This window comes from Sphingopyxis sp., from assembly GCF_965227415.1.
Classification (GTDB): domain Bacteria; phylum Pseudomonadota; class Alphaproteobacteria; order Sphingomonadales; family Sphingomonadaceae; genus Sphingopyxis.
Genome location: NZ_OZ245749.1, coordinates 1,405,148 through 1,520,490 on the forward strand (window position 1 = coordinate 1,405,148; position 115,343 = coordinate 1,520,490).

The 115,343-nt window shown below is 63.9% G+C and carries 93 protein-coding genes and 1 riboswitch (2 of these 94 running past the window's edge); of the genes, 38 read left to right on the forward strand and 55 right to left on the reverse strand.

Annotated elements, in window-relative coordinates:
- The 4 genes from ACO055_RS06925 to ACO055_RS06940 form a co-directional block, all read left to right on the forward strand.
- Positions 1–305, forward strand: partial view of an SDR family NAD(P)-dependent oxidoreductase gene (locus tag ACO055_RS06925; RefSeq protein WP_422061851.1) — the 3' portion only. 412 nt of this gene lie to the left of the window's left edge; only the last 305 of its 717 coding nucleotides appear in the window; its start codon lies beyond the left edge, outside the window; it ends in the stop codon at positions 303–305.
- 129 nt (positions 306–434) lie between these two features.
- Positions 435–2,807, forward strand: a complete 2,373-nt coding sequence (locus tag ACO055_RS06930) for a TonB-dependent receptor (RefSeq protein WP_422061852.1) — start codon at positions 435–437, stop codon at positions 2,805–2,807.
- Between the two features lie 120 nt (positions 2,808–2,927).
- Positions 2,928–4,391 carry a carotenoid oxygenase family protein gene (locus ACO055_RS06935; RefSeq protein ID WP_422061853.1) on the forward strand — a complete coding sequence of 488 codons (1,464 nt, stop codon included), beginning with the start codon at positions 2,928–2,930 and terminating at the stop codon, positions 4,389–4,391.
- Between the two features lie 13 nt (positions 4,392–4,404).
- On the forward strand, positions 4,405–5,985 hold the full coding sequence (locus ACO055_RS06940; RefSeq protein ID WP_422061854.1) for a fatty acid--CoA ligase: 1,581 nt from the start codon (positions 4,405–4,407) through the stop codon (positions 5,983–5,985).
- Positions 5,986–6,136: 151 nt separating this feature from the next.
- Here ACO055_RS06940 and ACO055_RS06945 read toward each other — a convergent pair whose 3' ends face one another.
- On the reverse strand, positions 6,137–6,946 hold the full coding sequence (locus ACO055_RS06945; RefSeq protein WP_422061855.1) for an SDR family NAD(P)-dependent oxidoreductase: 810 nt from the start codon (positions 6,944–6,946) through the stop codon (positions 6,137–6,139).
- A gap of 10 nt (positions 6,947–6,956) precedes the next feature.
- The gene (locus ACO055_RS06950; RefSeq protein ID WP_422061856.1) at positions 6,957–7,955 is read right to left on the reverse strand and encodes an NADP-dependent oxidoreductase; all 999 of its coding nucleotides are present in this window, start codon (positions 7,953–7,955) and stop codon (positions 6,957–6,959) included.
- A 118-nt stretch (positions 7,956–8,073) separates the two neighbouring features.
- Here ACO055_RS06950 and ACO055_RS06955 point away from each other — a divergent pair, with 118 nt between their 5' ends.
- From ACO055_RS06955 to ACO055_RS06995, 9 genes are all read left to right on the forward strand, one after another.
- Positions 8,074–10,197 carry a molybdopterin-containing oxidoreductase family protein gene (locus tag ACO055_RS06955; protein ID WP_422061857.1) on the forward strand — a complete coding sequence of 708 codons (2,124 nt, stop codon included), beginning with the start codon at positions 8,074–8,076 and terminating at the stop codon, positions 10,195–10,197.
- Positions 10,198–10,206: 9 nt separating this feature from the next.
- Positions 10,207–11,223 carry an NADP-dependent oxidoreductase gene (locus tag ACO055_RS06960; protein ID WP_422061858.1) on the forward strand — a complete coding sequence of 339 codons (1,017 nt, stop codon included), beginning with the start codon at positions 10,207–10,209 and terminating at the stop codon, positions 11,221–11,223.
- Positions 11,220–11,996, forward strand: coding sequence for a ThuA domain-containing protein (locus ACO055_RS06965; protein WP_422061859.1), 777 nt, complete (start codon positions 11,220–11,222; stop codon positions 11,994–11,996). The genes ACO055_RS06960 and ACO055_RS06965 overlap by 4 nt, the downstream gene beginning before the upstream one ends.
- 75 nt (positions 11,997–12,071) lie before the next feature.
- Positions 12,072–13,319 carry a cytochrome P450 gene (locus tag ACO055_RS06970; protein WP_422061860.1) on the forward strand — a complete coding sequence of 416 codons (1,248 nt, stop codon included), beginning with the start codon at positions 12,072–12,074 and terminating at the stop codon, positions 13,317–13,319.
- Positions 13,316–14,377, forward strand: a complete 1,062-nt coding sequence (locus tag ACO055_RS06975) for an acyl-CoA dehydrogenase family protein (RefSeq protein ID WP_422061861.1) — start codon at positions 13,316–13,318, stop codon at positions 14,375–14,377. The genes ACO055_RS06970 and ACO055_RS06975 overlap by 4 nt, the downstream gene beginning before the upstream one ends.
- Positions 14,374–14,766 carry a Zn-ribbon domain-containing OB-fold protein gene (locus tag ACO055_RS06980; RefSeq protein WP_422061862.1) on the forward strand — a complete coding sequence of 131 codons (393 nt, stop codon included), beginning with the start codon at positions 14,374–14,376 and terminating at the stop codon, positions 14,764–14,766. Before ACO055_RS06975 ends, ACO055_RS06980 begins: the two co-directional genes overlap by 4 nt.
- A complete protein-coding gene (locus ACO055_RS06985; RefSeq protein WP_422061863.1) occupies positions 14,763–15,911 on the forward strand; it encodes a thiolase family protein in 1,149 nt (382 codons plus the stop codon). The genes ACO055_RS06980 and ACO055_RS06985 overlap by 4 nt, the downstream gene beginning before the upstream one ends.
- 7 nt (positions 15,912–15,918) lie before the next feature.
- On the forward strand, positions 15,919–17,127 hold the full coding sequence (locus tag ACO055_RS06990; protein ID WP_422061864.1) for an acyl-CoA dehydrogenase family protein: 1,209 nt from the start codon (positions 15,919–15,921) through the stop codon (positions 17,125–17,127).
- A gap of 44 nt (positions 17,128–17,171) precedes the next feature.
- Positions 17,172–17,990 (forward strand): helix-turn-helix transcriptional regulator, encoded by an 819-nt coding sequence (locus tag ACO055_RS06995; protein WP_422061865.1) that lies wholly within the window; start codon positions 17,172–17,174, stop codon positions 17,988–17,990.
- A 33-nt stretch (positions 17,991–18,023) separates the two neighbouring features.
- Here the strand turns inward: ACO055_RS06995 and ACO055_RS07000 are convergent, their stop codons facing one another.
- On the reverse strand, positions 18,024–18,560 hold the full coding sequence (locus ACO055_RS07000; RefSeq protein WP_422061866.1) for a VOC family protein: 537 nt from the start codon (positions 18,558–18,560) through the stop codon (positions 18,024–18,026).
- A gap of 100 nt (positions 18,561–18,660) precedes the next feature.
- Between ACO055_RS07000 and ACO055_RS07005 the strand changes: the two genes are divergently transcribed.
- From ACO055_RS07005 to ACO055_RS07015, 3 genes are read left to right on the forward strand one after another with little or no spacing between them, the layout of a single operon-like run.
- Positions 18,661–19,890: an aromatic ring-hydroxylating oxygenase subunit alpha gene (locus ACO055_RS07005; protein ID WP_422061867.1), complete on the forward strand. Its 1,230-nt coding sequence runs from the start codon at positions 18,661–18,663 to the stop codon at positions 19,888–19,890.
- A 16-nt stretch (positions 19,891–19,906) separates the two neighbouring features.
- Positions 19,907–21,334, forward strand: coding sequence for an aromatic ring-hydroxylating oxygenase subunit alpha (locus ACO055_RS07010; RefSeq protein ID WP_422061868.1), 1,428 nt, complete (start codon positions 19,907–19,909; stop codon positions 21,332–21,334).
- Positions 21,334–22,131, forward strand: coding sequence for a sugar phosphate isomerase/epimerase family protein (locus ACO055_RS07015; protein ID WP_422061869.1), 798 nt, complete (start codon positions 21,334–21,336; stop codon positions 22,129–22,131). Before ACO055_RS07010 ends, ACO055_RS07015 begins: the two co-directional genes overlap by 1 nt.
- A 1-nt stretch (position 22,132) precedes the next feature.
- Here ACO055_RS07015 and ACO055_RS07020 read toward each other — a convergent pair whose 3' ends face one another.
- The 9 genes from ACO055_RS07020 to ACO055_RS07060 all read right to left on the reverse strand — a co-directional run bounded on the left by ACO055_RS07020 (position 22,133) and on the right by ACO055_RS07060 (position 29,992).
- A complete protein-coding gene (locus ACO055_RS07020; RefSeq protein ID WP_422061870.1) occupies positions 22,133–23,035 on the reverse strand; it encodes an SDR family oxidoreductase in 903 nt (300 codons plus the stop codon).
- Entirely contained in the window at positions 23,032–24,681 is a 1,650-nt protein-coding gene (locus ACO055_RS07025; RefSeq protein ID WP_422061871.1) for an FAD-dependent oxidoreductase, read from the reverse strand. Before ACO055_RS07025 ends, ACO055_RS07020 begins: the two co-directional genes overlap by 4 nt.
- Before the next feature lie 3 nt (positions 24,682–24,684).
- Positions 24,685–25,077: a nuclear transport factor 2 family protein gene (locus ACO055_RS07030; protein ID WP_422061872.1), complete on the reverse strand. Its 393-nt coding sequence runs from the start codon at positions 25,075–25,077 to the stop codon at positions 24,685–24,687.
- The gene (locus ACO055_RS07035) at positions 25,074–25,304 is read right to left on the reverse strand and encodes a biotin/lipoyl-containing protein (RefSeq protein ID WP_422061873.1); all 231 of its coding nucleotides are present in this window, start codon (positions 25,302–25,304) and stop codon (positions 25,074–25,076) included. The genes ACO055_RS07030 and ACO055_RS07035 overlap by 4 nt, the downstream gene beginning before the upstream one ends.
- A 4-nt stretch (positions 25,305–25,308) precedes the next feature.
- Positions 25,309–26,301, reverse strand: coding sequence for an alpha-ketoacid dehydrogenase subunit beta (locus ACO055_RS07040; protein ID WP_422061874.1), 993 nt, complete (start codon positions 26,299–26,301; stop codon positions 25,309–25,311).
- Complete coding sequence (locus ACO055_RS07045; RefSeq protein WP_422061875.1) at positions 26,298–27,278, reverse strand: thiamine pyrophosphate-dependent dehydrogenase E1 component subunit alpha; 981 nt, start codon at positions 27,276–27,278, stop codon at positions 26,298–26,300. Before ACO055_RS07045 ends, ACO055_RS07040 begins: the two co-directional genes overlap by 4 nt.
- Positions 27,275–27,922: a glutathione S-transferase family protein gene (locus ACO055_RS07050; protein ID WP_422061876.1), complete on the reverse strand. Its 648-nt coding sequence runs from the start codon at positions 27,920–27,922 to the stop codon at positions 27,275–27,277. Before ACO055_RS07050 ends, ACO055_RS07045 begins: the two co-directional genes overlap by 4 nt.
- A gap of 10 nt (positions 27,923–27,932) precedes the next feature.
- Positions 27,933–28,697 carry an SDR family NAD(P)-dependent oxidoreductase gene (locus tag ACO055_RS07055; protein WP_422061877.1) on the reverse strand — a complete coding sequence of 255 codons (765 nt, stop codon included), beginning with the start codon at positions 28,695–28,697 and terminating at the stop codon, positions 27,933–27,935.
- Between the two features lie 134 nt (positions 28,698–28,831).
- Positions 28,832–29,992 carry a CaiB/BaiF CoA transferase family protein gene (locus ACO055_RS07060; RefSeq protein WP_422061878.1) on the reverse strand — a complete coding sequence of 387 codons (1,161 nt, stop codon included), beginning with the start codon at positions 29,990–29,992 and terminating at the stop codon, positions 28,832–28,834.
- A gap of 143 nt (positions 29,993–30,135) precedes the next feature.
- On the opposite strand from ACO055_RS07060, the gene ACO055_RS07065 reads away from it, so the two are divergent.
- Genes ACO055_RS07065 through ACO055_RS07080 form a run of 4 tightly spaced genes read left to right on the forward strand, consistent with a single transcriptional unit; the run spans position 30,136 to position 36,000 of the window.
- Positions 30,136–31,314 carry an iron-containing alcohol dehydrogenase gene (locus ACO055_RS07065; protein WP_422061879.1) on the forward strand — a complete coding sequence of 393 codons (1,179 nt, stop codon included), beginning with the start codon at positions 30,136–30,138 and terminating at the stop codon, positions 31,312–31,314.
- 47 nt (positions 31,315–31,361) lie between these two features.
- Positions 31,362–32,996, forward strand: a complete 1,635-nt coding sequence (locus tag ACO055_RS07070; RefSeq protein ID WP_422061880.1) for an AMP-binding protein — start codon at positions 31,362–31,364, stop codon at positions 32,994–32,996.
- 49 nt (positions 32,997–33,045) lie between these two features.
- Entirely contained in the window at positions 33,046–35,004 is a 1,959-nt protein-coding gene (locus ACO055_RS07075) for a flavin-containing monooxygenase (protein WP_422061881.1), read from the forward strand.
- A 21-nt stretch (positions 35,005–35,025) separates the two neighbouring features.
- Positions 35,026–36,000, forward strand: coding sequence for an NADPH:quinone oxidoreductase family protein (locus tag ACO055_RS07080; RefSeq protein ID WP_422061882.1), 975 nt, complete (start codon positions 35,026–35,028; stop codon positions 35,998–36,000).
- Between the two features lie 4 nt (positions 36,001–36,004).
- Here ACO055_RS07080 and ACO055_RS07085 read toward each other — a convergent pair whose 3' ends face one another.
- The 15 genes from ACO055_RS07085 to ACO055_RS07155 form a co-directional block, all read right to left on the reverse strand.
- The gene (locus tag ACO055_RS07085; RefSeq protein ID WP_422061883.1) at positions 36,005–37,237 is read right to left on the reverse strand and encodes a cytochrome P450; all 1,233 of its coding nucleotides are present in this window, start codon (positions 37,235–37,237) and stop codon (positions 36,005–36,007) included.
- A gap of 17 nt (positions 37,238–37,254) precedes the next feature.
- Positions 37,255–38,142 carry an MBL fold metallo-hydrolase gene (locus ACO055_RS07090; protein ID WP_422061884.1) on the reverse strand — a complete coding sequence of 296 codons (888 nt, stop codon included), beginning with the start codon at positions 38,140–38,142 and terminating at the stop codon, positions 37,255–37,257.
- Positions 38,143–38,156: 14 nt separating this feature from the next.
- Positions 38,157–40,439 (reverse strand): TonB-dependent receptor, encoded by a 2,283-nt coding sequence (locus ACO055_RS07095; protein WP_422061885.1) that lies wholly within the window; start codon positions 40,437–40,439, stop codon positions 38,157–38,159.
- A 120-nt stretch (positions 40,440–40,559) separates the two neighbouring features.
- Positions 40,560–41,177 (reverse strand): TetR/AcrR family transcriptional regulator, encoded by a 618-nt coding sequence (locus tag ACO055_RS07100; RefSeq protein ID WP_422061886.1) that lies wholly within the window; start codon positions 41,175–41,177, stop codon positions 40,560–40,562.
- A 316-nt stretch (positions 41,178–41,493) separates the two neighbouring features.
- Positions 41,494–42,240, reverse strand: a complete 747-nt coding sequence (locus ACO055_RS07105) for a TetR/AcrR family transcriptional regulator (RefSeq protein WP_422061887.1) — start codon at positions 42,238–42,240, stop codon at positions 41,494–41,496.
- Entirely contained in the window at positions 42,227–43,813 is a 1,587-nt protein-coding gene (locus ACO055_RS07110) for an AMP-binding protein (protein WP_422061888.1), read from the reverse strand. The genes ACO055_RS07105 and ACO055_RS07110 overlap by 14 nt, the downstream gene beginning before the upstream one ends.
- Positions 43,810–45,396 carry a carboxylesterase/lipase family protein gene (locus ACO055_RS07115; RefSeq protein ID WP_422061889.1) on the reverse strand — a complete coding sequence of 529 codons (1,587 nt, stop codon included), beginning with the start codon at positions 45,394–45,396 and terminating at the stop codon, positions 43,810–43,812. The genes ACO055_RS07110 and ACO055_RS07115 overlap by 4 nt, the downstream gene beginning before the upstream one ends.
- Before the next feature lie 38 nt (positions 45,397–45,434).
- Complete coding sequence (locus ACO055_RS07120) at positions 45,435–46,736, reverse strand: spinster family MFS transporter (RefSeq protein ID WP_422061890.1); 1,302 nt, start codon at positions 46,734–46,736, stop codon at positions 45,435–45,437.
- A 3-nt stretch (positions 46,737–46,739) separates the two neighbouring features.
- Positions 46,740–49,049, reverse strand: a complete 2,310-nt coding sequence (locus ACO055_RS07125; RefSeq protein WP_422061891.1) for a TonB-dependent receptor — start codon at positions 49,047–49,049, stop codon at positions 46,740–46,742.
- Between the two features lie 148 nt (positions 49,050–49,197).
- Positions 49,198–50,427: an MFS transporter gene (locus ACO055_RS07130; RefSeq protein WP_422061892.1), complete on the reverse strand. Its 1,230-nt coding sequence runs from the start codon at positions 50,425–50,427 to the stop codon at positions 49,198–49,200.
- Positions 50,428–50,525: 98 nt separating this feature from the next.
- Complete coding sequence (locus ACO055_RS07135) at positions 50,526–52,889, reverse strand: TonB-dependent siderophore receptor (protein WP_422061893.1); 2,364 nt, start codon at positions 52,887–52,889, stop codon at positions 50,526–50,528.
- The gene (gene pgmB, locus ACO055_RS07140; protein ID WP_422061894.1) at positions 52,883–55,858 is read right to left on the reverse strand and encodes a beta-phosphoglucomutase; all 2,976 of its coding nucleotides are present in this window, start codon (positions 55,856–55,858) and stop codon (positions 52,883–52,885) included. The genes ACO055_RS07135 and pgmB overlap by 7 nt, the downstream gene beginning before the upstream one ends.
- Before the next feature lie 123 nt (positions 55,859–55,981).
- A complete protein-coding gene (locus ACO055_RS07145; protein WP_422061895.1) occupies positions 55,982–56,977 on the reverse strand; it encodes a LacI family DNA-binding transcriptional regulator in 996 nt (331 codons plus the stop codon).
- A gap of 166 nt (positions 56,978–57,143) precedes the next feature.
- Positions 57,144–58,046, reverse strand: coding sequence for an oxygenase MpaB family protein (locus ACO055_RS07150; protein ID WP_422061896.1), 903 nt, complete (start codon positions 58,044–58,046; stop codon positions 57,144–57,146).
- A gap of 15 nt (positions 58,047–58,061) precedes the next feature.
- The gene (locus ACO055_RS07155; protein WP_422061897.1) at positions 58,062–60,512 is read right to left on the reverse strand and encodes a TonB-dependent receptor; all 2,451 of its coding nucleotides are present in this window, start codon (positions 60,510–60,512) and stop codon (positions 58,062–58,064) included.
- A gap of 139 nt (positions 60,513–60,651) precedes the next feature.
- Here ACO055_RS07155 and ACO055_RS07160 point away from each other — a divergent pair, with 139 nt between their 5' ends.
- Both ACO055_RS07160 and ACO055_RS07165 read left to right on the forward strand, forming a co-directional pair.
- Positions 60,652–61,401, forward strand: a complete 750-nt coding sequence (locus tag ACO055_RS07160) for a helix-turn-helix transcriptional regulator (RefSeq protein ID WP_422061898.1) — start codon at positions 60,652–60,654, stop codon at positions 61,399–61,401.
- A gap of 49 nt (positions 61,402–61,450) precedes the next feature.
- Positions 61,451–62,581, forward strand: a complete 1,131-nt coding sequence (locus tag ACO055_RS07165) for an acyl-CoA dehydrogenase family protein (protein ID WP_422061899.1) — start codon at positions 61,451–61,453, stop codon at positions 62,579–62,581.
- Here ACO055_RS07165 and ACO055_RS07170 read toward each other — a convergent pair.
- The 16 genes from ACO055_RS07170 to ACO055_RS07245 form a co-directional block, all read right to left on the reverse strand.
- Positions 62,578–63,603: an acyl-CoA dehydrogenase family protein gene (locus tag ACO055_RS07170; protein ID WP_422061900.1), complete on the reverse strand. Its 1,026-nt coding sequence runs from the start codon at positions 63,601–63,603 to the stop codon at positions 62,578–62,580. The genes ACO055_RS07165 and ACO055_RS07170 overlap by 4 nt on opposite strands.
- Before the next feature lie 131 nt (positions 63,604–63,734).
- Positions 63,735–65,120 (reverse strand): cation:proton antiporter, encoded by a 1,386-nt coding sequence (locus ACO055_RS07175; RefSeq protein WP_422061901.1) that lies wholly within the window; start codon positions 65,118–65,120, stop codon positions 63,735–63,737.
- Between the two features lie 15 nt (positions 65,121–65,135).
- A complete protein-coding gene (locus tag ACO055_RS07180; RefSeq protein ID WP_422061902.1) occupies positions 65,136–66,440 on the reverse strand; it encodes a sugar MFS transporter in 1,305 nt (434 codons plus the stop codon).
- 66 nt (positions 66,441–66,506) lie between these two features.
- Entirely contained in the window at positions 66,507–68,975 is a 2,469-nt protein-coding gene (locus tag ACO055_RS07185) for a glycoside hydrolase family 3 N-terminal domain-containing protein (RefSeq protein WP_422061903.1), read from the reverse strand.
- A gap of 129 nt (positions 68,976–69,104) precedes the next feature.
- Positions 69,105–70,289, reverse strand: coding sequence for an MFS transporter (locus ACO055_RS07190; protein ID WP_422061904.1), 1,185 nt, complete (start codon positions 70,287–70,289; stop codon positions 69,105–69,107).
- On the reverse strand, positions 70,279–71,331 hold the full coding sequence (locus ACO055_RS07195) for a LacI family DNA-binding transcriptional regulator (protein WP_422061905.1): 1,053 nt from the start codon (positions 71,329–71,331) through the stop codon (positions 70,279–70,281). The genes ACO055_RS07190 and ACO055_RS07195 overlap by 11 nt, the downstream gene beginning before the upstream one ends.
- Before the next feature lie 109 nt (positions 71,332–71,440).
- Positions 71,441–72,940 carry a tryptophan halogenase family protein gene (locus ACO055_RS07200; RefSeq protein WP_422061906.1) on the reverse strand — a complete coding sequence of 500 codons (1,500 nt, stop codon included), beginning with the start codon at positions 72,938–72,940 and terminating at the stop codon, positions 71,441–71,443.
- On the reverse strand, positions 72,937–73,968 hold the full coding sequence (locus ACO055_RS07205; RefSeq protein WP_422061907.1) for a cupin-like domain-containing protein: 1,032 nt from the start codon (positions 73,966–73,968) through the stop codon (positions 72,937–72,939). Before ACO055_RS07205 ends, ACO055_RS07200 begins: the two co-directional genes overlap by 4 nt.
- On the reverse strand, positions 73,961–74,677 hold the full coding sequence (locus tag ACO055_RS07210; protein ID WP_422061908.1) for a SapC family protein: 717 nt from the start codon (positions 74,675–74,677) through the stop codon (positions 73,961–73,963). The genes ACO055_RS07205 and ACO055_RS07210 overlap by 8 nt, the downstream gene beginning before the upstream one ends.
- Before the next feature lie 17 nt (positions 74,678–74,694).
- On the reverse strand, positions 74,695–76,242 hold the full coding sequence (locus tag ACO055_RS07215; protein ID WP_422061909.1) for a tryptophan halogenase family protein: 1,548 nt from the start codon (positions 76,240–76,242) through the stop codon (positions 74,695–74,697).
- Between the two features lie 96 nt (positions 76,243–76,338).
- Positions 76,339–79,347: a TonB-dependent receptor gene (locus tag ACO055_RS07220; RefSeq protein WP_422061910.1), complete on the reverse strand. Its 3,009-nt coding sequence runs from the start codon at positions 79,345–79,347 to the stop codon at positions 76,339–76,341.
- A 447-nt stretch (positions 79,348–79,794) separates the two neighbouring features.
- Positions 79,795–79,968 (reverse strand): hypothetical protein, encoded by a 174-nt coding sequence (locus tag ACO055_RS07225; protein ID WP_422061912.1) that lies wholly within the window; start codon positions 79,966–79,968, stop codon positions 79,795–79,797.
- A 151-nt stretch (positions 79,969–80,119) separates the two neighbouring features.
- Positions 80,120–81,082 (reverse strand): ornithine cyclodeaminase family protein, encoded by a 963-nt coding sequence (locus ACO055_RS07230; RefSeq protein ID WP_422061913.1) that lies wholly within the window; start codon positions 81,080–81,082, stop codon positions 80,120–80,122.
- Complete coding sequence (locus ACO055_RS07235) at positions 81,075–82,196, reverse strand: dipeptidase (protein ID WP_422061914.1); 1,122 nt, start codon at positions 82,194–82,196, stop codon at positions 81,075–81,077. The genes ACO055_RS07230 and ACO055_RS07235 overlap by 8 nt, the downstream gene beginning before the upstream one ends.
- The gene (locus ACO055_RS07240) at positions 82,186–83,553 is read right to left on the reverse strand and encodes an amidohydrolase family protein (RefSeq protein WP_422061915.1); all 1,368 of its coding nucleotides are present in this window, start codon (positions 83,551–83,553) and stop codon (positions 82,186–82,188) included. The genes ACO055_RS07235 and ACO055_RS07240 overlap by 11 nt, the downstream gene beginning before the upstream one ends.
- Positions 83,554–83,639: 86 nt before the next feature.
- Positions 83,640–86,300, reverse strand: coding sequence for a DUF4118 domain-containing protein (locus tag ACO055_RS07245; protein ID WP_422061916.1), 2,661 nt, complete (start codon positions 86,298–86,300; stop codon positions 83,640–83,642).
- Between the two features lie 270 nt (positions 86,301–86,570).
- Here ACO055_RS07245 and kdpF point away from each other — a divergent pair, with 270 nt between their 5' ends.
- The 15 genes from kdpF (at position 86,571) to ACO055_RS07320 (ending at position 103,297) form a co-directional block, all read left to right on the forward strand.
- Positions 86,571–86,660: a K(+)-transporting ATPase subunit F gene (gene kdpF, locus ACO055_RS07250; protein WP_422061917.1), complete on the forward strand. Its 90-nt coding sequence runs from the start codon at positions 86,571–86,573 to the stop codon at positions 86,658–86,660.
- Between the two features lie 12 nt (positions 86,661–86,672).
- Positions 86,673–88,376, forward strand: a complete 1,704-nt coding sequence (gene kdpA / locus ACO055_RS07255) for a potassium-transporting ATPase subunit KdpA (RefSeq protein ID WP_422061918.1) — start codon at positions 86,673–86,675, stop codon at positions 88,374–88,376.
- An 11-nt stretch (positions 88,377–88,387) separates the two neighbouring features.
- Positions 88,388–90,418 carry a potassium-transporting ATPase subunit KdpB gene (gene kdpB / locus ACO055_RS07260; protein WP_422061919.1) on the forward strand — a complete coding sequence of 677 codons (2,031 nt, stop codon included), beginning with the start codon at positions 88,388–88,390 and terminating at the stop codon, positions 90,416–90,418.
- Positions 90,419–90,428: 10 nt separating this feature from the next.
- Positions 90,429–91,016, forward strand: coding sequence for a potassium-transporting ATPase subunit KdpC (kdpC, locus tag ACO055_RS07265; protein WP_422061920.1), 588 nt, complete (start codon positions 90,429–90,431; stop codon positions 91,014–91,016).
- Positions 91,017–91,025: 9 nt separating this feature from the next.
- The gene (locus tag ACO055_RS07270; RefSeq protein WP_422061921.1) at positions 91,026–91,739 is read left to right on the forward strand and encodes a response regulator; all 714 of its coding nucleotides are present in this window, start codon (positions 91,026–91,028) and stop codon (positions 91,737–91,739) included.
- 59 nt (positions 91,740–91,798) lie between these two features.
- A riboswitch (cobalamin riboswitch) is annotated at positions 91,799–91,989 on the forward strand.
- Between the two features lie 77 nt (positions 91,990–92,066).
- Positions 92,067–94,016: a TonB-dependent receptor plug domain-containing protein gene (locus ACO055_RS07275; RefSeq protein WP_422061922.1), complete on the forward strand. Its 1,950-nt coding sequence runs from the start codon at positions 92,067–92,069 to the stop codon at positions 94,014–94,016.
- Positions 94,017–94,030: 14 nt separating this feature from the next.
- Positions 94,031–94,837, forward strand: a complete 807-nt coding sequence (locus tag ACO055_RS07280; RefSeq protein ID WP_422061923.1) for an ABC transporter substrate-binding protein — start codon at positions 94,031–94,033, stop codon at positions 94,835–94,837.
- Positions 94,834–95,820, forward strand: a complete 987-nt coding sequence (locus ACO055_RS07285) for a FecCD family ABC transporter permease (protein ID WP_422061924.1) — start codon at positions 94,834–94,836, stop codon at positions 95,818–95,820. Before ACO055_RS07280 ends, ACO055_RS07285 begins: the two co-directional genes overlap by 4 nt.
- Positions 95,813–96,589 (forward strand): ABC transporter ATP-binding protein, encoded by a 777-nt coding sequence (locus ACO055_RS07290; protein ID WP_422061925.1) that lies wholly within the window; start codon positions 95,813–95,815, stop codon positions 96,587–96,589. Before ACO055_RS07285 ends, ACO055_RS07290 begins: the two co-directional genes overlap by 8 nt.
- A gap of 71 nt (positions 96,590–96,660) precedes the next feature.
- On the forward strand, positions 96,661–97,692 hold the full coding sequence (gene galE / locus ACO055_RS07295) for a UDP-glucose 4-epimerase GalE (RefSeq protein ID WP_422061926.1): 1,032 nt from the start codon (positions 96,661–96,663) through the stop codon (positions 97,690–97,692).
- Between the two features lie 2 nt (positions 97,693–97,694).
- A complete protein-coding gene (locus ACO055_RS07300; RefSeq protein WP_422061927.1) occupies positions 97,695–98,708 on the forward strand; it encodes an NAD-dependent epimerase/dehydratase family protein in 1,014 nt (337 codons plus the stop codon).
- A 305-nt stretch (positions 98,709–99,013) separates the two neighbouring features.
- On the forward strand, positions 99,014–100,291 hold the full coding sequence (locus ACO055_RS07305; protein ID WP_422061928.1) for a hypothetical protein: 1,278 nt from the start codon (positions 99,014–99,016) through the stop codon (positions 100,289–100,291).
- 46 nt (positions 100,292–100,337) lie between these two features.
- Positions 100,338–101,228 carry an NAD-dependent epimerase/dehydratase family protein gene (locus ACO055_RS07310; RefSeq protein WP_422061929.1) on the forward strand — a complete coding sequence of 297 codons (891 nt, stop codon included), beginning with the start codon at positions 100,338–100,340 and terminating at the stop codon, positions 101,226–101,228.
- A 90-nt stretch (positions 101,229–101,318) separates the two neighbouring features.
- Complete coding sequence (locus ACO055_RS07315; RefSeq protein ID WP_422061930.1) at positions 101,319–102,734, forward strand: aminotransferase class I/II-fold pyridoxal phosphate-dependent enzyme; 1,416 nt, start codon at positions 101,319–101,321, stop codon at positions 102,732–102,734.
- A complete protein-coding gene (locus ACO055_RS07320) occupies positions 102,734–103,297 on the forward strand; it encodes a sugar transferase (RefSeq protein WP_422062437.1) in 564 nt (187 codons plus the stop codon). Before ACO055_RS07315 ends, ACO055_RS07320 begins: the two co-directional genes overlap by 1 nt.
- A 3-nt stretch (positions 103,298–103,300) precedes the next feature.
- Here ACO055_RS07320 and neuC read toward each other — a convergent pair whose 3' ends face one another.
- Together neuC and neuB are read right to left on the reverse strand one after the other, a co-directional pair.
- On the reverse strand, positions 103,301–104,437 hold the full coding sequence (neuC, locus tag ACO055_RS07325) for a UDP-N-acetylglucosamine 2-epimerase (RefSeq protein WP_422061931.1): 1,137 nt from the start codon (positions 104,435–104,437) through the stop codon (positions 103,301–103,303).
- Positions 104,434–105,480, reverse strand: a complete 1,047-nt coding sequence (neuB, locus tag ACO055_RS07330; RefSeq protein ID WP_422061932.1) for an N-acetylneuraminate synthase — start codon at positions 105,478–105,480, stop codon at positions 104,434–104,436. The genes neuC and neuB overlap by 4 nt, the downstream gene beginning before the upstream one ends.
- Positions 105,481–105,592: 112 nt before the next feature.
- Here neuB and ACO055_RS07335 point away from each other — a divergent pair, with 112 nt between their 5' ends.
- Entirely contained in the window at positions 105,593–106,246 is a 654-nt protein-coding gene (locus ACO055_RS07335; RefSeq protein WP_422061933.1) for an acetyltransferase, read from the forward strand.
- On the opposite strand, the gene ACO055_RS07340 is transcribed toward ACO055_RS07335, so the two are convergent.
- The 10 genes from ACO055_RS07340 to ACO055_RS07385 all read right to left on the reverse strand — a co-directional run.
- Entirely contained in the window at positions 106,247–107,671 is a 1,425-nt protein-coding gene (locus ACO055_RS07340) for a hypothetical protein (RefSeq protein ID WP_422061934.1), read from the reverse strand. It lies immediately after the preceding gene.
- Positions 107,668–108,885 (reverse strand): lipopolysaccharide biosynthesis protein, encoded by a 1,218-nt coding sequence (locus ACO055_RS07345; RefSeq protein ID WP_422061935.1) that lies wholly within the window; start codon positions 108,883–108,885, stop codon positions 107,668–107,670. The genes ACO055_RS07340 and ACO055_RS07345 overlap by 4 nt, the downstream gene beginning before the upstream one ends.
- Positions 108,886–108,916: 31 nt before the next feature.
- Positions 108,917–109,726, reverse strand: coding sequence for an SDR family oxidoreductase (locus tag ACO055_RS07350; protein ID WP_422061936.1), 810 nt, complete (start codon positions 109,724–109,726; stop codon positions 108,917–108,919).
- Complete coding sequence (locus tag ACO055_RS07355) at positions 109,726–111,117, reverse strand: glutamate-1-semialdehyde 2,1-aminomutase (RefSeq protein WP_422061937.1); 1,392 nt, start codon at positions 111,115–111,117, stop codon at positions 109,726–109,728. The genes ACO055_RS07350 and ACO055_RS07355 overlap by 1 nt, the downstream gene beginning before the upstream one ends.
- A 14-nt stretch (positions 111,118–111,131) precedes the next feature.
- Entirely contained in the window at positions 111,132–111,794 is a 663-nt protein-coding gene (locus ACO055_RS07360) for a hypothetical protein (RefSeq protein ID WP_422061938.1), read from the reverse strand.
- Entirely contained in the window at positions 111,791–112,567 is a 777-nt protein-coding gene (gene hisF / locus ACO055_RS07365) for an imidazole glycerol phosphate synthase subunit HisF (RefSeq protein ID WP_422061939.1), read from the reverse strand. Before hisF ends, ACO055_RS07360 begins: the two co-directional genes overlap by 4 nt.
- Before the next feature lie 63 nt (positions 112,568–112,630).
- On the reverse strand, positions 112,631–113,251 hold the full coding sequence (gene hisH, locus ACO055_RS07370) for an imidazole glycerol phosphate synthase subunit HisH (RefSeq protein WP_422061940.1): 621 nt from the start codon (positions 113,249–113,251) through the stop codon (positions 112,631–112,633).
- A 25-nt stretch (positions 113,252–113,276) separates the two neighbouring features.
- Positions 113,277–114,443, reverse strand: a complete 1,167-nt coding sequence (locus tag ACO055_RS07375; RefSeq protein WP_422061942.1) for an N-acetyl sugar amidotransferase — start codon at positions 114,441–114,443, stop codon at positions 113,277–113,279.
- Positions 114,440–115,204 (reverse strand): cytidylyltransferase domain-containing protein, encoded by a 765-nt coding sequence (locus ACO055_RS07380; RefSeq protein WP_422061943.1) that lies wholly within the window; start codon positions 115,202–115,204, stop codon positions 114,440–114,442. Before ACO055_RS07380 ends, ACO055_RS07375 begins: the two co-directional genes overlap by 4 nt.
- Positions 115,201–115,343 carry the end of a glycosyltransferase family 2 protein gene (locus tag ACO055_RS07385; RefSeq protein ID WP_422061945.1) on the reverse strand. The gene runs 652 nt beyond the window's last position, so only the last 143 of its 795 coding nucleotides appear in the window; its start codon lies off the right edge, out of view — the gene reads right to left on this strand; it ends in the stop codon at positions 115,201–115,203. The genes ACO055_RS07380 and ACO055_RS07385 overlap by 4 nt, the downstream gene beginning before the upstream one ends.

Below are 115,343 nucleotides of genomic sequence, written 5' to 3' on the forward strand. Positions count from 1 at the left end.
TGACCGCCTATAGCGCGTCGAAACACGCCGTGCTGGGCATGACCAAATCGGTCGCCGCGGAGGCTGGCGCATTCGGCATTACGGTCAACTGCATCCAGCCCGGCGCCATCGACACGCCAATGACCGCGCCGGCCTTTTCCGCAATGCCGGACTTCAAGCAACATTGGATCGACAAGGCCGCGCTCGGACGGCTCGGGCGGCCCGACGATATTGCCGACGTCGTTGCCTTTCTGGCCTCCGACGACGCGCGTTTCATGTCCGGCCACGGCCTGTTCGTCGATGGCGGAGCGACTCAAAGCCAATAGAATCAACGGCCTGACCGCCGTTACGGCACGCCTGATATTTTTGATGATTGTTCAAATGAGGCATTAAGCGGACCTTGCTCTCAACGTGACCGGCGAGCCTATGCGTCGGCGCGAGAGGGAGGAAAGCCGATGTCCACGCACGCCCGAATGCTACCCGCTGTCTATGCCACGGTATCGCTTGTCGCACTCGCGATTGCCACTCCGGCGTTCGCACAGGAGGCCCCGGCCGAGGAAAGCAACAGCGGCGCGATCCGCGAAATCGTCGTCACCGCGCAGAAGCGCGAGGAAAGCGCACAGTCCGTCCCGGTCGCGATTACCGCCTTGGACGCCAAGGCCCTGGACACCGGCATGGTGCAGGATATTCGCGATGTCGCCGGACGTGTCCCCAGCCTGGTCATCGACAGCGTTTCGGCAGGCCCAAGCGCGGCCGCGATTTCCATTCGCGGCATTTCGTTCGAAGACATTGAAAAAAGTTTTGACCCGACCGTCGGCGTCGTCGTCGATGGCGTGTTCATCGGCACCAACACCGGTCAGTTGCTCGACAGTTTCGACCTCGAAAGCCTTCAGGTTCTGCGCGGTCCGCAGGGCACATTGTTCGGCCGGAACACGATCGGCGGCGTGATCGAAGTGAAGCGCAGCAAGCCGACCGATGATTTTGGAGCGAAGGGGCGGTTTTCCTACGCTCGGTTCGATACCAAAAGCGCGCGTCTGGTTGTGAACAGCGGCAAGCTCGCGGACTTCATCGCGATCAAGGCGTTCGGCTATTACGACAAGACCGGCGGTTTTGTCCGGAACCTCAGCACCGGCGGCCGCGACGGCAATTATGAAACGCTGACCGGCGGGGTGACCGCGCTGATCGAGCCGAGCAGCGATTTTTCGGCCGAAATCACCTATGAACACACCCGCGAGCGCGGCGAGACGGTATCGATCCCCGAATCGTCAAGCCGGGACCTGATCTGCCTGGCCGCAGGGGCGCCCGGGTTTTCGCCGGTCGCCGAATGCAACCGGTTCGGGACGGCCGATCGCGGCATGAACGCAACCTATCAATTGGCGCCGCATGACGTCACCAACGACACCGACGCTGTCACCGGCAACATCACCTGGTCGCTGAATGACAATTTCACGCTCTTTTCGGTCACCGGCTATCGCACCAACGACGAAAATGTGGCGCAGGATTTCGACGGCAGTTCGGCGGACTTTTTCGCGACCCGGCGTATCCAGCAATTCGAACAGTTCAGCCAGGAAGTTCGCGTCCTTGCCGAGCTGAGCGACACGGTCAACCTGCTGGTCGGCGGATATTATTACAACAGCAATTACCAGCTGGACCAGTTCACGCGTCTGGGCCCCGTGCCCTCGCAAAGCGCGACCGGCGCAACGCTTCGCGCCTACACCGACAACAAGGCGACCTCCTATGCCGGGTTCGCCGATGCGCAGTTCAAGCTGGGCGACCGGTTCAAGCTGTCACTCGGCGGCCGCTACACCCGCGACAAAAAGGAAACCTTCAACAATTATGGCCAGGTCGTCGGGCTCGTCGAATTGAGCCAGCCGACTTTCGACGGACGCTCGTGCGTTCGCGTGACGGGGGTCTTCGGGCCCGGTCCGCTGGCCGGACTTCCCACGTTCGGCCCGGCAAACAATTGTTCGGGCCAGGCGTCGTTCGGCAAATTCACCTGGCGCGCCAACGCGACTTATGAAGTCGGCGACAACAAGATCATCTATGGATCCTATTCGACCGGTTTCCGGTCGGGCGGTTTCAACGGACGAGCGGCGTCGCCGACATCGCTTGGCCCCTATTTCCCGGAAACCGTCGATGCATTCGAGGTCGGCTTGAAGGCCGACTGGCTGGATCGCACCTTGCGCACCAACATCGCCCTGTTCCACACCAAATATGACAACAAGCAGGAAGAGGTCGTCCAGCCTTCGCCGCCGGGTTCGGCGCAGCCGCAGGAAACGGTCGTCGGAAACGCCGCATCGGCAACGATCACCGGCGCCGAGCTGGAACTGATCATGCAGCCGTCCGACTCGTTGAACTTCACGGCGTCGGCCAGCTATCTCGATGCCAAATATGGCACCTTCCTCAAGGATCTGAACGGCGACAATGTCGGCGACGACGTGTCGACGCTGACCTTGCGCCGCGCACCGAAGTTCCAGATCTCGACCGGGGTCAATTATTCGAAGGAAATCGGGTCGGGGCGTTTCGATGCCAATCTGCTACTCCGCTTCCAAAGCAAGACGGCCACCTGCATCACGGCCAACCGCCCGATCGTGTTCGGTGCGGTTACCAATGATTTCCGCTGTTTCACCAAGGACCGCGAAAATCTTTCGGGGCAGGTCTCCTATACCTTCGGCACGGGCAGCGGCGAGGTCAGCGTCGCGGTGTTTGGCCGTAATTTGACCAATGTGCGCGACATCGGCAGCACCTTGCCGGTTGCCGGCCTCTTCACCTTCTCCGGCGCGATCGAGCCGCGGACTTATGGTGTCGAACTCGGCTTCAAGTTCTAGCGACGGGACGGTCCCGCCACGGGCACGGCGGGACCGCATAGGGGGCCCAGAGAACAAGGGGCGGCGCATTGCACCGCCCCTTGTTTGATAAAGCGCCCCGACAATCACAGAGGGACCAGAATGACACAGGCCTTTTTCGACCATCCCTTTCTGTCGGGACATCACCAGCCGGTGCGGTTCGAGGCCACGGCGCCCGATCTGATCGTTAAGGGCGAAATCCCAGACGATCTGGTCGGCGTCTTTTATCGCAACGGCCCCGAACCGCTGTATCCCACGCGCGAGGGCGAGTATCACTGGTTCGACGGCGACGGCATGGTCTATGCCTTTCACATTGAGGGCGGCCGCGCATCGATGCTCAACCGCTGGGTGCGGACCGAGAAGTTCGAGCTGGAGAAAGCCGCCGGCAAGCGCCTGTTCGGCCTGTTCGGCAATCCCATCACGGCCGACCCCTCGGTCGCGGGAAAGCGATACAACACCGCCAACACCAACATCATCGTCCACGGCGGCAAATTGCTCGCGCTCATGGAGGGCGCGCCCGCGGTCGAACTCGATCCGCGCACGCTCGAAACGCTCGATGAGCAACATTATGGCGGAACGATCACCACGACCTTTTCCGCGCATCCGAAGATCGACCATTATACTGGCGAACTCGTCAATATCGGCGCGATGATCAACGGCCCGATGGGCGCCGCGCAGATCCGCTACGACGTGATCGCCGCCGACGGCAGCGTGCGCAAGGCCGAGGTCATCGACATGCCGCACAACGCGTTGATGCACACGTTTTTCCTGACCGAGAACTGGGTCGTCTTTCCGGTGATCCCGATCGATGTCGATATCGGCCGGGCGATGAAGGGCGGACCCATGACCGCCTGGGTCAACGACCGCCCGACCAAATTCGCGGTGATGCCGCGCGAGGGAACGGCAAGCGACGTCCGCTGGTTCGACTACGAACCGCGCCATATGTTCCACGAGCTCAATGTATGGGAGCAGGACGGCAAGATCATCGCCGACGTCGCTGCCGCCAATGGCACCGCGCTGTTCCCCGACGAGACCGGGGTGAAGAAGACGCACGGCGATACGCAGCAAAGCCTGCGCCGCTGGACGATCGACCCAGGAACCAACGGCAACGGAACGTGGATCAAGGAAGAAACGCTCAACGACCGCGACATCCAGTTCCCGCGCCCCGACGACCGCTTCATGACGCGCGCCTCGCGCCACAGCTTTGCGAACATCAACCTGAACAGCCGCGACGGCCGCGCCGAGGGTATGGACGGGGTGCTGCGTTTCGATACGGTCAGCGGCGCCGAAGACTATTATCACTTCGGCAACGGCGCCTCGTGCGGTGAGCTGATCTTTGCGCCCAGGGTCGGCGCGCAGGGCGAAGGCGACGGTTATGCGATGACGCTGGTCCACCGCGCCGGCGCGGCGACGAGCGAGCTCGCCATCTTCGACGCGCTCGATATCGCGGCGGGACCGGTCGCGACGGTGCAGGTGCCGTTCCGCGTGCCGTCAGGCTTCCATTGCAATTTCTACGCCGCCGACTCGATACTCTATCGGCAAGCGCTGGGTGCAGGGCGCGCATAATCGGGAGAGTGATGTGAAGGTGCCAGCGTTTCAGCGGGTCGCGGACGTCGCGCGGATCAACGCGGACGAGCGCCCGGACCGCATCCTCTTTCATTTCGAGGGGCGTGCGACCAGCTTTGGTGCGTTCGACGCGAACAGCAACCGCGCCGCCAACGGCCTGATCGCGCTGGGGCTGAAACCCGACGACCGCGTCGCCTATCTTGGCAAGAATTCGGATCTCTATTTCGAACTGCTGATGGCCGTCGCGAAGGCCGGCGGCGTGATGACGCCGGTCAACTGGCGGCTTGCGGTGCCCGAGATCGCGTGGATCATCGACAATTGCGGCGCCCGCTTCCTGTGCGTCGGCCCCGAGTTCACCGAACTCGTCGCGGCGAACCGAAGCGCCTTTCCAGGCGTCGAGCATGTCATCACGGTCGAAGGGGCGGCCAGCGGCTTTCCCGATTATCGCGGATGGCGCGACACCTTTCCCGACAGCGATCCCGACGTGCCGCGCGGCGAGCAGGACGCGGTGATCCAGATGTACACATCGGGCACCACCGGAAAGCCCAAGGGTGCGGTGCTCACCAACGGATCGGTGCTCCGATCGACGCTCGACCGCGATCCCGCTCTCCAGGCCGACTGGGAGCGCTGGGACGAAGGCGATGTCGGGCTGGTCGCCATGCCCTGCTTTCACATCGGCGGCACCGGATACGGCATCACCGTGATGACCAACGGTGCCACCGGCGTCATCACGCGCGAGTTCGATCCCGGCGGCGTGCTCGACCTGATCGAGGCTTATGGCATCTCGAAAATCTTCATGGTGCCCGCCGCGATGCAGATCATCGTCAATCAGCCCCGCGCCCGCGCGGTCGATTTCTCGCGCCTCCGCCACATCGCCTATGGTGCCTCGCCGATCCCGCTCGACCTGCTCCGCCAGTGCATCGACATCTTTCAGTGCGGCTTCGTCCAGATGTACGGCATGACCGAAACATCGGGCACGATCGCCGCGCTGCCGCCCGAGGATCACGATCCGGCGGGGAATGAACGGATGCGATCGGTCGGCAAACCGCTGCGCGGGGTCGAGATGCAGGTCATCGACACCGACGGCAACCCCCTGCCCCCGCGCGCCATCGGCGAGATCGCAATTCGCGCTCAGGCCAATATGCGCGAATATTGGGAGCGGCCCGAAGCGACGGCGGAAACGATCGACGCCGACGGCTGGCTGCGCACAGGCGACGCCGGCTACACCGACGAGGACGGATATTTCTATCTCCATGACCGGGTGAAGGACATGATCATCTCGGGCGGCGAGAATGTCTATCCGGCCGAGGTCGAGAATGCGATCTATGGCCACCCCGCCGTCGCCGACGTCGCCGTCGTCGGCATTCCCGACGAGAAATGGGGCGAAGCGGTGAAGGCGTGCGTTGTGCTGCGCGAAGGCCAGAGCGCCGACGCCGCCGAAATCATCGCCTGGGCGCGCGAACGGATCGCGGGATATAAATGCCCCAAGTCGGTCGATTTCATTCCCGCGCTGCCGCGCAACCCGTCGGGCAAGATCCTGCGCCGCGAACTCCGCGCGCCCTATTGGGAAGGGCGCGAGCGGCAGATTGGTTGAACATCCTCCATGTGGCGAAGCCATGGGGAGGGGGACCGCCGCGAAGCGGTGGTGGAGGGGCCGAAAGGTCGCGCGACGCCTGACGGCGTCGGCCCCTCCGTCAGCGGCTTCGCCGCTGCCACCTCCCCATCGCTTCGCGACAGGGAGGATTTCAGGCCTGAAACTTCGCCATCGCCGCGCCGACGGCCGCCGCAATATCGGCTTCCTGCGGGTTGCCGCGCAGCGCGAGCCCGCCGTTCGGCTGCAGATTCTCGCCCGTCACGAACGCCTCGTCGCTGGCGAGCCACAGGCACGCGTTGGCGACATCCTGCGAGGTGTTGAGCCGCCCGAGCGGATAGCGCGGCAGAAAGGCATCGACGAGCCCCGGCGTCGCGAACGCGCCCTCGGTCATTGGCGATTCGGTGAAGGCTGGCGATACGATATTGGCCCTGATGCCCGCGCCGCCGAAATCATTGGCGACGCAGCGGATCAGCGCCTCTGACCCCGTCTTGGTACCGATATAGGCCGCATGATTGCTGATCGGCGAGCGCGTGGTCGCCGACGAAATCTGAATGATCGAGCCGCCGGTCGGATCATTCGCCAGCATCGCGCCGACAAAGGCTTGCAGGAAATGATGCACGCCGGTGAACTGCAGCGCGACGATGCTTGCAAGCTCGTCTTCGGTCACGTCGAGCAGCGGCTTGAGCAGCCCCCAGCCGCTCGCGTTCATCGCGATATCGACGCCGCCCATCTTGGCTTTCGACGCATCGGCGAGCGCAAAGACCGACGCCTTGTCGGTGATGTCGCACAGCGCGGCATGGCCCCCGATCTCGGCCGCGAGCGTCTCAAGCGGTTCCTGCTTGCGGCCCGCGACCATTACCGTCGCGCCTTCGCGCGCGAACAGTCGCGCGGTGACCTGCGCCATGTTGCCCGTCGATGCCGCGCCGATGATGACGGCGCGCTTGCCTGCCAGCCTGCTCATATGCCTCTCCTCAGAGCTTCAACAATTGCTTGCCGCGGTTCTGGCCGCTGAACAGGCGTTTCAACGTGTCGGGTGCATTCTCGAACCCGCTTTGCACATCCTCGCGATAATTGAGCCGGCCGTCGAGGACGAAGCTTTCGAGGCGGCGGCGGATCTCGGGAAACTCGCTCGCCCAGTCGAGCACGATGAAGCCCGCCATCGAGCCGCGGCGGAAGATCAGGTTAAAATAATTCTGCGGCCCCGCAGGCAGCGTTCCCATCTCGTACCGGCTGATCCCGCCGCACACCGCGATGCGCGCACCGGTCGCGATCTCGCCGAGCATGTCGTTGAGGATGGCGCCGCCGACATTGTCGAAGACGACGTTGACGCCGCCGGGGCAATGCTCCTTGATCTGACGCCGGACATCGCCCGCCTTATAGTCGATCGCGGCGTCGTATCCCGCTTCTTCGACGAGCCAGCGACACTTGTCCTCGCCGCCCGCGATGCCGACCGCGCGGCACCCCGCGATCTTGGCGAGCTGGCCCACGACCGACCCAGTCGCCCCCGCCGCGCCCGACACGAGCACCGTGTCGCCCGCGACAGGCCGCCCGACCTTGAACAATCCGCAATAGGCGGTGACCCCCGTCGTCCCGAGCACCGACAGCATCGCAGTCGGGGGCAATTTCGTGTCGATCTTTACCAGTCCTTCGCCGGTCGATCGATGCCATTCGGTCCAGCCGGTCGATCCCATGACAAGGTCGCCGACCGCGAAACCCGGATGGTTGCTTTCGACGACTTCGCTGATCCCGCTGCCGCGCATCACATCGCCGATCGCCATCGGCGCGACATAGTCGGCGATATTTTCCATCCAGCCTTTCTGCGCCGGGTCGAAGCCGAGGTAGAGCGTCTTGAGAAGCAACTCGCCCGCACCCGACGCGCCGACCTCGGTTTCGACGAGCTGGAAATCGCCGTCTTCTATCCCGCGCCCGCGCGGATGTCCGTTCAGCAGCCATTGGCGCGATGTCGGCATCGATACTCTCCCCTTTTTCTGCGCCGAAATTGCGCCCGCGCGGACAAGGCAACCACCGCCAAAAGTGCCAGTCGATTGACGGCTGCACCGGCCTAGGGTGCGATCAGGGAGAGAGATGATGCCTGAGGTACGCCGCAGTTTCTGTCGCTTCTGTCACGCCAATTGCGCGATGCTCGTCACCGTCGACGAGGGCCGCGTGACCAAGGTGCAGGGCGACCCCGACGATCCCGTGTTCGGCGGTTATACCTGCATCAAGGGTCGCCAGCTCGCCGAGGCGCACAACGGCCCGCAGCGGCTGACGGTGTCGCAAAAGCGCGTCGACGGCGCGTTCGAGGATATCGCGATGGACGCCGCGCTCGACGAGATCGGCGGAAAACTGTCGGCCATCGTCGCCGAATATGGCCCGCACGCCGTTGCGGTCTATGGCGGCACCTATGCCTTTCAGAACAGCGCCGGGGTCGGCAGCGCAATGTCTTTTGCGCAGGGGCTCGGCACGCGCAACATCTACACCTCGGTGACGCTCGACCAGCCTGCGAAAGTCTATACGACGATGCGCTACGGCAACTGGATGGGCGGAATGCACACGTTCGCCGAGGCCGATGTCGCTTTCTTCATCGGCAACAACCCGATCGTTTCGCATTACGGCCCGCCGGGCGGGCTGCCGCCCTTCTCACCCTCGCGCCGCCTGCGCGACGCGCTCGAAGGCGGGCTCAAGCTGATCGTCGCGGACCCGCGCCAGAGCGACGTCGCAGCGCTCGCGCATATCCACCTGCCCGTCCGACCGGGCGAAGACCCCGCGCTGCTTGCGGGGATCATCAACGTCATCCTGTCCGAGGGCCTGTACGACAAGGCGTTCGTCCAGCGCTATGTCGATGGCCTCGACGAACTGCAGCGCGCGGTCGCGGGCTTCACCCCCGATGTCGCCGCCGCGCGTGCAGGAGTCGAGGAAGGCCAGCTCGTCGCCGCAGCGCGGATGTTCGCGGGCGGCACCAGGGGTGTCGTCTCGACCGGCACCGGCCCCGAAATGGCGGGCAACGGCACACTCACCCAATATCTCGTCTCGTCGCTCAACATCATCTGCGGACGCTTCTGCCGCGAGGGCGAAAAAAGCTCGATCCCGCGCGTCTTCACCCCCGTCACGCCGCGCCGCGCTCAGGTCGCGCCGCCGATGGCGCTCTATGGCGAGGGGTTCCCTGCCTCGCGCATCCGCGGCCTGACCCATCTGGGCATGGAAATGCCATGCAATGTCCTTGCCGACGAGATGCTGACGCCGGGCGAAGGTCAGGTGCGCGCGCTGATCGTGATCGGCGGCAACCCGGTCGTCGCCTTCCCCGATCAGGACAAGATGACGCGCGCGATCGACGGGCTCGACCTGCTCGTCTGCATCGACGTCAACGCCGACTCAGCGACCGCCAAACGCGCCGACTATATCCTAGCGCCCAAGATGTGCCTCGAGCGAGAGGACATCAGCAACCTCAGCGAATGGTGGTACGAAATCCCCTATGCTCGCTATACCGAGGCGATGATCGAGGCGCCCGAAGGGCTGCTCGAGGAGTGGGAAATGCTCTGGGAACTCGCGCACCGCATCGGTTCCGGCATGCCGCTCGCGGGCGGCGCATGCCCGATGGACGAGCGGCCGACCAAAGAGGCGTTTCTCGACCTGATGGTCGCGGGCTGCTCGGTCGCGCCGAGTGTCGTGCGCGCGGATACCGTCGATGGCAAGGCAGTGATCTATGCCGATCTGCATCCCGTCGTCGAGGCGGGCGATCCCGACGCACCGGGCCGTTTCGACCTGACGGCGGGCACAATGCCAGACGAGCTGATCGCCTATGCCGACGCCGTCCAGCCGACCCCCGATTTCCCCTGGCGGATGGTGTCACGCCGCAGCCGCCACCGCTTCAACTCGACGGGGCAGAATCTGCCCGCGCTGCGCGCCAAGCGCACGACCAACCCCGCCTTCCTGCATCCCGACGATCTCGCGCGCGTTCCCTGCGCCGACGGCGATACCGTCCGCATCCGTTCGGCCGTCGGCGAAGTCGTCGCCGTCGCGCGCGCGGCGGAGAATATGCGCCCCGGCGTCGTGTCGATGGCGCATGCCTTCGGCGGTCCCGACATCGGCCCCGACGGCGTCCATGAGCATGGCGCCTCGACCAATCGTCTGGTCAGCGAGAGCGTCGCCTATGACCCGATCACCGGCCAGTCGCTGCAAAGCGCGATTCCGGTTTCCATCGTCCCGGCTTGAGGAGCCCCTATGCCTGATAATCGCCGCTTCCTGCTGACCCGCCGCCCCAATGGCGAACCTGTGCAGGCGGATTTCTTGCTCGTTACCGAACCGACGCCCGAGCTCGCCGACGGGCAATTCCTGATCCGCAACCATTATGCGTCGCTCGACCCCGCAATCCGCGGCTGGATGGATGATGCGCCGAGCTATATGCCGCCCATCCCGCTGGGCGACCCCGTGCGAGCGTCGACGATCGGCATCGTCGAGGCGAGCAAGGCCGACGGCTTCGCGCCCGGCCAATGGGTGATGGGGCTCAACGGGATCGAGGATTATTCGATCGGCACGCTCGGCGGCTTCACCCAGCCGATCGATGCCACGCTGGTGCCATCGGTCACCAACTATCTGTCGGTTCTCGGCGCGGTCGGGATGACCGCTTATTTCGGCTATATCGACGTGTGCGAGCCAAAGGACGGCGACGTCGTCCTCGTCACCGGCGCCGCGGGTGCAGTCGGCTCGCTCGTCGGCCAGATCGCTAAGATCAAGGGCGCGAGCAAGGTCATCGGCATCGCCGGCGGCGGCGAAAAATGCGCAAGGCTGGTCGAGCGGTACGGTTTCGACGCGGCGATCGACTATCGCGGCAAGGACGTCCAGGCGCTCACGGACGCGATCCGCGCCGAAGCACCCGACGGCGTCGACATCATCTTCGAGAATGTCGGCGGCGACATCCTCGACGCCGGCCTCAACAATCTCCGCCACGGCGCGCGCATCGGACTGTGCGGCCTGATCAGCGAATATAACAGCGTCGAAAAGGTCGGCGCGCGCAACATATGGCAACTCATCGTCCATCGCGCGTCGATCCGCGGGTTGCTGGTCGCCGATTACATCCCGCGCTTTGCCGAAGGCGGTGCGGCGATGGCGGCATGGCTGCAACAGGGCAAGATGGTGGCCGACGAGCATGTCGACGAGGGGATCGAAAACAGCTTCGATGCCTTCATGCGGCTCTTCGCCGGGAGCAACCAGGGCAAGATGATCCTGAAGATCGCATGAGGGGAACGCGCCGCCTTCTCGTGCTGTCGGGCGGCCATCCTTATGAAGCCGAACCCTTCGCCGACCTGCTTGCAAGCTTCGACGGCTGGACGGTCACGCACCTGATCCATCCCGAGGCCGAAGCCGCCGTCGCCGAGGGCGCCGCGAACGACGCCGACGCGATTCTGTTCTATGACATGCCCGGCTACAGCTTCGGCGACGGCAAGGCCGCGACGCGGCCGCCCTCCTTCACCTATCGCCGCGCGATCGCCGGCTATTTCGCGCGCGGCGGCGGCGCGGTCGCGATGCATCATGCAATCGCCGGCTGGGCCGAATGGCCCGAATGGGCCGAGATGGTCGGCGGGCGCTTTCTGTATGATCCCGGCGAAGCGCATGGCGAAGCGCATCTCGACTCGGGCTATCGCCACGACGTGCGCTACGACGCCGTCGTACTCGATCCGGATCATCCGGTGACGGCCGGCCTTCCGCCGCGTTTCCCGCTCTGCGACGAGCTTTATCTGGCGCCGGTCTGGGGCGCCGCCAAGCCGCTGCTCCGCGCCGATCACGCCTTTGTCCGCGACAATTTCTATTCGGCGGCGCAGGCGGTCGCGGGGCGGATGTTCAGCAATGACGGCTGGGATCACCGCCCCGAAAGCGACGGGATCGCGTGGGAAAAGCCCGTCGGCGCGGGCCGCCTCGTCTACCTGCAGCCCGGCGACGGACCGGCGGCCTATGCCGATCCGCATATCCGCCGATTGCTCGCCAATGCGCTTGCGCACGTCGCTGCGGCCTAACGAAATAGTGCATCGCGCCGCCGGAGCGGGAGCATATAGTTGCGCGTATAAAGAGAAGATCGAGGGAAGAGGCGCGTGAACGATATCGCCGCAGGCAGTTTTTTCGAGCCGCAGGTCATTGCGGACCCGTTCGACTATTATCGCGCCTGGATGCCGAAGAGCCCCGTCGTGCAATTGTCGGACGGGATGTTCCTCGTCCTCTCCTATGATCTGTGTTCGCAAGCGACCGGGGACGTCGAGACCTTCTCGAACAATTTCCAGGGCACCTTGTCGGGCGCGATGGCAGAGGATGGCGATGTCGCCGCGATCCTGGCCGATGGCTGGCCGCAGGTCGACACGCTGCTCACCGCCGACCCGCCGACCCACACGCGCTTTCGCAAGCTGGTCAACCTTGCCTTCTCGATGAAGCGCGTTGCCGCGATCGAAGAGGACATGCGCGGCGTCGTTACCGGGCTGATCGACAAGATGGCGGAAAAGGGCGACGCCGATTTTGTCCGCGATTTCGGTATTCCCCTTCCCGTGGCGATGATCGCGAGCCAGATCGGGATGACGGGCGACGACCTCGACAAGGTGAAGCGCTGGTCGGACGCCTTCGTCGATCGGCTTGGCCGCATGATCCCCAAGGACCGCGAGCTGGAATGCGCGCGCGAGGTCGTCGAATTCCAGCATTTCGTGAAGGCGAAGATCGACGAGCGCCGCGCCGAGCGGACCGAAGACCTGCTCTCCGACCTCGTGTATGCCGAAGTCGATGGCGAACGGCCGCTCGAGGACGCCGAAATCCTGTCGATCATGCAGCAGCTGATGGTGGCAGGAAACGAGACCACGACTTCGGCGCTCGCGGGCGGGCTTCTCCAGCTGATCGAGAACCCCGACCAGATGGCGAAGGCGGTCGCTGCGGTCGACGAAGGCAATGACCGCGCGATCCTCAACCTTGTCGAGGAAGTGCTGCGAACCGAGAGTCCCACTGCCGGCATGTGGCGCATGGTGCTGAAGGATGCCGAGCTTGGCGGCGTTAAGATCCCGAAGGGCGCGATGGTCCAGTTGCGGTATGCGGCGGCGAACCGCGATCCCGCCAGATTTCCCGACCCCGACCGTTTCGACATGGAACGCGCCAACGCGCGCAGCCACCTGGCGTTCGGGAAGGGCATCCATATGTGCGTCGGCAATATGCTGAGCCGCAAGGAAATGGCGGTCGCCTATACCGAATTGCTGCGGCGGCTGACGGAATTCCGCGTCGCCGAGGGGCACACGCCGAGTTGGCCGCCGAACATGCTGCTGCGCGGGCTCACCAGTTTGCCGATCCATTTCCGGCGGCGCACATGAACTTCGACCTCGACGAAGACCAGGTTCTCGTGCGCGACACGATCGGCCGCTTTCTCGGCCCGATCGACATCGCCGCGCGGCACGCCATGCGCAAAAGCGACGGGGGCTATTCGCGCGCGCGCTGGCAGGAGATCGCAGACCTCGGCCTGCTCGCGCTCGCTGCTCCGCAAACGATGGGCGGCATCGGCGGGACGATGGTCGACCTCGCGCTCGTCGCGGAAGCGCTCGGCAAAGGCCTTGCCATCGACCCCTGGCTAGAAAATGGAGTGTTGCCGATCCGGATCTCAGCCGCAGCGGGCGACGCGGCACTCGTCGCCGACCTGACCGTCGGAGCGCGATTCGTGGCGGTCGCTTTCGCCGAACCCGCCCGCCGCTATGAAACCGAGGCCGTCGGAACCAAGGCCGACGGCGGTCATGTCGCCGGCGCCAAGACATTGGTACTCGGGGCGCCGCTGGCCGACACAGTGCTGATCACGGTCGCGGGTGATAAGCTGGCCAAGATCGACAAAAGCGCCGCGGGCGTCGTGCGGCAGGACTATCCGGTCATCGACGGATCGAGCGCCGCAACGATCGACCTGCATCGCGCCGCGGCCGAAATCTTCGACTTGCCCGCAGCAAAATTCGATCGCGTGATCGGCGATGTCCGCCTGCTCGCTGCCGCCGAAATGCTGGGCCTCGCGCAGACGATGTTCGACGACACGCTCGCCTATGTCGGCGAGCGTCAGCAGTTCGGCGCCGCGATCGGCAGCTTCCAGGCGCTCCAGCACCGCCTGGTGGAATGCTATGCCGCGCTCGAACAGGCGCGCTCGATGGTGCTGCGGACCGCGATGCTCGACCCGACGACCGACGATGCCAACTGGCCGCGGATCGCCGCGGGCGCCAAGGCCTTCGTCGGCGAAGCGGCGACGAAGATCGGGCTCGAGGCGGTGCAGATGCATGGCGGCATGGGCCAGACCGACGAACTCGCCATCGGCCACGCGCTGAAGCGTGTGATGCTGCTCGACAAATTGTTCGGCGACCAGGATCATTGCCTGCGTACCTTTGCGAGGGCGGCATGAGCGCGCTCGCCCCCGTCGCGCCGGGCCTGTGGACCGACGAGGCCGAACCCCGGCTGATCGGCGCGCGCCGCGCCGACGGCGAGATCATCTTTCCCGTGCCGTCGGGCGACGCCGCAGCGCTGGTCGAGCCGGTTGCGTTGTCGCGCAAGGGCACGCTCTGGTCGTGGACGACGCAGGGGTTCGAGCCGAAGGAGCCCTATAGCGGCCCGCAGCCCTTTCAACCTTTCCTCATCGGCTATGTCGAACTGCCCGGCGAGGTGATCGTCGAGACGCGCATCGTCGACGCCGCACCCGCCGACCTCGTCATCGGGATGCCGATGGAATTTGCGGTGGTTCCCTTCGACGATGCGCGGTCGACCTATGCCTTTCGCCCGGAGCGCCAGCCATGAACGACGACGTCTACATCATCGGCGCGGGCATCCATCCCTTTGGCCGAACCGACGGTCGGTCGGGACGCGACCAAGGCGTGTTCGCGGTGCGCGAGGCACTCGCCGACGCTGGCATCGAATGGCCTGACGTGGAATTCGCTTATGGCGGTTCGGCGGCGGCGGGATCGGCCGACATCATGGTCAACGAACTCGGGCTGACCAGCGTGCCCTTCATCAACGTCGCCAACGGCTGCGCGACCGGCGGCAGCGCGCTCACCGCAGCGCGCAACGCCATTGCCGCAGGCGCATGCGACATCGCGCTCGCGGTCGGGTTCGACAAGCATCCGCGCGGGGCATTCAACGCCAAGCCATCCGATTACGGCCTGCCCGAATGGTATGGCGAAACCGGCATGATGCTGACGACGCAATTCTTCGCGCTGAAGATCCAGCGGTACATGGCGCTGCACGGCATCAGCCGCCGCACCTTGGGGCTCGTCGCCGAAAAGGCCTTTCGCAACGGCACGCTCTGCGATCATGCCTGGCGTCGTTCGCCGGTCGATCTCGACACGATATTGAACGCGCCGATGGTCAATGATCCGCTGACCAAATATATGTTCTGCTCGCCCGCCGAGGGCGCGGTCGCGCTGGTCCTGGCAAGCGCCAAGAAGGTGCGCGAGCTGGGGTCCGATCCGGTGCGCATCGCCAGCGTCGCGTTCCGGACCCGGCCCGAAGGTTCGTTCGAGGTGTTCGCGCCGTCGGTCAGCGTCAACGGCGGCGGCAAGCCTACCCAGGTCGCCAGCCGCGCCGCGTTCGAAATGGCGGGCATCGGCCCGGAGGATGTTTCGGTCGCGCAACTGCAGGACACCGAGTCGGGCGCCGAGATTATGCACATGGCCGAAAACGGCTTCTGCGCGGACGGCGATCAGGAACAATGGTTTGCCGAGGGCTGGAGCGAGATCGGCGGCAAACTGCCAGTCAACACCGACGGCGGCTGCCTTGCCTGCGGCGAGCCGATCGGCGCCTCCGGCCTGCGCCAAGTTTACGAAAATACGGTACAATTGCGCGGTCGCGGCGGCGAGCGGCAGGTACCGAACGACCCCAAAGTGGGGTATAGTCATGTCTATGGCGCGCCCGGCCTTTCGGCCGTGGCGATCCTCGAACGCTAGCGGATTTATGGATCTCGACCTTACCCAAGATGAACTGAATTTCCGCGAGGAGGTGCGCGACTTCCTTCGCACCTCGCTGCCCGACTATGTCCGCGACGGCGCCAAACGCACGCCCGGCGTCTTCGTCGAGCCCGACATCGGCCTGGTCTGGCACCGCATCCTGAATGACAAGGGCTGGGTCGCCTATCACTGGCCCGAGGATTGCGGCGGCACCGGCTGGACACCGATGCAGCGCTATATCTTCGAAAAGGAATGCGCGATCGCCGGCGCCCCTTCGCTGTCGGTGCTCGGCCTCAGGCTCGTCGGTCCGGTCATCTGCGCCTTTGGCACGCAGGAGCAGAAGGATCGCTTCCTTCCCGCGATCCGCGCCGGAACCGATTACTGGTGCCAGGGCTATTCCGAACCGCAAAGCGGGTCCGACCTCGCCTCGCTGCGCACCCGCGCGCGGCGTGACGGCAACGAATATGTCGTCGACGGGTCGAAGATATGGACCACCCACGCCCATCACGCGAACTGGATCTTCTGCCTGGTTCGCACCGACAGCGAGGTCAAGAAGCAGGCTGGGATCAGCTTCGTGTTGGTGCCGATGGACCAGCCCGGCGTCACCGTGACCCCGATCATCACCATGGCGGGCGATCATGAGGTCAACCAGGTCTTTCTCGACGCCGCGCGTACGTCGGTCGACAACCGCATCGGCGAAGAGGGCCAGGGGTGGACGATCGCCAAATTCCTGCTCGAAAACGAACGCGGCGGGTCGTTCCACGCGCCGCGGCTGATCCGCGCGATCGACCATATCGAACAGCTCGCAGGCATCGCCCCCAGCGGCTATAACGGATCGCTCGGTGGCGACATTCAGATCGCGACGCGGATCGCGAAGCTGCGGCTCGAGGCCGAAGCGCTCGAGACGACCGAACTGCGCATCCTGGCAGACATCGCGAAGGGCCGCCCGGCGGGGCCGCAGACGTCGCTCGTCAAACTTCTCTCGTCCGAAATCCATCAGCGGATCGACGGACTCGCGATGGACCTGCACGGTTACGACGGCCTGCAACTGCCGACCATCCGTCCGCTCTATGGCAATGAAGCCACGCCCCCGATCGGCGACGAGGACGCACAAGTCGCCGCCGCGCGCTATCTCAACAGCCGTGCCTGGACCGTCTTCGGCGGTTCGAGCGAAGTTCAGAAAAACATCATAGCAAAGACGGTGCTCCGCTTATGACACATGCATTGCGACTTGCCGACCAGTGTGAAATAGTCCCGCTCATGGGAGAACAGGCAGAAAAACTGCCGGTCGACGGGTTTGCGCCCCCAATGGATGCCAGGACGCTCGTCGATGCGGTCACGATCCGCAACGTGGAGGATATCCACGATGCAGCCGTGCTGCTGCGCGATTATGCGGCGGCATTCGGGCTGCGCGTCGCGCTGTGCGACGATATCGCATCGAAGGAAACGATGGTCGATGCCGACGGCGCTGTGCTCGCCGCGGACCTGTTCGGCTGGCTCGGCGATGGCGAGCGCTGGTGGGAGGATCACAGGCTGGCGCTGCATTCGCCGCTGCCCCGCTCGTGCCGGTACGAGAGCGAGCCCTTCTGGTGCAACAGCGACGGGTTTCGCACCGCACAGCCCAATCCCTATCTCGACGATATCGACCTCTCGCGTTATTTTTCGGCGCACGAGCGGTACAAGGCGGCGATCGTCGTTCCCGTGCACCTGCCGTTCGGGCAGATTTCGGCGAACAGCTTCCAGCCGTCGAACCCCGAGATCACCGATCTGTCGGACCTGTTCGGGTCGATCGGTGACACGCTGGCGCTCGCAACGCGGCGCTTCATTGCGGGCTATGCCTCGGCGATGCGGACGAAACGGCGGATCCCTTCGGATTGCGAGCTGTCGAAGCGCGAGGTCGAATGCCTGCGCTGGGCGGCGATCGGCAAGACCGACCGCGAGATCGGGATGATCATCTCGCTGAGCCACGCGACGGTGCGCTATCATGTCCACCGCGCCGGCGAAAAGCTGAACTCGGTCAACCGCGCGCAGACGATCTTCAAGGCCGGGCAGCTGGGCTATCTGGGTGCGAATAGCTGAAGGCTTTCCCCTCCCGCGATCGGGAGGGGAGCATCAGCCCAGCGACCGCAGAGGCTCACTCCCGTCCCAGTTTTTCGCAGCGTCCCGCATCATCGCGAACAGCTCGCGCGTGCCCGCCTGCGGTTCGAGCAGCTCGATCAGATTTCCCGGTCCGGTGCCGGGATCGGCGTAGATGACCCCGCCCGTGTCGCCGACCGGCGCCTCAAAGACAATCTCCGCGCCCGCCGCCAGGCAGCTGGCCCGCGCATCGGCGATCGATTCGACGAGGATGCAGACATGGTGGAGCCGGTCGGCGACGCCATATTCGCCGCGATAGAGCGACGTCGCATCATTCTCGGGCCGGATCAGCTCGATCTGCATGTCGCCCCAATAGCCGAGCGCCATCGTGAACACCGGGTCGCTGACTTCGCCGCGATAGCGGCCGCCGGGAAGCGACACATTGGGAAGCAGGAAAAAGGGGCCGGCACCGACCACTTCGGTCCAGTGCTTCAACGCCGCGTCGAAATCCGACGGCACATAGGCCATCTGCATGATGTTGCCGAGCGATGCGAGCGATCCGGGTCCGGTCATCTGTCTCTCCCCCTCAAAAGCGTTAGCGCACAAGCGCTGGGCTTTGTGCGATAAGCTCATCCAATCCCGGAGTCATACTGGGCAAAATGTGAGGAGAGTCATGGCCGAGTCCGATCCGAAGATCGCGCCGCAGGACTGGTTCGCGATCCGTAAACGCAACGCGCGCACGGGACTGCGCAAGCTGGTCGCCATCGTCGCCGAGAACCGCACCGATTGCGCGGAAGGGCCGCTGCCGCTGCACAAGAGCATCTACATCGGCGAAGCCCGCAATGCCGCCGAGATGGAGCATATCTTCCGGAACGAGCCGATCGTCGCCGGGCTGTCGGGCGATATTCCCAAGACGGGCGACACGCTCGTCTTCGACTCGGTCGGCCCATCGATCCTCGTCACGCGCGGCAAGGACGGGGTCGCACGCGCCTTCCTCAATATGTGCACGCATCGCGGCGCGAAGCTGGTCGAGGAGACCGAACCGTGGAGCGGTCCGCGGCCGCGTCTGGTTTGCCCCTTTCACGCCTGGACCTTCGATCCTGCCGGCCAGCTCGTCGGCCAGCCGGGCAAGGAAGGCTTTGCCAATTGCGAGATCGGCGCGCGCAACCTGATCGAACTGCCGTGTGCCGAACATCTCGGCCTGATCTTCGTGCGCGCGAACCCCGATGGCGAGCCGATCGATGCCGAGGCGCATCTTGGCGACTTCGGCCCGGTGCTCGCACAGCTCGAACTTCACCGCGCCGAGCCGGTGAAGAAGGGCATTCTCACCGCCGATTCCAACTGGAAGTTCGCGCTCGACACCTATGGCGAGAGCTATCATTTCAAGATGCTGCACGCCTCGACGATCGGCGGCACGCATTACAGCGATCGCAACGTCTATGAACCGATCGGCCGCCACCACCGTGTCAGCTTCCCCGACCTTTCGATCGGTGCACTCGTCGGCAAGGACGAGAGCGATTGGCCCGAAACCGAATATGGCGGGGTGCATTTCCTGTTCCCGAACACCGTTGTCTTCTTCGGCGCAGTGACCCCCGGGGTCTATTTCACCCAGCTCTTCCGCCTGTTCCCCGATGGCGCGGGCAAGATGTTCTGCCAGTTCGCAGTCTATGCGCCGTTCGGCGTCGAAAGCGACGAGCATCGCAAGATGTGCGAGATGGCCTATGACATGACCGCAACCGTCGTGCAGACCGAGGATTATCGGGTCGCGAGCAACGGCTATGCGAACCTGATGACCGCGCCCGCCGACTTCCACGTCGTACTCGGCGCGAACGAGCCGGCGCTGCACGGCGTCCACCGCTCGATCGCAGCCGCGTGCGGCATGCCGCTCGACCAGATCGCCTGACCTTTCGGAGGTACCGATGAACGACCTTAGTCCTCCCCAGGCGCCAGACCGCGACGACCGCTGTCCGGGCACCAGCTATACCGACATGCTGAAGGCCGATACGCGGCGCGTCCCCGACTATCTGTTCGCCGAATCGAACCAGGAACTCGGCGACGAACCGATCCCGATCGAACGCTATGTCAGCGACGATTGGGCGCGGCTCGAGCGCGAGAAGATGTGGCCGAACATCTGGCAATATGCCGCGCGTGAAGAGGATATGCCCAACCCCGGCGATACCGTTGTCTATGACATCAACGAAAAGAGCATATTGCTCGTCCGGCAAAAGGACCTGTCGGTCAAAGCCTTCTATAATGTCTGTCTCCACCGCGGCCGCAAGCTGCGCACTGAGAGCGGACCGGCAGTCCACCTGCGCTGTCCCTTCCACGGGTTCGCCTGGCACCACGACGGCCGCTTCAAGGAAGCGCCGTGCGCGTGGGACTTCAAGCATCTCGACGACAAGGACATGAGCCTTCCCGAGCTGAAGGTCGAAAGCTGGCAGGGCTTCCTTCTCGTGACCGAGAACCACGATCTGCCCAGCTTCCGCGAATGGGTCGGCCCCGGCGTCGAACATTATGACAATTGGCGGCTCGACGAATGCTATACCGGTGCGTGGGTCGGCCGCGTCATTCCCGCCAACTGGAAAGCGGTCGCCGAGGCGTTCATGGAGGCGTGGCACAGCATCGTCACCCACCCGCAGATCCTGGGCTTCACCGCCGACGCGAACACGCGCTACGACCTTTATGGCGACTTCCTCAATCGGGCGATCACACCCGCCGGCGCGATGTCGCCGCACATCAAGGGCAAGGACCAGTTCTACGTCCTGAAATCGCTGGAGGATTTCATCGGTTCGGGCGACAGCCGCGCCCGCCGCGCGACCGGCGATCCGACCGACCTGAAAGGTTTCGATGCCGACGACCCGATGCTCGCGCGCAAGGTGCTGGCGCAGGCGAACCGCGATGCCTTTGGTGCGATGAACGGGCGTGATTATTCGGACGCGACCGACAGCGAAATGCTCGACAATTTCACCTACAATGTTTTCCCCAACTGGTCGCCATGGGGCGGGTTGGTGCCGAACATCGTCTATCGCTGGCGCCCGTGGGGCGACACCGACCATTGCCTGATGGAGGTCCGCATCCTGATGCGCACGCCGAAGGGCGAAAAGCCCCCCAAGTCGGCGCCGATGTACCTGATCCCCGACGACCAGCCCTTTGCGAACGCCAGCCATCTGATCGGCGCCGCGCTCGCCGGTGTGTTCGACCAGGACATGGAAAACCTGCCCTTTGTGCAGGAGGGCATGAAATCCTCACCCAATGGCGTCATCGAACTCGGCCATTATCAGGAAAGCCGCATCCGGCATTTCCACCGCACGCTGAGCAAATATATGAGCGGTGAGCTGCCCGGCTGATGGCGCACACCGCGCCCCTGCTGTCGCTTGCGGCAGGGGTGCTGCCCGAATTTTCGCCCGAACAGACCGTGGCGGCGGCCATCGACGGCGGCTGGCCCGCGACCGGCATTTGGTATGATCCGGCGACATGGACCGCCGCAACGACGATCGAAGTCCGCGACCGCGCGGCCGATGCGGGCGTCGCCATCCTCGACATCGAAGTGATCTGGCTGAAACCAGGCGACGACGATCCGGCGCATTTCGCGGCGATCGACGCCGGCGCAGCGATTGGCGCGCAGAATGTCCTGATCGTCAGCTCCGAAGACGATCCGCGCCGCGCCGCCGACAAACTCCACCGGCTTGGCAACCACGCCGCCGCGGCGGGACTGCGCGCCTGCCTGGAATTCGCCGCATTCACGACCGTCGGCAGTCTGGAGCGCGCGCTGGCGCTGCTCGATGCCGCCGACTGCGACAATCTCGGCCTGCTGATCGATCCGCTGCATCTGGCCAGGACCGGGGGAACGCCCGCCATGCTCGCCGCCGTCGCGCCGCGCCGCTTCCCCTATGCGCAGTTTTGCGACGCGCCCGCGCACGGCCCGCCGCCGAGCGACGTCGGCGCGATCATTCACGAAGCGCTCGACCTGCGATTGATGCCCGGCGACGGCGCCTTGCCGCTGGCGGAGCTGCTCGCCGCACTGCCGCCCGCCACGCCGCTCAGCGTCGAACTGCGCAGCGCCGCGCTCCGCGCCGATTATCCTGACGCAGCTAACCGCGCCCGTGCCTTGCTGGCCGCAACGCGGCGCTGGTTCGAGCGCTAGATCAGGTCCAGTCCTGCCGCGCCGCCCATTCGGCGAAGGGCGTCGGGGTCACCCCGAGCAGCCGCGCCGCCGGCACCGCATCGAGCGCGACCGGGGACACCGGCTGATCGTTATACCAGCGATAGAATTTCGCCATCCCGTCATAGATGCTGAACGGCTGGACATCGCGCGATCCGGTCACCAGTTCGCTCATCCGCGCTGCGAATTCGTCGGGGCTGAGGCTCTGGAAACGCACCGGGCGGCCTGCAGCGACGCTCAGCCGCTCGGCAACCTCTGCCCCCACCAGCCCCTCGGGTCCGCCCACCGCGATCCGGTCGGCAATCAGATCCTCGTGCATCAGCGCCGCGACCATATAGGCCGCCACATCCTCCAGGCAGATCCAGTTGATCTTCAGCGTTTCGGCGGCCGGATAGGCGAACACACCGCTGTTCACGATCGCCGGGCGCGACCAGATCCGGGTGATATTGTCCATGAACACCATCGGTTCGATGATGACATAGGGCACGCCGCTGTCGTGGATCGCGCCCTCGATGTCGCGCCGCCCGTCATGCGCCGAGAGGTCGAGGTCATGATCGGCGACGAAGCAGCTGGTGTTGAAGACGATCTTGCCCAGCCCTGCCGCGTGCGCGGCTTCCGCGATATTGCGTCCCATCGCCGCGGCCCGTTCGCGGTCGAATTCGAACGGCAGGTGCATCGCGAGCGCGTCGTGTCCGCGAAAGGCGGCGGTCAGGCTTGCGACATCATAAAGGTCGGCCGCGACTTCGGGCACGTCGGGGTGCGACGTCGCCGCCATCGCCCCCGGTCGCCGCACCCCTGCGGTGGGTTCGAGGCCCCTGGCCTTGAGCGCGGAGAGCAGCGGAATGCCCTGATCGGCCGGCGCGCCGAGGACGAGTATCTTCTTCACGCCGCGCCCTCCAGCTGCTTCGCCGACACGGTCGCGGCATGATGTCCGGCAAGGAAGCCGAATACCATCCCCGGCGCGATCGTCCCGCCGGGACCACCATAGGTCATGCCCATCGTCGAGGCCATGACGTTGCCCGCGGCATAGAGGCCCGGAATCGCGCCGCCGTCGACGCTGAGCACCCGCGCATCGACATCAGTCTGCGGCCCGCCCTTCGTCCCCAGCGCGCCGCTCTTGATCTCGACCGCGAAGAAGGGCCCCTGGCCGATCGGGCCGAGCGTCGCCGCGGTCGAGCCGCGCCCGTCGGGATCGCCCCACCATTGGTCGTGCGCCGCATCGCCGCGCCCGAAATCCGGATCGCGTCCGGTAGCACAGTGCGCGTTGAAGCGTTCGACGGTTGCATCCAGGGCATCGGGGTCGATACCCAGCCGCTTGGCGAGGTCGGGCAGGCTTTCGGCGCGCATCGCCCACTGCGGCGGGGCCACCCCGCGCTCGCCGCTGATCATGCCAAAGCCGAAGCGGTCGATATATTGCTGGTCGAAGATCAGCCAGCACGGCAGGTTGGCATAGTCGAACGCGCTGACGTCCTGGTCGTGGAAGGCCGCGCCGATCGCGTTGTAATTCGCCGCCTCGTTGGTGAAGCGCCGCCCCGCGCGATTGACCATGATAGAATGCGGCAGGCTGCGCTGACCCGCGACGAGCGTCTTGCCGGTCGCGCTCTCGCTCTCCGGCACCTCGGCGACCGGCATCCACCACGCCTCGCGCATATTGCCAAGCATCGCGCCGACGCGCATCGCCATCTTCAGCCCGTCGCCGGTGTTCGTTTTCGGGCTGAGCGGGTGCGTCAGCGGCCCGCGGATGAAAGCGCGGAGCAGGTCGGCATCCCATTCGAACCCGCCGGTCGCGAGCACCACCGCATCGGCTGCCACCTCGATCTCGCCATCGGCCGTTTCGAACACGGCGCCCGCGACGCGGCCGTCGTCCATCATCAACCGCACCGCACGATGCCCCGTCTGCGGTTCGATCCCGCGATCGAGGCAAGCCCGCAGCAATCGCCCCACCAGCGCCTGTCCACTACCGCGCAGATCGCCGTCGATCCGCCGCTGCAACTCTTCGGGCGACAGCGGTTGCGGCTTGGCCTGCCCCAGCGGGGTGTCGTAGATCGAGAAATAAGGCATCGGATAATAGGGCGACAGCGTCACCTTCGCGGCCCACTCGCCCAGTTCGTGAAAGGAGTAGAGCGGGCAGTCGAGCGAGCGTCCGCCGTTCGGCATCCCGCCCGGAAACTCCGCGTGATAATCGGGAAACTCGGGGATCGGCCGAAACTGGACCGGCGTCTTTGCCTCCAGGAAAGCGACCATCTCGGGCCCATGATCGAGAAACGCCTCGACCAGATGCTGCTGCATCAACCCGTGCGACATCGACATGAGGTACGTCAGCGCCTTGTCGCGGCTGTCCTCGACGCCCAGCCCCGCCTCGTGGTGATTGGTCGGGATCCAGATCATCCCGCCCGACCAGGCGGTGGTGCCGCCGACCTGATCGCCCTTTTCGAACAGCGAGACGCGTGCGCCGGCTTCGTGTGCTGCAATCGCGGCGGTAAACCCCGCGCCGCCGGTCCCGAGGACGATGACGTGCGGGGCTTCTCTCATCTTTTATGCCTTCAATTGCGCGACCATGTCGGCCGTGTCGAAATAATGGATGCGCATCGACGCCATCTTGCCGGCGTCGTCGAACTCGGTGACCTCGGCGATATGCGTTTCGAAACGCTTTCCGCTCGATTTCGCGGTGACGGTGAAGTGGAGCAGCGCCACGGCATATTTTTCGCCGCCAACCAGCTCCTGCCACTTGACGACGGGATCTTCCCAGAAGGTCATGACATGCGCGTAGAGTTTCTGCAGCGCATCGCGCCCGCGCCATTCGCCGCCATAGGGCAGCGACGCGGGTTCATGGATGACGAGATCATCGGCCATAAAGTCGGCAACAACCCCCCACTCGCCCCGCGCAACCGCGGCGTACATCGCCTTGCTGGCTTCGAGCGGCGTCATTCGATCGTCCCGACCAGCGCGCCGACCGGATAGACTTCGCCCTCGACCCCCGTCGGGTGGATCGTGCCCGCGACTTGCGCTTCGATCTCGACCGTCGTCTTGTCGGTTTCGACGGTGTAGATGATGTCGCCGACCTCGACGCGCTCGCCATCGCCGAACATCCATTCGTTGAGCGTCATTTCGGTCGCAGACATGCCGATCTTCGGGATGCGCAGTTCCTCCGCCATCGCCCTAGCCTTTCCAGTTCATCGCGGCGCGCACCGCATCGGCGATCGCATCCTTGTTCGGGATCCACGCCTGTTCGAGCGCATTCGCCATCGGCACGGCAGAGAAAGCGCCGCCGATGCGCGTCACCGGGGCTTTGAGCTTGCCGAACAGTTTCTCGTTGAGACGCGAGGCGATCTCCGCGCCGGTGCCATATTGCTTCACTGCCTCGTGCAGCACGACCGCGCGGCCCGTCTTTTCGACCGATGCGGTCACCGTCGCCTCGTCATAAGGCGCGATCGTCCGCAGATCGATGACCTCGACCGAAATCCCCTCGCCGGCCAGCCGCTCGGCGATTTCCAGCGCGTCGAGCACGGTGCGGCCATAGGTAATGATCGAACAGTCGGACCCTTCGAGCGTCACCGCCGCCTTGCCCAGCGGGACGATATGCCCCGGCCCCGGATCGTCCGATTTCAGGCCGTAGCAGAGGATATTCTCGATAAAGATCACCGGGTCGTTGCACGCGATCGCCGCGCGCATCAGCCCCTGGGCGTCGGCGGCATTCGACGGGGTCACGACTTTCAGACCCGCGACATGCGCGAACCAGGCTTCGAGCATGTCGGAGTGCTGACCGCCGAAGCCGACGCCGACGCCAGTCGTGGTGCGGATCACCAGCGGCACGTTCGTCTGTCCCCCCGACATGAAGCGCAGCTTCGCCGCATGATTGACGATCTGGTCCATCGCCACGGTGACGAAGTTCATCAGCATGATCTCGGCGATCGGGCGAAAGCCCGCGAGAGCTGCGCCGACGCAGGCACCGACGATCGCCTGTTCCGAAATCGGCGTCGCGCGAACACGGTTCTCGCCATATTTCTCGGTGAGCCCGGCCGAGATTTTGAACACCCCGCCCCCCTGTTTCGCGGCGACATCCTCGCCCAGCAGGATCACGCCCTCATCCTCGGCCATCGCTTCGTCGATCGCGCGGTTGATCGCCTGCGTCATCGTGATTTGCGCGCTCATGCCGCGATCTCCTCTTCGAAGACATCCTTGCGGATCTCCTCCGGCCCCGGCAGCGGGCTGCTCGCGGCGAATTCGGCCGCCGCGTCCATCTGCGCGTCGAGGTCGGCAACAATGGCGTCGAGTTCGGCCTCGGTGAACTGGTGGTCGAGCATCAGCTGGCGCAGACGCGGCAGCGGGTCCTCCGCCGCCATTTCGGCCAGATGCTCGGGCGGCATGTACGAAAAGTCGGCACCAAAGAAATGGCCCATCATGCGATAGCACATCGCCTCGATCAGCGTCGGCCCCTCGCCCGCCCGCGCGCGATCGACCGCCGCCTTGGTGGTGTTGTACATCGCGATGGCGTCATTGCCGTCGAGCTTCACGCCCGCCATCCCATAGGCCTTGGCGCGGGTCACGATCGAGTCGACCTTGGTATGGTCGGCAAAGGCGGTGTGCTCGCCGTAGCGGTTGTTCTGGCAGAGGAAGATCACGGGCAGCTTCCACAGCTGCGCCATGTTCATCGCTTCGTGGAACGCGCCGATGTTGGTCGCGCCGTCGCCGAAACAGACCATCGTCACCTTGCCGTCGCCGCGGTTCTGTGACGCGAGCGCGAGGCCGTTGGCGATCGGCAACCCCGATCCGACCACGCCGGTGGTTACCATCACGCCGGTTTCGGGGTGCGTGATATGCATCGACCCGCCCTTGCCGCGGCAGGTGCCGCCGACCTTGCCCGCAATTTCGGCAAACAAGGGATTCAGCGGCACGCCCTTGGCGATCTGGTCATGCTGACCGCGATAGGTGGTGACCAGATAATCGTCCTGGTTGAGCGCCGCCATTGCCGCCGCCGACACCAACTCCTGTCCGCGCACGGTGTAATAAATCACCGCCAGCTTTCCGGTCATCAACAGCGAGCGGAATTTCTCGTCGGCACGCGCCACCCGCATCGTGCGGGTGTAGATGTCGCGCAGCGTGTCGCGATCGATCGTCGTCTCGGTCATGCAGATTCTCCGATGCCCTGTTGGGGGTTGGCGCTCGCGGTAGCGCTGGAACGGGCGGCAACGCGGTCACGCCAGGCGGCGAGATGCGTCAGCGCGGGATCGAGCGGCTGCCCGACCATCGCGCCGAATTCGACGAAGGAATAGAGCAGGACGTCGGCAAGGCTGAAGCGCGCGCCGAGTGCCCACGGCCCCGCGCCGATCATGTTGTCGACCTTTACCAGCCCGTCGGCGGCCAGACGCTTCAGATCGGCCGCTGCATCGGGCAGGCAGAGCATCCGGCTCTGGAACATCGGCAGCCCCTCTGCCCCGCGAAAGCCCGCTGTCATCGGCACCACGACGAGCTGGTCGACGATCCGCACGAACATCCGCGTCCTCGCGCGTTCCTCTGCGGTCGCGCCGAGCAGCGCATGGCCCGCGGCTGTCTCGTCGAAATATTCGCAGATCGCGATGCTTTCGGCGATGCAGCCGCCATCGTCGAGTTCCAGCAGCGGCGTGTGGCCGAGCGGGCTCTTCGCGCAAAACTCCGGCTGCCGGTTCTCGGCCGCCATGATGTCGACGAACTGCCGTTCGACGCGCACTCCGGACTCAGCAAGGTACATCAGCACCACGCGCGGATTGGGACCGATCGATTGATAAAGTTTCATTTCGCGCGGCCTAGAACTGGACGCGCTTGGTGAAGCCGCCGTCGATGACGAGATGCGCGCCGGTCATATAGGGACAGGCGGGCGAGGCCATGAACACGATGCCCTTCGCGACTTCCTCGGCCTCGCCGAAACGACCCATCGGCATCTGCGCCAGCGTTGCATCATAGAGCGCGGGGACGGCGGACTTGATGACTTCCCAATTGCCGCCGGGATAATAGATCGCACCCGGCGAAACGATGTTGACGCGGATATTCTGCGCCGCGAGCGCCTGGCTCAATTGCGAGCCATAGGTGATCAGCGCGGCCTTCAGAGCATTGAATGCCTGCGGGACAATGAAGGTCTCGACCGCTGCGGTCGACGACATGAAAATGATCGATCCCGACCCTGATGCGGCGAGCGCGTCGGTCAGCACCTCGACCCCATGGACCGCGCCCATCACGTCCATGTCCAGCCCGCGCTGCCAGTCGCCGGTAGCGCCCTGCCCCGACGAGCTGGCCGTGTGGATGAAGATGTCGCATCCGCCGAGCGCATCGCGCGCATTGCCCAGCCATTCGCGATAGCCGTCGGGATTGCCGGTCATGTCGAACTGCTCGCCATGAACCTTGCCTGGCCCCGCAGCGTCGATCGCCGCGACCGCCGTCGCGACCTTTTCGGCATCGCGCGAGAAGAAGGCGACATCGGCGCCCTCGGCCGCGAAAATCTTGAGCGACGCCAGCCCCAGGCCGTGCGCGCCGCCGTTCATGATGACTTTCTTGCCCTGAAGACCCAGATCCATCGCATCCTCCTCTTGTGATTTTGAAGAGGACAGTATCGCGCGCACCGACGGCGGAACATCAGCAAAAATGGGAGCGGCACAGGCCCGGAAATATGCTCGGGCGTCACATTTCCGCCTTGTCGGTGGTAATGCCCCTAAAGGACGACACCCTTTTGCTCGAGGCGGCGGATTTCTTCGGCCGCCACCGACCAGTTCTGCAAGCTGTCGTGAATGTCGGGTTTGGACACGACGGGATCGGGTTGCCGGTTCTGCGACCGTCCGAAGCGCGGCGCCGGCGATGGCTGCAGCGACGGACCCGAATGCGCGTGGACATGACGTGCGCGGTTCGCTGGGTGTTCCGCCGCCTCGCGAAACGTCAGGACCGGGGACACGCAGGCGTCGCGTTCGTCGAAAATGCCGCACCAGTCGCTTTGCGTGCGCGTCCGGAAGAGTTGTTCGATCTCGCTGGCGCGAGCCGACCAGACGGCCGGATTGAGATAATCGTCGAAATCGGAGGGATCGAGGCCGAGCCCCACCAGAAAGGCGTCGTGAAACTCGCGCTCGAGCGCGCCCACTGCCATGTACCGCGCGTCGGCGGTTTCGTAGCAGCGATAGAAATAGGCACTGCCATCCAGAAGGTTGCCGCCGCGCCCGCTGTTCCACAGGCCCATCTGCATCCAGCCCGCCATCTGAGTCAGCAAGACCGAAATTCCATCGACCATCGCGACATCGAGAACCTGCCCCCGTCCCGACCGCTGCCGCTCGACCAGCGCCGCGAGGACGCCCATCGCAAGGAATGTTCCGCCGCCGCCGAAATTGCCGACCAGATTGACCGGCGGGACCGGCGGGGCACCGCTTGGCCCGATCGGATGCAGCGCCCCGGCCAGGGCAAGATAGTTGATGTCGTGCCCTGCCCGCGACGCCAACGGTCCGGTCTGCCCCCACCCGCTCATGCGCGCGTAGATCAGCCTTTCGTTCGCGTCGCAAAGCGCTTCGGGTCCAAGGCCGAGGCGCTCCATCGTTCCCGGTCGATAGCCTTCGATGACGACATCGGCCCGTGTCGCGAGATCGCGCACGAGCGCCAAGCCGTCGGGCGACTTCAGGTCGATCGCGACCGACGGGCGGTTTCGGTACAGAAAATCATATTGCGGGTCGCCGCCGAGCGGGCGCGCGGCGCCATAGCGCTCGATCCGCAACACCTCGGCGCCCAGGTCGGCCAGCAGCATCGCGCCGAATGGAGTTGGCCCCAGCCCCGAAAACTCCAATATCCGGATTTTCGCGATCGGCGCCTGTCCGCCATTTTCTTGTGGATTCATATGGATCTGGTCCCCCGTCGCATCACGCACCCGATCATTATATTCTCGTCAGTTGAAAAATATACTAGCCAGTATCTTCTTGTCCTGTCACTATCTGAATCACGAGCCGGGCACAGACCCGGCGGTTAGAGGAGATTGGGAGAATGGCCGAGATCACCCCCAGCGAGCTGCGCTTTACGCGCACCGAACGGGTCACCATGGGCGTCCCGACCGCCGATGCGATAGCCGACCAGGCCGGCAAGATGGGATGCTCGAAGGTATTTTTGCTGGCGTCGACGACGTTGCGCGAACGCACCGACGAAATCCGGAAGATCGAGGCGGCGCTGGGCGCGCGGCACGCCGGCACCTTCAGCGGGATCGCCCCGCACGCTCCGCGCGCCGATGTTCTGAAAGCGGCCGATGCCGCGCGAACCGCCGGCGCCGACCTGATCGTGTCGGTTGGCGGCGGTTCGGCGACCGACAGCGCCAAGATCGTCGCGCTGCTCATCAAACATGATGTGCGGAGTGTCGAGGCGTTCGAACCGCTGCGCACCTATGTCACCGACGCGGGCGAAGTGATCAATCCGATCACCGTCGGCCCCGACATTCCGGTCATCTGTGTCCCCACGACGCTGTCGGGCGGCGAGTTCAACGCATTGTCGGGTTCCACCGACGAGGTGACGCAGCACAAGCAGGGCTATGAGCATCGCAACATGGCGCCGGTGATGGTTGTCCTCGATCCGTCGATCACGCGCCACACGCCCGAGTGGCTGTGGCTTTCGACCGGGGTTCGCTCGGTCGATCATGCGGTGGAAACTTTGTCCTCCTACCAGTCGAACGATTTCGCCGACGGGCTGGCCGAAAGCGCGCTGCGCCTGCTGGTCGAGGGCCTGCCGCGCGTGAAGGCCGATCCCGGCGACATGGAAGGCCGCCTGAAATGCCAGATCGGCGCCTGGCAATCGATGATCAGCATCATCGGCGGGGTTCCGATGGGAGCGAGCCATGCCATCGGCCATATTCTGGGCGGTACCTGCGACGTCCCGCATGGCTATACGTCGTGCGTGATGTCTCCCTATGTCCTGGCGTGGAACGCCGAACATGACGCGAGCCGCCAGCGCCGCACGCTGGCGGTGCTGGGCGAAAGCCACGGCAGTGCGTCGGCGGCGCTCGACGCCTTCATCTCCCGACTGGGAATGCCGCGGCGCCTGAGCGACGTCGGCGTCGACGAAAGCCGCTTTCAGCAGGTCGCCGATTACACGCTGCTCGATATCTGGGGCCGCACGAACCCGCGCCCGGTCACCTCGGCCGCCGACATTCTCGAAATCCTTCGCCGCGCCGCGTGATGCCGCGATCAATCACAGCAGAAGCGACCGGGGAAGAGACACCGACCATGACGAACGCCGAACGATCGCGGGACTTTCAGGACCCGCGGATTCCCGATCGCGATGAATGCGTGCTGCGCTATCTGCTCGACCGCTGGGCAACCGAGCGCCCCGACAAAGCCCATATCGTCTTTGCCGACGGATCCGAATGGAGCTTTGCCGAGATCCGCGAGCGCGTTCGTGCCAAGGCGGCCGGGCTGCGGAAACTCGGCATCCGACAGGGCGAACGCGTGGCGGTGTGGCTTCCGAACGGACCCGACGCCCTCGTCGCTTTCTATGCGATCAACTATCTGGGCGCCGTCTTCGTGCCGTTCAACACGGCATATCGCGGCGGCTTGCTCGAGCACGTGCTGGCAAACTCGTCCGCCCGAATCCTGCTTGTCCACCCCGACCTCGTACCGCGCCTGGCCGAGGTCGACCCGGCGGGCATCGAGTTGCTGGTCGTCACGACCGCCGCCGCCTTCGATGAAGGGCGGTTTGCTTCGGTGCGCTTCGACGACGTGACGGGCGATCCGGCCGATGACTTGGCGCTCGATCGGCCGATCGATCCATGGGACATCCAGTCGATCATCTATACGTCGGGGACGACCGGCCCGTCGAAGGGCGTCCTGTCATCCTATCTCCATATGTTTTCGAACGCCGGTCCCGAAAGCTGGCCGATGGTGGGAGAGGACGATCGCTATATGTGCGTCGCACCCATCTTTCACATTGGCGGCATGGGGCCGCCCTTCGTCATGCTCGCCCGCGGCGCCTCGGTCGCGATGGCCGACAATTTTTCGACCTACGAATTCTGGTCCGTCGCCAAACGCACGGGCGCAACCGTCGTGTTCCTGCTGGGCGTCATGGCGACATTCTTGCTCAAGGCGCCGCCTGCCGAAAAGGACCGCGACCATGGCGTCAAAAAGGCTTTCATGGTCCCGCTGACCGGCGATGCCCCCGCCTTCACCGAACGCTTCGGAATCGACATCTATACGATCTTCAACATGACCGAAATCTCGTCGCCCATCGTCTCGGAAGCCAACCCGGCCAAGATCGGCACCTGCGGCCGCGTCCGCGCGGGGGCTGAAGTCCGGCTGGTCGATACGAATGATTGCGAAGTCGCCGTCGGCGAGATCGGCGAGATGCTGGTCCGCACCGATCGCCCGTGGGCGATGAACAGCGGCTATAACGCCAACCCCGAAGCGACCGCCGAGGCCTGGCGCAACGGCTGGTTTCACACGGGCGATGCGTTTCGCCGCGACGAGGACGGCTATTTCTATTTCGTCGATCGCGTGAAAGATGCGATCCGCCGGCGCGGCGAGAATATCTCGTCGTTCGAAGTCGAAGCCGAGGTTTGCCGTCACCCCGATGTCCGTGAAGCAGCGGCCATCGCGGTGCCGAGCGAATATTCAGAGGACGAGGTGATGGTCGTCGTCGCTCCGGTTCCCGGCCGCGCCATCGATTGCCGAACGCTCGCGGCATTTCTGATCGAAACCATGCCCTATTTCATGGTTCCTCGCTATTTCCGGGTGCTCGAAGAACTGCCCAAGACGCCATCGGCCAAGGTGTTGAAGACCGACCTTCGGCGGGAAGGCGTGACGAGCGACACCTGGGACCGCGAAGCGGCAGGCATGCGCGTGCGCCGCGAATCCTTCGCACCATGAACGCCCGCCCTCTCTCCCCTCTCTTTCATCGTTCCAGGATATTTTCGACATGACCAATCCGATGCCCGACCGGCCGATCGCTGCCGACCAGATCGACTGGGCATTGCTGGCATCCGGTGTCGACCAGGGCAATATTCCCGCGTTGCTGATGCTGCTTCACCAGATGACGGGTGAAACGAAATGGCTTGAAGAGCCCTTTGTTCCAAAGCGCGCGCCGGGCCTCGACGACAATGACAGCGGCCAGCTTCCCTCCGATATCCAGCGCGAGGTGCGCGACCATGCGCGCCAGGCGATCGAAGCCTGGCTGAGGGGCCAGGACCTGGCGCTGCCCGAGCCCGACAATGCCCATCTGGCAAAAATGCTGAGCGTCGCGATGACCGAGCATGTCCCCGAGGAATATGGTGACATCGTCGCTGCCGGCATGCGGCCCACCGCCACGGCGCGCGACGTTCCTCCATCGCTGGCGAAGAAGTCTGCGATTGTGATCGGGGCCGGAATCTCGGGGATTTGCGCCGGCATCGAATTGCAGCGCCTTGGCATCGACTATGTCCTGTTAGAGAAGAATGAGGATTTTGGCGGCACCTGGTTCGAGAACCGCTATCCCGGATGCGGTGTGGACACACCCTCGCTGACCTATACATTTTCGTGCCGCCCGAACGATTGGTCGAAATATTTCCCGCTCCGCGACGAGATCGAGGGCTATTTGCTCGACACGGCGAGCGAGTTCGGACTGGCTGCTCACGCGCAGTTCAATTCGAAAGTCGAAACGGCGCAATGGGACGACGCGGCCGACCAATGGGAAGTTGCGGTATCGAAACCCGACGGCACGATCTCGACCCACCGCGCCGACTATCTGTTCAGCGCTGTCGGTCTGCTCAATATACCGCAATATCCCAAGATCGCAGGGCTCGAATCCTTTGCCGGCGACGTGATCCACACCAGTCGCTGGCCGGCGGGAACCGACCTTTCGGGCAAACGCGTCGCCGTGATCGGCAACGGCGCTTCGGGGATGCAGGTCGCCCCCGCAGTGGCCGACGACGCGAGCGCGCTGACCATCTTTGCGCGATCGAAACAATGGGCGGCACCCTTCCCGCAGTTTCGCAAGCCAGTGCCCGATGGGGTGCGGTATCTGATGCGCGCGGTCCCGCTGTACCGCGCCTGGCTGGAGCAGCGGCTGTCGTGGACGTTCAACGATCGCGTCCACGGCACCTTGCGCCGCGATCCGGACTGGGCGCATCCCGAGCGCGCGGTCAACGAAATCAATGACGGCCATCGCCGCCACTTCACCCGCTATGTCCATGAAGAATTGGCCGACCGACCCGAACTGATCGACGATGTCCTTCCCGACTATCCGCCCTTCGCCAAGCGGATGTTGCTGGACAATGGTTGGTACCGCACGCTGCGCAAGCCGAATGTCCGGCTGATCCCCGAACATCTGGCGCGGGTCGAGGGTCATCGCCTGATCTCCTCGTCGGGGATCGAGGTCGAAGCCGATGTGATCATCCTCGCCACCGGATTTCAGACGACGCGCGTGCTGGGATCTTATGACGTGATCGGCCGAAACGGCCAGGTGCTGCGCGATTTGTGGGACGAGGACGACGCATCGGCCTATCTGGGCACGCTGGTGCCCGGCTTTCCCAACCTGTTTATCCTGCTGGGTCCCAATGTCGGGTCGGGTCACGGCGGCAGCATGATCCGCAATATTGAAAACCAGATGCACTTTGCCGGCGAAGTCGTGCTGGCGAGCGCCGCGCGCGGCGCCGACACGGTCGAGGTGAAGAATGCGGTCTATCAGGACTATCGCCGCCAGATCGACGAAGCGCACGAAACATTGGTGTGGACCCACCCCGGGACCGAAAACTGGTACCGAAACAAGAAGGGCCGCGTCATCGCCATCACGCCGTGGCGCAACGATGCATTCTGGCGAATGACGCGCTCGCCGAAGCCGGACGATCTGGAATTCGGATATACCGACGGCGACAACGCCACGCTCGCAGAGGCGAGCTGAGCTGCGACAGGAATTCGCCCGATGAAGGCGTTTCGAGGGCACCGTCTGGGAGCGGTCGAAGATTTTGCGCTGGAAGAGCAATCCATCGGCGCGCCCGGCGCTGGCGAAATTCTGCTGCGCGTCGAGGCCACATCGCTCGGCTTTGTCGACGCGCTGGTCATGCGCGGGCTTTATCAGGCGCAGCCGCCCCTCCCCTTCACGCCCGGCGGCGAAATCGTCGGTCGTGTCGAAGCGCTTGGCGAAGGTGTGACCGGCTTCATTCTGGGGCAACGCATCGCGTGCTGGCAGTTCGGCGGCGGTCTGGCCGAACAGGCCGTGGTCAGCGCGGCGCATAGCGTCGCGGTGCCCGACGCGCTGGAAGCAGCCGCCGCCTCGTCGCTGATCCTCGACTTCCTGACGGCGCATTACGGCCTTTTCGATCGCGGCCACTATCGCGCGGACCAGTCGCTGCTCGTCGCTGGCGCGTCGGGTGGCGTGGGATCGGCGGCGGTCCAGCTCGCCCGCGCCTGCGGCGGCACGGTGATCGGGCTGGCCTCGGGCGATGCCAAGATGGACCATGTCCGCGCGCTGGGCGCCGACCTGGTGCTCGACTATTGCGATCCCGATTGGCGGGCGCAGTTGAAGGCCCGCTATCCGGCGGGTGTAGACAGGGTGTTCGATCCCGTCGGCGGCCCGCTGTTCGAAGCCTGCTTCCGCTCGCTCGCCAAGCACGGCCGACATCTGGTCGTCGGATTCGCGTCGGGCGACGGCATCCCAAAGCTTCCCGCCAATCTTCCGCTTCTGAAGTCGGGCGAACTGGCAGGGGTCGATGCGCGTTATCTGGGCGAAAGCGACCCGGCGCGGGTTTGCGCCATTTTGGGGATTATCTTTCGGCTCGCCGAGCGCGGCTTGATTTCCCCGGTCATTGGCGCGAGCTTTGCGCTGGCCGACGCGCCCGCCGCATTCGCCGCGCTCGCCTCGCGCTCCCGCATCGGGAAGATTGTCGTCACGCCCTGATGCGTCACCAGCGAGCGGGCAGCGTGCTCATGCCGCGAAACAGAAACCCGTCGCGCCACGCCGGGGCATCGGTATCGACCACAAGGCCGGGCAGCCGCGTCGCCAGCCGTTCAAAGGCAATCCGCCCTTCCAGCCGGGCCAGCTCGGCGCCGACACAGAAATGAATGCCGCCGCCAAAGCTTAAATGCCGGGCCGCATTGTCGCGCCCGATGTCGAAGCGGTCGGGATTATCGAACATACGCGGGTCGTGATTTCCTGCGCCGATCAGCGTGAGAATCTTTTCCCCCTTTGCGACCGACTGTCCGCGAATCTCCGTCGATTGCAGCGCGGTGCGATAGGTGGCGACGAGCGAGCTTTCATAGCGCAGCACCTCGTCGACCGTACCGGCCGCGAGCGCCACCGGATCGTCGACGAGCCGCCGCCATTGATCGGGAAAGCGGCTGAAGCTGAGCAAGCCGTTGCCGATCATGTGCGCGGTCGTTTCGAACCCGGCGCCGAACAGGCCGATCGCCACGGTCACCAGCTCGTCGTGCGAAAGCGCATCCTCGGCGCCGCCCGCGTGAACCAGGGCGGTCGCGAGATCGTCTTGCGGTGCCGCTTTCCGTTCGTCGAACAGCGTCTCGAAAAACTGCTGCAACACGGCGATCTGGCTGTTCGCGGTCGCCAGTTCGTCGTCGGTCAACGCCCGCGCTTCAAAGACGATGAAACTTTGCGCGATGGCATTGATCACCGCATTCAGGCGGTCATCTTCGGGATCGATGCCGAGCATGTCACACATGACCCGCACCGGAAGTTCATAAGCGAAACGCGCGATCAGATCGCCACCGCCATCAGCCAGAAAGCCATCGAGCAAGCGGTCGGTGATGTCGCGAATGCGAGGCTCCATGGCGCGCACGCGCTTCGCCGTGAGGGCGCCGGTCACCAGCCCGCGCACCCGCGTGTGGTGCGGCGGGTCCTGCATCAGGAAAACCTCGGACAGCCATTTATAGCCGCGCTGCCCCATCACATCGAAATCGGGGCCATAAAAGAGCCGGATGTTCTCGACGAAATCGCCCTGGCCGAAGTCCTCGCGGTTCATCAGGACCGAGCGGACATCCTCATGACGGCTCACCACCCAATAGCCGAGGTCGGACCGGTGGATCGGGTCCTCCTCGCGCAGCCGGGCAAAGGCGATATAGGGATCGGCCTTCATCGAGGCATCGTCGGGCGTGAAAGACGGCACGCGGAGGTCGGTCATCGAGACTCTTCCTTGATCTAGACGAAGCGCGGTCGAAACGCCCCTTCGCCGTCGCGCTCGACAAACACCGAATGCGGCGCGCCGAAATGCGCCGGAACGATGCGCGCGCGCTTTTCGCTCGCACGCTCGAGGATGCGCCGCCGGGTATAGGCCGCCACGGCGCGGTCCTCGCAATAGACGCTGTTCCAGTCGGGGCGGACGACCTGCATCGGGTGATGCAAGATATCGCCCGTAAACAGCGCAATATCGCCTTCGCTCTCGACCTCCAGGACCATATGCCCCGGTGTGTGTCCCGGAAATGTCCAGGCCCTCATGCCCGGCGCGATCGTCGCGCCGTCATCGATCAGTTCGGCCAGCCCCGCGTCGATGATCGGCTGCACGCTATCCTCGAAGACATTGGCATTGACGCCGGCCCCGGCGAGGGTCGCATAGCGCAGCTTGGCCGGATTCCAGGCTTCCTCGTCGGCGCGCGGGAAATAGTAGCGCGCATTGGGAAAGGTCGGCTGCCAGGCCCCGTCGCGCCATTCGGTGTTCCATCCGACATGGTCGATATGCAGGTGGGTGCAGAATATCTTGTCGATATCGCCCGGCCCGAAACCCGCGGCTTCGAGGCCCGCCATGAACGGAGTCGCCAGCTGCCCGAAGATCGGGATACCGGGGCGGTCCTTGTCATTGCCCGCTCCGGTATCGACGATGATCCGCTCGCTACCGGTATCGATCAGCCAGCTCTGGAGATAGCCATAGATCAGCCCGTCGCGGTAGAAATCGGGCTCGAAATCCGGCTGCTGCCGGGCGAACGCAGCGTCCTCATATTCGGCGAAGAGCGCTTCGGGCGGACTGAAACCGCCTTGCCACTCCTCGAGGCGATAGACCCGGTGCCCACCGATGCGAAACGCTGCGTCCACGATGGATCCTCCGATCAGAAATTGACACCCAGCGTGACGCCATAGGTCCGCGGCGGCCGCAACGATCCGACCGACACGAAGCTGTAGAGCGGCGCCGAGATGATCGTGTTCGCCAGCGCATATTTGTCGGTGAGGTTCTTGCCCCACAGCGCCACCGACCAGCGTTCGTCGGGCGAACGATAGGTGATGCTGGCATTGACCAACGCAAAGGCCGCCTGCCGCGCGTCGGTGTTGTTGAACTCGGTGAAGAACACCTCGTCCTGCAGATTGACGTCCGCCGAAAGGTCGAGGAAGCCCGAGCCGCCCAGATTGAAACGCTGATCGACGAATGCGGCCACCGTATATTTGGGCGCGTTCGACAAACGGTTCCCCGACAGATCGACGAGCGCAGGGTCGGTCGCGCAGGTCGGATATTGCGGCCGGGTCGCATTGCCCGCGGCGTAATAGCCGTTGCAGAAATCCTTGTATTTGGCGTTGAGGTAAGTGCCATAGACGCGGATCGTCGTGTTGTCGCCAGGACGGAAGGTCGCCTCGAGCTCGACGCCATAGTTACGCGCCGACGCCGCGTTGATCGTCTCGACGATGCTGTTCGCGTTGACGAACCCGACCTGCAGGTTGGTGTAGTCATAATAGAAGACCGCGCCAGCCAGCCCGAACTTGCGGTCGGCGGTTTCGCCACGGAACCCGGCTTCGTAGCTCCAGACATATTCGGGATTGATGACCGAGTTGATGCTGCCGATGTTCACGACGCCCGATTTGAAGCCGCGGGTCACCTTGCCATAGAAGAGGGTGCCGCCGGGGGTGCGATACTCGATCGCGAATTTCGGGGTAATCGCATTCCAGCTACCGCTCTTGTCGGTCGGAATGTCGAGCCCTTGCGCTTCGAACGAGAAGCGCCCGACGCCGCTGCGCTTTTCCCAGTTATACCGCGCGCCCGCAGTGACGGTGAGGTCGGGCAGAATCTCGTAGGATGCCTCGAGATAGGCGCCCGCGGCCTTCGTCTTCACCGTCCCGCGCTGGAGGTAATTGCCGTTGTCGAACAGGTTGGCGGGCAGGTTCGTGCCCAGCACGATGTTGAAATAGGACGCCAGATTGACGGTCGGCACGCGGACTTCGCCGAACAGTTTTTCGTCGAAATAGGTCGCACCGCCCAGCAGCGACAGGCTGCCGACCTTGTAATTGAAATTGACCTCCTGGCTGAAGGACTTGCTGTCTTCCGTGTAATTGTTCTGGCCGAAAGCATTGATGTCGCTGACGTCGAGGTCGTCGCGGTTGAAGCGCTTGAACTTGCGGTAGGCGGTGGTCGAAACCACCGAGAAATCGCCTGAATCCCAAGTCAACAGGCCCTGGACGCTCGACCCGTCGCGCTTGTTGACGGCGTCTTCGTCGGAATAGATGTTGCGCAGGTTGGGTTTCTCGCCGCGCGCCGCATAATAGTCGTAGATCGTGTTGCCGCCGAGCAGCGTCGATGCGAGCGCCGCCTCCGGAACGACGGTCGGGCCGAAATAGTGGAACGCGTAGTTGTTATCGTCTTCCTTGAAGTGGTCGGCGACGATCAGCAGTTCGAGGTCGGGCGACAGCTTGGCCAGCAGCGATCCGCGAACGGCATAGGCATCGCGGTCATCGACCGGATTGCCGGTGAACAAATTGGTGCCATAGCCGTCGCGCTTTTCATATTTTCCCGCGACGCGGAACATCAGGCTTTCGCCCGCGATCGGCCCGCCCAACGCCGCTTCGAGCGTGCGCGCGTCATAATTGCCATAAGTCGCGCGGGCGAAGCCGTCGAAATCGGGCGTCGGTCGCGCGGTCACGATATTGATCACGCCGCCGGTCGCTCCGCGGCCATAGGTCGTTCCCTGCGGCCCACGCAGCACTTCGATTTGCTGCACGTCGTAAAAGCCGCTGAGCTGAGCGGCGGGGCGGCTGATGATCGCGCCATTCTGAAGAAAGGCGACAGCGCCATCGGCGCCAAGGTCGATGCTCGTCAGGCCGATGCCGCGGATGAAAGTGCGGTTGACGCCGAACTGGTCGCCGACGGAAACGTTTGGCACCGCGGCGGCAAGATCGCCGGCGTCTTCGATGCCGCCTGCCCCAACGTCCCCAGCGCCCAGAACCGAAATCGACGCGCCGGTATCTTCCAGTGACTTGCCCGATTTGGTCGCGGTCACGATGATCGTGCCATCATCATTGCCGTCCGCAGCGGCATCGGGGTTCGCCGACTGGGCGAACGCGGGCGCCGCAATCGCGAGCGAGGCCATCGCGGTCGCCGACAGCAAATGCTTGAACTTCGAATTCATCGTGTCTCTCCCTGATTTACCGGGCTTATAATTTCTACCCGCTAGTAATTGAATGCCTGATCGTGCCAGTCGGGTGACTTCGACCCGGTCTTTTTCTGCCTTTGTTAGATGTCTTTCACGCTATTCGGCGCCCGCGAGCCGCAGCGCGGCCTGCACAAGATATTCGACGACCTCGTCGGCTGATCGCTGTCCGCTGGACGAGTACCAAGTTGGAATCCAGCTGATGAGTCCGCCGATCCAGACCGCGATGAACGGGTCGATATCTTCGCGAAACTCGCCGCTGGCGACGCCTTCGCGGATCATTTCGCCGATCTGGTGGTCAAAACTATGCCGAAGGCGCAGGATCCGTTTGTAGTCGTCGGCGCTCAAATGCTTCATCTCGCGCTGATAAACGACGACATATTCCTGGCGGTCGATCACGATCTGCCCGACCTTGCGCACCACTTCGGCAAGCCGCGCGCGATGGCTGCCATGCTCGTGCGCCAGCACGTCTTCCAGCACGGCCAACGCTTCGCTGATGCCGACCTCGCAGATCGCCGCGAGGATCGCCTCCTTGTTCTTGAAATAGGAATAGAGGAAAGGCTTGGTGACGCTGAGCTGGTTCGCGACATTGTCGAGCGTGCAACTGCTATAGCCGCGCTCGTAAAACAGATGGCTCGCCGCCTCGACGATACGGTTGACCTTGAAGGCCACGAACTCGGACTTGAGAGAGGCACCGGAGGCGCGCGGGCGGATCATGGAATCACTGGACACGGCCACCGTCATAGCATCGACCCAAGGCAGCCGGATAGTGACACCAGTATCTCCCCGCGCGGCGCCACTTTGATAGCGGCAACTCGTTTGAACGATATGCCGCAAAATATATCTACCTGCTAGTAGTTTTTATATGCCTCCGGTAAATTCAGCGGATTGCGCGGCTTCAGGCGGGCCGCGATGGCGCGATCGGTGCAAGGGACGCGGCAATATCGACCGCGACGGCACCGCGATCCTTCTTGCCGCACGGGCGCCCAATTCACTCATCGGTACGGAACACAGCCAGAAGGCGACAGGCCGTTCAGGCGGTCTTGCTGGCGCAAATTTGCCTGAAGCCGGCGGCCATGAAAGACGCCATGCGGGCCTTGATCGCCTCGAAATCCTCGGACCTGCAGACGCCATCGGACAATTTGTCGATGCGACCGGTTCGCGCCAACGTTGCCATCAGCGCGCCAGTGACGAAATGATAGCCCCAGAAGATATCCTCTTCTGCGCAGTCGGGCATCGCTTTCTTGAGCAGATCGATCAGGCGGAGCACGACGGGGTCAAAGTGGCTGTCCATCAACTCGGCCCCCCATTCGGGAGTGTTCGCCACCTGCGCACCCAGCGCGCCGTAATTTTTCCACCCCTCGCCGCCATGGATATACAGATCGAGGTCGGTGTCGAGAAAGGCATGGAGAGCACCTTCGACCGTCGGCTTGCCATGCGTTGCGCGATCATAGGCGTCGAGCGCCTCCATCCGCTTCGTGATCGTCACCACGGCGCGGCGTGCAAAGACGGCGTCGAACAGCTTCTTCTTGTCCTCGAAATAATAGTTGAGCAGCGTGTGATGGACGCCGACGCGCTTGGCGACGTCCTTCAGCGTAACGCCGTGCAGTCCGTGCTTCGAAAAGAGATACTCGGCCTCGTCGAGCATCAGTTCCATCATTTCGGCGCGCTGTTCGGCCTTGGTCGACCGCCGACGCGATTTCGCCTGATCTGCCACTCGTCCCGATTCCAATCCCTGTTCGCGAAAGGCCTCGAAGGCCTGCGCTTCAGCCCCCGCCATATTCGTCGCGCAGGCGAATCTTATCGATTTTTCCCGTCGGCGCCAGCGGCATGGCGGAAAGCCGGACCACGGCGTCGGGAATCCACCAGGACGCGACGCGCCCAGCCAGTGGCGCGAGGAGCGCTGCATCGTCAATCTCTTCGCCGTTGCAAAGCTCGACCAGCAACACGGGACGCTCGCCCCATTTCACGTCCTGCCGCCCGATCACCGCGGCAAGCGCGACCTGCGGCAGGGCGCCAACCACCGCCTCGATTTCAGCGGGGTTGATCCACTCGCCGCCGGATTTGATCAGATCCTTGGCGCGACCTGTGATCGCAAGATTGCCCTTGGCATCGATCCGCGCAAGATCGCCGGTTGCGAACCAGCCATCTGCGTCGGTCGCGGATTCGTCCTGTCCGAAATAGCGATCGACCACCGCGGCGCCGCGAACATGCAAATGCCCCTCGACGCCGCGCTGTTCGGAAAGCGCGATACCGCCGGCATCGGTCAGCAAAAGATCGACTCCCACTGCGGCCCGGCCCGACACCATCGCCGAGCGGTGCGGATCGTCGGGCGGCGCAATCACGCCGAGCGGCGACAGTTCGGTCATGCCCCAGCTCGTCTGGACCGTGACGCCCAACCTGCGCTCGAGCCGGTCCATCAGAGCCGGCGCCATCGGCGCTCCGCCGACGATGATCCGTTTCAGCGACGGAAGCTCGCCGCCGGTGGCCTCAAGATGCTCGACCACCCCAAGCCAGACGGTAGGAACGCCGACGCCAATCGTGACCTGTTCCGCCGCCATCAGCCGGGCAAGGCTGGCGCCGTCGGTCAGGCGACCGGGCAGAACCAGTTTTCCTCCGACCGCGGGAAGCGCAAAGGGAAGCCCCCAGGCATTGGCGTGAAACATTGGCACCACCGCCAGCACCGCATCGCGGCTGGTAAAGGCCATGACGTCGGCCTGCAGCGCACGCATCGTGTGAAGGAAGCTCGCCCGGTGCGTATAGGTGACGCCCTTCGGCGCGCCGGTGGTGCCCGAAGTGAAGCAAAGGCCTGCGGGGGCACGCTCGTCGAAATTGCCCCAGCTGGCGCCGCCGGGAGCATCGGTGATCAACGCGTCCAGCTCTTCCAGCGACGGCGCGGCGGCCGACCATTCGCTTGCCGCGCCATCGATCGCAAGGACGTGACCGATCCCGGGCGCGCGCTCGACAATCAGCCGCGCGAGCGGCAGCAGGTCGGCACTGACGATCAACAGCTTCGCGGCCGATTGCACGGCCATCGCCGCGAGCTGCGGCGCGGTCAGACGCGGATTGAGCGTGTGACACACTGCCCCCATCCCCATCGTGGCGTACCACGCCTCGACATGCGCCTGGCTGTTCCAGGCCAGTGTCGCGACGCGATCGCCCTCGCCCACGCCGAATTTTTGAAGCAACGACGAGATGGCAAGGCTCCGCTCGCGCAGCGCTGCATAGCCGACCCGGCCGATGCTGCCATCCTCGCGCGCCGTCGCGACTTCGGCATCGGGATGCCAGCGGGCAGCATGGTCGAGGAATTTATCGAGCGTCAGCGGAAAATCCTGCATCGAGCCGTGGATCATGGGCAACCCGCACCCTTCGACAGGACGGGTGAAACGATCCCGCTGTTCCAGTTCCAGGGCAGATTGGCGGCCGCGCGGCGGCGGCACACTGCGGCTTCGTGCAACGCGTACATGCCGGGCATCAACTTGGTTCCGGCGCGCGGTATGTCGGCGAACGCCATGAACGCGGCGTCTTTGCCATAGGGCCGCCATACCGCCTGGCTCGCGGCCTCGGGCTTACCGGTCTTCGCGAAGGAAACCCAATAGTCACCCATAGCGGTCGCCATGCGACGTTCGGGGAGGCTGTCGGGTATTTTCGGCCAATAGGGCGGCGTCTCGCTCGCGGTGCCGAATACATAAGGGATTTCCGCGGCATGAAAACCGTGGAGCCCGTTCCCGTCGGCCGCCGCATAACCATGATCGAACAGATAGAGATAGGCGTTCTGTCCAATCGCGCTCTGTTTGATTGCGATCCGTTCGGCGGTCCAGCCATAAAGCGCGTCGCGCGCCGTTGCGAGGATCGCCTCGGCCAGGTCGCGCGCCGGATACAGCTTCAACCAGGCGTCGGCGAGATCGCCGTAGCGCGCGCGGATCGCGTCCTCATAGGCAGCGGCGTTGGCGGGCACCGGCGGCGCGAGAATGCGCAGCGAGCGGATTTCGCCGATATTGAAGCCCGCGATGACCGGCACCGGCGCCTGTTCGCCACGATCGAACGTGTCGACAAGCTGGCGCGGCAGTATCTTGCCATCGACCGTGCCCCAGGGACCATAGCCGGCCTTTAATGCGCCGTCCGATACCGCGGTCGCATCCATCGCGCGGAGCGCTGCCAGATCCTTCGCACCCAGCGCTGCGGCAACTTTCGCGCCCGTCGCTTCCGCGGCGGGCTCGCCATGACGAACCTCCTTCAGCGACGGGGTCGAGATCATGTACGCGCTCTGCGCGATCGCCTTGTGGAACAGCCCGCGCGCGTTGGGCGACGCCAGCAGATAGAGGATACTGAGCCCGCCTGCGGACTCGCCGGCAATCGTGACATTGCCCGCGTCGCCGCCGAACGCGCCGATGTTGGCCTTCACCCATTCGAGCGCGGCGATCTGGTCGAGCAGGCCGTAATTTCCCGATACGCCGTTCGGCGATTCCGCGCTGAGTTCGGGGTGCGCCATATATCCAAGCACGCCGAGCCGGTAATTGATCGATACGACCACCGCCCCGCGCGCCGCGAGCTTTGCGCCGTCATACATGCCTTCGTGGCTGTAACCGGTCATCAGCGCGCCGCCGTGGATCCACACGATCACCGGCGCATCTTTCGCTTTTTCGGGCATCCAGATGTTGAGCGTCAGGCAATCCTCGGACATTTTCTCGGGTGGATTGGTATAGATGCTGACGCCGATCGATCGCGGCTGGATGCACGCAGCGCCGAAGCTCTGCGCCTTGCGCACGCCTTGCCACGCGGGAAGCGTGACCGGCGGCTTCCAGCGAAGCGGTCCCACCGGCGGCCTCGCGAACGGGATGCCTTTGAACACCGCGACCTTGCCGACAGATTTGCCTTCGACCGCCCCCGCCGGGGCATTTACCAGCGGTGCCGCAGCCGCTGCCGATCCTGCCATCAGAAGCCCAGCGGCCATTATCATCAAACGCGCCATTTTCATGCGGATGCCTCCGGTTGACGGCCTTCGCGGCGCAGCAGCCGTGCCAGCCACAAGAACAACGCGATCGCGACGACATAGAAAGGCGTCAGCGTGTAGAGCGCCGATTGCAGGCCATGGACGTCGCCCTGCGCCTGGAACCAGTCGCTTGCGAAGCCGACCCATGTCGGACCCAGCCCCAGCCCGATGAAGTTCATGATCAGCAGCAGCAGCGCGCCCGACAGAACGCGCTGATTGGGTTTCACTTCCTCTTGCACGAGCGCGACCGAGGCGGAGAGGTAGAAATAGTTGAACACCATCACCACCGCGAGCAGCGCCAGCGCCAACGGCCAGCCGGGCGCCCAGACGAACGCGAGGTAAAAGGGCATCGCGACCATCAGCGAGAGCGCGGGCGCCACGGCATAGCCCGCGCGCGACTTGCGAACCATCCGGTCGATCACCCGGCCCGAGGCGATCATCCCGCCGCCCATACCGACCAGCAGCACCAGCGCGTACCACACCGCGACCTCGCCGAGCACCATGCCCTTCTCGCGCATCAGGAAAAGCACCGCGAAATTGCCCAGGCCATAGGTCACGAACTGTGTTGCGCCGCTGCCCAATGCCGCGAGCATCAAAATGCGGTTCGACGCGAACATGCGGACCGCCGGCCAGAAAAGCGCCTTGTCGCGGGTCTTGACCGGGCCACCCGCGTCGGTCGCGCCGTGCCGGGGTTCGCGAACGGTCAGCCACACCGCCAGCGCGGTGACGATGCCGATCGTCCCTACCGCGATGAAGGGCACTCGCCAGCCGAAGCGTTCCGCGATCGCGGCGCCAAAGGCCACGCCCGCCGCGGCGCCAATCGCCGGGCCGAGGTTGAAGATGCCCAGCGCCGCGGCGCGCTTGCCCGGCGGATAGGTGTCGGTGATGATCGCATAGGATGGGGGCACGCCCCCCGCCTCACCGAAGCCCACCGCCATGCGCGCCGCGACCAGCTGGCCATAGTTCGCCGCCATCCCGCACGCGACGGTCGCCCCGCTCCAGATCGCGCAGGCGAGCGACAGCACGCCGACGCGGCTCGTCCGGTCGGCAAACCACCCGACCGGGATCGCGATGAAGCAATAGAACATCGCAAAATAGAGTCCGCCGATCAGCCCGAGCTGGCTGTCGCTTATCTGGAGCGAATCCTGGATCGGCTTGGCCAGGATCGACAGCAGCTGCCGATCGAGGAAGTTCAGGACATAGACGAAGCACAGCATCCCCAGCACGAACGACGGTTTGGCCGTCGGCCGTGTTGTGGGAGGAGAGAGGGCGTCGGTTGCCACGGCTTAGAGGCTATAGCCGAGGCGGATCCCGAAGGTGCGCGGGCGCATCGTGCCGAAGCGGCTGTTCAAAAAGGCTTCGGGATGGATGTAGGTGATCGAATGATCGTCGAAAAGATTCTCGACGTACAGCTGCGCCGACAGGTCGCCCTTCTTCAGCCCCAGGCTCATGTTGACGTTGCTGTAGGCATCGGTCTTGCCGAAGGTCGCGAGCGGGACGGTCGGTCGTCCGGGGGTGTTCGGGAAGCTGCTGTTGTACGCTCCGATATGCTGGGCATTGACCGCCAGCATCGCATCGATGTCGCTCGCCAGCTTGAAGCTGTAGGAGAGATAGGCCGATCCCTGGATCCGCGGCGCCGACAGGCGGTGGCCGAGCACGGCTCCGGAGATCGCCGCCTCGGCCGCGGTCAGCTTGGTGATCTTTGAGTCGTTATAGGCGCCATTGACGCCGATCGCCCAGCCCGTTGCCGGAATGACCCCGATCTCGAACTCGAACCCCTTGCTGCGCGCGGCACCGATGTTCGTTGCGAACTGCACCGAGTCCGACACGCGGTTTGCCTGCGCCTGGATATTGCTCCAGTCGATCAGATAGAAAGCCGCGTTGATGCTGACCCGCCCGCCGAGCCAGCGCCCTTTCGCGCCGACCTCATAGCTTTTCAGACTGTCCGACGTCGCGCCGAACGGAATGATGATGTCGTTGACGTCGACGACGCTCGCCCGTCCGGCAAAGGCGTTGACGATCGGCGCGCGGAAGCCGGTCGAGAAAGTCGCATAGGTCGTCAGGCTCTCGCTCGGCTTGAACGTCGCACTCGCCTTCCACGACGGTTTCGACCCCTTGGCTTTCAGGCCTTCGACCGCGGCATAAGGCGTCCGCCCCGTGAAGGCGACGTTCGGGAAGCCGCCCAGCGCGACCTGCAGATAGTTCAGGTTGAAGAATCCCGGCGCGGTGGCGAGATAGCCGCCAGCTTCGGTGAAGCCTTGCGCCGACGTCTCGCCATAGCGCATCCCGCCTGTCAGCCAGAATTTCTCCGAGAATCGATAGGTCAACTCGCCGAAACCCGCCAGTTCCTTGCTGATCGAACGCGTATATTGCTTCTGATAATATTTGTCGGGAAGGCCCGTATATCCACGCGCCGCAAGGAAGGCGGGGTTCGAGCGATAGAAATAATCGACGTCGCGGCGGCGGTTCAAGTAAAAGCCGCCGACGACGAACTCGAACGGCCCGTCGAGCGTCGAAGCGAGCCGCGATTCCTGCACGAACACCTTGTCATAACCGTCGGCATCGAGCCCGAAAGCGATCGGCGCGCCGGGGAAGGATCCGGGCTGGAACGTCCCGGCCAGATCGACATAGAACCGCTGTTCGAAATCCGAATAGGTCGACGAGCTGGTGAATTTCGCGAAATCGAACTCATAGTCGATCGTCGCGTTAGCAATCGCCTGCTTGCCCGTGAAGCGGTCGGGCTCGTCCGAAATACGCTTGTTGCGTCCAAGCGAGGGACTCGTCAGCGAGCTGTCCCTGGGATTGCTATATTCATAGGAGCCGAGCAGCTTGATCGACAGCCGGTCGGTCGGCTTCCACAGCACCACCACGCGCCCGCCATAGTCGACCAGCGTGTTTGAATTGTGGACCCCGGTCCCGACATTGTCGAGATAGCCCTCTTCATGCCGGTAGAAACCGACCGCGCGTACCGCGAGCCGGTCATTGACCAGCGGCACATTGATCATCGCGTTATAGCGCTGGCGGATCGAATCGGACCCGGTCAGGCCGAGATCGACGAGCGCCGCGGTGTCGAAATCATTGAGATCGGGGCTCTTCTGCAGGATACGCATGGCGCCCGACAGCGATCCCGAGCCGAACAGCGTACCCTGCGGCCCACGGAGGAATTCGACGCGCTCGACGTCGAACAGATTGGGATCGACGACGGTCGTGTTGCCGATAGTCGAGACCGGAAGCTCGTCGATATAGATCGCGACCGAGCTTTGCAGGTTGGCATTATAGCCGTTGGTCGCGATGCCGCGGGCGGTGAAATTGTTGAAGTTGGCGGTCGGCTTGTTCAGCACGACGCCCGGCGTCTCGCGCCCGATGCCTTCATAACCGACGATGCCCTTTTCGGTCAGCTCTTCCTGCGAATAGGCCGAAATGCTGAGAGGGACGTCCTGGATCCGCTCTTCGCGGCGCGTGGCCGTGACGATGATGTCGCTGCCGCGCGGTTCTTCGGCCTGCTGGCCGGTATCGGCGCTCTCTTGCGCGGCGGCGTTCGCCGGAATTGCGATCAGCGCGCCCGCACAAACGGACGCAAACAAAATTGCTCTCATCATGCCCTCTCCCATCCTCGCCGATCGTGCGTCGGCATGGAGGTTGAGTGGCATCAATTGGCGCGCAAGTCAACATTCACTCTCAAGTGTGTGAATAAGTTGAGGCGACCATTGGTCCGATCGGAATTATCCGCCCTTTTCGTTGCAATCAGGCGTTGTTGGTCGGGATACTCCGGCGCAGCAAGATCAGTCCGCCAGCAAGAATGGCGATCGGCACGAGCATCAGCGTGAAGGCCGAGCGTCCGTCGAGATGCGCGAAAAGCTGGCCGGTGATCAGCGACCCCGTCGTGCCGCCAAGCGCCGAGAAAACGACGACGAGGCCCATCAAGGGGGGATGCTGACGGCCGGGCATCGCGCTGAGCATCACCGAAATGATCGTCGGATAGATAGGCGCGAGCGCAATCCCGATCAGCGGAAAGAGGAAGGCCGCGACCGGCGCGTCGCGCCAATTGTGGATCGTCCCGGGCGCAAGCCCGTCGGCGAGCGGCAGCACGAGAATGATCAGCGCTGCGAGTATGGCAAGACAGACGTTCAGCACGGGATACCAGTCGAAACGCGCCATCACCGCCCCTGCCCCGAACCGCCCGATCGCCAGGCAGGCCGCGAACAGGCTTGCCGCCTGCACGCTCATCTGCGCCGGGAGATGCAGCACCTCGTTGTTGAACGTCGGCAGCCAGCTCTGAATCCCTTGTTCGATCAGCACGAACAGGAAAGCGCAGGCAACAAAGATCAGGACCAGCGGCAATGCCGCAAGTTTCAGCATGGCCATGAACGGTGGGCCTTCGTCCGCGGCAGCCTCGTCGCCTTCCTGCGTGTGCTGCTCGTCGACCGAGGCGGTCAGCAGCAGGGCCAGCGCGAGCGCCGTGATCGTCCCGAGCACCCAATAGGCGTTGAGCCAGCGCAGACCCGTCGGGTCGATGAAGGCGCTGAACACCCAATAGGAGGACAACACGCCGACCATGAACATGCCCTCGATCAGGCTGGTCAGGCTGGCATGCTTGCGCGGGCTGTCGGTGACCAGCCCGATCATCGAATAGACGACGACCTTGGCGACCGCGAACGCGGCGCCGACCATCGCGAAATGGAGCCGCGCGACGTTGAAGCTGCCGAACAAGGGCATGACCAGACACCCCGCGACGGCCAGGATCAGCGCCCCGATCAACGCCCGCTTGAGCCCGATCCTCGGCAAATAGCTCGCCGTCACGAACGACACGACGGCGATGGTGATATCCTTGAAGCCTTCCAGCGTGCTCGCCTGCGGCTTGGTGACATCGAAACTCGAAATCGACTGGAGGATGACCGTGCCGACGCTGTTGAGCAGCATCGCGAAGGCGACATAGGTCAATATCAGTGCGGCAATCAGCCGTGTACGCGCCATGTCGATCCCCCGGACGGTCAAAAGAAGGGGTGGCCGCGAAGAGGCCGCGACCACCCAGTAGGAGAGTTACGAAAAGAGGTCGATCCTCTCCACGCCGCTTAGAATTTATACGCGGCGCTGAAGCGGAACGAGCGGCCCAGGATCGGGCGCGCGTTGACGACCTGTCCGCCGGCCTGCCCCAGCGTGCGCGGGTCGCCCTCGGTCAGTCCGACCTTGTCGGTCAGATTGTCGGCAGTGACCGCGAATTGCAGCGCGTCGTTGACGTCGAAAGTGACGCCCGCATCGATCTTGAAATAATGCGGCAGGCTCTGGGTGTTCGCCGTGTCGGAGAAACGGTCACCCGTGTAGCTGAAGGTCGAGAAGAGCGAGACCTTGCTGTCGTCACCGAATTCGATGTCATACGACGGGGTCACGCGCCACTGCCACTTCGGCTGGCGCTGGACGCGATTGCCGCTGAGGTCGATCGTTCCGCCGCCCGCAAAGAAATTGCGGTATTTCGCGTCGAGCCATGTGCCCGAGAAAGCGACGGAGAAATTGTCGACCGGACGCAGCTGGCCTTCCAGTTCGATGCCCGTGCTGCGCGCGCCGCCAATGTCGGCAACCGGCGCACCATTCTGGATGACCGTCGTTACCAGCCCGCTGAACTTGGTGTGGAACAGCGTGGCATAGAGCGACACCACATCGGTGCGGACCTTGACCCCGCCCTCGAAGTTGTCGACGCGCGGCGACACGAAAATTCCGTCGCGCAGATTGTCGAAGAAGGGGTTGGTGTTGCCGCGGTTGTAACGGAGATAGGCACCGACCGACGACGAGAAGTCGTAGTTCAGGCCCGCCGTCCACGACCAGGCGCCCTTCTTGTACGAAATATTGCGGAAGGTGCCGTTCAGCACCGCCGTGCCATTGTTGTACAGGGTGTTGGGATTGTTGTCGGTGTCGACCGAGCTGTTGTTTTCGATCGAACCCGTCGCCTTGTAGTTCTGGTAACGGATGCCGGCGTCGAAACGCAGTTCGGGCGTGATCTGATATTCGTCGACCGCATAGAACGCATATTCGCGGCCGTCATAGGCAGCGTTGACGTTGAAGAACGACCCTTGCGTGAAGCCATTGTTGGTCGCGATCCGGCCGTTCGCCAGCGTCAGGTTCAGCAGGCGACCATTGTTCTCCGCCGTCAGCAGATGGACGTTGCCGAGGTTCCACTGATCATTCGACGAGAAGTCCGAATAATAGTGGCCGACGGTGAACTTGTTATTGCCGCTCTGCCATTCGAGGGCCAGATCGTTGGTGAAATCCTCGATCTGCTTGCGCACGATCCAGGTGCCCGCACGGATCACCTGCTGCGTGCCCGCAACGGCCTGCCCGCCGTTGACATAGGTCAGGCTGCCGATGGTGCTGCCAAGCGAAGCCGCATAAGCGTTCGCGGTCGTCGCGGTGCTTGCCGGGACAAGGCCGGTCGTGTCGGCATCGCCCTTGAGATAGCTCGCGCGATAACGCAGCTGCAGTCCTTCGCCGATCTCGAAATCGACGTTGGTCCCGATGTTGATCAGCTTTGCCCCGCGGCCGTCGGCGAGATTGGCACGCGTGCCGTCGGGCAGCGTGCTGAGCCGCGTTTCGGGACCTGCGAGGGCGCCGGTGCCGAGATCGATATTGCCGAACTGGCGGACCTTGTTGCCATCGCGGATGACCGGGATCGGCAGCAGCCACTGGCCGTGATCGTTGAGATAGCGCGCAAACACAAGCAGCGAGCCCTTGTCGAAATCATGGCGGATGTTGCCGGTGATCTGGCCGCCCTTTTCGGCGGTGAAGCCAGGGTTACGGATGCCATGGCCGCTGCTGTAATAGCCGCCGACCATGAAGCTCGTGCTCTCGCCGAGCGGACCCGACAGCAGCATGTCGCCGCGGAGGTCGCCATAGTCGGTGACGCTGGCCTTCACGAGGCCTTCGAAATCGCGGCCGCCTTCCTTCTGGACGAAGTTGACGGTCAAGCCGGGCTGGCCGTTGCCGAACAGGGCGCCGGTGCCACCGCGGACGGCTTCGACGCGGGCGATCGTCTCGTCGATGCGGATGAGCTGGGTATTTTCCAGGAACGACAGCGTCGGCGGCGAAAAGAAGGGAACGCCCTGTACCATGAGCGTGACGAATTCGGCGTCGCCGCCCGAAGGATAGCCGCGCACGAAGATGTTCGCGCCGTTCTGACCGCCCGAGCTTTCAGCCGACACGCCGGGAATGACCTTGAACAGGTCGGCGGTGCTGTTCGGCGCGGCCTTGTCGATGGCGTCCGACGTGATGTTGGTGATCGCAAAGGCAGCGGCTTGGCGGTTGACCCCGCCACCGGCAGTGCCGGTAACGATGATCTCGTCGCTCGCGGGGGCGGCGTCGTCGGCTTGAGGCGCTTGCTGGGCAAAGGCCGTCGTCGGCAGCGCGAAGAGCGCGATCGACGCCAGCAGATGGGTCCGGTTCAACATGAAATTTCCTCCACTTTATCTGGTCTGGTTGAAAAGCCTGCACGCGGCGCCGTTTCCTGTTCTGACGACAGGATCCGGGCGACCGTCAGCTGGCCTATGGCGGGAAGGTGCATGTCGGCATCGGGCAGCGCCTCTTCTGACCCGATGCCTATGGCCACCATGCCCGCCGCATGGATGGCCGAAATTCCGGCTTGTGCATCTTCCACTCCGATGCACTGTTCCGGGCTCAGGCCCATGCCGGCGGCACAGGCGAGAAAGATGTCGGGCGCCGGCTTGGCGTGTGCCACCGCGCCCGCGTCGGCGATGAAATCGAACTGGTCGGAAATGCCGAGCAAGCGCACGACGTCGCCCGCGTTGCGGCTGGCCGACGCCAGGCCGATCTTCAGTCCGGCAGCGCGCAGGCCATCGAACAGTTCGGCGACACCCTCGAAAAGATTGGCGGGCGAATAGCCCGCGAGCCGCGCGCGATAGATGTCGTTCTTCTCGGCGAGCATGGCGTCGAACCTGCCCGCTTCGACCTGCGCGCCCGCATGGTCGAGAATCAGGCGCAACGAGTTACTGCGGTCGACGCCTTTCAGCCGATGGTTCGCTTCGCGATCGAACGCGAAACCATGGGTATCGGCCAGCGCCTGCCACGCCTGATAATGATCTTCGGCGGTGTCGGTGAGCACTCCGTCGAGGTCGAAGATCACGCCTTTCAGCCCGGGTCGCTCCGCAAATACCGGTTCAGCCCCGACGTTGAACGGGCGACCATGGTCGGCGACCGCCAGCGGATCACCAGACAGCAGGCGATAGGTGCAGCCGGCGGCATCGACCGCGAGCTCGATCACGCTGCCACGCCACTGCATGCGGAAGCGATAGCCCTTCCAAGCGTCCGGGAGCTGCGGCCGGAACGAGGGAATCGCGCCATCGAGACGCAGCCCGCCCCAGCCTTGCGCCAGCACCAGCCAGCTGCCCGCAAGCGCCGCCATATGCAGTCCGTGCGAGGTATTGCCGTGGCGGTCCTCGAGATCGACGAACGCGCACTCGCGGTGAAATTCGAGCGCCGCCTTTTCGTCGCCGAGGCGCGCCGCGGCGATCGCGAAGGACACCGACGACAGCGTCGAATCATGCGTGGTGACGCGGCCATAATAATCGAAATTCCGACGCTGCTGCGACAACGGCATGCCGACCAGGTCCATCGCCATCGCCTGGACGACATTGCCCTGCTTGGCGACCTGATGACGAAAAAGGATCATCGGGTGATAGCGCATGAGTAAGGGCCCATGGCGATCACCCGATGCCGCAAGACCCGGCAGTTCGGGGCGACCCAGAAAAGCATCGTCCTGCGGATTGACGCCGAGCGCCGGATCAACCGGCAGCCACATCGCGTCCGCCGCCTTGCGCCAGTCCGCGACCTCCTTGTCGTCAAGGTCGATCGCAGCAGCAAGGACAGCAAATTCGTTTCGCGCGCGCAGCCAGTTGGCGGTGTCGGCGGCATACGCCAGGTGCCGGCGCGCGATCGCGTTGGTATAGAAATCATTGTCGACCAGCGCCGAATATTCGTCGGGCCCGGTTACGCCGTGGGTGCAGAATGCGCGATCGCGCCGTGGATCGAACGCACCGATCTCCATCCAGATCCGCGCCGTCTCGAACAGCATTTCGGCGGCTTCGGCACGGAAGGCATCGTCGCCGGTCGCCGCAACATAGAGCGCGAGCGCATAGGCGATGTCGCCATTGATATGATATTGCGCCGACCCCGTCGGATAGTGCGAGGAGCATTCGTCGCCGGCGATCGTCCGCCACGGGTAGAGCGCGCCGCGCCGATGCCCGAGCGCAGCGGCGTGCGCGCGCGCACGATCGAGCTTGCCGACGCGATAGGCGAGCAGCGTCTTTGCCTGTTCGGGCGCTTGCAGCGCAAGCACGGGCAGCATGAAGGTTTCAGCGTCCCAGAAATAATGGCCCTCATAGCCTTCGCCGGTCAGCCCCTTTGCACCGATGCTATGGTTCGGATCGCGGCTTGCCGACTGGTGGAGCTGGAAGAGGTCGAAGTGCAGCGCGGCAGCGAGCGCATCGTCGCCGTCGATCGCGAAAGCGGCGCTGCCCCACAAGGTCCGAACCGCCGCGCGCTGGCCTTCGGCGATGGCGTCGAAATCGGTCGCGCCGTTCAGCGCGACAAGGTCGACCGGGCGGCCGCGGGCGCATGCCATTGCGACCACCCGGTCGATCGCTAGGATGCCCCCGGCGACCAACTCGCTGCGCACCACATGTCCAGCGTGGACTGCTGCGACCTGTGCGGCCGGGCTTGCGACATGTTGGCGATAGGCGAGTGCGACGGCATCCTGCGAAAACCGGGTAACGGAAGGGGTGTCACCCGGCAGGGGAAGATTGATCGTCCATTGGGGCCGCAACCGGCCCGAAATGCGGGGATCGTCCGCTTCGGCGGCACCTGCACCCCCACCGTCGATCCCATAGGTCAGCCAGGCCTGGAAGTGACCGGCAAAATCGAGCGGACGGATGCGGATCCGCGACGCGACGCAGGCGCCGCCTGCGAGCGGGACGATCCGGTCGACCGCGATTTCAAGCGTCCGCCCCGTCGCAATCCGCCAGCGCGATATGCGGCGCAGCTGACCGTCCGCAAAATCAAGCGTGCGTTCGGTGTCGAGCAGTTCGGCGGCGCCAAAATCGATCGGCTTCCCGTCGACATGCAGGCGCAGCAAGGCGGGGCCGGGGCAGGCGACGCGCGTATCGGTCGCCGTCGCGTAGCCCGGGAAGCTTTCATGATAGCCGATCGGCCGGCTGACATAGGCGTCGGGCAGATAGGCGCAGGGTGCCGCATCGCGTTCGTCGATCACGCCTTCGACGCCGACCAGTCCGTTGGCGAGCGCGAAGAGCGCCGCCGCCTGATCGCCGGTCGCGTCCGCACCGCGCCGGACGAGCCGCATCGTTTCGCAATCATGTTCGGAAATCGCCAACTCGTCCTCGCCCACGGCACCGGCTGCTCTGGCCGATACTCTGAAGAGCGTGTCTCGGTCAAAATGGTATCGATGTCAAGGTATCGATACCATTTGTTAAAAAACCTACGGTTTCGGTTACTTTCAGACGCAGGTGAGTCAGCTTTCGCGAACGACCAGTTCGACCGCCATCACGCGCGACTCGACAGGGTCGCCCGCAACGAGTTCGAGCACCTTCTGCGCGAGCAGTTCGCCTCCGACCGCCCAGTCCTGCCGGACGCTGGTGAGTTTGGGCGAGAAGATCGACGCGCCCGGTGAATCGTCGAAGCCGACGATCGAAACGTCGCCCGGTATCGCAAGGCCGCGCGCCGCGACCGCCTCGATCGCCCCCATCGCGATCGCGTCGCTTGCCGCAAAAATGCCGTCGAATGCCTTGCCGCGATCAAAGAGCCGCGTCACCGCGTCGCGTCCCGCGGCAACGGTGAAAGCACAGGCGATCTTGTCGAGGACTGCGGCATCGCCGCCGTCCAGACCCGCCTCGAACCCGCTGAGGCGATCCTCGACTTCGCCATGCTGCGTCTCGCCCAGGAACAGCAGCTTTTTCCGCCCGCGACCGAGCAGATACTCCGCCGCAAGCGCACCGCCTGCCCGATTGTCGCTGCCGACGACAATTTGTTCGGGCGGTCCGTGCGCCGCGCCCCAAACCACATAGGGAAGCCCGGTCGCCTCGATCGCAGCCGCCGCATCGTCGTGCACGCCCTGCCCCAGCAGGATCACCCCGTCGGCCGAGGGCGGATGTTCGGCGAACAGATCGATAGTGGTCAGAACCATGTTCTGCCCCGCAGCGGTCAGCTCCTGCATGATCCCGCCGAGCAGCGAAAGCGGATAGGGCTCGCTCATCAGGCGGTCGTGCGACGGCGCCATTTCGATGACGACGGCTATCGTCCGCGTCCGTTGCTGCCGCAGGTTGCGCGCTGAAATGTTGAGCCGGTACCCCATACGCTCGGCGGTCTCGCGGATCAGCGCGCGCGTGCTTTCCTTCACCGTGGAATGGCTCGACAGGGCGCGCGAAACGGTGATTTTTGCAACGCCCAACTCGCGCGCAATATCCGCCATCGTCGGCCGTGCGCCGTCATGGAGTTTACCCTTGGTCATCCGCGGCCCGATACCGCGTGGGATGGCAAGGAATCGATGCGCTGAGCCATAGACGCACCCCTACCGCCCGACCGCCGGCTTTCACAAGCGCCTTTGCGGCCCGGGAGCGGCGCGCAGGGATCTTCGGCCGATCTCGACGGCCGCGTTCGGCACGCCGGCGCTTCGCCTAGCGCGCCCTGTTCGCCAGCATCTGCCTTTGCGCCGGCTGCGATCTGAAGAGGAAGTCGTGGGGCAGGCCCAGCCGTCCGCTCGCCTGGCACGGAGGCGATTTCCGGCTGCCATAGCGGTCTGCAAGCCGCCCCGCCGCGCGCAGCATCAGCCGGTCGAGCCTCGTCAGATCGAAACGGGGGCCCAGGTCGAGCGTCCGGCGAACAGAGCCCGGCAAAAGCGACACCGACGCGCGCGCGATCGCACGGTGGAGAAAACGAGGCGTTCCGGGCGCGGCCCGGCCGGACTCGATAATGTCGAGAAATTCAAAGAGGATCGGGTGCGGTTCGAAGCGCGGCTCGAGCTTTGCCATCATCGCCAGGAACGCATCGATCGTCGGCGGCGTGTGCCGCGCACCAAATTCGCGGCCGATCCTATCGCCATCGCGCATGAACCGGTCCTTGTCGGCATCGCCGAGCGGGTGGACAAAGCGATCATAGGCCATGAGGAAGCCATAGGATGCGGTCGCCGCGACCCAGTCGAGAAGCGCGGGATCGAGCGCGCGATATTTTTCGCCACCCGGCGTTTCGCCCTTCACATTCCCGTGCAGGCGATTGACCTTGCCGATCACCTCTTTCGCCACGCTTGCCGGACCGTAGCAGGCGAGCATGGCAACCAGGCCGGTGCGGCGCGAGCGACCGATCGGATCGACCTTGTAGGTCGAATGGTCCCACACGCCCGACCGGATGCGCGGGTCGGCGAATTCGAGCAGCACCGCGGCGATGCCTCCGATGCCGAGCGCGATGGGGTTCTTGTACACGCGCCACTGGACGCTGTCGGGTGGCAACAAGGCGGGCTCGCCGACCGGCGAGGAAAAGTCGATGATCGTGCCCAGATAATTGTCGAGACTGCCTTGCTGCACCCTGTTCGCACTCCCCTAAAAGTCGAAACCCAAGGTCAGGCCATAAGTTCGCGGCGCGTTCGGGAAGCGGACCACGACATTGGCATTGCTGGCGACGGCCGACCAATAATAGCTGTTGAAGAGATTCTTCGCCCACAGCGATACCGACCAGCCGCTTGCACCCTTCACGCCAAGGCTTGCATTGACGGTACCATAGGCCTTGACCTTATAGAGATCGAGGTCCTCGAAAATGGTGTTCGACTTGCTCTGGTACCGCGCGCTGACCGCACCGGTAAGGTCGAGCGTGTCGCTGACCGGCGTGTCATAGGCGAGCGTCAGACTGCCCTGGAATTCGGGGCTGTAGATGAATCCGGCGCCGTCGAAATTCTGCGGCTGCCCCGCAGCATTGGTGCCGTTATAGTCGCTGATCCGCGTCTTCAGCCACAGCGCGTTTGCCGACATCGTCAGGCCGTCGGCCGGACGGATCGTCAGTTCGCCCTCGACGCCATAGGCTTTCGACTTCGGCACATTGTCGAGCCGCGACAGCGCCGTGTAGATCGGGTCGGCGAAATAGGTGCTGATCTGCTTGTCGGCATAATCATAATAGAAGGCGGACAGATTGGCCTGCACGGCGCGGTCGGCGAGCGTCGCCTTGATTCCGACTTCATAGGCGGTCAGCTTTTCCTGCGTCACCGGCGCGTTCTGGCGCGCGAGGTTCGCTGCGTTGATCGGCGTCGTCCCCGATTTATAGCCGCGCGAGACCGACGTGTAGAGCAGCGTATCGGTGTTCGGAGCCCAGTTGAGCGCCACACGCCACGCGACATTATTTTCGTCGAGCACCGATTGGACTTCGCCAAAGCTGGCCGTCGCAGGATCGAAGGTATTGCACTGTCCCTGTGAAATCGGCGCGGCGAGTACGCCATAGGTTTGCAGGTACAACGCGCGATTCACGACATTGACGTTGGGCAGCATGTTGCCGTTGAAGTCGCGCGAGCAACCGTTGTACCGCTGTTTGTCTTCGGTGTAGCGCAGCCCGCCGCTGACCTTGAACTGGTCGCTGAGCTCCCAGTCGGCGTTCGCGAAGACGCTCCACGTCTTGGTCCGGATGTGGCCGAAATCCTCGTATGTCCGAAAGGCTTGCTGGAGCTGCGCGAGCGTATAGCCGCCCGAGTTGAAGACCGGGCTCGCGAGCAACGGCGCACCGGCGGCGCGGATCAGCCCGACGTTCGCGTTCTGGCCAAGCATCGTGCGGTTGGAATCGATGATCCGGTCGTTCGCATAATAGGCGCCGACGAGCCACGTCACCGCCGATGTTTCGCCCTCGAGATGGACATCCTGAGCAAAGCTCTTGATCCGCCCGACGGTATTCTGGAGCAGGATCTCGAACGGCGCACCGCTCCAGTCAGACAGCGCGTTGCGTTTGAAGTCGTTATAGCTGGTCAGCGAAACCAGCTTCATCGTATCGCCAAGATCCTGATCCCAACGCAGTTTCAGACCCCAGAAGCGATTGTCTTCGGCCAGCGGCCCGTCGAGGCCAAGCCCGGTCCCGATATCGGCCGAACGCTGCGCATGGGGCGCCCAGTCGGCCTGCGTCGCCTTGGTCGGGAAATTGGCCGCAAGATAGGTCGCAAGCCCCGGTGCGTTGAAGAAGCGCGAGTTGCTGGTGCCCGTGGTCGGGTTCGTCGCCGGCGTGAAGCCGATCCCCTGCCCGACCACGGTGTCGGACTTGTTCTGCCACCAGGTCACCGACAGGTCGAAATGGGTGCCGTCGGCGGGATCGATGGCGAGCGCGCCGCGGACGCCAAGCTTTTCGATTTCGCCCTGGCGTTCGCCGCGGGTGTTGCTGACCTGCCAGCCCTTGTCGCTATTCTCGCTGCGGAAGGCGATGCGCGCGGCGATGCCCTCGCCAAGCGGGCCCGAGATATGTCCGCCGATGTTGTAGGTCTGGTAATTGCCCAGGTCGGCCTTGATGCTGCCGTCGAAACTGTCGGTCGGTTTGGCAGTGATGAAATTGATCAGCCCTGCCGTGGTGTTGCGGCCATAGAGCGTTCCCTGCGGCCCCTTCAGCACCTCGACACGCTCGAGATCCATCACCGGGCCGGTGTTCATGATCGGGTAGGCATAGGCGACTTCGTCGACATAGGTGCCGACGGTCGAGGTCGACGACAGGTTGATCGTGTTGAAGCCGATGCCGCGCAGCGTATAGGTCGGGACGCCCTGATAGCTTTGCGACACGGTAAAGCTCGGCGCGACAGCGGTCAGGTCGCGCATGTCGGTGACGCGCAGGCTTTCGAGTGTCGCGCCATCCACGGCCTGGATCGCCATGCCGACATCGTTGATCGATTCGGCGCGGCGCTGCGCGGTGACGATGATCTCGCCCTCGGTCGATACGGCATCTGCCGCGACTTCCTCGGCAGCGAACGCCGGCGCGGCGATCACAAGGCCGGCCGCAGTGCCCGCCAGCAGAAAAATTCGAATTGCCTTCATCACTCATCCTCCCTCAAACGGCTTGTCGCGGGGCTCGTCTTTGTGCGAGCGTCGCAACAACCGGACGCTGCCCAAAGACTAAATTGTGGAGTCAGCGACAAGCTGGCACCTGTGGCAGTATGGGCGGAAAAGAGGGCGCGTGACGGATCATCGGGCAACATGCTGGACGGCGCTTCCCGCGCTCGTTGCGAAGGTGCAGGCGATCGGCGACTCGATCGGCCTGCCCTATATCGCGGCGCAGGCCGACCTCGGCGATCCCGAGCCGATGGCCGACGAAAGCGGACGCCCCTATGCGGAGACGAGCTTTCGCTGGATCGATCCCGACTATGCCTATTGGCGCGACCGCAAGCTCGCGTTGCAGGTCGCATTCCTGACTGCGGCGCGATTGATGGCCGAGCCCTTCTATTACAGCGAAGGGAGGTTGCGGACGTGGCGACCGACCGGATTGCTCGACGCCGTCGATTGCGAGCAGGCAAAGAACACGCCCAATTTCGGCGAAGCGATTATTGCGCCGGTGCATCTGCCGCGCGGGCTCGTCGGCGCCGTCTTTTGGTGCTCGCGCGAACCGGTCGGCGTCAAGGCGCTGTTCGCGGCGCATGCCGGCGACCTGCACAATCTCGCGCTCGAATTGGTCGCGACGCATAATGAAGCGCGCGGACGCCCGCGCAACGCCAAGGTGCCGCAGACGCTGACCCGCCGCGAAGTGCAATGCCTGCGCTGGGCCGCCGCCGGAAAGACCGACGGCGAGATCGGGATCATCCTGTCGCTGTCGGTATCGACCGTCCGGTTTCATCTCCGCAACGCCGCTGCAAAGCTTGGCGCGACAGGGCGCGCGCAGTCCATCCAGATCGCCGCCGGACTGGGTTTCGTCGGCGCACGGGCGGCCTGATGCATTCGCCAGCTTGGCCAGCATCCCGTCCGATCGCTACATTTGGCGGATGGATATGCTGAACGATCCGGCGCTCGACGCCTTTCAGGCCGAGGTGCGCGCCTTTCTCGAATCCGCGCTGCCCGACGATCTGCACGGCGCCGCGAGCCGCGCAACGAGCGTCTTCATCGATCCTGCGGTCACCCTGCCGTGGCAACGCATCCTGAATGCGCGCGGCTGGGCGGCGCCCGACTGGCCGGCCGAATTCGGCGGGCCGGGGTGGGACGAGATGCAGCGCTATATCTTTGCTGCCGAATGCGCGCGCGCCGGCGCGCCGGGGCTCGCTCCGATGGGGCTGAAGATGGTGGCCCCGGTCATCATGCATTACGGCACAGCTGAACAGCGCGCCCATTATCTGCCGCGCATCCTGTCGGGCGAGGATTATTGGTGCCAAGGCTTTTCGGAACCCGGCGCGGGATCGGACCTTGCCGCGCTCCAACTGCGGGCGATCGCCGACGGCGACGATTATGTTCTGAACGGCTCCAAAATCTGGACCACGCACGCGCATTTCGCGAACCGCATGTTCGCGCTCGTCCGCACATCGAGCCAGGGCAAGCCGCAGGCGGGTATCAGCTTCCTCCTCCTCGACATGGCGTCGCCGGGAATCACGATCGAACCGATTCTCACGCTCGCCGGCGATCATGAATTCAATCAGATATTCTTTGACGATGTCCGCGTGCCACAGGCCAATCGGCTGGGCGGCGAGAATGAAGGCTGGTCGGTTGCCAAGCACCTGCTGACGTTCGAGCGGGGTGGAAGATATGCGCCATCGTTGATCGAGCGGCTTGAGCGATTGCGGACACCGCCGATTTCGGACCCGGTTCTAAGAGCGCGGATCGACCGCGAAGCGATCAATCTGACTGCGCTGCAAGCCCTGGAATTGAAAGCGATGCGCGGCGTGGGCAGCAATCCCGCGCTTTACGCTTCGGCGCTCAAGATCCTTGGCACCGAGACGGCACAGCGCATCGACGTCCTCGCCTGCGAGATGGCCGGCCATGACGCATGGGCCGAAGCCGACGGGCAAACCGCGCCCGGCGTGGCCGTCGCAGTTCCCCGCTACCTCAACGACCGCGCGGCGAGCATCTATGCCGGATCGAACGAGATTCAGCGCGACCTGATCGCGCGCCTGATACTCGGCTAAGACGCCATTTCGGCGAAGCGCGCCAGATGGGCGGCGCGCGGCCCCATGGCGGCGGCGATGGCCAGCGCGCGTTTGAAATGCCGCCCCAGATTCAATTCCTCGGTAAGCCCCATCGCGCCATGGATCTGCACCGCGCCCTCGCCGACGATGCGCACCGCCTCGGCGACTTCGATGCAGGCCGCGCTCGCCAGCACTGCCCGATCGCCCCGTGCCTGGTCGACGGCGAGGATCGCGGTCTCCGTGATCGCTGCCGCTTTCATCGCCGCCAATTGCATGTCCGCCAGTCGGTGGCGAAGCGCCTGAAACGAACCGATGGCGACGCCGAACTGCTTGCGCTGCCCCAGATAATCGCGGCTGTCATCGATCATCTGCTGCATCAGGCCCGCCGCTTCGGCGCAGCGCCCTACGAGTATCAGGTCCGTCGCATGGTCGGCGAGCTCGCGCGCTTCTGCGCCAGTCGCCAGCACTTCGGCGGCGCCCGCTTTCAGCATGAAGCACAGGTCGGCCGAGACGCTGCCGTCATGCATGATGCGGTGTCGCGGTTCGACCTTGCCGCGATCGGCGGGAATCAGAAGCATCACCCCGCTGGCGGCGAGCAGGAACAGATCGGCTTCGGCGGCGCCCGCCACCAATGTCGCCGATCCCCGAACCGCTCCGTCATTCTCCGCAGTCGGCATCGACGCGGCGGATGCAGGACAGACGATTGCGATACGCCGCACTCCGGTCGCCAGTCCGGGCAAGGCCGCGTGATCGGGTGCAACGCGAGCGAGCAGCCTTGTGGCCGCTGCATGCGACAGCCAGTCGGCGCCGGCCAAGGTTGGACCAAGTTCGGCCATCACCACTGCGATATCGACGATGCCGCCGCCGAACCCGCCGGCCCGCTCCGGCACAGCGATGCCGGCAAGCCCCAGCCCATCGGCGAGTTCGCGCCAGCCCGGCCGGGCGTTGTCGATCAGAAAGCGCTGAACGCTGGCGCGCAGCAGGTCCTGTTGGTCATCGAGCGACAGATCGAGCGCAGCCATATTCACTCCCTTTCGCCGAACTTTGCGGCGTCGGGGTCGGCAAGTCTAGCTGGCCGGTGTAGCAGGTTCCGCCCGGCCGCGGGCAACCCAAAACCCGCCCGCCCTAAAGGCAGGCGGGTCCCCCTTTGGCCCTAGATGTTGAGCTGCGCTGCCGGCGCAGCGTTGCTACCGCCGGGCTCTTCGCTGCCGAGCGCGCCGAGTTCGCCCGCTGCGCGCGCCTTGCGGCCATAGACAAGCTCGAACAATGGCCCAGCCATCATGGTCGTGACGATCGCCATCAGCGCCAGCATCGCGAACAGCGTCGGGCCGATGATCCCCTTTTGCAGGCCGATGTTGATGATGATCAACTCCATCATCCCGCGCGCATTCATCAGCGCGCCGATACCAAGCGCCGTGCGGTTGTTCTCGCCCGCGAGCCGCGCCGCCAGCCAGCAGGCGCCGAATTTCGCGGCGATCGAGACGGCGAGGATGCCGAGCGCCAACGCCAGCAGCGCCAGACTGTCGACCATATCGAGCCGCGTGTTGAGTCCCGAATATGTGAAAAAGATCGGGACCAGCAGCGTGGTGATCGGGGTGATCTTGCGCGTGATTTCTTCGGTTAGCATGCCGCGCGGCATGCAGACGCCAAGCAGGAAGCCGCCGAAGACCGCATGGATGCCCGCGGCGTCCATCGCGAAGGCTGCAAGCGCGAACAGCATCAGGATGATCGACAGCATCGTGTCGCTCATCGCGCCGCGCGCTTCGACCGCGCGGCCGAGCGGCGCGAGCAGCGGGCGACCGGCAAAGATCATGAACAGGGTGAAGCCCAGACCGCCGACGATCGCGATCAGCGCGACACCGGGGCCGCCGCCGAACGTCGCGAGGACGATCGCGAGCACGCACCACGACACCGCATCGTCGAACGCCCCCGCGGTCAGCGTCAGCGTGCCAAGCGCGCTGTTCGCAAGCCCGCGCTCGTTGACGATCCGCGCGAGCATCGGAAAGGCGGTGAGCGCGATGCATGCTCCCATGAACAAGGTCGCGCTGCTCGGGTCGATCGCGGCATTGAAAAGGCCGGGAACGGTCAGAAGATAGGGCGTTATCAGCGCGGCAAAGAGGAAGGGGACAACGATGCCGGCCGCAGAAACACCCGCCGCGCTTTTCGCTTTTGACTGGAAATGATCGAGCCGCAGCGTCGTGCCGACAAGGAACATGTAGAGCCCGACGCCGACTTGCGCACACACGTACAGGACATTCCGCGTTTCATTTGGAAACAGCGCCGCCTGGATACTGGGGAAGAAAAGGCCGAGCAGGGAGGGGCCTAGTAGTATTCCGGCGGTCATTTCTCCAACGACCTGCGGTTGGCCCAGCCATTTTTTCGCCGCCCAGCCGGTGACGCGGCACGCCAGCAGGATCACCGCGATCTGGAGGAAGAAGTGGATGCTGTAATCGGTCGGCGTATAGCTTTGCGCCGATTGCACCGCGGGGCCGTGCGGGTCGAGCAGGCCGCCGATCGTCTGCATCAGATCACCCAGCATCGACCCATGCCCCCGTCAGGCAGCCGGGCGGCGCGCCGCCCACAGCCCGAAGCCCGCGATGATCGCGTAACAAATCAGCGGCACGGCCAGAGCGAACCGGATATTGCCGCTGATGTCTGCGACCGTACCGAAGAGATAGGGGACGATCGCCCCGCCGACGATCGCGGTGCACAGAATGCCCGACCCCTGCGGCGTTCGCTCGCCCAGCCCCTCGGTCCCCAGGCTGAAGATCGTCGGGAACATCAGCGAATTGCAGAAGCCGACCAGGATCAGCGCCCAACCCGACAGCGCTCCCGATGTCACGGCGGACAGGATGATCAGCGAGATCGCCCCCGCCGCAAAGATCGCGAGCACCCGTCCCGGTTTCGCCAGCCGCAGGATGAAACCGCCGAGCAACCGGCCGATCAACGCGCCCAGCCAGTATATCGCGACCAGCTTGCCCGCCGCCTGAAGGTCCAGCCCCATCACGCCGGGATCGCCGAGATAGGCGATGAGGTTCGAACCAATCGCCACTTCGGCGCCGACATAGGTGAAGATGCTCAGCGCGCCGAGCTGAACCCGGCGGTTCTGGGTGAGCAGGCTCCAGGTCCCCTCGAGCTTCACATCCTGGGTCTGGGCATGGTCGAGCGCCGAGCGGAACATCCAGAACACCGCCGCGATGACCAGCATCAGGACGCCGAGCCACATATAGGCGGTGCCGATCGATGCCCCCTCTGCCACACGATACGCCTGAATTTGCGCCTCGCTGGCGGTTTCTGCGTCGAGCGGCTTTGAATCGCCGAGGAGGAAAGCCGCGCCGCCATAGACCATCAGGAAGACGCCGATCGAATTGAACGCCTGAGCAAAGGTCAGGCGGCTGTGCGAGGTTTCGATCGGACCCAGGGTCGTGATCACCGGATTCATCGCCACCTGAAGAACCGTGATCCCCGCGCCGATACAAAAGAGCGCGGCGAGGAAGCCGGGGTAAGAGGCCGCCGCCGACGCCGGAACGAACAGGAAAGCCGCCGCCGCGACAAGAATGAATCCGAGCACGAAGGTACGGATATAACCGAGCTTCGACATGATGATGCCCGCGGGGATCGAAAAGGCAGCATAGGCGATGAAAAACGCCATCTGCACCAGGTTCGCCTGCGCGTGCGTCAAATGGAACATCGGCTTGAACTTGCCGACCAGCAGGTCGTTGATGTTCGTCACCCCGCCCAACAGGAAGAAAACCGCAAAGGCGAGTATCAGCACCACCCGCGTGCTGCCGCCGCTTTTGCCTGCCCCTTCGGGCGGGTTCGGGTTCGAGCTTGTCGCGACGTTCGGCGCCATTGCCATGTTCTTCTCCCCAGATTTTTCCAAGCCGGCGATGCGGCCCAGTCTTATGATTATTCCGTACTGCGCTTACCCGGCAGCGGCAGGCGGACAGGCCAGAGCCGCGCCCACAGCCTCTATCCGCGCGGCCATCAGAGTCAGCGCAAGTCCCTTGTCACCGATCACGGTCACCGCGTCGCTGATTTTCGAGAGATCGGCGCCCGCGTCGGCGAAGCAGCGCAGCGGAATCTGGATCGTCGAAATGGCGCCTACCGGGGCGGACTTGACGAACATGCTGATATCCAACGCCCTGTCGCCAAAGGAAAGCCGCGTCGAACCGCTGCCAACGGCATCGATCCGCCCGTCGATCCGCAGCGCGAAGCTGTTGTTGAGCTGGCGCGTCATGTCGGCATTAGGTCCCGACAGGCGGACCGACGCGGGTCCGGTCCAGACGAAGCTTTTGCCATCCTCCTGCGCGGCGACATCGACCGAGCGCGTCTTGAGCAGGCCATAGCTGCTGTCGAGCGGTCCCGATTCGACTTGCCGCGATCCGCCCGCATCGACGATCGACAGCGTCCATGGCGTCCGCGCGCGTCCGCCCGAGAAGAAATTCTCGACATTGAGCGCCGCGGCGATGTCGACGCGCGACTTTTCGGAAAGCTGGGGCACGGTCTTCGCGGCGCCATATTTCAGGCCGTACCCGACCGGCCAAAGTGGCTTTTCAACCGGCGAGCGCGCATCGGCGGGCCACGCGAAAGGCAGGGTGCCGGTGAACCCGCGCGCTGATTTGCCATCCTTGCCCGCGACAAGAACGTCGGCGACACCGACGCCCTGCGATCCCGGCAGCCATCCAGCGACGAAGGCATCGGCGGCATTGATTTCCGGACTGGTGAACATCGGACGGCCCGACAGGAAGACCGCGACCACGGGAATACCCGCGGCTTTCAGCTTCTTGAGCGTCGCGAGATCGGTCGCTTCCGACGGCTGATAGTCGAGCGTCGGCACATCGCCCTGAAACTCGGCATAGGGGTGCTCGCCAAAGACGACGACGGCAACGTCGGGCTTTTCCTTATAGACGCCGCCGTCGGACAGCGTCGCAATGCCGCCCGCGTCGCGCACGGCCTTGTTCATCGCTTCCCAAATCGTCTGGCCGTTCGGGAAATCGGCGTGAGTCACGTCGGTGCCCTGCCAGCTGATCGTCCAGCCGCCCGACTGGATTGCCATATTGTTCGCGGCGGGGCCGGTGATCAGGACGCGTGCGCCCGGCTTGATCGGAAGAACGCTGCCATTATTCTTAAGGAGAACCAGCGATTTGGCGACCGCTTCTCGCGCGATCGCGAGATGCTCGGGCGCGCCGACGGCGGCGAAATTGCCCCGGTCGACATGGTCGACATCGAACAGCCCGAGCTTGTACTTCACGCGCAAGATGCGGCGCACTGCGTCGTCGAGACGCGCGGCAGAAATCGTGCCGTCCTTCGCCTGTTTCAGGGTGGTCTCGTATAAACCCTTCCAGCTGTCCGGCGCCATGAACATATCGAGCCCCGCGTTGATCGACTGCGGGCAATCGGTGACGCTGCATCCCGCGACCTGACCATGCCCATTCCAGTCGCCGACGACGAAGCCTTCGAAACCCATCTTGCCCTTGAGCGCGTCGGTCAGCAGGCCCTTGTTGCCATGGTGCTTGATGCCGTTCCAGCTCGAGAAGCTGGCCATCACGGTCAGCGTCCCCGCGTCGATCGCGGCCGGATAGCCCTGCGCATGTCTGGCGACGAGTTCCTTCTCGCCGACCCTAGCATCGCCCTGATCCTTGCCCTCGAAGGTGCCGCCGTCGGCTAGGAAATGCTTGGCGGTCGCCGCGACGTGTGTCGCATCGAGCGAGCGACCCGCAACGAGCGGGCCCTGCAACCCGAGCACCATCGCCTTCGCATAGGCCGCCACGAGCTTGGGGTCGGCGGAATAGCCCTCATAGCTGCGGCCCCAGCGCAGATCCTGGGGCACCGCGAGCGTCGGCGCGAACGTCCATTCGATACCGCTGCCCGAAATCTCGGCCGCAGTGACCTGTCCGATGCGGTGCAGAAGATCCGGATCATGCGCCGCGCCGAGGCCGATATTGTGCGGGAACAGCGTCGCACCGGGGATATTGTTGTGGCCGTGGACGGCATCGACGCCAAAGATGATCGGGATCGCAACCCCGTTCGGCTGGCGGCGCAGCGACACGGCGCGGAACTCGCCCACCAGCTTTGCCCAGTCCGCGGCGGACGCGCGCTCGTTCCCATTAGGGCCGCTGTTGCCGCCCGCGAGGATCGAGCCGAGCGGATAGGTCTCCAGATCCTTCGGGCTGATCGTGCTGATGTCACCCTGAATCAGCTGGCCGACCTTTTGTTCGACCGTCATTTTCGCAATCAGCGCGTCGATACGCGCTTCGGTCGCGGAGTCGGTGATCGTGGGCGGACTCTTTGCGCTCGGCCAGAGCGCGGCATGGACATCAGCAGCGCCCGGAACCGCCGTGTCGGCCATCGTTGCACCAGCGGTGCCCGCCAGCAGCAGCGCGGTCGCCATTGCTATCGCCTGTCGATGCATCTTTCTCCCATTCCTCTTTTATCAGCTTATTTTTTTGATTTGTGAACGTTATCAAATCCTCTCTCGCACAGCGACAGCGCGAAATCAAGCCAAGGTTGTCGGGGGCGCTCAGCCGTGGCGGGGCATGGTGGCGAGAAGCAGCACCGCCGCGCCGGTCAACGCGGCAAGCAACAGGAAAAGCGCGCTGAATCCGAAGCCGGGAACCAGCGAAATCGTCAGCCACGGCATGATCAGCGACGGAAAGGTGTTGGCGAGATTGAAGAAACCGAGGTCGCGTCCGCGGCGATCGGCGCGCGGCAGGATGCGCAGCGTCTGACCGGCATGAAGCGCGAGGAAAGCGGTCGTCGCAATGCCGAAGACCAGATAGGCGAGTTTCGCCGAAGCCACGTCGGTCGCCAGCGCCATGCCGACCAGCCCCACCGCAGACACGGTCGCGGTCGCCACGAGCGGCGCGAACGGGCGATCGCGGCGGTCGGCCCAGCGCCCGGCGAGCAACGCGACCGGTACTGCAACCGTCAGCGCGACGCTGAACAGCCCGGCCTTTTCATGGTCGCCCATCGCCGGATCGATCGACCGGAACCAGAAATAGAGATAGGCGAAAAGCGCCGCCTCGGCGATCTGGACGAGAAGACGCGAAAGCCACATGCGCGCCGCGGGTTTTGCAACCCCGGGCGCGTCCGGCGCGTCCGGCCGCATCAGTTCGGGAAAGGCACGCGGCGTGCCAAAGAGCAACGCAGGCAGAATAGCCGCCGCGATCATCACCGCGACCACCGACAGCCGCTGTTCGAAGCCGTTCAGTCCCGGGAGCGTCACCAGCGCGCCCGACCAGGCGCCAAGCGCCGGCGACAGCGCGAGCAATCCGCCGAGCAAGCCCTTTTGCGCGTCGGGAACGACATCGCCCGCCCATGCCGAAAGCGGACCCAGCATCATGTTGAGCGCCAGTTGCCACGCGACGATCAGCGCGAGCAGCGCCGGAACATCGCGCGCGAGCGGCATCGCAAAGAGCAGCGCGATCGTCAGCACAAGTCCCGCCGCGATCCATAAACGCCGACCGCCCGTCCGGTCGCTGAGCCAGCCGAACAGGATGCCGGCGGCGCTGGCCGCGAGGGCGCCGAAGAAAGTGATATAGCCCAGCCACTGAACGTCGGCGGGCCCCGCAAGATCGGCGACGCGCGCGGGCAGCAACAGGGTCAGGAACGGCACATAAGCAATCGCCCCGCCCGCCGCCGCCAGCGCATAGAGCAGCAGGAAAGCGAGCGACTGGTGCCGCGGCGCGCCGGTATCAGCCGCCATGCGCCGCGGTCGATCCGCGCTCGACCAGCCCGCCGCTCACCACGGTCGGTTCGGTCGGGCGCGGGGCGCCGCGCTGTGCCGCGATGATCAGTTCGACCGCGCGCGCCACCGTCGCCGCAATCGGCTGGTCGACGGCGGTCAGCGGCGGCTGGCTGAAATTCACGATCGGGGTGTTGTCGAAGCTGACGAGCGAGAGCTCGCGCGGCACGGCGAGCCCGCGATGGCGCGCCACCTCGAGCGTCGCGAGCGACATCTGGTCGTTGCTGGCGATGATCGCGGTCGGCGGGTTCGCGCTTTCGAGCAATTGCCGCGCCGCAGCTTCGCCCGATGCATAGCTGAAGTCCCCCTCGGCAAGGAGGCCGTCGGTCGTAAGGCCAGCGGCCGCCATCTCCGCTTTCCAGCCATCGATCCGCCAGTGGCTGAGGTCATATTCGACCGAGCCCGAGATAAAGCCGATCCGCCGGTGGCCGAGGTCGATCAGGTACCGCGTCGCCCGCGCCGCAGATCCCTCGTCGTCCATCGTCAGCGCAATTCCCGCCTCGCCCCCGTGCGAGCCGATCCGCGCGAACGGGATCTTCTGCTGGTGCAGCAAGCCGACGATCAACGGATTGTCCGAGTGCGGCGGGGTCAGGATCACGCCGTCGGGCTGGAGCGCCGCGATGGCGGCCCGCAGCTCGCGCTCGATATGGTCGCTGTGCGTATCGACGAGCTCGAAAATCATCCGATACCCGAACTCGGCACTTTTCAGCATGCCGCCGAACAGCATCTGGTCGACCCAGTCGGTGCCCTGCCGCGCCTTCCAGTCGGCGATCGTGCGTTCGCGGTCGTTGATCGCGAGGATCAGGTACGAGCGCGACCCGCTCATCCGTTGCGCGGCGATCGACGGGACATACCCGAGCTTGTCGATCGAGGCCTGTACCCGCTCCTTCATTTCGGGACGGACATTGGGCTCGTTATTGATGACGCGGCTGACCGTCTGCAGCGACACCCCGGCGTCGGCTGCCACATGCTTGATCGTCACCAGTTGCCGCCGCCGCCCCATCAGTCCCGCTGACCTCCCATGTCCCCGTTCGTCCTGCTAGCGGTGTCATCGCCGCATTGCCACAGCCGAACCCGGTCGGCTTTCATCTTTTCCCGTTCGCCGAGCCTGCTCACGCCGCCTGCGGCTCCGTCGCGCCGCAATATTGCGCGACATAGGCCTGATGCTCGGGCAGCGTCGCCGCGGTGCGCTGCACATTCTCGCGAAGCGACGCCATCAGCCGGTCGAGTTCATCGTCGCTCAGCTTTTCGGCGATCGGGTGATAGCTTTGCGGGTCGACGCCCTGCCCCATCATCACCTGGACCCAGCTGTTCTCGGCAAATAATTCCTCATTCTTGCGGAACGTGCGGCCGGTTTCGCGGAACAGCTCGATCTTTTGCTGAAGGCTGTCGGGGACCGGCATGTTCGCGACATGGCGCCAGAAGGGGCTGTCGCGGCGTTCGGTCGCCTTATAGTGCAGGATCACGAAATCGCGGATCTGCTCGATATCCTGCCGCTGCTGGTCGTTGAACTCGACAGCGTCGCGCTCGCTGACGCGGCCGTTCGGCATCAGGCGGATGAAGCGCAGCACCGCGCGCTGGATCAGGTGGACGGTCGTCGCCTCCAGCGGTTCGACGAACCCACCCGCAAGGCCGACCGCGACGCAGTTGCGGAACCATTGCTTGCGCCGCACCCCGCCCTTGAACTTGATGTCGAACGGCTCGATCAGCGGTTCGCCGACGGTCGAGATCAGGCGGTCATACGCCTCGTCACGCGACAGATAGCCGCTCGCATAGACGATCCCCGCGCCCATGCGATGCTGGAGCGGAATGCGCCACTGCCATCCCGCATCATGCGCGATCGCCTGGGTATAGGGCATCGGCGGGCCCAGATGTTTCGCCTGCACCGCGATCGCGCTGTCGTTCGGCAGCCAGTGCGACCAGTCCTCGAACCCCGCGTGCAACGCGCCATCGATCAGCAGGCCGCGAAAGCCCGTGCAGTCGACGAACATATCGCCCTCGACACGGCGGTCGCCGTCGAGCAGCAGCGCGGCGATGTCGCCGGTCTCGCCATCGAGTTCGACCTTCCGGATCTGGCCTTCGACGCGCCTGGCGCCGTCGGCTTCGGCCAGCTTGCGCAGGAAGCGGCCATAGAGAGTCGCATCGACATGATAGGCATAGTTCATCCGGTCGTCGGGAAGATGCGCGAACTTGCCCTGCAACCCCGCGACCAGCTCGAGGCAATAATCGTCATAGCTGTGCGGATAGCCTTTCGCCCGCGCGTGCAGCCAGAAATGCTGGAACCCCGCCGACCAATGATCCTTCCCCGACAGGCCGAAGCTGTGGAAATAGCTGTGGCCGTCGTACTTCCAGTTGTCGAACAGGATGCCCAGCTTGAAGGTCGCCTGCGCCGCGCGCATGAAATCGGGCTCGGGAATGCCGAGGATGCGGTTGAAATTGACGAGCGGCGGGATGGTCGATTCGCCGACGCCGATGGTGCCGATCTGTTCGGATTCGACGAGCGTCAGGTCGACCGTATGCCCCATCGTGCGCGCGATCGCGGCGGCCATCATCCAGCCGGCGGTTCCGCCGCCCGCAATCACAACGCGGCGCACTGGCTTGGCTTCACTCATCGGCTCAACGTCCTCAACAAGAAGGCGCGCAGGCGCCCGGCGCTATCGGGGGTCAGGGGCGCCAGGATGCTGCGCCCCGCTTCGGGAATATGGTCGGTGACATCGCGTCCTGCCTCGAACACATAATGGTCGAACAGGTCGCGCCAGATCGCGCGGTCTTCGGGCGGCAGATCGCGGATCGCAAGGATCGCATGGTTGAGCGCTTCCTGCGGCTGGCCCAGCCAGGCGGGCGTGCGGCGCCACCAGTAATTGACGAGGATGTTGAAGTCCGCGAGGCCCTCGACATGGTGCCACCACATCGACGGGATGAAGATCGCGTCGCCGGGCTCCAGATCGACCGTCTGCGCATGCGCCATCGCCTCGACGAAGCGCGGGTGCGCGGCGAGGTCGGGATGGCGGAAATCGACCATGCTGATCGCGCGGCCAGCGGGCGTATTGTCGATCGGCCCCAGATACAGGTTGCGGAACTGGTCGGGCGGAAACAGCGTGAAGCGGCGGCGCCCTGCGGCGCAGCAGGCCAGATTGTCGGGGAAATCATTGTGCGCCGCGATGCGCGTGCGCGTGCCGATCCAGATGCTTTCGAGCGGCTGGCGGTCGCCGAGGTCGATGCGGTTCGCGTCAGCGAGGCCGTCGAAATAGCCCGCCATGTCGACCGAGCCCAGATAGACGGCGCGCGGATCGCCCAGCTCTTCGCTCGTATCGATCCCCGCGAAAATGTCGGCGAGCTTGCCCGTTCCGGTCCGGAAATTCATCTCCATATCGGCGTCATAGAAGAACCGCCCGTCGTGCCCCGGCGGGCCGATCGACACGGTGAAGGGCCGGTCGCGGGCACGATCGAGCAGATATTGGCGCACCGCGCGCGCCGACGTCTTTCCCTCGGCCACGAGCGGCCAGTCGGCAGCGAGGCCGCGCAGCACGAAAGGCTCGCGCGCGCCGTCGAGCAGCGGATCGAGGCTGGCGCCCTTTTCCCAGGCGCGCTCGGGCACCGCCGCGAGGCGGTCATGGATCGGGGCGTCGCGGTCAGCCATCGCGCCGCCGGTTCTTGCGCGCGATCAACGGCCCGATCTGTGCCTGCGAGGCGATCGCCATGAAGATCGGCATCAGATGACCCGCGGCGTGGAGGGCGCCGAGCGTCGCGGCATCGAGACTGCGCAGCCGCGCTTCGTCGATGATGTGAAAGCCGACGAGCGAATGGACGGACCCGCTGTCGAGCGTCACTTCGAGCGTGAAGGGTTCGAGCAGGTCGTGCGCGCGAAGCGCTTCAAAAAAGGCAGCACTTTCGCGATAGCCTTCGTCGAGGTCGCCCAGCTTGTCGGCCACCTGTTCAAGGAACGGCGTCGACAGTCCGTTCGCGTCGAACAGCAGCACGCCTTCGCCGTCGGTGGCGATGCGCGGGTGGGCCAGATCGACATGAACCTGCGCGGGCGCATCGTCTTTCGCCGAACGGCCGATCAGAAAGGGCTGGATCGCAAGCGACAACGGCCGATAGCCAGCATCCCAGCGGGTGCCGTCGAGAAAGAGATTTTCGCCGCTTTCGAACCCGAACAGCGCGACCGCGAAGAACTGCTCCTGCCCCGCCTCGCGGCGGAAAAGGATCGGGAAATGCCCCTGCACCCGCCGGAATTCGGTCGGCACGGTCAGCGTTGCCATCACACCGTCGCCCAGGTCGACGCCGGGGTCGATCCGGACGCGAATGTCGCGGTGACTGTTGCTGTCGAGAAGGGCGTGGCTCGTCATCCGGTTCGGTCTTCTTTCTATTCGGCGGCGACGCGGTCGGCGGCCAATGAGTCGAGATAGGTGCGGTTCGTGGGCAGACCGGCGGCCAACGTCCGCGCCCGCTGCCGCATTTCGGCGAGCGCCGCCATGGCGCCGTCGCTGGCAGGCCAACCGACAGGCGCCGGAAAGCCCATGCCATAGAGGATATATTGGTGACTCTGCGCCGAGAAAATCTCGTCGACATAGGGGAAATCGGACGAGGACGGCGGCTGGTCGCGCCACAGCGTCAGCAGGTCGGCGAGGTGCGGCGGGATATGTTCGGGCGCCCGATGCGCCCGCCAATAGGGTTCGTTGCGGCGGCTGAGCACATAATGGAGTTTCAGAAACTCGATGATGCGGTCCCAGCGATACCGGAACAATGTGTTGAAGCGGTCGGCATGGATATCCATCGCCGCGCGGTCGGCCGGGAAATTGTCGGTGAGTGCGCGCAGCGACAGTTCGATGAGGACAATCGCCGACGCCTCGAGCGGCTCGATGAAGCCGGCGGCGAGACCGATCGAGATGCAGTTCTTTTCCCAGAAGCGCGCGCGATGGCCGGTGCGAAAGCTGATATGCTTGAACGGTGCCCCGAACGCGCCGGTCTCCGGCACCGCACCAGGCAGTTCGCGCGCGATATAGTCGCGCAGAATGACCTCCGCCCGCTCGGCATCCATGAAGCGGCTCGAATAGACGCAGCCGATGCCCCGCCGCGACGGCAAGCCGATGTCCCAGATCCAGCCCGCCTCATGCGCCGTCGCGATCGTTTGCGAAGCGATAGGGCTGCCGGGCGGCACCGGCACCTGCGACGCGATCGCACGGTCGTTGAACGCGTGGTCGCTCCGGTCGATCCACTCGACGTCCAGCGCGCCGCCGATCAGCAATCCCTTGAAGCCGGTGCAATCGATGAACAGATCGCCCGCGACTTCGCGCCCGCTGCCCGTCGTCAGCGCCGCAATGTCGCCATTGTCGGCATGACGGACGCCGGTGACATGATCGAGGATATGCGCGATGCCGAGGTTGCGCGTCGCGTGCCCCGCCAGCAACGCCGCAAATTTCTCCGCCGCGAAATGATAGGCATAGTTGGTCGCACCCTGATAGCCCGGCATCGCGCGCTGGCGCGGCGCGAGGTGAAGGTTGCAAACCGCCGCCTGCGCGCTCATCGCCGCCGCGAAAGGCTGGTCGGGCGCCGACGCCTGCCACGCCGCGAGCAACTCGCCCGTCGGGACCGCCGGCGGCGTGGTGAACGGATGAAGATAGCTGTCGCCCGCCGAGCCATCGCGCCAACCGTCGAAGCGCGATGCCTGCTTGAAGGCGCCGTCGCAGGCGGCGAGAAAATCGGCCTCGTCCAGCCCGATGGTCGCGAGCGTCGTGCGCATCGTCGGCCAAGTGCCTTCGCCGACGCCAACAATCGGCACGTCGGGCGCCTCGACCAATGTCACCGATAGCGGCGCTGCCTTTGCGCGGCGCGAGGTGGCGATCAGCGACGCGGCGAGCCAGCCGGCCGTGCCGCCGCCAACGATGACCACCTTTTGGACTTTTTGCGTCATTGGGAACGTTCCTAAGACAGTCTGCGCTCTCCGTCACGCAAAAGAGCCGCACCCCGGGGAGGCGCGGCTCTCTCGCCAGCGGGAGGGGGCTCGCGCCTAGAAGCTGAACCGGACGCCCGCGGCATAGCGTGCATAACCCGGCGACACGAAGGTCACATTGTTATTGCTCCGCAGATGCCCGCGTCGGCCCTCGCCCGTCAGGTTGATCGCCTCGACGAAACCCGTCAGGCCCGGCATGAACTCGTAGCTAGCGCTTGCGTCGATCTGCCAAAATTTCTCGATATAGGTCGGGTTCGGCCCGCTCCCCTGGAGAAACTCGTCGCGCCAATTCCAGGCAACGCGCGCCTGCAGTCCGTTCTTGTCGTAATAGGCGACCGCGTTGGCGCTGTCGCTGAGGCCGGTCAGCGCGAACTGCGGAACCGACGACGGCTGTGTATTGTCATAGGTCGCATCGCCGTTGACGATCGTATAGTTCAGGATGACGCCAAAACCCGTGTCCCAGAAGGCGTGCTGGATCGCGAACTCGAAGCCGTTCAGCGACGCGGTCTGGTCGCTGTTGATCGGCGTCGTCACCTGGAAATTCAGCGCCGGATCTTCGGGCAGCGTGGCGATCGTGCCCACGTAAGTGCCCGGTCCGCCGCCCGAGATATTCACCGACGCCGGGAAGTTGGCGAAGATATATTGGCGGATCTGCGTCACTGTGGCGTTCTGCCCCAGCGCGGCAACCGCGGCATTCCAGCGCGGCCCGTTCACCGGCGTCTTCAACCCGAACGCGCCGGTATCGACGCGGGTCGTCGAGATGAAATTGCTCACGTCCTTGTGGAAATATCCGACCGACAGATAGCTGCCGGGCGCATAATACCACTCGGCCGACAGGTCGATATTCTTCGACTTGTAGGGGATCAGCCCCGGATTGCCCTGCGCACCGGTGCCCCCGCCGACGCGGAACAGCGTGTCGAGCGTGCGGCCACCCTGCATATTGGCATAGTCGGGCCGCGTGATCGTATGGCTGTACGATGCGCGCAGCCTTACATTGTCGATGGGCGAGACGTCGAGATCGAACGCCGGCAGCCAGTTCTGATATGATCCCTTGAAACGCGTGAAGTCGCTGTCGCCCGAGAAGATGATGTTGAATTCATTGTCACCGACCCAACGCGTTCCCGTCGGCACCGGCACCAGCGCCGCCGACGAAATGTCGGTCGTCTCGTACCGGACGCCCGCGACGAAATGCGCGGGGTTGCCGAAGAGGTCGAACTTGGTCGCGACCTGGATATAGGGCGCCAGCGTCTTTTCCGTGATCCGGCGGTCGGTGTTATAGTTCGCGATACAGGTCCCGGCGATCGCCTGAGAGCCCGTTTGCGGACGGCTGCACGTCCCGTATTTCGACTCGATCAGGTCGACCATTCGTTCGAAATCGAACTTGTAGAAGCTCTGGATCATCCCCGGCTGCGCGAGACCCGGGAATTTGTCGGGCAGCGTTTCCAGCGTGAAGATGTCGTCGGGAATATCCGCCGCGGGACCCGCACCGCCCCAGGTGTCGTTCTGGATCGTGCCGAACGCCGAACGGACATTATTCTCGACATAGGACACGCCGAAATCGACGCTGTCGAGGAAACCGCCCTCATGGTCATAGCGGCCGCGGAGCTGCACCTGGTTGATCTCGTCGCGGAAATAGGCCGAGCGGAACGCGTTGCCCGTCGGCTGGATCAACGCGGCGTTGAGCGGATCGATGCCCGGATACATCTGGTACGACAGGATCGGCAGGTCATTCTCGAAATTGATCGATTGCGTCCGAACGCCAAAGATCGCGTTGCCGACCGACATGCTCGACCCGAAGCGGTTGACCGGCTTCACGGTCGCCGTCGAATGATGCGCGTCGAGCGCGAGGCTCACGCCGTCATCGCCCTGCCAGTCCAGATTGAAACCGATCGAGCGGTTCTCTGCCCGGTTATCGGTCAGCGCGCCGCTATACGACAAATCCTTGCCGCCGTTGAGCGTCGTCGTGCTCGGCGGCGCCGGCGGCGCTCCGAAGCGCTCGGTGTAGAAGATCGGCCCCGCGACGGGACCATCGGTCCAGGCGCTCGACGTGTCTTCATGGTTGAACCAGATGCCGACGTTGCTGTTGCGCGTCGTCACCGTGTTGCGCGAATAGGTATAGTCGAGCGTCGCGGTGAGCTCGTCCATCGGGCGCCACTGCAACACAGCCTGGCCGTTGATGCGTTCGCGGTCGATGTCGTTGAGGTCGTAGGATGCGTTTTGCGGCACCTGATAGACGTCGGTCGGATCCGGACGATTGGTGATGTTGGCAAAGCGCGGATCGCCCGGCTGCGCCAGCGAACCCCAGTTATTCTCGCTGCCCAGATAGCCGTCGCGCCACCCGACATTGGCCTGGTTGGTGCTCGATTTGCGCTTCTGGTACGAACCGGTGACCAGAATGCCGATCGTGTCGTCGGCGAGGGTCGTGCTGAAGATGCCCGAAATTTCGGGAGTGATCGGATTGCCCTGGTTGCGTGAGGAGTCATAGACCCCCTTGGCCGAAAGGCTGCCGTGCATGCCCGGCTTGTCGAGCGGGCGCGGGGTGCGGATGTTGATCGTCGAGCCGATGCCGCCCGATTCAATCGTGGCGCGGCCACTCTTGTACACTTCGACTGCCGCGACGCCTTCGGACGCGAGATTGGCGAAGTCGAACGAACGCGACGACGGCGCGCTGCCGCCGTCACCGATAAGTGCGGTCGGCATCTGCCGGCCGTTCAGCGTGACGAGGTTGAAGTCGGGGCCGAAACCACGAACCGTGACGGTCGAGCCTTCGCCGTTCGACCGGTCGATCGACACGCCGGTGATGCGCTGGAGCGATTCGGCGAGGTTGGTGTCGGGGAATTTGCCGATGTCTTCGGCCGAGATCGCATCGACGACGCCTTGCGCTTCGCGCTTGATGTCTGCCGCAGCCGACAGGCTGGCGCGGATGCCGGTCACGACGATCTCGTCGCCATCGACGCTATCCGCCGGAGCTTCCTGTGCCATAGCCGCCTGGGGCGCGCCCATCAGCGAGAGTGCCGACGTGCTGACCAGAAATTTGGCGAGCCAATGCTTGTGCGAAGCCTGCATCCCTATCCCTCCCAATATAGCCGCTCTATTTGGCAGCATTCGTAATGTGAACGTTCACCTAAATGATAACGTTCTCTTTGTCAACGCATGAGCAGGCATCTCTTGCGTTGCAGGCAGCGTGCGGGCCATCGTTGCACAGGCGCTGCCGCTGTCCAATCGGGGTTATTCAACTCCTTGAAATTTTATATTTTTAACCCGTGAGCCGGGCGGCCTTCCGTTTGCCGTTTTCGCATTCTTCGGGCTGCTTTCCGGCGGAAAGACTACGAATGCAACGCTTTGGCGGGCATCGCGCGAAGAATGATGCGCAGCGAGCCGCGTTCGGCGCGGCCCCGCCCGACAGACAGGTTTTTCGACGATTCGGACCATCGGCGCACGCAAAAAGAAGCCAGCCCGCGCAAGGTGCGGACTGGCTTCTTTTCGTGGATCGGAGAGAGGTGCGGTTTGCTGTTACTTCTTCGCGACCTTCTTGGCGCTGTGATAGGCCGCCTTCTTCACCGGCGCCTTGGCAGTGGCGGCTTTCTTCGCCGGCTGCGTGGTCGCCGTGGTGGCGGCGAAAGCGGATCCGCTGACCAGCGCCAGCGAGAGAGCGGCGGCGGCGGCAAGCTTGGCATAGTTACGCATGGGTTCGACTCCTAGACAGTTGATCCGCCCCGATGATGGGCGTCGCCTGGATGAACCGGTCCATGGTCAGGGTCAGGGGGATGGACTGGGACCGGCTCATCCGACGCCCCCCTTATGAACGCCCCACCCTGCCGGGCCGATGGCGGCCGGATTACATATTGGTCATCTTGGCATTCCCGCGCCACAGCCACGCAGCGCAGGCCAGATCCTGCACGATCGAACCGAGCGATTTATAGATCGTGACATCGCGCGGATCGAGGCGGCCGGGCACGGTGCCTGCGAAGACATGGCCAATCTCGGGCAACACATGCGCTTCCCCGACCAGGCCCGCTGCCCTGGCGCGCAGATATTCGGCGCCCTGCGCCAGCACGCCCTCGCGATGGTCGGGAATGAAGCGGGCGCGCACGACCAGCGCTTCGTCGATCTCGGACGGTCCTGCGCGGCTCGAACCCACGGCGTTGATATGCGCGCCGTCAGCCACGTCGCGATCGAGCAGGATCGGGTCGGCGGCGGCGGTGAGGGCGCAGATGATGTCGGCACCCGCGGCGGCTTCGGCCACCGAGTATGCAACGCGGGCGGGCAGCCCCAGGCCGCCGATCCGCCGCGCCAGCGCCTCGGCCTTGTCGCCGTCACGCCCCCAGAGCACGACGTCATCGAGGGTGCGGACATGGCGGATCGCCGCAACATGATGCCATGCCTGCTCGCCGGTCCCCAATATCGCAAGCCGCCGCGCATCGGGGCGCGCGAGCGCATCGGTCGCCGCCGCCGACGCCGCGGCGGTACGGATCGCGGTCACTTCGCCTGCGTCGATCACGCACACCGGCGCACCGCTCGCGCGGTCGAAGAGAATGATCACGCCCTGATGCGACCCGCCTTTCGCGGCGGCCGCCGGGAACACGCTGATGATCTTTGCCCCGAAGCCCGCGCCGTCGAGCGCGCCGGGCATGACGCCGAACAGGTCGCCGCCGCCCAGATCGATGATCCCGCGCAGCAATTGCTGGCTCCGCCCTTCGGCAAGCGCGGCCATCGCGGTCTTCATGAGCGGAATGCAGTCGGCATGGCTCAGCCGCGCGCGGACCGCCGCTGCGTCGATGAAGGCGATCGGTTCAGCCACCCCACACATTTTCCGCATGGCGCATGAAATTGAGCCCCATGATCTTTTCGATCCGCGCCGACGAATAGCCGCGCGCCGACAGCAGGCCGATGAGCTTGCGGAACTGCTCGGGTCCGCGCAGGTCGATGACGAAGGGATAGGTGTCGGGCCGTTCGCCCGTCGCGCTGCTCCCGGCAGCGCGACGGGCCGCAATCTCTTTCGCCAGCACGGCTTCATAAAGTTTGAGGTCGTCGATCGCGGTGATCGTGTTGTCGGTACCGATCCCGACATGATCTTCGCCGCAGATGTTCACGGCATGGTCGATGTGCGCGACGACATCATCGGCACGCGGATGGCCGGAGATGTTGAGAAAAGGCATGAAGTAGATGCCGACGAAGCCGCCCTTCTCGGCCACCAGCCGCAGTTCGGCATCGCTCTTGTTGCGCGGCAGATCGGTGATCGCGCGGCATCCGGTATGGTTGATCGAGATCGGCGCCTGCGACGCACGCGCTGCTTCCAGGCAGGTGCGCTCGCCGCTGTGCGACAGGTCGACGATCATCTTCTGCGCGTTCAATCGCTCGATCACCTCGCGCCCAAAGGGTGTCAGCCCCGGATTGTCCGCCGCAATCGATCCGCCGCCGAGCTGGTTCGCCGGATTATAGGTAAGCTGGAAAATCCGCACGCCGAGGTTCGCGAAAATGTCGACGCGGCTCGCATCCTTCGCCATCATCGCGCCATTCTGAAAGCCGTAGATGATGCCGATCTTCTTTTCGGCCTTGGCGCGGCGAATGTCGGCGACGCTCAATATCTTGAGCAGATCGCGCGGATAGCGGCGGAGCAGCATGTCGGCCTCCGCCACGTCGCGGACGCTTTTCTCGAACGGATCGCCGGGGCCGGCGACATAGCCGAAGGTCCAGTTGATCGCGGTAACGCCGGAGGCATGCGCGTCGGCCAGCACGCGCGGTGAATAAGGGTCCGTCGCATCGGGTGTATTCGGGTCGCCAAGCCCGCCGAGCGCGTTGACGATTATCCATTTTCGCGCGTCGGGTACGGCGGCCCACGCGCCGCGCGGCAGCGTGGCGGTCGCGGCAAGCCCGGCCGCACCGAACATCATCGCCCGTCGGTCAATCGTCATCGCCAAGCTCCTTTTGCGTCACCGGCAGATAGTCGGCGCGGGGATATTCACGCCCGCGCTTCACCGTCATTTCGATCGCCTCGATATTGTCGATGTCGGCGAGTGGATCGGCGGACAGGACGACGAAATTGGCGAGCTTTCCCGCTTCGATCGATCCCATGTCCGTCGCCTGCCCCGCCGCCTGTGCCCCGACAAGCGTCGCCGATCGGATCACCGCGAGCGGCGGCATCCCGACGTCCTTCGCCAGATAGCGAAGCTCCTCATGCACCTCGGGCCAGCGATCGCTCGCCGGATCGACATAGTCGGTGCCGGTCGAAATGGGGATGCCTGCGCGCCATGCCTGCTGCGTCAACCGGATCGTCTGCGCGCCGCCGCACCGCAAGGGCTTCTTTTCGGGATGCGCCTTGCGATCGGCCTCGAACTTCACGAACAAATTGCCCGTCGCGTCCAGAATCGTCCCGTGCTTGAGCATCGCCCGGTACAATCCCGCGACGACCGGATCGTCGCCAGCGGGCGCGAGCAACGCTTCCTGGACCGGCGTGCGGTCTTCATATGCGGCAAGGTTCTTCGGCTGCGCCTCATAGCCGAGATAACAGACATGGCTGATCACATCGGCACCCGCAGCGATCACCTCCGACGGCCGCGCCGGGAAGACCGAGCTATGCGCCCAGATCATCATATGCTGGCGATGCGCTTCGGCCGTGATCGCGCGGACGCGCTCGGCCGGAAGGTCGGCGTAAATCTTGATCGCCGTTGCCGACGTGCCGCGCGCCAGCGTCACCGCCGTGCGCAGGTCGCTGCTCTTGTCGATCGCCTGCATCCACGGCGCGTTGCCGGGCTTGAAGCCCAAACTCACCGACAGGACGCGCGGGTCCTCGAAAAAGAGCGGGCCCGCCATCAACGCCGCATAATAGATATCGGGGGCGGCGATCTCGCCGGCCAGCGACGACCGCGCTAGATCGCCGACCGCCCGCAAATCGTCCGCCATGTCGCGAACGGCGGTCACGCCGCCATAGAGCTGGCGCCGCAATATCGCTTCGGCACGGACGCGGTTGGGCGGCGTCGCGAGATGAACATGGCTGTCGACCAGGCCGGGAATGACATAGCGCCCCGCCAGGTCGACCTTTCGCCCGCCCGCAGCGCGATCGCCCAGGCTGCCGTGCGCGCCGACCGCGACGATCCGATCGCCCTCCACCAACATGTCCTGACGCGCGCGCGCCGGGGCGCCGGTGCCGTCGATAATCGTTGCATTGGAATAGAGAACCGCGTCAGCAGCCATCGCACCCGCAGGAAACCCCGCAACGCCGACAATAAGCGAGACGGCAAGACGGCGAGCGCAAAGGCGAAAAGGGTTCATCGGCTGTGGCTAACCGCCGGGCACCATTCGGCCAAGAGGAAAGTGGCGGCCATTGCGCCATGGGCTCGACAGGTCGGCCAGCCGCCCTATTCGGGCATCGTCACCACAAGATGATCGGGAAAGGTCAGCGTGAAGGCGCCGCCGCCGTCGGGATGATTTGCCGCGGATATCCCGATGCCGAGTGCATCCGCGAAGCCCTTGGCGATGGCGAGGCCGAGGCCGCTGCCGCCATGGCGGTCGCTTCCGACGCCCTGTGCGAATGTATCGAAAATGGTCTTTTCCGTCCCGGGCTCCAGCCCCGCGCCGCGATCGCGAATGGTCAGCAGCAGCGCATCGCGCGTACGCCGACCGGCGATCGTGATCGGCCCGGTATTGCCGCCATGCTGGACCGCATTGGCAAGCAGGTTGAGGAGGATGTGATGGAGCAGGCGCTCGTCGGTCCTGACGAAGGGCAGGCTCGCCGGAACCTGAAAATCGATATGATGACCGCGAAGCAAGTCCTTGAGATCATGGACCACGCCCGCGACGGCATCGGTCAGGTCGACCGAGGCCATGCTGAGGCGGATTCCTCCGGCGTCGATCCGGACCAGCTCGACCAGATTGTCGAGAAAGCGACGCAGCCGCGACAGTTCTGCACGCGCGGTCGGCAGCGACAGGGTATCGGGATGCTCCGCCCCCAACGCTTCGATCGCTGCGGTGACGCCGGTCAGCGGCGTGCGCAGGTCATGACCGATCGACGACAGCAAGGCGGCGCGCAGCCTGTCGCGTTCCTCCAGCACCGAAAGGCTGCGCATCTCGTCCTCGAGATGAAGCCGCTCGTGCGCCAGCGCAGCCTGGCCGAGCAGCGTCGACAGCAGGGTTGCCTTGTCGGCCGAGATCGGCGCGCGATCATCGTCGCGCGCAACCCCGAGCACGGCAAGCACGCCAAGGCCGGTCTTGAGCGGATGAAACTGCCAGTCCGACGCGAGCAACGTGTTGGTCCCCCGGCCGGCAGGCTCGCCGCTGCTCCACGCCCATTCGGCAGCGGCCTGATCGACGGGCGAGATCGTCGCCTCGCGGGGACGCGCCACGATGGGCCTCAACGTTCCATCCTGTTCGGCAAGCATGACGCAGCGAACGTCGAGCAGGCGCGATACTTCCTCGCACGTAGCGATTGCCGTCGCCTCGCGATCGGAGGCGCGCGCGAGCGCCTGCCCGAAGGCCGCGAGCGACGCGTTTTCCTCGGCGCTACGCACGCCGATCCGCGCGCGGGTCCGCAACCGCCCGGCCAGATTGCTCGTCACCGCGGCAACCCCCGTCAGGATCAGCATGGTGAGCACGCTCTGGGGATCGGAAACGGTGAAGGTGTGGACAGGATCGAGGAAGAAAAAGTTGAAAGCCAGCGCCGCCGCGACGCTCGCGAACAGACCGGGCCGCAGCCCATAGAGCGTCGCGGTGAAGATGACCGGGACGAGATATAGCAGGTCGATCGCGCCGCGGCCGATCAGCGGCTGCGCCAGTTTGGCAAGCACCGTCGTCGCGGCGATGAGCAGCAGCGCTGCGGGATAGGCAAGCGGGCGCCCCCAATCGCGCGTCCACCCTTTGCGCCATCCCTCGGTCGCCAAGGCGTCGGGCGACGGGATGACGTGTATCGCCAGATCTTGCGAGCCACGGATCAGCGTCTCGACCACCGACCCGTGGCGCAGCTCGAACCACCAGCTTCGCTGCGATCGCCCGATGATCAGCTGCGTCGCCCGCTGGGCCTCGATCTGGCCGCGCAGGCCGGCGATCACATTTTCGGCGGGGATCGTCGCGATGGTCGCACCCAGCGTCGCGGCGAGCGCAAGCGCCGCCGCAATCCGGCGCTGCGTCTCCTCGTCGAAACTCTCGCTCCGCGTGGTTTCGATATGCACCGCCGTCCACGGCGCGTTGAGCCCATCGGCGAGCCGCTTTGCGGTGCGCACGAGCGCGTCGGCTCCGGGCTGTTCGCTGATGGCGACGAGGATGCGCTCGCCCGCGGCATAGGTTCCCGCAACGCCGCCGGCGTCAAGATCCTGAAGCATCTGTCGATCGACGCTGAGCGCGGCTCGGCGCAAGGCCATTTCGCGCAGCGCCGACAGGTTGGGCTTGGAAAAGAAATGACCGAGCGCGCGCGATGCTTCCTGCGGCACATAAACCTTGCCGTCCTTCAGCCGGTCGATGAGTTCGTCGGGCGGCAGGTCGACCAGCTTGATCTCGGCGCCTTCGAACACGCTGTCGGGAACCGTCTCGCGCACGCGCACGCGCGTGAAGCTCGCGACGACATCGTTGAGACTTTCGACATGCTGGATGTTGAGCGTCGTATAGACGTCAATCCCCGCATCGAGCAGTTCGGCGACGTCCTGCCAGCGCTTGGGATGGCGGCTGCCCTCGACATTGGTGTGCGCATATTCATCGACGAGCGCCAGCGTCGGCGCGCGGCGGAGCACGGCGTCCAGATCCATCTCGTTCAGCGTGCGGCCGCGATATTGTTGTTCGCGCCGCGCAACGATTTCCTGCCCTGCAAGCAAAGCCTCGGTCTCGGCCCGGCCATGCGTTTCGACCACGGCCACGACGACATCGACCCCGTCGCGCTTCAACGCCGCGCCTTCGGCAAGCATCGCATAGGTCTTGCCGACTCCCGGCGCGGCGCCGAGGAATATCTTCAGTTCGCCGCGCTCCTCACGCCGCGCCTGGCGGAGCAGCGCCTCGGGCGACGGTCGTTTGTCCGAAGAGGGCGGTGTCGGCATGCGAAGGGCTTAGACGAGCAATGGCGCGCGCGCCAAGCGAAGCCCGCCGAACTTTATGGAAACTTTATGCGCGGGCCCAAATTCGCCCGCGAAACTTTACGGCGAAGGGGCGTAGCGGCGCCCACATGCTGTCGGATTCCCCGCAGCACCTGCCGCGGGGCCGACCTTGCCGGAGAAGAGATGATGTCCGATTTACTATGGCTTGGCCTGATCGCCCTGCTGTTTGCCGCGACGCTTGGTTACGCGCGCCTCTGCGACGGAGCCTGACCGATGAGCACCGCGCTGATCCTCGCCGGCGTTACCGCCGCTGCCCTTCTCGTCTATCTGCTCGTGGCGCTTCTGCGGCCCGAGCGTTTTTGATCGGATCCTGACATGACCGCTTCCGGCTGGGCCCTGATCCTGCTCTTCGTCATCCTTACCGCTGCGCTCGTCAAGCCGATGGGCCTGTGGCTGTTCGCGCTCTATGACGGGCGCTCCACGCCGCTGCACCGCGTATTGGGTCCGGTCGAGCGCGGCTTTTACCGCCTCGCGGGGATCGACCCGAACGAAGAGCAGGGTTGGCGGCGCTATGCACTCCACATGCTGCTGTTCAACGTCGCGCTTCTCCTCTTCACTTATGCGATCCTGCGGTTGCAGGGGGTTTTGCCCGGCAATCCGCAAGGCTTTGGCGCGGTCGGTGCCGACGGTGCCTTCAACGCCGCCGTCAGCTTTACCACCAACACCAACTGGCAGTGGTTTTCGGGCGAGACGACGATGTCGAACCTGAGCCAGATGCTCGGGCTTACCATCCATAACTTCCTGTCGGCCGCGACCGGCATCGCCGTCGCTTTCGCCCTGTTCCGCGGTTTCGCGCGGCGCGAGACCAAGACGATCGGCAATTTCTGGGCCGATACGACGCGCGTCACCCTGTACCTGCTGCTTCCCATCTGCATCGCCTATGCGGTCTTCCTGATCGCGAGCGGCGTGCCGCAGACGCTTGCCGGATCGATCGACGCCACGACGCTCGAAGGCGCCAAACAGACGATCGCGCTCGGCCCCGTTGCCAGCCAGGAAGCGATCAAGATGCTCGGCACCAACGGCGGCGGCTTCTTCAACGCCAACAGCGCGCATCCGTTCGAAAATCCGACCGCTCTCACCAACTTCGTCCAGATGCTGTCGATCTTCGCGATCGGCGTCGGCCTGACCTGGTGCTTCGGCAAGGCGGTCGGCGACACGCGCCAGGGCTGGGCTATCCTCGCCGCAATGGCCGTGCTGTTCGTCGCGGGCGTGACGGTCACCTATTGGCAGGAAGCGGCCGGCAACCCGGTGCTGCACCAGCTTGGCGTCGCGGGCGGCAATATGGAAGGCAAGGAGGTGCGCTTCGGCATCGCCGCCTCGGCGCTCTTCTCGGTCGTCACGACGGCGGCCTCGTGCGGCGCCGTCAATGCGATGCACGACAGCTTCACCGCGCTCGGCGGCCTGGTCCCGCTGTTCAACATGCAGCTCGGCGAAGTCGTGGTCGGCGGCGTCGGCGCAGGCATCTATGGCTTTCTGCTCTTTGCCATCCTTGCGGTGTTCGTCGCCGGACTGATGGTCGGGCGCACGCCCGAATATGTCGGCAAGAAGATCGAAGCGCGCGAGGTCAAGCTCGCGGTGCTCGCGATCGCGATACTGCCGCTCGTGATCCTGGGGTTCACCGCGATCGCCAGCGTCATGCCGGCAGGTCTGGCCGGGCCGCTCAACAAGGGACCGCACGGCTTTTCGGAAATTCTCTATGCCTTCACATCGAGCGCCGGGAACAACGGCTCGGCTTTTGCCGGCCTGACCGCGGGCACGCCCTTTTACAACGGGATGCTCGGGGTCGCGATGTGGCTCGGCCGCTTCTTCGTGATCGTTCCCGCGCTCGCCATCGCCGGCAGCCTTGCCGCCAAACGGCATGTGCCGGCATCCAGCGGCTCCTTTCCCACCACCGGCGGCTTGTGGGTCGGGCTGCTCGTCGGGGTCATCCTGATCCTCGGCGGCCTCACCTTCGTGCCCAGCCTCGCGCTTGGTCCGATCGCCGACCATCTGGCGACCGCCGGCGGCCAGCTTTTCTGAGGGATATGTCCATGAATGCTCCCACCTCTATGTTCAGCGCCGCGCTTGTCGGTCCGGCGATGCGCGATGCCGTGCGCAAGCTCGACCCGCGCCAGCTGATCCGGAACCCGGTGATGTTCGTCACCGCCGTCGTCGCAACGCTGCTCACCGTGCTGCTCGTCATCGGCGAGGCCGGCCTGTCGATCGGGTTCGAGATCCAGCTCGTGATCTGGCTCTGGCTGACAGTGCTGTTCGGCACCTTTGCCGAAGCGCTGGCCGAAGGCCGCGGCCGCGCACAGGCCGCCTCGCTCCGCGCGACCAAGGCCGAGCTGCGCGCAAAGCTGATGCTGGGGGTCGGCGACACCTATGAAATCGTGCCCGCAAGCCAGCTCGAAAAGGACGAGATCGTGCTGGTCGAGACAGGCGATCTGATCCCGGCCGATGGCGAAGTGATCGAAGGCGTCGCATCGGTCAACGAAGCGGCCATCACCGGCGAAAGCGCGCCGGTGATCCGCGAGGCGGGCGGCGACCGTTCAGCGGTCACCGCCGGCACGCGCGTGATTTCGGATCGTATCAAGGTGCGGATTACCGCCGAACCCGGCCAGGGCTTCCTCGACCGCATGATCGCGCTCGTCGAGGGCGCCGAGCGCCGCAAGACCCCGAACGAGATCGCGCTGACGATCCTGCTCGTCGGGCTCACCATCATCTTCCTCATCGCGGTGTCGACGATTCCGGGTTTCGCCTCCTACGCGGGCGGCGCCGTGCCCGTGGCCTTGCTCGCCGCGCTGCTGATCACCCTCATCCCGACCACCATCGCCGCCTTGCTGTCGGCGATCGGCATTGCGGGAATGGACCGGCTCGTGCGCTTCAACGTGCTCGCCAAGTCGGGGCGCGCGGTCGAGGCAGCGGGCGACGTCGACGTGCTGCTGCTCGACAAGACCGGCACGATCACCATCGGCGACCGTCAGGCGAGCGAGTTTCGTCCGCTCGCGGGCGTCGACATCGATACGCTCGCCGACGCGGCCTTGCTGTCGAGCCTCGCCGACGAGACGCCCGAGGGCCGCTCGGTCGTCGCGCTGGCGCGCGAGCGCTATGCGATCCGCGTCGCAGCCTTGCCTGCCGGATCGGACGTCATTCCTTTCACGGCGCAGACGCGGCTGTCGGGCGTTGTCGTCGCCGGGGTGACGATCCAGAAAGGCGCCGTCGATTCGGTTCTCCGCGCACATCCCGAAGCCAGCAGCGGACCGGCCGCCGAAGAGCTGCGCAAGATCACCGAGGAAATCGCGCGTTCGGGGGGCACCCCGCTCGCCGTGGTCCGCGACGGCCGGCTGCTCGGCGCGATCCATCTGAAGGACGTCGTCAAGGCCGGCGTGCGCGAGCGCTTCGGCGAGCTGCGCAAGATGGGCATCCGCACCGTCATGATCACCGGCGACAACCCGCTGACCGCGGCAGCGATCGCGGCCGAAGCCGGCGTCGACGATTTCCTGGCGCAGGCGACGCCCGAGGACAAGCTCGAGCTCATCCGCCGCGAACAGGCGGCCGGCCGCCTCGTCGCGATGTGCGGCGACGGCACCAACGACGCACCCGCGCTCGCGCAGGCCGACGTCGGCGTGGCGATGAACACCGGCACGCAGGCCGCGCGCGAGGCGGGCAATATGGTCGACCTCGACAGCGACCCGACCAAATTGATCGAGGTGGTCGGGCTCGGCAAGCAGCTGCTGATGACGCGCGGTGCGCTGACGACCTTTTCGGTCGCGAACGATGTCGCCAAATATTTCGCGATCATTCCGGCGATCTTCGTCGTCCTGTATCCGCAGCTTGGCGTGCTCAATGTGATGCGGCTGTCGTCGCCCGAAAGCGCCGTCCTCTCCGCGATCATGTTCAACGCGCTGATCATCCCCGCGCTCGTCCCGCTCGCGCTCAAGGGCGTGCGCTACCGGCCGATGCCGGCCGGGCCGCTGCTGGCACGCAACCTCTCGGTCTTTGGCATCGGCGGCCTCCTTGCGCCCTTTGTCGGCATCAAGCTGATCGACCTCGCCGTGTCCGGCCTCCACCTCGCTTAAGGATCAAGCCATGCTGACCGATCTCAAGACCGCAATCCGCCCTGCACTCGTGCTGACCATCCTCTTCGCCGCGCTGCTCGGCATCGCTTATCCGCTCGCGCTCACCGGGGTCGGCCAGGCGCTGTTCCCCGCGCAAGCGAACGGCAGCCTGATCCGCGACGGCAACACCGTCGTCGGCTCCGAACTGATCGGCCAGAAATTCGCGAGCGCCGCCTATTTTCACGGCCGACCCTCGGCCGCCGGTGCCGACGGTTATGATGCTGCGGCCTCGGCAGGCTCGAACCTCGGCCCGGCCAGCCGGGCGCTCGCCGATCGCGTACGCGCCGATGTCGCCGATCTTTCGGAGACGACACCGGGCCCTTCTGTCCCGCCTGACCTGGTGACGACCTCCGCCTCGGGGCTCGACCCCCACATCAGCCCCGAGGCGGCCTTTTCGCAAGTGGCGCGCGTCGCGAAGGCACGCAGACTGCCCACAAAGCGTGTCGAAGCGCTGGTGGCTGCCGCGGTCGAAAAGCCCGCACTCGGATTCTTCGGCGAACCGCGGGTCAATGTGCTCCTGCTCAATCGCGCGCTCGACCGGGACACGCCGCAAAGCTAAAGCAGCGACATGGCGCAAGCTGCAAAAATCCTGATTGTCGAGGACGACGCCCATATCCGGCGACTGTTGCACGCGACGATGCAACGCGCCGGCCATGCGGTCGTCGAGGCGTCGGACGCGCGCCAGGCGCTGTCGCTGCTCGATATCGAAAAGCCCGATGTCGTGCTGCTCGACCTGGGCCTGCCCGATCGTGACGGGCTGGAGCTGATCGGTCCGATCCGCCAGCGATCGGCGGCGACGCTGATCGTCGTCTCGGCGCGTGACGACAGCGCCGAAAAGGTCGCGGCGCTCGACCTGGGCGCCGACGACTATCTGACCAAACCCTTCGACACCGAAGAGCTGCTCGCGCGCATCCGCGCCGCTCTCCGCCATCAACGCGCAAGCGCCGCCGGCGAAGCCGTTTCGGTCATCGAAACCGGCGACATCCGCATCGACCTCGATCACCGCCGCGTGCAGCGCGACGGGGCCGACGTGCATTTGACACCGAAGGAATATGCGGTGCTCGCCGAACTCGCCAAGCGCCCCGATCGCGTCCTCAGCCACGTGCAGTTGCTGAAGGCGGTCTGGGGACCGGCGCAGGAAGACCGCGTCGAATATCTGCGCATTGCGGTGCGCGGATTGCGCCAGAAACTCGAATCCGATCCGTCTCGGCCCCGACTCATCACGAACGAACTCGCCGTCGGCTATCGGCTGTCGCTCAGAGACCCCTCCCCCGCGCCCTAGCGGCGGCGCGGCTCGAAGGGCTTTATCGCATTGCAGTGCACAACAAGCTCTGCTAGCGGCCCGCCCTGTGACCTCAGGTTCCCCGGAAACGGGGATGAAAAGGGAAGACCGGTGAAAATCCGGCGCTGCCCCCGCAACTGTAGTCGGCGAGGTGAATGCATCATTGGCCACTTGAGCGAAAGCTCTGGGAAGGCCGCATTCCACCACTGACCCGATGAGCCAGGAGACCTGCCAGAGCGTCGCCGTTATCTGCGCGCGGGCGGGGTGTACCGGGAGCAGGCGAGGATTCTCGCGTGACGGCAAGGCCGTGTACGTTGGAGAATCCGAATGAAGACCCGAATCTTGACTTCCACCCTGTCGCTGATCGCTGTTGCGGCAGCGGCACCCGCCTTTGCGCAAGAGCGCGTCGCCGACAGCGACGACAGCACGATCACCGTCATCGGCACCACATTGGACGCCGACCAGAGTAACGCCTCGGTCTCGGTGATCGACGCGGCCGACATCCGCCGCGCGCAGAATGGCTCGGTTGCAGACCAGCTCGCCCGCCTGCCCGGCATCATCGCCACGCAAAACGGCGGGCTCGGCGGCTTCACCGGCGTCCGCATCCGCGGCGCCGAGGCCGAACAGACGCTTGTCGTCATCGACGGCGTGCGCGTCGGCGATCCCTCCTCGCCCGGCGGCGGCTTCGACTTCGGCAATCTGATGCTCGGAACGATCGACCGCGTCGAGGTGCTGCGCGGCGCGAACAGCCTGCCCTGGGGTAGCCAGGCGATCGGCGGCGTAGTTGCAGTGACCACCTCCACCGCAGAGCTGGGCACGACCAGCGGACGGATCGGCGCCGAATATGGGTCGCGCGACACGGTGCGCGCGAACGGCCAGCTCCACACCTCGCTCGGCGCATCGCAGTTCGGCATCGGCGGCGGCTATACCCGCACCGACGGGATCAGCACCGCCAAGGTCGGCACCGAGCGCGACGGCTATCGCCAATATTCGCTCAACCTCACCAACCGCACCGAGATCGGCAACACGCTCGTCTTCCGCGCCTTTGGCCTGTTCGCGGACAGCAAGCTCGACCTCGATGGCTTTGCGCCGCCGACCTATAGCTTCGGGGACACTGCCGAATATCAGGAAACGCAGGAACATTATGCCGCCGCGACGATCGAGCATCGCCCGGGCGGCAACGGCAGCGAGGGCGGTTTCTCGCACAAGCTGCAATATGCGTTTGCCGACATCAACCGCGACAATTTCGATCCGTCGATCGGCAACGACCCGAGCTTCGCCGCACGCGGCCGCAACGAACGGCTGAGCTACAGCCTCGACTGGGCCGCGGTGTCGCAGGTCCGCGTGCTGGCGGGCGCCGAGCGCGAATGGACGCACTCGCTGACCGCCGACGCTTTCTCGAGCGACGCCGGCAAGACCGCGACGACATCTTTCTGGGGCATGGTGGTTGCCAAGCCGACCGAAACTTTGTCGCTGACCGCGGGCGTCCGCCACGACGATCATCGCGACTTCGGCGGCGCGACGACGCTGGCGTTCGACGCGGGGCAGAAGTTTGGCGATCTGGTCACCGTTCGCGCGAGCTATCGCGAGGGGTTCAAGGCACCGACGCTGTTCCAGCTTTCGGACACGGCCGGCGCATTCGGCAACCCCGAACTGCTTCCCGAACAGGCTAAATCCTATGAGATCGGGCTCCGTTTTGGCGATACGCATCGCTGGTTCCTCGACGTCGCCGCATTCCGCCGCGACAGCCGCAACCTGATCGACTTTGTCAGCTGTCCGCCGGGCACCATCATTCCCGCCATCTGCGCGACCGGAACGCGGCCGTTCGGTACCTATGACAATATCAACCGCGCGCGCGGCGAGGGTTTCGAGGTCGAGGGCGGTGCGAAGCTGGGCGCCGCGTTCGAGCTCAGCGCCAACTACAGCCTGATATCGGTCAAGGACCGCACGCCGGGCGGCATTTTCGAAGGCAACCGCCTCTCGCGCCGTCCCCGCCACCTCGCCAATGCCGAGTTGGCCTGGACCCCAGGCGGCGCGCTCGACGGCGCCGACCTGTCGGTCGCCGTGCGCTATGCGGGCAAGAGCTTCGACGACCGTGGCAACAATGTCCGGATCGACGATTATGTCCTGGTCGATCTCCGCGTGACCTATCCGCTCACTGCGGGGATCGAGATCTTTGGCCGCGTCGAAAATCTCTTCAACGAAGAGTATCAGACGGTGGCGACCTATGGCACCGCAGGCCGTTCGGCCTATGCCGGGGTCCGCTGGGCTTTCTGATGCAAAGGGCGGCGGTGCCTTTGTTGCTGCTGGTCCTCACGGGCTGTCAGCAACGCGCGCCGCTGCCCGCGCTTCATGGCGTCGCGAGCATCGATTTCTGCGCCGACCAGATGGTGCTGGGGATGGTGCCGCGCGACCATATCCGCGCGGTATCGTTCGAGACCGACAGCGACGCGAGCTTCTCGAAACCGCGCGCGAAGGGCTTGCCGCGGCTGCGCCCCCAGCTCGAGGATATTGTCGCGCTCCGCCCCGCGGTGGTCGTGCGCTCCTATGGCGGCGGCGCCCGGCTCGACCGACAGCTCGAAGCGATCGGTATTCGCGTCGTGCAACTGGGCTATCCGGCCACGCTTGGCGAGGTGCGCGACGACGTCCTGCGCGTCGGCGGCGAACTCGGCGCCGCGCCGAAAGCCGGCGATCTGATCGCCGGCTTCGACGCCGAACTCGCAGCGGCGAAGCGCGGACGCATGGATCGCGGCACCGCGCTCTACGTCACGCCCGGCGACGTCACCACAGGGCCCGGCAGCCTCGTCGCCGAGGTGATCGGCGCCGCCGGATATAAACCCTATCGCGCCGAACCCGGCTGGGGCAGCCTGCCGCTCGAGCAAATGGTGCGCCGCGCGCCCGACGTCGTCTTTCGCGCCTTTTTCGACAGCGCGCGGTATCGGCAGGATTATTGGACCTCGTCGCGGCATCCGGTCGTTGCCGACGCGTCGGCCAAGGCGGTCGATGTCGAAGTGCCCGGCGCCTGGATTTCATGCGGCAACTGGCTGACGGGGCATGCCGTCGCAAAACTCGCCGCCGCGAAGGGAAAAGCGATATGACCATGCGCCTCAACGCCCTGCTCGCGCTTCTGCTGCTGGTCGCCGCCGCCCTCGCGCTGATGACCGGTCCCGACGGGATATCGCCGCGCCTGATCGCCGACTGGATGACGGGCAGCGATCGCGCCGCATCGATCATCATCGCCGACATCCGACTGCCGCGCGTGCTCGCCGCGGCGGTGGTCGGCGCATCGCTCGGCCTGTGCGGCGCCGCGCTGCAGGCGCTCACCCGCAACCCGCTTGCCGAGCCCGGGATATTGGGCGTCTCGGCGGCGGCCACCCTGGGCGCGACCGCAACGCTCTATTTCGGGCTCGCTGCGCTGTCGCCGTGGATCCTGCCGCTCGGCGCCATCGCGGCGTCGGCGCTCGTCACCGCGCTGCTCGCCGCAGTCGCCGTGCGCACGCAGGGGATGGCCAGCCTGATCCTGACCGGCGTCGGCCTGTCGAGCCTGGCGGGGGCGCTGATGGCGCTGATCCTGAACTTCGCGCCCAATCCCTTCTCGCTGTCGGACCTCGTCAACTGGACGCTGGGATCGGTCGCCAATCGCTCGCTGTCCGACCTTGCCGTGTCGGCGCCGCTCGTCCTGCTCGGTTCGCTCCTGCTGCTTAGCCAGCGCGCCAACCTGTCGCTGCTCTCGATCGGCGAAGCGGCCGCCACGGCGCATGGCCTCGACAGTCGCCGCACGCGGCTGTTCGTCATCGCGGGCACCGGCATCGCAACCGGCGCCGCAGTCGCGCTCGCGGGCGCGGTGGGCTTTGTCGGGATCGTCGCGCCGCATCTGGTGCGGCCGTGGACGGGCCATGATCCGGGACGCGCGCTGGTCCCGTCGGCATGGCTCGGTGCGTTGCTGCTCGTCCTCGCCGACCTGCTCGTCCGCGTGCTGCCAACCGACAACGAACTGCGCCTCGGCGTCGTCGCCGCGCTGGCGGGGGCGCCCGTCTTCATGGCGATCGTCCTTCGGCGCGGGAGGGCGGCACATGACTGAGCCTTTGATCGTCGACCGACTGACCGTGAGCGCCGGAGGCAGGACGTTGCTCGACGCCGTTTCGGCGACAATCGCACCCGGCCAGCTGACCGCCATCGTCGGCCCCAATGGCGCGGGCAAATCGACGCTGCTCCGCGCGATCGCGACTGGCGTGCCATCGAGCGGGACCATCCGCCTCGGCGATACTGACCTCAAGCGGCTGAAGCCGATCGAACGCGCCCGCCGCCTCGCTTACCTCCCGCAAGCGCACGAGCTGGCGTGGGACATCAGCGTCGCCGACATGGTCGCGCTCGGGCGGTTCGCCTTTGGCGCCGTGCCTGGCCGCCTTCGCACCGAAGATCGGGCCGCGATCGCGCGAGCGATGGAAGACGCCGGCTGCACCGCGCTCGCAAGCCGCGCCGTGACCAGCCTTTCAGGCGGCGAACAGGCGCTCGCCTGCCTTGCTCGCGTGCTCGCCGCCGACACGCCCGTGCTGCTTGCCGACGAACCTGTCGCGGCGCTTGACCCCGCTAACCAGTATCATGTGATGGAATGCCTCGCGCGCCTTGCGGCGAACGGACGCACCGTCGTGGTGGTGCTCCACGACCTGTCGCTCGTCGCGCAGTTCGCCGATTCGGTGCTGTGGCTTGGCGATGGACGGCTTGCGGCACACAGCGCCGCACGCCGCGACGCGTTCGCAGCGCATGTCGCTGCGCTTTTCGGGCGGCAACCGGGCTTTGCCGAAGACGGATCGGACGCGCTCTATTTCAGGCGTGACAGCCGCAGTTAACCGGCTATTTCCGACATCTCCGCTAGAAGCAGGGTCCAGAGCCCGCGCCGACGCGGGCAGAAGGAGCGGACATGAAGGTTTTTGTTACCGGGGGCGCGGGCTATATCGGCAGCCACACGCTGGTCCGGCTGCTGGCCGCAGGTCATGACGTCTGCGTCTTCGACAATTATGCAAACAGTTCGCCGGTCGCGCTCGCCCGCGCGCGCCAACTCACCAATCGCGAGGTCGTCGCGGTCGAGGGCGATATTCGCGATTCCGATGCGCTGGCGCAGTCGCTCGCCGACTTCGCGCCCGACGCAGTGGTCCATTTCGCGGGGCTGAAGGCCGTCGGGGAATCGAACGACATTCCCCTGCTCTATTACCAGACCAACGTCACAGGCACGATGAACCTGCTCGCCGCGATGGACGCCGCTGGATGCCGGCGCATCGTCTTCTCCTCTTCGGCGACCGTCTATGGCGAGGCCCAATATCTGCCCTTCGACGAAGAGCATCCGATCGCGCCGACCAACCCCTATGGCCGCACCAAGGCGATGGCCGAGGGCGTCATCCGCGACTGGGCGACCGCCACGCCCGACGCATCGGCGGTGTTGCTGCGCTATTTCAACCCGGTCGGCGCGCATGAATCGGGCCGGATCGGCGAGGATCCCCAGGATACTCCCAACAATCTGATGCCCTTCGTCGCGCAGGTCGCGGTTGGCCGCCGCGCCAGGCTGTCGATCTTCGGCGACGATTACGATACCCGTGATGGCACTGGCGAACGCGATTATATCCACGTCGTCGACCTCGCCGCCGCGCATCTCGCGGCGCTCGAATATTCCGCGCGCGCGACCGGATGCGAGGCAATTAACGTCGGCACCGGCCAGGGGATCACCGTGAAGGAGCTGGTCGCGGCTTATGAAGCGGCGTGCGGCCGCCCGATCGCAGCCGAGATCGCGCCGCGGCGCCCGGGCGATGTCGCGAGCAGCTACGCCGCGACCGCGAAGGCCGAGCGGCTGCTGGGCTGGCAGGCGGCGCTCGACGTCGATGATATGTGCAGGTCATCGTGGAAATGGCAGTCCGAAAACCCGCAAGGCTATGACGCAACCACCGGCGCGGGGGCCTGACAGTGGCTATCCTCGTCACCGGAATCGCCGGTTTTATCGGCATGCACACTGCCGCGCACCTGCTCGAACGCGGCGAAACGGTGATCGGCGTCGACAATTTCAACGACTATTATTCCGTCGCGCTCAAGGAAGCGCGGATTGCCGAGCTGGAGCGGATCGGTGGCGACCTGACGGTCCATCGCGTCGACATCGGCGATGACGATGCCCTTGCCGCTGTGCTTGCGGGCGCCGACTTCGCTCGCATCGTCCACCTCGCAGCCCAGGCGGGCGTGCGATACTCGCTCGACAATCCGGGCGCTTATGTGCGCGCGAATGTCGCCGGGCATGTTAACATCCTCGAACTCGCCCGCCATCGCGCCGTAGAGCATCTGGTCTATGCGTCGTCCTCATCGGTCTATGGTGCGAACAAGACAATTCCGTTCAGCGTCGAGGATCGCGTCGATCATCCGATATCCCTCTATGCCGCAACAAAGCGCGCCGATGAGTTGATGAGCGAAGCCTACGCGCATCTGTTTCGAATTCCCCAAACCGGTCTGCGCTTCTTCACCGTCTATGGCCCCTGGGGGCGCCCCGACATGGCGCTGTGGAAATTCACCGCGAACATCCTCGAAGGGCGACCGATCGACGTTTACAACCATGGCGATATGCAGCGCGATTTCACGTTCATCGACGACATCGTCGATGGCGTGCTTCGCAGTCTGGATAGCCCGCCCCCCGACGACGGATTAGAGAAAGCGGGCGGATATCGAACCCCGCACCGGCTCTACAATATCGGCAATAATCGGGCCGAACCACTGATGGGGCTGATCGCCACGATCGAAAAGGCGTGCGGGCGCAAGGCCGAGCTCAACCTGCTGCCGATGCAGGATGGCGATGTGTACCAAACGTTTGCGGACATAGAAGACATCCGCGGTGAACTGGGTTTTGCGCCCGAGACCCCGATCGACGTGGGCATTCCCGCGTTCGTTCGATGGTACTTGACGGATTGGTCGAATGGAGCAGCCAGCGGATCGTGATCGACGCGAGGTCGAATCGCCCAGTCGGTTGCCGGCCTGCCGCTTTGGGGGTTCCGCCGATCGACCCAATCCCTCATATGCTTGATCTCATTGGTCAGCGAAGCTATCTGCCGCCACCAAGGCCCTTCCGTCGTCATAAACCGAGCAATCATAAATCGACATGTTCAACAACGAGTACAGTTTTGCATATCTCTCACCTTTGGCGATGAAAGACGTCGCGTTGGTCAATCCGGGCGTAAGCCAACTTAGGCGCTGTCTGCGAAAGGCAGGAGGATAAGACCGTGAGATGGCATCCCGGGATTCTCATGATCGGCGTCTGGACGCTCTGCGTGCTGGCATTTATCATCCTGCCGTTTCAGCTCGAATCCAGAACGGTGACCGCATACGGCTTTGTTCTGCTCGCGGCATTTGTCGTAACATTCGCAGCAGGCAGCTTTCTGGCCTCGCCGACCATGCCGAAACGCCGGGAACCATATGGGAAACTGCTCGATCTTTCCCTGGCGGATAAGATCATTCGCGTCGCCGCGACGGTCGCCATCATCGCGTTGTTATTCGATCTTGCCAACTCGGACTTCAGTGCTCTCGATGCAGCCTTCAAGGACCGCGACGAACGCTCCGTCGGCGTGCTGATGGGCCGTGACACCGGGGGCTCGCTGTTATTTCAGCTGGCGTTTTTGACCTATCCGGTTGGCGCCATCGCAATTGCCCGAGAAATCCTTTTTCGGGAACGGGTGAACCTCATTTCTTTGGGCTTCTTCGGCTTTGGGCCGCCTGTCCTTGCTGCGCTCGGAATGGGCGGACGCGGCCCAATTCTCTACGCCATCCTGATCATGATGGTTTCGTTCGCCACACGCCGCCTGCTCTTTCCCAAAGTACAGCAGGCCAAGGTCCGCGATGCCAGCCTCCAACGCATTGTCGTGGCGGTGACGCTGTTCCTCGTGATGGGCGTAGCGATGAACTATTTCGTTCAGGTGTTCGTCGCCCGCGCCAGCGTGATGGGTGGAATAGAAGCGATGCTTCAGGTCAGCGCCCTGAACTGGGGCGTCAGTTTTGATGGTGCCGGGTCAGAAACGCTTCGAAGCATCGTCGGCGACGGCAACATGTACTTGATCTATGTGTTCCTCTGGTATCTCGTCCAGGGACTCGTCATGTCGAATGCCGTGTTCAGTGACTATGGCGGCGACATGACTTGGGGCATCTACGGTCTCGATCTTGCGTCGGCCGCCATGCGCCGCATCGATCCGCAATTTGTATCGAACAAGTTCCTTCCACTCGTTGACATCAATGTATACGGCTTCCTGCCCAGCGCCTTCGGTTCGCTCTATGTCGATTTTTGGTATTTTGCCTTTATTCCGACTTTCGCATGGGGATATGCCGCCGGTTTCGTATATCGGCGGATCGGAATTTCGGACGACAGTCGCTGGGTATTGATCGGCCCGTTTATCACGGTCGGGATTATCGTCAGCCTCATGAACACTCCGCTCGGGTTTGCCAACGGCTTGACCACACATTTCTGGCTGCTTGTCGTCGCATTCGCGATCAGACCGGTTAGCCAGACCACAAAAAGAACCGCACCGGCGTGACGACACATCCGCGTAGCGCGGGATGAAACGCCCCCCGCGAATATTGGTGACGGGCGCGACTGGCTTCGTCGGCCGCGCACTCGTTGCACGATTGATCGGCGAGGGCTGCATCGTTCGCGCCGCAACGCGTGCAAAGACGACGACGGGAGCATCCGAACAGGCCGTTGTCGGCGAGATTGATGGACAGACAGACTGGCGCGAAACAGTTCAACAGGTCGACTTCGTGGTCCATGCTGCTGGCCGCGCACACATTTTGGACGATAAGGCTTCGAATCCGCTGAAGGCTTTCCGGACGAGCAATCGCGATGCCACGCTACGCCTCGCACGACAGGCTAGCGATGCAGGTGTCAGGCGGTTCATCTTCATCTCGACAATCGGCGTGAACGGTAGCGAGACCGCGGGGCACCCGCTGACGATCGGCGGCACACCCCAACCCCACTCGCCCTACGCGCAATCGAAATGGGAAGCGGAGATAGGCTTGCGCGAAATCACGGCCGGCAGCGAAATGGAACATGTCGTCATTCGGCCGCCGCTGATCATCGGTCGCGACCCAAAGGGCAATCTCGGCACATTGCTTGGAGCAATCCGCAAGGGCGTACCACTCCCATTTGGTGCGGTCACGCGCAACCGGCGTGATCTGGTATCGCTCGATACCCTGAACGACCTGATCGCGACCGTTGTTGACAACCCTGGCGCATCGAACCAGACCTTTCTTGTCAGCGACGGAAGCGCCGTCTCGACGCGGCAGATCGCCGAGGAGTTGGCGCGCCTGCATGGCCTTTCTGCACGCTTCCTGCCCGTCCCGCCCTCATTGCTTGGTGCCTTTCTGCGACTTATAGGGAAGGCGTCCTTGGCGTCGCAATTATGTGGGGATTTGGAGATCGATATGGCGCATACGCGCGGTGCGCTGAACTGGACGCCGCCGTCCTTGCTTTGATTGGAATACAATTTGCCAATGTCCGGATGGGACCGAAATCTCGACAATATTATCACCGACCGATCAATCTCGCTCCGCCTTGCGCTAGCGATGATCAACGATTCGGGGCTCGGCATGATCCTGTTGGTTGATTGCGATCAACGATTCGAGCGCACTGTCACCGATGGCGACATACGCCGCTTGCTGCTTGACGGCGCGGAAATGGGCGATTCCATTGGGAGCCTGCCGCACATCGATTCGATCACCCTGCCATCGGGCAGCACCCCCCGCGACGCCATCGACGCCATGGACAAACATGACATCGACGATATTCCATTGCTGGATTCCGATCGTCGGGTCGCTGGCCTTTTGCGACGTCGCGAGATTAGCAAGCCTATCGCTCTGTCTACCCCTCACATGGAAGGGGCCGAGATGGACTATGTCGAAGAGGCATTCCGGACCAACTGGATCGCGCCGCTTGGTCCGAACGTCGACGCCTTCGAACAAGCGGTAGCCGATGTCGCCGGAGTCGCTCATGCCGCCGCCGTCAGTTCGGGCACCGCGGCGTTGCACCTTGCACTGCGCCTCCTCGACGTTGGGCCGGGCGATCGCGTCTTCTGTTCATCGTTCACCTTTGCCGCAAGCGCGAATCCGATCGTCTATCAGTACGCAGAACCAGTTTTCATAGATGCAGAGCCGCAGAGCTGGAACATGTCACCGCAAGCGCTCGAACGAGCATTCGAGACGGCAAAAGCTGAAGGCTGGTTGCCGAAGGCGGTGATCGTCGTGAACCTATATGGCCAGAGTGCGGACTATGATCCGATCCTCGCCATTTGTAACGCGCACGGCGTACCGGTGATCGAGGATGCGGCGGAATCTCTGGGGGCGACCTACAAGGGCCAGGCGAGCGGCCGCTTTGGTTTGTTGTCGGCCTTTTCGTTCAACGGAAATAAGATCATCACGACATCGGGCGGCGGCATGCTGGTTTCCAACGATGAGCGATTGATAGCACGTGCTCGCTATCTTTCGACCCAGGCGCGCCAGCCTGCCGCGCATTACGAACACACCGAGATCGGCTACAACTATCGAATGAGCAATATTCTGGCCGGCGTCGGACTGGGCCAGATGATGGTGCTGGGCGAGCGTGTAGAGCAGCGCCGAGCGGTGTTCGCCGCTTATACGGAAGGACTGGCCGGTCTCGACGGCGTCCATTGGATGCCTGAGCCCGAGTGGAGCTATTCCACGCGCTGGCTGAGCACCTTGACCATCGACGGCACCGAGGCGGGTATCAGCGCGAACGAAATCATTCAAAGCCTGGCAAGCGAATTGATCGAAGCCCGACCCGTGTGGAAGCCAATGCACCGCCAGCCGGTCTTTGCCGGGACACGTTATTTCGAACATGGAAATTCGTCCGTGTCCGACGCTCTGTTCGCCAATGGCATCTGCCTGCCATCGGGATCCAATATGAGCACCGCACAGGTGGACCGGATCATCGCCACGATACGTGGGCTTCTCGGCAAACGTTGATGCTGAAGCGTGCATTCGATCTGGTTGCCGCGGCGGTGACGCTGGTTCTGCTTGCTGTGCCCCTGCTGCTGGTAGCGGCGGTCGTTCGGCTGACGTCGCGTGGCCCCGCGTTGTATTGGTCCGAAAGGATCGGCAGAAACAACCGCTCTTTCATGATGCCCAAATTCCGCTCAATGCGGATCGATACGCCGGCGCTGCCGACGCATCTCCTGACCGACGGCGAAAGCTATCTGACGCCGATTGGCGGCTTCCTCCGCGCATCCAGTACCGACGAACTCCCGCAGCTTTGGTGCATATTGACGGGCGAGATGACAATCGTTGGCCCGCGCCCGGCCTTGTTCAATCAAGACGATCTCGTCGCGCTTCGCACTGAAAATGGCGTGCACCGATTGCGCCCTGGGTTGACCGGATGGGCGCAGGTCAACGGCCGCGACGACCTCAGTATTCCGGACAAGGTCGTTCTGGACCGCGAATATCTCGATCGCATGAGCTTCGCGTTCGATCTGCGCATCATCCTGATGACCGTGCGTCGAGTAATTGTAGGGAGCGGCGTCAGCCACTGATCGTCAATAGCTGTTGATCTTCCGGAGCAACTCGGGCGTCAGTTCAACAGTTCGCAGCAGTTCGACGATCCGCGCACCTGATTGGCCGTCGCCATAGACATTGGCGATCGGATAGCGACCGATCGACACGCTTCGCTCGACGGCAGAAGCGATGTGATCGGCGTTGAATTCGACGTCGATCACATTTGCGTTTCGCTCGCGGAACATTTGACGGGGGCCGATGTTCAGGACTGGGACGCCAAAACTTGCCGCTTCCACAATACCCGAACTGCTGTTTCCGACCAGCGCATCGCAATGCGCCAGCGCCGCAATGTACAATTCGCGCGGAAGGTGCGTCTTCAGAACGCAACGCTGATCGGCGATTGTCGCCGCTTGAAGCGTCGCCAGCACCGCCCTGCTTCCCGCGTCCGAGTTGGGTGCCAGCGCGACAATATGGTGCGGGTAACTGCGCAGCCCCTTGAGGATGGTGGCGCAATCGGCCCCGGCCCTTTCGGCATCTTGCAGAACGGGATGAAAAATCAGCAGCAGATAGGGCTTATCGGCGGCGAGGCCAAGTTTCGCGCGGGTGCCTGCGGCATCGGGTACGGGCATGGCGAGAAGGTCGTCCAGGCTAGGCGTGCCGAGCGCATGGACGTGATCGTCCCGCTCACCCATCCGGATGAGACGCTCGCGCGATTCCTTGGTGGAGACGAGGTGAATGTGCGACAGCTTGGACACCGCATGGCGGACGGGCTCGTCGATCGTGCCGGATCGATCGCCGCCAGCGATATGCGCAACGGGGATGTTGAGGTGCGATGCGGCAATCGCGCCAGCGAGCATCTCACCGCGATCGCCGAGTAGCAGCACCAGATCAGGGCGTTCATGCTCCAGCGCCTCGACAAACCCGCCGATCATCAAGCCGATGTCGCGGGCCATCGTCGCCCCCGACGGCTCGCCACCGCTGACAGGAACACTGGCCAACAGCTGCAGCCCGGCGGCCTCGACTTCGTCCACGGTGTGGCCATAAGCCCGGTCGAGGTGCATGCCGGTTGCCAGCACCTTCAATTCCATCCCGGGGTCGCTTGCAATAGCCACCAGCGTCGAGCGCATCAGGCCAAAATCAGCGCGCGTCCCGCTTATATAACAGATGCGGCGGGTCATGCGCCGGCGGGGTCGGAGAACATCTCCCAGGTAATTTGCTCTCCTTCATCGACATCAACGCGCAGGCGGCGTCCGATCAGCCGATCTAGCTCGGTTGGCGAAATGCCGGTGCCGGGGCGCATCATGATCACGTCCGCTTCGGTTAGCTCAGTCCCCGCAGGCAAGACACGACCCGACATGACGGATCGGCGCGCAACCGCGCGCACGCCGAGCTCGGCTGGCGCCGGCGCCTTCACCGTCGAACCCAGAGCGCGCTCGACCGAGCGGATTTGAAGCACCATGGCGGCAAATTCATCAGGTTCGATCGACGCGGCGTGATCGGGACCAGGCAGGTCTCGATCAAGCGTGAAATGCTTTTCGATTACCATTGCGCCCAGCGCCACCGCAGCTGTCGCCACGCTGATGCCCAGCGTGTGGTCGGAGTATCCGACCGGAAAACCAGTCTCAGCGGCAATGCTGTTCATCGCGCGGAGGTTCACATCGCCGAAATCCGCGGGATAGTTGGAGGTACAATGCAGCACAGTCAGCACCTCAGCCAGAGCTTGCATATGGCCCCGCGCGAGACGTTCCTTCTCGATGACATTGATCGCTTCGTGGATTTCTTTCATGTCGGCCATGCCAGTCGAAAGGATAACCGGCAGGCCAGCGCCCACAAGCTGGCGGATGAAGGGCCAGTTGGTGATTTCACCTGACGGGATTTTCACCCGGCGAATACCGAGGTCCAACAGCAGTTCATGCGATGCCGCATCGAACGCGGTGGACATGAACTCGATGCCCAGCGCGCCGCATCGCTCCACAATAGCGCGATGGTCGGCCTCGGACAGTTCGAGTTTCTTGACCATGTCGAACTGGCTGCCCTCGCCTGTCTGGCGCTTTTGATACTCGGCTTTTTCGGCGGTGCGGGTCATTACCTTCTCAGTAGAAAAGGTCTGAAATTTGACCGCGTCGGCTCCCATCGCTTGCGCCGCGTCGACCATCGCGAGCGCGCGGCCAAGATCGCCATTATGGTTCACGCCGGCTTCGGCGATGATGAATACGGGCACGGACAGTCTCCACAAATTGCCCCTCGGGACGGCTGGCTGGTTATGACATAGACACATTCGGCGCAACGCAATATGCCCGCGCCGGGACCTTCAGCGAAGTTGAGGATTTGGCATGACAATTCTGGGAGTCTATGGTGCCAGCGGCTTTGGCCGGGAGGTTATGCCTGTTGCGGAGGCGATGCTCGCTGCGCGCGGCGAGGACGGCATCAGATTGGTATTTATCGACGATGGAGCGGCGGGAGAGCCGGTGAACGGCTTCGATTGTCTTTCGTTCGACAGCTTCGCCGCGCTCGACGGCGACAAGAGCGTCGCGGTGGCGATCGCCGACGGCAAGGTTCGCGAAAATCTCGAACAGAAATGCCTCGGGAGAGGCTTCGCGCTCGCCACAATCATTGGTCCCCAATCAACGATCGGGCATGGCGTGGAAATGGCGCCTGGCGCGATCTTCTGCAGCTTTTCGCTGGTGACGAGCAACACCGTCATCGGGCGTGGCTTTCACGCCAATCTCTACAGCTATGTCGCACACGACTGTATCATCGGCGACTATGTCACCTTCGCCCCAGGCGTGAAGTGCAACGGCAATATCGTAATCGAGGATTACGCCTATATCGGCACCGGGGCAGTGCTGAAGCAGGGACAGCCGGGCAAGCCGCTGACAATCGGCGCAGGAGCGATCGTCGGCATGGGCGCCGTTGTGACGCGCGACGTTCCTGCCGGCATGACGGTCGTTGGCAACCCGGCCAAGCCTTTCCCACCGGTAAGCTAGCTAAAGGCCGCTTTTGCGATGCCAATCCTCTCCGTCGGGGCCCAATAGTGCGATCTGTTCGCCAAGTCGCTGACCCAATTCCGCGGCCGGTGCGATCGGAGATTCGGGGCCGAAGCCCTGAAACGAGAAGAAGTCGGCTGCAAAGCTGCCGCGCATCAGGTTCGCCACGATACGAGTCTGCCTGGACTTGAGGTCGGCAGGCAGCGGCGTCGCCGCGATCTTTTCGGCCAACTTACCGACCTCGGACCGTCCGCCGATTTCGATAAAGTCGCCAGGAACGGTGTAATAGTTTTCCGCAACGATCGACTTGCGGCCCAGCATCGCAGACTGCAACCCCAGTGTGCCCGTCAGGTTGAAAGTTGTATCGACGACGTCGGTCAGGCGGTTTCCGCTAACGTCGTAGGGAACCATTACGACGTTGGGGATCGCCTTCAGCGCACGGATCAACCCCCTCTGGCGAAAGCCGAACTGCAACGGGTGATCCTTGACGATGACCTGATAGCCCGCCGCCGACAGCGCCTGCGTCGCTTCGATCAGCATCGCTTCATAGTCGACGAGCCCGAGATCCTCGACCCAATAGTCAATCGAGGCTTCCGGAAAGAGCTGGAGCGGAACAAAAACGCGCCGGTCTGGCGCAAAAGCCGCAACCCTCTCTTGCCAATCTTCGTCAACCAGCGTCAGGATATCGCGGTCTCCCAGCGACGGCTTATGGCCCAAAAAAGACTGGGCGTCGGTGTAGTGAAGGTTGAGCGGATCGCGGTGCCACAGCGACAACGCTCTAAACACCCAACCGCGCAGTCGAAATCGACCGAAGACTTTAAACCACCTCTTGAGCGAATAAGCGGTTTGGTTGTTGACGTAGCTCGGCGTGAAGAGCGGGTCCGCAATTTCGGCGCGCTTTTCTTCGACCAGCGCAGCAGGTGCCTTTTCCTCCCGCGCGACGAGCCGCCCGCGAAACATGAGCATGGCCATCTTCGGCAACGCGCTGGCGGTTAGTTCGTAAAAGGGAATGCCACGCTTACGTGACAACCGAGCCAGCACGTCGCTGGTATAGCGATCAATGGGAAAGGCTACGACAACGCGAGGCCGCACGGCGTCCAAAACGGCCGCTTCGGCTTCGGCCATGGCAAGTACCATCGCGCGGGCCTTGCGCGCCGGAAGCCACCGCAGCACGCGGCAACGGGCGATAACGTCAGAGACTTCGTCGGCGGTCAACTCAAGCGAGGCGCCAGTCGCGTCTCGATAGAAGCGTCTGTATGCCGGATAAAACGCATCGATCGTATTATAGTCACCGTGACCGCGGTGATCGGTAATGGTCACCGCACGCTCAAATCCAAGATGGTCGCCAACAACCCGCCACCACGCGTCCGTGCGGTGAATCGTGAAAATCAGGACGGTGCCCGGGCGGCGGGCAACAAGAGTCATTGAGAAGCTACTCCGATAGGCTGCCGGTGAAGCATTCGGACAGCGGCGAGATTGAGCGTGAGATATAAAATGGCGCCGACTAAGGTCGCCGTTGCCGTCCCATAAATGCCGAAATTCAGCGTGAACGTCGTCAACAACACAAGACCCACGCCGAACGACAACGCCTGATTGAGCAGGACGCGCTTTTCCTGCATCCGCGCATTGAGAATCAACGTCTGAAAATCGGCAACGATACGGATCTGCGCCACGACGAGCATGATTGCGAGCAACGAAATGGCGATGTGCCACTTCATCGTAAAACGATGCGCCGTAAGGAAATCGAGGCCTACTGCGCCCGCGAAACCGGCTACCATCAGCGCAGCAACAAGCATAAGTTCGCGACGGATACGCCGTTGCGCGGCACTCACACTTTCGTCCCGCGCGAGCATCAGTATTTCGGGCATGCAGCGATTATATGAAGCGACGCTGAAAAACTGATAGGCAAACGCAATCAAGGTGACATGTCGGAAATAAATCCCCGCTTGATCGAGGGGGACGAGCGCGCCGACCGTCAACCGATCAATCTGCAAAACCAGCACGGCCAGCAAGCCCGTAAAGAAGTGCGTCAGCGAAGCCCGATGCTGCGTCCAGACACCCTTCAATGCGACGTCAGGCACCAAATCCTGGGGGCGTTTGTGACGAGCCCACCAGATTGTCGCGATCCCTAGCGTAGCGACCAATGATATGCCGGCCCAACATTCCAGTATGAGCCGCAGCGAAAGTTGGCAGGGAAATAAGAAGATCAACGCCACCGAAAGCACAAACAAAAGCAGATTTTTTGCCGCAACACAGACGACCAGAAGATGGTATCGCCGTTCAACGACGCTAACGTTATAGGCAACATTGCCGACTTGCTCGCTAATTGCCACAATCAGAACAAGCACGGCCAGGTACGGCGAGATGCCCGCATAATTGAGCAATATCAGCGCAAAAAGCGGAAGCATCCAAAGGTAGTTGATCAACCAGAGACGCGTCATATCCGAAACGGCTTGGTCGAAAACGCTGCTGTCGGCACCGACCAAGCGACGCTGCACATCGATGTGGCGTTCCCAACCAAAGGCGAAGGCGAACAGGCCGATAAGCGTGACCAACAACCCGAACTGGCCAGCCGCCGCGATCGGCAGCATGAAGATCATGCCCACGGTAAACGCTGCACGCGCCAGCAGTTCGATCATTTTGGTAGCTACAAGCAGCATGGATGGACCGTTACCAGGCGGTCCAGCCGCCGTCGGCCGACAGTACATGGCCGGTAACATAGCTCGACGCGGCGCTGGCCAGAAACAGCATCGGCCCAACCATTTCATCCGCCTCGGCCATCCGGCCTAACGGGACGCGTGACGAATATTTGCTGGCGAAAATTTCGTTCTGGCCGCTTGCGACGCCCCCGGGGACCAGCGCATTCACGCGGATATTCTGTTCGCCCCAATAAGTGGCTAGCCATCTTGTCAGGCCGATCACCGCCGACTTCGATGCAGAATAAACCGCCGGTGTATTGATCGGGCCGCCCAGATAATGCGAGCCTTCATAGATGCGATTGTCAGGGCCGACCAAGCCATAGATCGACGAGGTCTGGACAATAGAGCCACCCGTCCCCTGCTTCAGCATGACCCGACCTACTGCCTGCGCCATCAGGAACATTCCGTCGATGTTCACCGACATCACTTCGCGCCATGTTGAAAGGCTATATTCCTCGAAGGGCTTGAACAGCGCCTCCAGGTCGCCTGTCTTCGTCGCCGCATTGTTGAGCAGGATATCGATCCGGCCAAAATGATCTTCGACGGCAGCAACACAGGATGTCACAGAGTCCGGCTCCGCCACGTCGCAAACAAAGCCCTTCGCGCCGTCGCCTATGTCTCGCGCCGCCGCATCCGCTGCATCGGCATAAAGGTCAACAACCGCGACCGTCGCACCCGCCGCCGCCAACCCTTTGCAGAAGCGACGGCCCAAAATGCCTGCGCCGCCTGTTACAAGGGCAACTTTTCCAGTCAGGTCCGATGTGAAGACAGGCTGTGTCATCAGTTATGCTGCCGGAACACGGGTTTCACCGCGGGGCCGACAAGAAACGCCTCGACGCCCCGATCAAGTGCCGCCTTGCAAACGGGAAGCGTCTTGTCGAGCGCCCGTGCGGTCAGTTCAAGTTCGGCATCGCCATGCGCCTGGGCAAAGGACAGGCCTGCCAACAGCACCCCGCCTTTCAACATTTCCTGGCCAAAGAGCGTTCGCATCGGCAGCGACAATTCGCCATCGACGCCGCGGATGAGATAATTAAGCGCGATAGGCGGGCCATCCAGCTGGACATAATCGGACATGTCGTGGCGCTGGGTAACCTCATTCCACATCGCGACAAATTTCTTGCCAAAGGCCCACAAATGGCCGGTGACATTCTCGTCGCGGTTGATCCGCGTCGCCTCCATGAAGGCGCCCAACGCAGGCATTTCCGCACCATGAGTAGACGAAAGAAGGAAGGTGCGCTCCATGCCAGGACGGTTGATCGCGCCGACTTCCATATATTCGCTCTTCCCGACCAGAGCGGCGAGCGAAAAGCCATTGGCCATCGCTTTGCCGAACGTCGTCATGTCGGGCGTCACGCCGAAGAAATGCTGCGCGCCTTTCAGATCCCAGCGAAAACCGGTGATCATTTCGTCGAGAATCATCAGCGCGCCCTCGCGCTTCGTCAGGTCACGAATCTTTTGCAGGAAATTCGCGCCATGTTCGCGGTTGTCGCTACACGGTTTTTCCGGCCATTGTGCCATGCAGGCGGGATGGCCGCACGGGGTGAGTTGCGTCGCGGGCTCCAGCATTACCGCAGCGATCTCTCCCGGATATTGCGCAAAAAGCGATTCAAGCGAAGCCATGTCGCCATATTCGAAAACCAGCGTTGAGGCCGTGGCCTGCATCAGCACGCCCTTTTTGATCGCAGTCGTCCCGATGAACCAGTCGTCATAAGAAAAGAAGGGATGCTGGCGCGGAATACAAACATAGCGACGCCCCGTGTAGGATCGCGCAACCTTGACCGCCGCGGTCGTGACGTTGGAACCATTTTTTCCAAACTTCACCATGTCGGCACCGTCGACGATATCGCACAACATTTCGGCGGCGCGCAGTTCTGTCAGGCTGGCGCGAGTCATGTTGACGCCGCGTTCGATCTCGCGGATCGCCGCAGCGTTGACGCGCTCGTCAGCGAAACCGATCGTCACCGACCGCAACGCCATCCCGTAATCGAGATATCTATTGCCCTGTGTGTCCCAGACATAGGCGTCCTTGCCATGGCTCAGCAGCGGAGGTGCAATAAGCGGAAACTGGTCGTCGCCGCGCGAATAGGTGTGCGCACCGCCCGGAATGCGTTCGTGCAGGCGCTTACGCAATCCTTCGAAATCGCGATCAGCGTTGCTCAGATCGTCACGCATACCCATCCTTCTTGTCAGTAATTTCGCCAGAGCGGATAATCATCCGTCATCGGCCTTACAACGGCAGCCTTCGGATTGCCGATATAGACCGACCGATCGGGAATAGCCCTGTCGAGAACGAGCGACTCCGTTGCGATCTGGACATAGTCGCCAATGTCGCAATCACCCAGGATCGCGCTGCCGGGTCGCATCGTCACATGCGCGCCAAGTCGCGGGTATATGTCGTGATTGCTGCCAATTCCGCAGCGCTGATAGACCGCGAAATAGTCACCATAGCTCCCGCGGCCGAGCACGGTGCCGAGCGGGTGGACCAACAGGAATATGTCGGGCAAGGCGACTTCATAGTAGATGTCACAAGCGTGCAGCGCCTTGTTAAGCAGGAACAATTTTGAACAAATCGCAGGGTCCCCGCCGTTGCGAAACAACTGGTTGGCTAGCAGGTATAACCACATTGCATATTGATCGCCGTGCAGATGGTCAAAGACCGGACGATCGCCGTCGAAAAAATAACGGTTGTTCACTTCTGAGAAGCAATGCTCGAGCCGCTTCAGCGCGCCCTTTGCCGCGTCCGTCAACGTCGCGATATCGACCTCACGACCGTCGGGGAAAAAATTGTTGCATTGGCGCGCCGCGAGGCCGGCGAGTTGATCGCGATCGAGTGTCTGGCGCACGATCATGACCGTATACCCGATTGGCTACGCACATGAACGCCGTTCGTCGCCAGATAGGTACGGACCTTGATCGGGCTGTGATCGGTAAAAATGAACATCGACGATATGGTGATTGCCGACGCTCCGGCGTCCAGCGCCTTGTGGCAATGATCGAGGCTCCCTGCCCCGCTTGATGCAATCAGCGGGATGTGCAGTCGATCCGAAATGCGGCCCACCAAGTCGAGGTCGTAGCCCGACATCGTTCCGTCGCGATCGACCGAGGTCAGCAATATCTCGCCCGCATGCGCGTCTTGCATCCGCTGCGCCACGGTAACGGGATCTTCCGCTGTCAATTTGCGTCCGCATTGTCCGACCACGCGCCGGCTGCCGTCGGGCATTTCGCGATAGTCGATCGACACGACGATGCACTGATCGCCGAAACGTGACGCCGCTTCCTTGACGAATGCTGGGTTGTGCAGCGCTTCATTGTTGATGCTGACCTTGTCAGCGCCAGATTTGAGCAATGCCTCGATCTGTGCCAGCGAGCGAATGCCGCCGCCGACCGTGAACGGCATGAAAATTTCTTCGGACACGCGTTCGATGATTGATCCCGAGACGACGCGGTTCTCGGGGGTCGCGTCGATGTCGACGAAAATCATCTCGTCCACGCCATAGCTGTCATAGACCTTTGCGGTCGAAACGGGATTACCCGCCTCTCGCTGGTTTTCGAAGAAGCGAACGCATTTGACCAGCCGGCCACCTCGGATCAGAAATTTGGGAATGATGCGCTTCTTGAGCATGAAAATCCGGACTTCCTCTACGTGGCGATCGAGCGAACTTGGACGATGACAATAGCTCGCTCCTCAGAACTCATGGTCCAGCCAATTTTGGAGTAACTGAATGCCGTTGTCTTGGCTCTTTTCCGGATGAAACTGTGTTGCCACCAGATTGTCGCGCCGGACAACGGCGGTGATCGGGCCTCCGTGGTCGGTTGTCGCGATACAATCGCTCGCGTCACGGCACAGCATGTGCAGCGAATGCACAAAATAGAAGTCGGCCTGCGCGACGGGCACACCACGAAACAACCAGTCGTCGGTCGCGAAGCGAATGGAATTCCACCCGACATGGGGCACCTTGGCGGGAGTCTCGGGCTCCAGCGGCGCGATATCCGCTGCTAACCAGCCCAATCCTCGATGCTCTCCATGTTCCACACTTGTTTCAGCAAACAATTGCATGCCCAAGCATACGCCTAGGACAGGCTTGCGTACGACCATCGCAAGATGGGTCAGCGGATCGACTAAACCGCGCTCATGCATCGCCACCATCGCGTCGCCGAACGCGCCAACCCCAGGCAGGAGCAAACGATCGGCGGCCGCCAACTCGGCGGGATCGGCCGTGACGATCACGTCCTCTCCAACATAAGCCAACGCATTGGTTAGCGAACGGACATTGCCCATTCCATAGTCGACAATGGCAACGCTCATGATCTGGCCCTCCTGCCTCGCCCCCTCAGCGCTGATCGGGTCCAAGCTTCACGTCATCCAGATTGGTGCGATCCCATTCGTCGAAATCGGGCATGACGGGGCCGGGTTCGACCTGCGAAGCGTCGAATTTCCATGGATGCACCTGCAACGGTTCCAGAATATCGTAATATTCCTCCTCCGATACTTTGATGATGTCGAGGAACCAGTCCATCGAAACCGGCCGCTTGCCATCATACTGATATTCAAGTTCTTCGGCTTCCTCGCGAGTTTTCCGGCCATTACGGATGTCGATAGAAAGCAGATGGTTTGCGCGTCCATAACCGCGCTTCACGAACTTTGAAAAATCGCGCATGCCTTGGAACGTGCATTCGATCTTTTCATAATCGAACTCGGGGGGCACGCCTTCGACCTGCTGGCCTTTCCAGCCAAGCTCGCGCTTGATCAACGCGACGTTCGCCTGAGTGTCCCATTCGATGTAATTGCCTAGGCAGATCGAGCGGACCTTTAGGCGCAAAAGGTCTTTGCGCTTCGGATAGTCGAACATCCACAGGTCGCGGCGCTGGACGCGGCCTTCCAGAAATTCATACATGTCGTCGGCGGTGATGCCCTGGTTCATCAAGCGGTTGAACCGCTTTTCGTCGACTTCTTCCATTTCTTCGAAGGTGTACCAGCTGTGATACTCAGCCGAAGTTTCGCCCCAGAAAATCAGCGGCACCTCGAAACGGACGGCCATGTGCATCACGCCTGCATAAATACCGGTATGGCAATGCCAGCAAAAATCGCCACGCCGCTTCAATGCTTCGAGCATGGTTTCGCGAACGGTGTGGAAACTGGTCGTGAACTCGACAACGTCGACACCGAGCTGTTTGAACACGGAGGTATTATTCTCTTCGACCAGCGGGCGATAACCCCAATGGTTATAGCGCACGACGAGCGGCTTCAGCTTGAGGACGCGAACAATGTAATAGAGCTGGAAGACGCTGTCCTTGCCGCCCGAATAAGGAACAATGCAGTCATACGTGCCCTTGTCCTTATATTCCGCGACGATTTCCTGAAGCTGTTCCCAGCGTGCGGGCCAATCGATCGCGTCCTTTTTGACCTCGATCTGACGGCAGACCGAGCATACGCCCTCGGCATCGAAAGTGATGGTATCGACCGTTTCAGGGGTCAGGCACCGCGTGCACTTTTTCATGGCTTGTTCCTTTCGGGGGGAGAGAGGCGAAGCGTTTCGGCGCGCAAGGCTTCAGCATGCGTTAGCACCGCTTCGATACATAGAAAATCGACCAGATCATCGACCTCGAACGCTTTGTACCGTTCGGTAACATAGCCTAGCGTATGGTCGTGGCAAAAGCCGCGCTCGCGTCGCAAGGCATCGATCGTCGAGCAATAGAGGCTACCGTCGAGGTTGAAGACCGGGTCGAGGTCCTGACGCCGTGGCATATCGGCAAAGCTTTGCCCCGCCCACGGCTGGATCACGCCATCGACCGAACGGATCACCGAATAGGCCGGATGCTGCGTTTCCATCGCAGTGATACCTACAACCGCCTCTGCTCCCGATACGTCGGCGGCGAGCATTTCCAAGGCAGCGTCGATATCCCGGCTTTCGGTCAGCGGCGAGGTCGGCTCTAACAACAACAGCCAGTCGTACCGCTCGCCCCGTGCTTCCAGCGTGTCGATCGCGTGCAAGATGAAATCGATGCTGGGTGACGTGTCGCTCGCAAGGTCCGCGGGCCGAAGAAACGGGCAATCGGCGCCATGTTCAACCGCGATATCCGCATAAAGCTGGCTGTCGGTCGAAATGAGAATGCGGTCGACATAGGACGAACCGCGTGCAGCAGTGATCGGCCAGCCGAGCAGCGGTTTGCCGGCAAGGGGTCGGATATTCTTGTCGGGAAGCCCTTTGGAGCCTGCCCGCGCTGGCACGATGCACAGGATACGCTGCTCCCCGATCATCGAAACCAGTCCGCCGACGGCAAATCTACAAAACGGCTCCGCAACCGCTGCAAGGTACGGTCGATGACCTTCCAGATATAAAATTTGCTCACGGGGTAATGCACGCCGTGCAAAAGCTGCGCGCGGCGAATTTCGTCAT

Bases quoted from the DNA above. Each gene is read 5' to 3' on its own strand.
- ACO055_RS07070 (WP_422061880.1), top strand. From the start codon at position 31,362: ATGACGAACGCCGAACGATCGCGGGACTTTCAGGACCCGCGGATTCCC.
- kdpA (WP_422061918.1), top strand. From the start codon at position 86,673: ATGACCGCTTCCGGCTGGGCCCTGATCCTGCTCTTCGTCATCCTTACC.
- ACO055_RS07355 (WP_422061937.1), bottom strand. From the start codon at position 111,117: ATGCGTGACGATCTGAGCAACGCTGATCGCGATTTCGAAGGATTGCGT.
- ACO055_RS07190 (WP_422061904.1), bottom strand. From the start codon at position 70,289: ATGGCGGCTGATACCGGCGCGCCGCGGCACCAGTCGCTCGCTTTCCTG.
- ACO055_RS06990 (WP_422061864.1), top strand. From the start codon at position 15,919: ATGGATCTCGACCTTACCCAAGATGAACTGAATTTCCGCGAGGAGGTG.
- ACO055_RS07225 (WP_422061912.1), bottom strand. From the start codon at position 79,968: ATGCGTAACTATGCCAAGCTTGCCGCCGCCGCCGCTCTCTCGCTGGCG.
- ACO055_RS07085 (WP_422061883.1), bottom strand. From the start codon at position 37,237: ATGACCGACCTCCGCGTGCCGTCTTTCACGCCCGACGATGCCTCGATG.
- kdpB (WP_422061919.1), top strand. From the start codon at position 88,388: ATGAATGCTCCCACCTCTATGTTCAGCGCCGCGCTTGTCGGTCCGGCG.
- ACO055_RS06950 (WP_422061856.1), bottom strand. From the start codon at position 7,955: ATGCCGACATCGCGCCAATGGCTGCTGAACGGACATCCGCGCGGGCGC.
- ACO055_RS07095 (WP_422061885.1), bottom strand. From the start codon at position 40,439: ATGAATTCGAAGTTCAAGCATTTGCTGTCGGCGACCGCGATGGCCTCG.
- ACO055_RS07025 (WP_422061871.1), bottom strand. From the start codon at position 24,681: ATGAGAGAAGCCCCGCACGTCATCGTCCTCGGGACCGGCGGCGCGGGG.
- hisF (WP_422061939.1), bottom strand. From the start codon at position 112,567: ATGCTCAAGAAGCGCATCATTCCCAAATTTCTGATCCGAGGTGGCCGG.
- ACO055_RS07200 (WP_422061906.1), bottom strand. From the start codon at position 72,940: ATGAGTGAAGCCAAGCCAGTGCGCCGCGTTGTGATTGCGGGCGGCGGA.
- ACO055_RS07270 (WP_422061921.1), top strand. From the start codon at position 91,026: ATGGCGCAAGCTGCAAAAATCCTGATTGTCGAGGACGACGCCCATATC.
- ACO055_RS07275 (WP_422061922.1), top strand. From the start codon at position 92,067: ATGAAGACCCGAATCTTGACTTCCACCCTGTCGCTGATCGCTGTTGCG.
- ACO055_RS07060 (WP_422061878.1), bottom strand. From the start codon at position 29,992: ATGAATCCACAAGAAAATGGCGGACAGGCGCCGATCGCGAAAATCCGG.
- ACO055_RS06945 (WP_422061855.1), bottom strand. From the start codon at position 6,946: ATGAGCAGGCTGGCAGGCAAGCGCGCCGTCATCATCGGCGCGGCATCG.
- ACO055_RS07375 (WP_422061942.1), bottom strand. From the start codon at position 114,443: ATGAAAAAGTGCACGCGGTGCCTGACCCCTGAAACGGTCGATACCATC.
- ACO055_RS06980 (WP_422061862.1), top strand. From the start codon at position 14,374: ATGAGCGCGCTCGCCCCCGTCGCGCCGGGCCTGTGGACCGACGAGGCC.
- ACO055_RS07165 (WP_422061899.1), top strand. From the start codon at position 61,451: ATGGATATGCTGAACGATCCGGCGCTCGACGCCTTTCAGGCCGAGGTG.
- ACO055_RS07155 (WP_422061897.1), bottom strand. From the start codon at position 60,512: ATGAAGGCAATTCGAATTTTTCTGCTGGCGGGCACTGCGGCCGGCCTT.
- ACO055_RS07050 (WP_422061876.1), bottom strand. From the start codon at position 27,922: ATGAAACTTTATCAATCGATCGGTCCCAATCCGCGCGTGGTGCTGATG.
- ACO055_RS07320 (WP_422062437.1), top strand. From the start codon at position 102,734: ATGCTGAAGCGTGCATTCGATCTGGTTGCCGCGGCGGTGACGCTGGTT.
- ACO055_RS07030 (WP_422061872.1), bottom strand. From the start codon at position 25,077: ATGACGCCGCTCGAAGCCAGCAAGGCGATGTACGCCGCGGTTGCGCGG.
- ACO055_RS07000 (WP_422061866.1), bottom strand. From the start codon at position 18,560: ATGACCGGACCCGGATCGCTCGCATCGCTCGGCAACATCATGCAGATG.
- ACO055_RS07045 (WP_422061875.1), bottom strand. From the start codon at position 27,278: ATGACCGAGACGACGATCGATCGCGACACGCTGCGCGACATCTACACC.
- ACO055_RS07235 (WP_422061914.1), bottom strand. From the start codon at position 82,196: ATGACGATTGACCGACGGGCGATGATGTTCGGTGCGGCCGGGCTTGCC.
- ACO055_RS06975 (WP_422061861.1), top strand. From the start codon at position 13,316: ATGAACTTCGACCTCGACGAAGACCAGGTTCTCGTGCGCGACACGATC.
- ACO055_RS07130 (WP_422061892.1), bottom strand. From the start codon at position 50,427: ATGGCGCGTACACGGCTGATTGCCGCACTGATATTGACCTATGTCGCC.
- ACO055_RS07360 (WP_422061938.1), bottom strand. From the start codon at position 111,794: ATGATCGTGCGCCAGACACTCGATCGCGATCAACTCGCCGGCCTCGCG.
- ACO055_RS07075 (WP_422061881.1), top strand. From the start codon at position 33,046: ATGACCAATCCGATGCCCGACCGGCCGATCGCTGCCGACCAGATCGAC.
- ACO055_RS07245 (WP_422061916.1), bottom strand. From the start codon at position 86,300: ATGCCGACACCGCCCTCTTCGGACAAACGACCGTCGCCCGAGGCGCTG.
- kdpF (WP_422061917.1), top strand. From the start codon at position 86,571: ATGAGCACCGCGCTGATCCTCGCCGGCGTTACCGCCGCTGCCCTTCTC.
- ACO055_RS07205 (WP_422061907.1), bottom strand. From the start codon at position 73,968: ATGGCTGACCGCGACGCCCCGATCCATGACCGCCTCGCGGCGGTGCCC.
- ACO055_RS07065 (WP_422061879.1), top strand. From the start codon at position 30,136: ATGGCCGAGATCACCCCCAGCGAGCTGCGCTTTACGCGCACCGAACGG.
- ACO055_RS07010 (WP_422061868.1), top strand. From the start codon at position 19,907: ATGAACGACCTTAGTCCTCCCCAGGCGCCAGACCGCGACGACCGCTGT.
- ACO055_RS06955 (WP_422061857.1), top strand. From the start codon at position 8,074: ATGCCTGAGGTACGCCGCAGTTTCTGTCGCTTCTGTCACGCCAATTGC.
- ACO055_RS07015 (WP_422061869.1), top strand. From the start codon at position 21,334: ATGGCGCACACCGCGCCCCTGCTGTCGCTTGCGGCAGGGGTGCTGCCC.
- ACO055_RS07055 (WP_422061877.1), bottom strand. From the start codon at position 28,697: ATGGATCTGGGTCTTCAGGGCAAGAAAGTCATCATGAACGGCGGCGCG.
- ACO055_RS07315 (WP_422061930.1), top strand. From the start codon at position 101,319: ATGATCAACGATTCGGGGCTCGGCATGATCCTGTTGGTTGATTGCGAT.
- ACO055_RS07290 (WP_422061925.1), top strand. From the start codon at position 95,813: ATGACTGAGCCTTTGATCGTCGACCGACTGACCGTGAGCGCCGGAGGC.
- ACO055_RS07285 (WP_422061924.1), top strand. From the start codon at position 94,834: ATGACCATGCGCCTCAACGCCCTGCTCGCGCTTCTGCTGCTGGTCGCC.
- ACO055_RS07135 (WP_422061893.1), bottom strand. From the start codon at position 52,889: ATGTTGAACCGGACCCATCTGCTGGCGTCGATCGCGCTCTTCGCGCTG.
- ACO055_RS07335 (WP_422061933.1), top strand. From the start codon at position 105,593: ATGACAATTCTGGGAGTCTATGGTGCCAGCGGCTTTGGCCGGGAGGTT.
- ACO055_RS07215 (WP_422061909.1), bottom strand. From the start codon at position 76,242: ATGACGCAAAAAGTCCAAAAGGTGGTCATCGTTGGCGGCGGCACGGCC.
- ACO055_RS06960 (WP_422061858.1), top strand. From the start codon at position 10,207: ATGCCTGATAATCGCCGCTTCCTGCTGACCCGCCGCCCCAATGGCGAA.
- ACO055_RS07110 (WP_422061888.1), bottom strand. From the start codon at position 43,813: ATGATCCACGGCTCGATGCAGGATTTTCCGCTGACGCTCGATAAATTC.
- ACO055_RS07175 (WP_422061901.1), bottom strand. From the start codon at position 65,120: ATGCTGGGTGATCTGATGCAGACGATCGGCGGCCTGCTCGACCCGCAC.
- ACO055_RS07145 (WP_422061895.1), bottom strand. From the start codon at position 56,977: ATGACCAAGGGTAAACTCCATGACGGCGCACGGCCGACGATGGCGGAT.
- ACO055_RS06935 (WP_422061853.1), top strand. From the start codon at position 2,928: ATGACACAGGCCTTTTTCGACCATCCCTTTCTGTCGGGACATCACCAG.
- ACO055_RS07035 (WP_422061873.1), bottom strand. From the start codon at position 25,304: ATGGCGGAGGAACTGCGCATCCCGAAGATCGGCATGTCTGCGACCGAA.
- kdpC (WP_422061920.1), top strand. From the start codon at position 90,429: ATGCTGACCGATCTCAAGACCGCAATCCGCCCTGCACTCGTGCTGACC.
- ACO055_RS07005 (WP_422061867.1), top strand. From the start codon at position 18,661: ATGGCCGAGTCCGATCCGAAGATCGCGCCGCAGGACTGGTTCGCGATC.
- ACO055_RS07350 (WP_422061936.1), bottom strand. From the start codon at position 109,726: ATGACACAGCCTGTCTTCACATCGGACCTGACTGGAAAAGTTGCCCTT.
- ACO055_RS07040 (WP_422061874.1), bottom strand. From the start codon at position 26,301: ATGAGCGCGCAAATCACGATGACGCAGGCGATCAACCGCGCGATCGAC.
- ACO055_RS06985 (WP_422061863.1), top strand. From the start codon at position 14,763: ATGAACGACGACGTCTACATCATCGGCGCGGGCATCCATCCCTTTGGC.
- ACO055_RS07115 (WP_422061889.1), bottom strand. From the start codon at position 45,396: ATGGCAGGATCGGCAGCGGCTGCGGCACCGCTGGTAAATGCCCCGGCG.
- ACO055_RS06965 (WP_422061859.1), top strand. From the start codon at position 11,220: ATGAGGGGAACGCGCCGCCTTCTCGTGCTGTCGGGCGGCCATCCTTAT.
- ACO055_RS07210 (WP_422061908.1), bottom strand. From the start codon at position 74,677: ATGACGAGCCACGCCCTTCTCGACAGCAACAGTCACCGCGACATTCGC.
- ACO055_RS07100 (WP_422061886.1), bottom strand. From the start codon at position 41,177: ATGATCCGCCCGCGCGCCTCCGGTGCCTCTCTCAAGTCCGAGTTCGTG.
- ACO055_RS07080 (WP_422061882.1), top strand. From the start codon at position 35,026: ATGAAGGCGTTTCGAGGGCACCGTCTGGGAGCGGTCGAAGATTTTGCG.
- hisH (WP_422061940.1), bottom strand. From the start codon at position 113,251: ATGAGCGTTGCCATTGTCGACTATGGAATGGGCAATGTCCGTTCGCTA.
- ACO055_RS07220 (WP_422061910.1), bottom strand. From the start codon at position 79,347: ATGCAGGCTTCGCACAAGCATTGGCTCGCCAAATTTCTGGTCAGCACG.
- ACO055_RS07380 (WP_422061943.1), bottom strand. From the start codon at position 115,204: ATGATCGGGGAGCAGCGTATCCTGTGCATCGTGCCAGCGCGGGCAGGC.
- ACO055_RS07345 (WP_422061935.1), bottom strand. From the start codon at position 108,885: ATGATCGAACTGCTGGCGCGTGCAGCGTTTACCGTGGGCATGATCTTC.
- ACO055_RS07240 (WP_422061915.1), bottom strand. From the start codon at position 83,553: ATGAACCCTTTTCGCCTTTGCGCTCGCCGTCTTGCCGTCTCGCTTATT.
- ACO055_RS07105 (WP_422061887.1), bottom strand. From the start codon at position 42,240: ATGGCGGGGGCTGAAGCGCAGGCCTTCGAGGCCTTTCGCGAACAGGGA.
- ACO055_RS07180 (WP_422061902.1), bottom strand. From the start codon at position 66,440: ATGGCAATGGCGCCGAACGTCGCGACAAGCTCGAACCCGAACCCGCCC.
- ACO055_RS06995 (WP_422061865.1), top strand. From the start codon at position 17,172: ATGGGAGAACAGGCAGAAAAACTGCCGGTCGACGGGTTTGCGCCCCCA.
- neuC (WP_422061931.1), bottom strand. From the start codon at position 104,437: ATGACCCGCCGCATCTGTTATATAAGCGGGACGCGCGCTGATTTTGGC.
- ACO055_RS07340 (WP_422061934.1), bottom strand. From the start codon at position 107,671: ATGACTCTTGTTGCCCGCCGCCCGGGCACCGTCCTGATTTTCACGATT.
- ACO055_RS07170 (WP_422061900.1), bottom strand. From the start codon at position 63,603: ATGGCTGCGCTCGATCTGTCGCTCGATGACCAACAGGACCTGCTGCGC.
- ACO055_RS07125 (WP_422061891.1), bottom strand. From the start codon at position 49,049: ATGAGAGCAATTTTGTTTGCGTCCGTTTGTGCGGGCGCGCTGATCGCA.
- galE (WP_422061926.1), top strand. From the start codon at position 96,661: ATGAAGGTTTTTGTTACCGGGGGCGCGGGCTATATCGGCAGCCACACG.
- ACO055_RS07305 (WP_422061928.1), top strand. From the start codon at position 99,014: ATGATCGGCGTCTGGACGCTCTGCGTGCTGGCATTTATCATCCTGCCG.
- ACO055_RS07185 (WP_422061903.1), bottom strand. From the start codon at position 68,975: ATGGCGACCGCGCTGCTGCTGGCGGGCACCGCTGGTGCAACGATGGCC.
- ACO055_RS06930 (WP_422061852.1), top strand. From the start codon at position 435: ATGTCCACGCACGCCCGAATGCTACCCGCTGTCTATGCCACGGTATCG.
- ACO055_RS07195 (WP_422061905.1), bottom strand. From the start codon at position 71,331: ATGGGGCGGCGGCGGCAACTGGTGACGATCAAGCATGTGGCAGCCGAC.